Genomic DNA, 111566 nt, shown 5'->3' with positions numbered 1-111566 from the left:
CAGACGACCGGCGGGGAACATGACGACGCAGCGTTCGGCCTCGAACGCCTCCTTGGCGGCGGTCAGGGTGGCGCGGGTCTTTTCGCGGGTGCGTTTGTCGGTGACCCATTCGACCGGGATGATGGTCTCGTCCAGCCGGGGCGAGACGCGGATGGCGTCGGCGTTGGCGAAGAAGATTATGTCGCTGCGCCGCTGCTTGATCGCGTCGAACACGGCGACCCCGTCGGCGATGCCGGTCGGATGGTTGCACACGACGATGCAGCGGCCGGTCGCGGGGAGGCGATCAAGGTTGGTCGTCGTGACCTTCAGCTTCAGCAGGTCGGAGACGTAGTCGAAGGTCTCAGTCCCCGACAGCGGCTGGATGGCGTCGGCCATCCGCACCGCCGCCCCATAGCCCAGCACGCCATAGAGCGCCGGTCTCAGCACAGGCCACAGCGGCGAGGCGGTCAGGCGCGGCGCACGTTCGGCGATCAGCACATCGACGATGTGCGGTCGGCGTCGGGCGGGAAGAGGGGCTGAATCCATGAAGGATCGCTTGTCGCTGGTTCGGTCGAGGGGAGCAAGATGCGCGGCGCAGGCAGCGACGCCTTGGTCGCTTGGCGTTGCGGCGAACGCCCCCTATCAAGATCGCAAATAGCTATGGGATTAAGACATGACGCGTTCACGCTGGATGGCGGCTGCCGCCTTTGGAACCCTGATGCTGGCCGCCGCGCCGGCGTTCGCTCAGCAGGCGGCGCCTGCGACGGCCGAGGCGGCGGCGCCCCAATCCCAAAGTCAGCCGCGCGGCCTGTCGCTGAAGGATCTGGCGATGATGGAGCGGGTCAGCGAGCCGCGCGTCTCGCCGGACGGCCGCCAGATCGTCTACGCCGTGCGCACCACCGACTGGGATGGCAACAAGGGCGTCAACGGCCTGTGGCTGGCGGACCTCAACGGCGGCGAGCCGCGTCGGCTGGCGATTTCGGAAGGCGGCGCCTCGGGCGCGCGCTGGGCGCCGGACGGCGGGGCGATCTATTTCCTGTCGTCGCGGGGCGGGTCGAACCAGGTCTGGCGCACGGATGCGGCCGGCATGGCGGCGGCCCAGGTGACGACCCTGCCGTTCGACGTCTCGGGTTTCCGCATCGCGCCGGACGGCAAGTCGCTGGTGCTGGCGGTCTCGGTCTTCGTCGATTGCGACACCCTGGCCTGCACCAAGACGCGGCTGGATGAGCGAGGCAAATCGACGATCCAGTCCTATGACCGGCTGCCGTTGCGCGACTTCGATCACTGGGTCGATACCCGCCGCACCCATCTGTTCGTCCAGCCGCTGAACGGCTCGGGCCTGGGTGGAGGCGAGCCGCGCGATCTGCTGGCGGGTCTGGATGCCGATGTCTCGGCGGGCGATTCCAGCTTCGACATTTCGCCGGACGGCCGGAACCTGGTCTACGGAACCCAGACGCAAGGGGCGGGCGAGCCCTTCACCAGCAACAGCGACGTGTTTCGAGTGGCGCTCGATGGTGGGACGCCGGTCAACCTGACCGAGGCGAACAAGGGATCGGACGGCAATCCTGTCTTCTCGCCCAACGGTCGCCAACTGGCCTGGCTTTCGGCGCCGCGCGAGAATGTCGGCGGGGATCAGGCGGCGGTCTGGGTGGCTGACGCTGATGGTTCGAGCGCCCGGAAGCTGACCGACTGGGATCGCGGCGCGGGCGGCCTGCAATGGCGCACCGACGGACGATCGCTGCTGGTCTCGGCGGCGGACGAGGGCCAGAACCGGCTGTTCTCGGTCGATGCGCGCAACGGTCGGGTCACGCCGCTGACCGGGACGGGCGCGGCCGGGTCCTATGAAGAGGTCGCTGGCGTCCTGGCATACGCCCACGAAAGCTTCGTCGCTCCGGCGCAGATCTTCGTTCATGCCAACGGCGAACCGCGCCAGATCAGCCGCCAGAACGCCGAGGTGCTTGCGCAGTTGGACCTGCCCAAGGGCGAGGCCTTCACCTTCGCCGGCTGGAACGACGAGCCGGTGCAGGGCTGGGTGTTCAAGCCGGCCGGGGCGGTCGAGGGGCGGCGCTATCCGGCCGTCTATCTGATCCATGGCGGGCCGAAATCGCCCTGGACCGAAAGCTTCTCCTACCGCTGGAATCCCCAGACCTATACGGCCGCCGGCTATGCGGTGGTGATGATCAACTTCCACGGCTCGCCCGGTTATGGCCAGGCCTTCACCGACGCCATCAACGACCATTGGGGCGACCGGCCGCTGGAGGATCTGGAGAAGGGCTGGGCGGCGGCGTTGGGGAGCAATCCGTGGATCGACGGAGACCGGGCCTGCGCCCTGGGCGCCTCCTACGGCGGCTATATGGTCAATATGATCGCCGGAAAGTGGAACGGGCCGTGGCGCTGCCTGGTCAACCACGCCGGGGTATTCGACGTGCCCCAACTGATGAACGCCATGGATATCGGCAACTTCATCTGGGAGTTCGGCGGACCGAGCTGGGAGCGCAAGGACGTGTACGACGCCTTCAACCCGGAAACCTATGCGGGCGACTGGAACAAGCCGATGCTGGTGCTGCATGGATCCAAGGATTTCCGCGTGCCGATGGAGCAGGGTCTGGCGACTTTCTCCGCCCTTCAGCGCCAGGGCGTGCCCAGCCGCTTCGTCCATGTGCCGGATGAGAACCACTGGGTGCTGAAACCCCGCACCTGGGTCGACTGGCAGCAGGAAATCCTGGACTGGGTCGGCCGCTATACAGCGGCCGAATAGGTCGCCAGATCGGTCACCAAATTCTGGCCACTCCGAAACTGTCGAACAGGCGCTCGTTGGAGACGAGCGTCAGTTCGTTGAGCAGACCCTGGGCGATCAGCAGCCGGTCGAACGGATCGCGGTGGGCATTGTCCATGCGGCCGGCTTGCGACGCCTCGCGGGCGGTGATGGGAAGAACGGCGAAACCTTCGATCTCGACTTCGGCTTCGAAGCGTTCTGCCAACGGTGCGGCTTGGGGAAGACGGCCCATGCCGTGTTTGAGCGCGATCTCATAGGCCGAGACCGCGCTGACGAAGACGGTATTGCCGCCGTCCCGTATCGCCGCGTCAGCGGTGCAGCTTAGGCCGGCCTCGCCGGACATCCACCAGATCAGGGCGTGGGTGTCGAGCAGCAGCCTCATTCGCCCTGTCCCTCCCAAAGGCGCAGTTCATCCTCTGGCAAGGGATCGAAGAACCGCGCGTCCATCGCCACAACGCCCTTCAGCCGGCCCGGCTTGCGATCAGGCTTGGCGGCCGGTTCGAACGGCACGATCCGCACGGCCGGCTTGTCGCCGCGGGCGATGACGACCTCTTCGCCGCGTTCGGCGGCGGCGATCAGTTTGGACAGGTGGGTCTTGGCGTGATGGACGGTGACGACGGTCATGTCTCGCTCCCCGGGATCTTGGGTTGGTCTAACTATCTTAGCTAAGTCGGTCGTTCGCGGCAACTTCCGCCCGGCGAACGGCGGTGCTACGCCTCGCGCAGCAAGATTTCCGAGGAAGAGCTTGATGCGTCACCGTTCCCTTCTGTCCGCCGCCTGCGCGGCTGTCGCTCTGATGAGCGCCGTTCCGGCCTTGGCCCTGGTCCAGGTTCCGCCCGCCCCGGTTCCCGCCGCGCCTGCGACGCCTGACGCCTTCACCTATCAGGACATGATCACCGCCAACCGGCTGGGCGATCCGCAGGTGTCGCCGGACGGCCGCTATGTCGTCTATTCGGTCACGACCACGGACGTGGACGCCAACAGCCGCGCCGGCAGCCTCTGGATCCTGGACCTGACCACGCCGGACGCCGCGCCGCGCCGTCTGGCCATCTCGGACCAGGGCGCCAACACCGCGCGCTGGGGCGGGGACGGCAATCTGTATTTCCTGTCGGGCAAGTCGGGCGCGAGCCAGGTGTGGCGCGTGGCCTCGCCGACGTCGGCGCCGGTGCAGGTGACCAACCTGCCGACCGACGTGAACGCCTATCGGATCAGCCCGACGGGCGACAAGGTGGCGGTTTCGCTGGCCGTCTATCCGAACGCGGCCGACCTGAACGCCTCGGTCGAACAGGGCAAGGCCATCGCCGATCAGAAGACGACGGGCCAAGTCTATGACCGCATGTTCGTGCGTCACTGGGACACCTGGAACGACCACACCCAGAACCACCTGTTCGTCCAGTCCATCGGCCGCGACGGCAAGGCGACGGGAACGCCGGCCTGGGTGACGAAAGGCTTCGACGGCGACACGCCATCCAAGCCGTTCGGCGACGAGAGCGAGTTCGTCTTCACGCCGGCGGGCGACGCCGTAGTCTTTTCGGCGCGTCTGGCCGGCCAGACCGAGCCATGGAGCACCAACTTCGACCTGTGGAAGACCAACGGCCTGTCGGGCGACGGCACCTTCACCAACCTGACCGACGACAACGACGCTTGGGACACCGGCCCGGTCTTCTCGCCGGACGGGCGGACCCTGGCCTATCGCGCCATGGCGCGCCCGGGCTTCGAGGCGGATCGCTATCAGATCGTGCTGATGGATCTCGAAACCGGCCAGAAGCGCGAGATCGCCTCGAACTGGGACCGGTCGGCCGACACCCTGCAATGGTCGCGCGACGGCCAGACGCTGTACACGACGGCGGGCGACGTGGGCTCGACCAAGCTGTTCTCGGTGGATGCGCGCAACGGGGTGGTGACGCCGATCACGGGCGCGGGCCACGTCTCGGCCTTCCAGCAGACGCCCTCGGGTTTCGTCTTCGCCCAGGACAGCCTGCGCGAGCCGGGCGACCTGTATTTCAAGACCTACCTCGGTCGCGAAATGCCGCGCCGCCTGACGCAGTCAAACCCCGCCTTCGCCGCCAAATCGTTCGGCGAGTATGAGCAGTTCAGCTTCCCCGGCTGGAACAACGAGACGGTCCACGGCTATGTCATCAAGCCGGCCGGCTATGTCGAAGGCCGCAAATATCCGGTCGCCTTCCTGATCCACGGCGGACCGCAGGGCTCGTTCGGCGACGGCTGGTCCTATCGCTGGAACCCCGAGACCTACGCCGGGGCGGGCTATGCGGTTGTGATGATCGATTTCCACGGCTCGACCGGCTACGGCCAGGCCTTCACCGACGCGATCAGCCAGCACTGGGGCGACCGCCCGCTGGAAGACCTGCAGAAGGGCTGGGCGGCGGCGCAACAGAAATACAGCTTCCTGGACGGCGACAACGCCTGCGCGCTCGGCGCGTCGTACGGCGGCTATATGATCAACTGGATCGCCGGCAATTGGTCGAACGAGTTCAAGTGCCTGGTCAATCACGACGGCGTCTTCGACACCTTCGGCATGGGCTATTCGACCGAGGAGCTGTGGTTCACCGAGTGGGAATACGGCGGCACGCCGTGGGACAAGCCCGAAGGCTATCAGAAGTTCAACCCGGCCAACCACGTCGAGAACTGGAAGACGCCGATGCTGGTTGTCCAAGGCGATCGCGACTTCCGCATTCCCACCGCCCAGGGCCTGTCGACCTTCACGGCGCTGCAACGGCGCGGCATCGACAGCCGCCTGATCGTCTTCCCCAACGAGAACCACTGGGTGCTGAAGCCGGCCAACAGCCTGCAATGGCACAACGAAGTGTTCGGCTGGCTGAACAAATATCTGACGCCCGCACAGTAAGGCGGGGCAGTCCGGAATGACAGAAAGGGGCGCGGTCGAAAGGCCGCGCCCCTTATCTTATGCGCTCGATATGGGGCTCAGAGCGAGGCGCGCGTCTGGGTCGAGGCGACCAGTCGGTTGTACTGATGCTCGGTCATGCAGCGCGGCGTGGACCAGCGCTGGCCGTTCTCGCGGGCGGCGACGGCCTCCTGTGCAGTCACGAAGACGGGCGCGGCGCCGAACTCGCGCTGATAGGCGCGACGCGTCGCCGTGTCGGTCTTGCACGCCATCACCGCCCGAAGCGCGGCGGGGCTCACGGTTTCGCGGGCTTGCGTCTGCTGGGCCGGACTCTGCTGGGCCAGACTCTGCTGGGCAAGACTGGGCGTAGCGGCGGCCGCCAGGGCGGCGGCGATCAGTGCAGGCGTGAGAAAACGGGTCATCCGGGCATCCTCCATGGCCTGAATTAAGATCAGGACTCTGACGAAATATGCGCCGATATTTCTGTTTGTAAAGATTATGCGACAAGTTCACGTCAAATAGGCGACACGCAATGGCGGGTTGACGTTGCGGTGCCAAATGGGGGCTGATGCGTTCTGTGTGGCTGACGGAGACGAGCGATTGTCGAACCCACGGAATTGGCGGACTTTTCGGGCTGACGTGCATCAAAGGGCATTGGTCCCTGCGGGCGTGCGCCTGCGGTCCTGGCGCGACTGGGTTCGCGACAATGACCCCGTCTATGCGGCGGCGCGGCGGCCCGCATCGGCGGAGAAATGGGCGGCCGGGGTCGTCTTGGTCCTCGTCGCGGTCGTCGTGCTGTTCCTGGCCCTGTTCGACTGGAACATGTTGCGCGGTCCCATAGGGCGCTGGGCCTCGGTCAAATACGATCGCCAGATCGCCCTGACGGGGGATCTGGACGTCAACCTGTTCAGCTGGACGCCATCCGCCATTGTGCGGGGGCTCAAGGTCGGCGGGCCGGACTGGGCGCGGGATCGCGACACGGCCGACGTCGATGAAATCCGCGCCTCGGTCAGGCTGAGGAAGCTGCTGGCCGGCCAGATCGAGATGCCGCTGCTCAGCTTCACCCGGCCCAGGGTGGTGCTGATCACGGCCAAGGACGGACGCAAGAGCTGGGCGTTGAACCCGAACAAGCCCGACACCGGCGAGGGGCTGAAGCTGCCGGTCATCCAGCAACTGATCATCACCGACGGCCAGCTGTCCTTCGACGAACAGCGGCGCGGCCTGACGCTGCAAGCCGCCGTCAACGCGCGAGAGGCGGCCAGCGGCGCGGCGGGCTTCGTGCTGGACGGACGCGGCGATGTCAGGGGATCGCCCCTGACGCTGAAGATCGAGGGCGGACCCTTCATGAACATTCGGCGCGATCGACCCTATCGGTTCGAGGCGAACGTGACCGGGGCAGGTTCGTCGCTGAACGCCAAGGGGGCGATCACGCGGCCGTTCGACCTGGGCCGGTTCGATGCGACGATGACGATCGAGGGCGGCAATCTGTCCGATCTCTATCTGCTGACCGGCGTCACCCTGCCCAACACGCCGGCCTATCGGCTGTCGGGCGCTTTGAACCGCAACGAACGGACCTGGACCTTCAAGGATTTCGACGGCCGGGTCGGCGCGTCCGACCTGTCGGGCGAGGTGCGGATCGATTCCGCCGAGCGCCTGCGCGTGGATGCGCAGCTGACCTCGCGCAGGCTGGACATCGACGACCTTGCCGCCGTGCTGGGCGCGCGCGTCCGGACCAATGCGGCCGGGACGGATACCGAGGCGCCGGTCGTTGTCGGCGGCAAGCTGCTGCCGGACGCCAAGCTTCAGACCGAACGCCTGCAGACGATGGACGGGACGCTGACCTATCGGGCGGCGGCGGTGAAGGCGAACGAGTTCGACGTGCGCGCCGTGAACCTCGGCGCCGATCTGAAGGACGGCATTCTGAAGCTCGACCCCATCAGCTTCAACTTCAACCGGGGCGAGATGAACGGCACGGCGCGGATCGATGCGACCAAAACCACGCCCTACAGCACCGTCGATCTGCGGCTGGCCGGCTATCCGCTGGAATCGATCATCCCTGCGCGCAATGGATCGTCGCCGTTGAGCGGCCGCGCCCTGGGCCGGGCCAAGCTGGAGGGGCCGGGCGCCTCGATCCATGACTTTGCGGCGGCGTCCAAGGGCTCGCTCAGCCTGGTTGTGCCGAACGGTCGGATGCGGGCGGCCTTCGCCGAACTGTTGGGCATCAACGCCAGCGCCGGCCTGCTTAAATTGCTCAGCGGCGACCAGTCCGAAAGCCAGATCCGCTGCGCGGTCGCCGATTTCACCGTCAGCGGGGGCACGGCGACGGCCCGGACCTTCATCATCGACACCGATGTGGTGCTGGCCCAGGGCAAGGGCACGATCGACCTGGGCGCCGAGACATTGAACCTGAAGATCGACGGCGAATCCAAGAAGCCGCGCCTGCTGCGCCTGTGGGCTCCGATCACGGTGTCCGGCCCCCTGACCGCGCCCGAGGTGGGAGTGGATGTGCGCGAGATGGTCTCGCAGGGCGGGCTGGCGGGGCTGCTGGGCGCGGTGGTGGCGCCGGTGACGGCCCTGTTCGCCTTCGTCGATCCGGGCCTGGCCGAGAACGCGGACTGCGGGAGACTGATCGCCAACGCCAGGTAGGGGCGCGGTATTCGTCAAGGCGACGACGACCGATCGGCTGGAGCGAACGTATTGAAGCGCGATGGAGTACTCCGCATGACCCGCCGTGGACTTTTCGCGCCCGCCCTCGGGCTTCTCGCCGCCGCCTGCTCGCCGTTGGGCCTGCTCAACACCCTGGGGCCGAGAGATGGCGGCGTCCGCCGCGTCGCGCGCGACATCGCCTATGGCGACGATCCGCGCCAGCAGATGGATCTCTACGCCCCGACCGCGCCGGGACCCTATCCGATCCTGGTCTTCTTCTATGGCGGCGGCTGGGATTCAGGCTCGCGCAGCCAGTACGGCTGGGCGGCGCAAGCCCTGGCGGCGCAAGGCTTCGTCGTGGCCCTGCCGGACTATCGCGTCGTGCCGCAGGTCGTCTTCCCGGCCTTCATCGAGGACGCCGCCGCCGCTACGGCCAAGGCGGCCGACGTGGCGGCTCAATATGGCGGCGATCCCGCGCGGCTGGGCGTGCTGGGCCATTCTGCGGGCGCGCATCTGGCGATGATGATCGCGCTGGACCGGCGCTACATGGCCGCCGTCGGTCGGCCCGACCTGATCAAGGCGGCCGCGGGCCTGGCGGGGCCTTACGACTTCCTGCCGTTCGACGTGGCGGCGTCGCGCAACGCCTTCGGCCGCGCGCCGGACCCGACCCTGACCCAGCCCGTCACCTTCGTGCGCCCCGACGCCCCGCCGCTGTGGCTGGGCCACGGCACGGCCGACACCGTGGTCCACGACGAGGACACGATCATCCTGAACGATCGCATGCGCGCGGTCGGCGGCCGCTCGGAGGCCAAACTCTATCCCGGCCTGGATCACGCCGACCTGATCGCGACCTTCTCGCCCCTGTTCCGCAAGAAGGCGACGGTCCTGGCCGACGTGGCGGGGTCTTTCCACCGCCAGCTGGGCTGATCAGGTTTTCAAGAAGGTGGTGCGGGCGGCCGGGGTCGAACCGGCACTCCTTTCGGAACAGGATTTTGAAGCCGGTCTAAGCGGTCTTTTTGTCGTTGTTTTCGTTGGCGTTTTCGTCTTCGGACGCTTCTGGTGTGGCGTATGCGTGACGCAGCGCCGTGCGCAGGTCGTCCCGCGAAGTGTGGGCGTAGCGCATGGTGGACTGGATCGCCTCGTGGCCCAGCAGTTCCTTGACGCTGGCCAGATCGCCCTTGCTGAGGCGCAGCAGCATGGTCCCGGCATGGTGTCGCGCATCGTGAGCGGGGCGGGCGTTGATGCCGGCGCGATCAAGGGCGAGGTCGGAGGCCGATTGGAAGCCGCGCCAATGGATAGGGCGCAGGCTGCCGTCCTTCATTTCGCGGAACCACGGCGTCGTCAGCTGGTCCGGTGCCGGCCGCCCGACGTTGAAGGCGCGAGCGCGGCCGATGCGGGCGCGCATTTCCCTGGCGTCTTCGTCCAGCAGGGCGACGACGTGCGGCCCGTTCTTGCGGTCGCGAGTGTAGATATCCATCCCGGCCGGGCTGTCGTGGATCGCTTCGTCGAAGTCGAAGAAGGCCTCGCGCAGTCGGACGCCGTAACGCAGCATGAAGCGCAGCACCGGGCGGTGCCAGTGGGGCATGTGCGCCGCCCAGGCGTCGATCTGTTCGTCCGTGAACCAGATGACCACACCGCGCGGCTCGGACAGGCGCAGGTCCGACCAGGGGATGTCCTTGACCTTGGCTTCAAGGTTGCGGCTGGCGTAGCGGATGATCGGGCGCAGGGTGCTGTCGATCAGATCGCGGTTGATGGTGCTGTTGGTGGGCAGCTTGCCTGTGTCCTTGCGGTTCTTGCCGCGCAGGATGGGTTCGAAGCGCCGGGCGTTCATCGCCTCGGTGATGGTCCTGGCGCCGATCTCCGCCAAGGGCGTCGCGCCGGGGATATGGCGAAGCAGAATCTTAATGCGGCGGGCCGTGTTGAGGGCGTCCTTGCGGCCCGCCTTGCGGGCGGCGAACCAAAGGTCCGTCGCCTCCTCTAGCGTGAGGGGTTTATGTAGATCTCCCAAGAGCGCGGCGTCGTATTCGCGCCGTTCGAGTTTGACGGCGACCTCTTTCGACCGCGCGCCCGTGGACCCCCGGAACCGCTCGCCTTTGACGGTGAAGTCGTACCACCAGATGTCGCCGCGCTTATAGACGGGCACGTCATAGCCTCCAGATAGGCGTTGAGATCGTCGCGCCGGATGCGCCACGTGCTGCCGATCTTGCCGGCGCGCAAGGAACCACTCGCGATCAGACTCCGCAAGACATGCTCGCCAACCTGTAGTTCGGCGCAGGTCTGAGCGAAGGTCAGGACGGCCGTCATCGCGTCACCGCCGCCCCTGCCGATAGCCCATGTCAGCGAGCATCGCGGCGACCAGATTCCAGATGTGGAAGTCGTGGCGACGCCAGCCGCGCACCTCGCCGCGCTTGGACACCCGACCCTTGTCCAGGGCGGCGGTGTCGCGTCCGATGAAGGTCTCACCCTGGTAGTCGCCGAGGCGGGAGTTGGCGACGGTGGCGTGGCCGTCGTTGGCGATGTGCATGCGCGCCAGTTCGGTCTTGCGGCCGTCGATCGCGCTCCAGAGTTCGACGCGGACCACGATCATGGCCGGCCCTCCAGATCGGTGCGCGAGATCGGGAAGCTGTAGCCGAGGCTGTCCAGTTTACGGCCCAGCGCCTTGTGCATGGCGGCGCTGGCGGCGTTGTCGATGTGATGACCGGAGTCGATGTGTTCGACCTCGGCGTGGTTGGCTCGGATCTCGGAGACCAAAGCCTCGAACAGGGCGCGATAGGCGCCCTGACGGCGGAAGGTCGGCGCCGTGCCGCCCAGGCTGATGAAGGCGGCGCGGTTCCATTTGTTGAGGCGCCAGCAGATGACGCCCACGATCCGACCGTCCGCCGATGTGGCGACGGTGATCCGGTCATCCCAGTTGTGGGTCTGCGACCGCAGCAGCCCGCGCGAGGCGAGATCGGCAGCAAGCGCCATGGCCAACGGTTCTCCGTCGCTGCCGGCGAGCTGGGCCTCGTGAGTGATCGTCCAGCGAGCCTCGCTCATGAGGCGGCCTGTGGGGCAGTCGCTTTCAAGGCGGCGATGGCTTGGTCGATGATCCATTTGTCCTCGCCTAGCGCCTCGAACGAATAGCCGTGCAAGGGCGTGTCGCTGGCGTTCGTCTTCGAAATCCACCCTGCCATGTGCTGGATATGCGAGTTTGCGACCTCCAACGCGTTCGCTGCGGTGGCTTTCAGTTCGTTATGCCGGGCGAAGATCGTCGCCAGCTGGTCGGGGGTGAAACTGGTCACGCCGCGCACGCGAGCGGTGATCGTGTGCCGATCGATGTCCTTGCGCGCCTCGGCATCGGCGTCGCCCTCCCAGCCCGCTTCCTCGGACGCCGCGATCCAGGGGGCGGCGAAGGCGCGATGCAGGGCGGCGTCGTCCAGGGCGCGTCCGCGCGTGACCCAGCGGGCGAGTTCGCCAAGGCGGTCGCCGTCGATCCCGTCGGTGAAGCCCTCCAGGATGTCGCAAGCGATCCGCGCGCGGTAGGCGACGGCTGCGTCGCGAATAGCGACCTTATCCGCGAACCCTTGCCCTGCCCCCTCAGGCGCCTTGGCGCAGGGCGCAACCGATAGTCCGCCTTCGTTCGTAACATCGTCCGACGCCAGCAGGCCCTTCACCGCCTCGCGATGGATGGCGCAGAGGAAGTCGTAAACGGTCTCGTTGCCTTCGAAGGACGGCATGGCCAGAGCCGCCCCTTCCTGCAAAGCGCGCAGCGATCGGTGCGCACGATCGAGCCGCGCAGCACTGTCGTCCTCGGAATCCATGTCCGCGACGATGGCTTTCGTCATGGCGTCATAGTCGGTATCGTCCCAGAGAACGCCGAGGCCGCCGCATTCGCTACAGCCGCCGCCGGGCTGGCAGCGGAAGATGGAATTGAAGGGGTAGTCCTTCGCTGACACGTGGCCGTCCTCGCCTTCCTGGCACCCCGAACAAGGCTTCCAGAAACCGTCGCCCTCATCGATCACTTCGGCGATCTGAGTGGCGTGGTATTGCTCTCCATGAAACGGCAGCCAGCCCAGCACTTCGACGTCGGTTGATGCTTCCACCAGCAGGTCGTGGCTCCAACTCCAGCCGACGACCTGCCAACGATCCTCTTCGGTGTTGTCGGAGTTGTTGAAGCCGATGGTCCAACTTTCGCGGGCGTCTTCTAGAGGCGTCCAGCTTCCGTCTTTGGGATAGCGGACCCACAGGCGCAGCATCGTTCCGTTGCGCGCGGCCGTGGAAATGGGTCGGAACTCAGGCGTCGAGGTCGTGGTCACAGCAGGCGCTCCTTGCCGGTGAGGATGAGGATCAGGCGGTGGAAGAGGGTCAGGATCACGGGCGCGCCCCCGCCTCGATCAGTTCGGCGACCGTGATCTCGAACAGGTCGGCGAGGCGGCGCAGCGGGACGCCGGCGGTGCGGTAGGCGTTGATCCATGCGAGCAGTCGCGGGTGGCGATCGGGGATCGGGTCGAAGGTGCGAACGGCGTTCGTCATCACGCCCGCCCAGCCTTGCGATCTGCTTCGATCCGGGCTTCGCGTAGGGCGCTGGCCGGGCTGTCGCCCTTGCCGGTGACGCTGAGGCCGCCGTGGGTCGTGAGGTGGAAGTCGGGGCTGGTCAGGCTGGCGATATACTGGCCGCCCATCTTGCGCATGTTCCAGCCCCAGCCGGGGTGAAGCGCCTCGACCAGGGCGACTTCCTCCGCCAGCAGTTCGGACGGCGGCGGGCCGTCCATGACCAGGCGCCAGAGCGAGGCCTTGTCGGAGACGTGGCTGAACACCGCGCCCGTGGACATGCCCATGCGTTCGGCGATGTCGCGGATGCCGACGCCGAAATAGCCGACGTTCTCGAACAGGAAACGGCCCTCGGTCTTCAGCCTTGCGAGGCTGCGTTCCTTGGCCAGCTGGCGACGGTTCTTGGCCGGCGCGGCATCGGCGTCGATGACAGCGGCGGCGGTCATGCGGCGGCCCTCAAGGCGGCGAACAGGCGTCCGGCCCAGACCGCCTGGTGGCGGGCGTCGTCCAGGGCGTTGTGGTGGGTGCCGATGCGCAGCGGCTCTTCGGCCTGGGCGATATTCTTCAGGGTGCGGAAGCAGCGGCTGTTGTTGTAGGACCACGGCTGCATCTTCCGCGTGATGGCGTAGAGGTGGATCAGGATGGCCGGGTCAAAGTCCGCGCCGTTGCCCCACACCTTGACGCTGTGCAGATTGCCGTGGTCGCGCAGCCAGTCGGTGAAGGTGTCCAGCACCTCGCCCAGCCCCATCGGCGCCGTCTCGACGTCCGTCAGGATCTGGCGCGCCTCGGGGGATTGCCGGTCCCACCAGGCCGCCGTCTCGGGGTCTTCATGCAGCCCTAGGGCGCGGCACGATCCGATGTTGATGACGGCCTCGAACTGCTCGCCCAGGCGTCCGGTGATGGGGTCCCAGAAGACGGCGCCCAGAGAAAGGACAACGCAGCCGACGCGCGTGCCCTTGGTTTCCATGTCGATCATGACGTCGTTCATCGTCGGGGTCCTATCGGGTGGTGACGGGCTGGCCGTCCTCAGGCGTGGAGGGGCGGCGTCCGTCTTCCGGCGTGCGGGGCGGGATGACGGGCGGGGTCGGCTGGCCGGGAGAGGGCGAGTGGTCGAACGGTGGGTGCAGGGGCTTGCTGGCGTCGCGCGCATCCGGGTCCGCGCAACGATCGCAGATCACGATCGGACGCTCGATGCGATCAACGACAGGGCCGTCTGCGCCGCGAACGATCCGGCCATCCGGACCGCGCCGGACCTGCCTGATCCAACCTTCAGCGGCCGAGGCCTCGGTCACGTGCGGTATTTCTTCACGGGTGACCGCGTCGAGCACGACCAGTCGGGTCCAACGCTTAGGCGGCCCTCCGACCTTTGCGTGAGCGGGGCGTTCGGGGCGAAGGGGCATCAGTTCGACCCTCCGCCAAGACCCATCTTCGCCGCCAGTTCAGCGCGGTTGCGGGCGAAGTTGGGGGCCTGCATCGGATAGTCCGAGGGCAATCCCCAACGGGCGATGTAGTCCTCGGGGCTGAGGTCGTAGCGGGTGCGGAGGTGGCGCTTCAGCGACTTGAAGCGACGACCGTCCTCCAGGCAGACCAGATAGTCCGGCTGGATCGACTTGCGGATCGGCACGGCCGGATTGTCGGGCGCCGACACCTCCGAAAGGTCGATGTCCGTCGTCAGCGGAGGGGCCGCGTCGCCGCCGAACACGACGCGGCAGGCCCATGCGACCAGCATGCCGATGGCGCGGGACCGGTCGTCCGGCATGGTGCGATCGATGTCGATGAAGGCGAGGGCTTCGACCTTGCCGTTGACCAGAGCGGTCAGGCCGCCGTCGCCGTCCTCTTCGAACGGGCCGGTGACGCCCAGCCGCCGCATCAGGTCCATGGCCGCCGCTTCGTCCGGCTCTTCGTCGTCGTTGTGGTAGAAGGTCTGGACCTCGCCCAGCAGGGCGATATCCGCCGCGACGGCGTCAGCGTCTCGACCGAAGTCGTCGCGGCCGTCGTCTGCGTCTTGCTCGTCATGCTGGGCGGCCTGGGGCGCAGAGGCGGGGCGGGACTCGGTCTCCAGCCATCCGGTGAAATAGTCCTGCCCCTCGGGCGGGAGAAGCGAGCCCGTGACGGGCTGAAGCGCGACGCCCTGGCTGAGCATGTTGGGTGGGAGGTAATCGGCCAGGAAGGCGACACCCTTGTCGGTCAGGGTGGCCAGGGTCGGTTGGCCATGCTTCTGATGCACGACCCGGATCAGCCCGGCCTTGGTCAGTTCGGCGAAAGCGGGGTCGGTCCAGTAAGCCCCGATCGGCGCGCCGTATCGCGCCCAGGCGCCGGGAAGATCGGATGACGACAGCGGGCGCTCGGGGTCGTGTTCGCCGCCGGTCGGCTTGGGCGCAAGCTTGATCTTGATGGTCAGTTCCACCAGAGCGAGGCGCGCCATGGCGGTCAGTTCGGCGGGTTGATCAGGGGCGGGCGCGGTTGGGGCTGATCCGCCGCTATTGGCGGCGGGCGTCGGGTCGATGCCCGCCGCGCGACGGGCTTCGGCGGCCCGGCTGGCGTTGTGGTAATCGACGCCGTTGACGACGTAGGCACCTGCGGGAGTCGGGTCAGCGAGCCAATCTGCGATCGCCACAGGAACCTTGCCGTTCTTATTCCTCGTGATTCCTTCGGCTATGGCGTCGATGCCCGCCATCAAGGCTGTCCGCCGATCTGGATAGACCGACGTGGCGCGGCTGACCCCGGTCAGGTGGACGTGATTGCCGATGTCCGAAAGGCTGTATCCAGCTGCTGAAACCCACGCCTCGACCCCCACGAGTTTGGCGATTTGAATCTGGGCCTGGGGGTAGGTCTCGTAGGTGTATGGCGAGGGGCGCGATCGGGGGAGGCAGAGGACTTCGAAGGTCTCCGCCTCGGTGGCGGCTTCGATCTGGACGAAGCCGCCGACCTCGACCAAGTCTGGCGCGACATCGCCAACCGTCCTGTCGGGCGCGCGAGGATCGAAACGGCGGAGATACGGCTGGCCCGCGACAAAGGTGCAAAGCGGGGCTAGGCGCGCTGCCTCCGGGTCCGCCCAGGCATCAAACATCGGCAGTTGATCGGGATCGGCCTCGACCGGCTTGCGGTCGCGGACACTGTTGCGCAGGTCGTCCCATGATCCGGAGCGCAGGTAGTCGGAGATCGCGTCGGGCGTGGCCTCGCGGGCGATCTTCAGCTTGTCCTGGACGTCCTTGGCGCCGTTCTTCTTCGTTTCGCTGGCGCGGCCGGTGCGGCGGGCGATCTCGGCGCCGCTCCAGCCGGTCTTCTCCTTAAGCTTCAGCAGCTGCTGGGCGTCTTCCCACGGCGACAGGTCCTCGCGCGCGCCGTTCTCGACGATGGTGATCAGGATGGCGGTGGCTTCGTCCGCCTCGCGCTCCACGAAGGGCAGGCCGTCGGCGAGGGCGGCGGGCATGGCGGCGTCGCCGAGGGCGCGGCGCATCAGGTCGTCGCCGTGCAGGCCTGCAAGGATGCTGGACCCGAACCAGCGCCGCTCGCCGGCGAGCAGCATGCGAACGCCGTTCGCGTCGGGCGGGGTCAGGGTGGCGGGGACGATGACGTCGCCGAAGCCCAGGATTTCCTCGGCCATCGCCAAGCCCGAGATTTCGGTGATGCCGCGGTTGCTGGGGTTACGCCGGATCTTGTCGAGAGGCCAGCGCGGGGCGGGGCTGGCGTCGCCGCTGTCGGAGGCAAGGCCTTCGGCGACGTCGATGCCGTGCAGGACCTGACGTCCGAGATCGGTGAGGGTGGGGCGCTCGGCCTCGGGACGCAGGATCAGGCCTTCGCTTTCGAGGGCCTTCATCGTCTTGCGCAGGTTGGACGGGTCGCGTCCGAACTCGGTCGCCAGGGCGGTGTGGGACTCGATCGGGTCGTCGCCGGCGATGCGGCGCAGCACGTCGGCATGGGTGAATGCGGTCGCGGTCACTGCGCGTTCTCCAGTTCGAACTGGGCCGCGTCGGGCGCGGGCATCCAGAGTTTGAGGCGGTTGGGGTAGGGGGCGGGCGACGCGCGACCGGCGAGGACGGTCAGGTCGGCGACGGTGGCGTCGGCGAGGGCGGCCATGCGGCGGGCATGTTCGCGGGCGCGGGGCGCGGCGTTGTTGCGGATGACCAGACGGCGCTGGCGCTCGGCCTCGGCCTTGGCCCAGCCGATCTGGCGGATCAGGCGCGGGGTCATGACTTGCGGCGCTTCAGATTGGCCGCGCCGACGGCGATGACGGCGTCGATGAAGGCGTCCAGGTCCATGCCGTAGACCAGTCCGACGCGGCGTCCGCCGATCATCAGGTGGAAGGCCTCGGGGTCGGGATCGCCGGGGAAGACGGCGTCGAACTCGGCGTCCAGCGCGCCGGGGAAGACGCCAAGGGTGCGAGCGGCCTTGCGCACGACATCCGCAGGGGCCGGGCCGTGGGGCGCGTCGAGGATTTCGAGGCGGCTGGAGGCGCAGACGCCGGGGTTGAAGTCGATCAGGACGGACGGGCTGTTCAGCTGCTCCGACAACGACAGGAAGCGTTCGGCGGCAGGCTGAAGCGTGCGGACGGCGGCGGCGGCCATTACAGGCCGGCCTGTGTCAGGGCAGTCAGGAAGGCGACGACGACCGTGCCCCAGACCAGAACCCAGAGGCTGTCGCGCACCAGGCGCAGCACCGGCAGGATCAGCGGCGTCACGATCGGGCGCGACTTCCCCCATTCGACACCCGCCCACGGGGCGGGGTAGTGGAAGGGCTCTGAAGTTTGACGTTCCATCATCATGCTCCGTCGCCGCATCGGTGCGGCGTCAGGGCATAGTCAGACATCATGTCATGACGTTATGTCAATACAGATTGTCAGGCGTAGAACGTCGTCATGCGCGCTAATCTTGCGCAAAGGCTGTGAGGGCGGGCTCAAGATGATCGATGAAAAAGACTTGGAGATCGCCCGCCTAAGAGGGCAGCTGGAAGCGCGCCAAGCGCATCAGGCGTCAAAGGGCGGCGCCGCCGTTGGGACGCTGAAGGTGCTGGCGACGCTGGCGGCGGTAGTCGTTGGCGGCTTGGTGCTGCTGGTTGCGATAGGCAACGCCCTGCCCGACCAGACGCCGACGCCGGAAGAGCGGGCAGCAGCTATCGAGCGCCGCTGCGGCAGTTCGCAGGCCTGCGTGTGGCGTGAGTTAGAGCGGGACGCTCGCCGCTATAACTAATTTCTTCCGACGACCGTGTGGATGGCTTCGATCTGATCGATGCCGACATGAATGTCCTGGTCCGGGTTCAGCTGGTGCAGTGTGATCGTCTTGTGATCACGCCCCACATAGCGCTTAAGCAGGCCTTCGCCTTCCTTGGTCACGACGACGCAATCCTGATCGCGTGAAGGCCAACGGTTCGGCGCCAGGTAGACCATCTCGCCCGGCTCGTATCGAGGCGACATGCTGATGTCGTTGACTTCCAGCGCGAACGCTTCTCGCACGTGCTGTTGGGCGGGGTGCATGGGCACATAACCTCTCAGGTTCTGCTCCGCGAGGGTCAGGCGTCCTTCTGACGCTGCACCTACGTAGCCGTAGAGAGGAATCATATTGGGTCCAGCCACGACGATTCCGGACGTAGGCGCTTGCGACTGGACGCCAGCCTCGCCCAACCACTGATCGATCTTGATCCGTTCGTGATACTGGATGCGGCGCTTGCCGTTGAAGATCCGGTTGACCTGCGAACTGTCGAGGCCCAGCAGCCGGCCGAGATCGGCGCGGGTCTTGCCCTGTTCGGACATTCGGTCGGCGATATGCGTTAGGTCAGCATCCATACGGTGGATATCTGACAGAACGTCATGACGTCGTCGTTGACGTTGATCTCGAATCACGGGCTTTGTCTGTCCTGACAAAATGTCAGGACGATATGTCATGCCCGAACCCGGTTGTCACGCCCTAGCTTCCACCGCCTCGACAGAGAGCGCCAAGGACGCACGCGACCTGATCCTGCGCATCCTGCTGGTGCGCCGCATTTCCCGCTGGTGCGAAGTCAGCGAATCCGCCGTCCATCAGTGGCTTCATCGCGGCACTGAGCAAGCGCCGGTTCCCGTGGCGCGGGTTCCGGTGATCGCAGGCAACGCCGCCGCCGAAGGCCTGGACTTCGACGTCGGGCTGTTGTGGCCGGCGATGGCGGGAACGCCCGCCGCCGCGTTCAAGACCATCGTCGCGAACGCCGTTCGCGAGCCTGCGCAATGACGCCGAGGCATCGCTATCGCGGCGTCGGGGCGCGCAAGGTCAAGGCGCCGATCGTGCCGTCGGAAACCCACGTCAAGCAATGGCGTAAGCTGGTCGCCAAGGCGCGCGCGGTAGCGGATGCGCCGCTGTCGGACGCGGTCGGCTTTGTCCAGGCGGCGGAGAAGGCGGGAAGCTGCGTCGCGCCGGTCGGGCATCGCGGCGAGAGCAGCCCCTTCATGAAGCTGGTTCGGCTGGGCAAGCGGTTCCTGCTGCTGACCGGCGTGCAGCGGCAGGAAGAGGCCGAGCAGATCGGCGAGTGGGCCGAGGCGATCTCGCAGGCCCTCGACACTCTGGGGCAGCCCGCCGCTCACCCCTACGCCGGGGACTGACATGGCTCCGCGCGTCATCGGCCCTCAGCATCCCGTTCCGTCCGGTCCGCCTGCGGTCAAGGGTCCACACCCCGGCGACGCCGCCGGTGAAGCCTTCGTGCGCGACTATGTGATGGCCGGGCGTCGCCGCCGCGTCAGCTGGCAGAACCTGGCGCGTCAGCTGGGCCGCGCGGAAAGCGACCTGCGGAGCGACTATCAGGGCCTGTTCGGCTGATGCGCGCGCGGGACGCAAAGGTTCGGGGTTGTCTGTTTAAGTCGCGGTTCAGCGACGAAGCGACGGCGCGCGCGGTGGCGATGCATATGCTGTCGTCGGGCATCATCACAACCAAGCGGGCGTGGGTCTATCAATGCGGTCCCGAATGCCGGGGCTGGCACATCACCTCGTCGTCCAGCGGCAACTATCGCGCCGCCTCGGTGCGGGCGGACAATCCGTGGGTCGCGCCGGAGTTTCCGGCATGACGATGCGCCTGACCGGACCGTCAGCAGGGGGGGGCACGGCGCAACTGCGCGCCTGGCTGGAATATGTGGCGCAGACGGCCATCGACTGGCTGGACCTGCTGGACCGCCCGACCGAGGACCTGGAAGACGACGAGACGGAGACGCCGTCGTGACCGGCATGATCTTCGATGCGCCGGGTTCGCCGCGCAATGCGCGGGCCGTGATGGCGCACCGCGATCCCGACGCAGACGACGTCGATTTCTTCCCCACGGCGCCCTGGGGCGCGCGGGCGGGCGGCGAGATCATCCGCCTGTTCGATCCCACGGCCCGGACGTGCTGGGAGCCGGCGTGCGGACCGGGGATGATGGTCCATGGCCTGCGGGACTATTTCGACATCGTCCACGCCTCGGACGCCTATCTGTATGACGGCAACGTCATCCACGACTTCGTCGGCGACGCCCCCAGCCCCTATGCCGCCGACTGGATCGTCACCAATCCCCCGTTCGCCCCGTGCGAGGCCTTCATCCGCCGTGCCTATGCCGAGGCGCGGCGGGGCGTGGCCATGCTGCTGCGGACGGGCGTGCTGGAAGGGCAGGGGCGTCACCGGCTGTTGTATGCCGACTGCCCCCTGACGGCCATCGCGCCGTTCAGCGAACGCCTGCCGATCCTGAGGGGTCGGTATGATCCGGAGACGTCGTCGGCCGCCTTCTACAGCTGGTTCATCTGGGTGAAGCCGGCGCTGCGCCCGCAACGGTTCATGGCGCGGGTCGGCGGCGTCTATCGCCCCGCCGTGGTCGATATCGCGCCGGGCGCACGGGCGCGTCTGTTCCGCCAGAGCGACCTCCAGTTCGCGGTCTCAGGCGGCGTGTCGTGAGCCGTCATAGTCCGATCATGGAGGCGAGGATGGTCAGCGTCAGCGGCCGCATCGTTGACGATGTTATCGCACAGCTCCGGGCCGCGTCGAACTTCACTGATCCTGAGCGAGTGGCTGTCTCCAAACACATCGTCATACTCGACGACCGAGAAAACCTGGACGGCAGCCTCGCCGATCTGGAAGGCGTGAAGGAGAGGTTCAGCGAGCGCCGCTGTAAAGGTGACTCGAAAACTGCTCGTCCCTCCAGGCATGATGTCGACAACCCGTGTCCACTCGAAATTGTCGGGAATACGGACTTCAGGCTCATCGATGTCGCCGACAGGGACGTTGAGAACTCCCATCCGTCGGACATTCAGGGCGGGTGTCGATCCGAAGTTCTTGTAACGGTAGAGGACGCGCACAGGACGCCCTTCGATCACGGGGTCCACGAAAGTCTCCAAGATGCCGAGATAGGCGCGAAGCTCTCGCTTCGCGGTGTTCTGCTGATCTCGAAGGGCGTCCTGAGTGACCCTGACGGACCTCGCGGTGAGGGCGATTGTCAAGAACAGTCCGACTGTGCCGAACACGGTCAGGACGACTTGCAGTTTCGTGAGGTCGGCCATGCGGTCGGCCGCCACGCGCATGCCGATCTGCGCCTGGAGGTCTGCAACCTCTCGCGCCTTCTGCTCCGCTGTAGGGGCGGCCTTGGCCTGTCCACAAAGCGCCAAGCCGAGAACAGCGGCCGCGATCAGTCGTTTCATAAGTCCCTCCGTCGGGCCGTAAAGCACAACCCGACGCTGAATGCGAACGGCGTTCGCATCGGGGCAGCGGCATGACCGAGTCGATGTTCGACATTGCCAAGCGCGAGGTCAGTCTGGACGCCGTGGCGGGCCGGTATGTGAAGCTGCGCGGGCCGGACAATAATCGGCGCGGGGCCTGTCCCTGGTGCTTCCCCAAGCGGGCGCTGGCGGGCGGCGGATCGACGTTCCAGGCCAAGCTGGGCAAGCGGACGTGGCGGACCTTCTGCTGCGGCAAGTTCGGCGACGTGGTCGATCTGTATTGCGATATGGAGCGGGTCACACCCGTCGAGGCGGTGCGCGATCTGGTCGGGTCCAGCGCCCTGCCTGCGCCCAAGCCGCGACAGCAGCCGGCGTCGCCGGAGGTGGTCGAGGGGCCGTCGCTGGCGGATCGGATCGCCATCGACCTGTGGAAGACGGCCCAGCCGTTCGCCGGATCGCTGGGTGAGAAATATCTGCTGGGGCGCGGCATCGCGCCGGAAGTGGTCAAGGCCGCGTCGGGGAATCTGCGGTTTCACCCGCGCGCCCAGCGGTGCTGGGACGACGTGAAGCGGCGGTGGATCTTCGCGCCCGCCATGCTGCTGCTGGTCGTGGTGTGGGACATGGACAAGATGCGCGCCGTGGCGACGGGCGGCATCCACGCCACCTATCTGACGCCCCAGGGCAAGAAGGCCGTAGGCGAGGACGCCAAGCGGATGTGGGGGCCGCAACAGCGTGACGGCCGTCCGGGCGGGGCATGGCTGATCGGGCCGGGCTGCGACGGCGTGGATGGTCCGGAAACGGCGACGGCGGAGGGGGCGGAGAACGCCCTGTCGCTGGCCTCGCTGGAGTTTCGGCGCAGCGGCCGGATCATCCGCACCTGCGCCGCCCTGTCGCTGGGCCGGCTGCAAGGCGGGGTGTTGCGCGACAACGAAGGGCGGATCGACCCGTATGATCCGCAGCCCGATCCGAAGGTCCCGGCCTTCGTCTGGCCCGGCCTGGGCGCCGTGCTGATCGGCATCGATCGCGACATGAAGCCGGTCCAGGTCAAGGCGGTGACGCCGCGCGGCCGGACCTCCCATTACTGGCTGGAAGCGGAGGCGAGGGCGCGACTGTGCGCGCGCCTGGCCTGCGCCGCCTGGACCGCCGTCGGCGCGACGCCCCGGCCCGTCTGGCCCAGCAAGAACTCCGATCTGAACGATGACCTGCGACGCGTGATGGCGCTGTCGGGTCAACCCCTCAAGTCCAAGCGTGCCGCATGACCGAAGCCGAACCGATCGACTATCTGGGCCAAGCTCCCGACGACAGCGAAAAGATGCTGGGGGCGTTTCCTAACCCGGACGTGACGATGTCGCCCGTCGTGCCTCTGGGGTTCGACGGCGGGCGGGTGATCTTCGCCATGCCGGAAGGCGAGATCCGCAAAGAGATCGCCGCCAAGATCGGCGGCATGCTGAGAACCGACATCTTCGCCTGTCAGGCGGGGCAGTCGTTCCTGTCCTACTGGCGCGACAAGGACGACAAGTTCCAGCGCGAGCTGGCGGCCGTGTGGTTTAACCGGGCCTGCCGCGACGCCGGCAAGTGGGATGCGAACCGGCCGATGCGGTCGCTGGGCGTCTGGCCCGGCGGCGACGGCGGCGTGGTGCTGCATCGGGGCGAAGAGATCATCCTTTATCGGTATGACGGCACGACCGTCAGCCGCACGATCGCAGAGGCGCTGAAGGTCAAGCGCGGGCCGCTGTATCAGCTGCGCCCCCCGGCCCCCGAGGCGGGAGAGCCTTTGTCCAGGCGGCATGGCCGATGGATCAGGCGTCAGCTGGACTGGTGGCGGTTCGAGGCGATCGGCGACGACGGTCTGACCGGGGCGGATGTGGTCGCCGGATGGCTGATGGCGTCGCTGCTGGGGGCGGCGGCGCCGTTCCGGGGGCACGTGCTGATGCATGCGCTTCAGGGGTCCGGCAAGACGACCTTTCTGGAGTTCTGCCACGGGCTGTTGTCGGCGCTGGCGGGGGACATCGTGTCCAGCTTCTCAGAGGCCGGGTTCCGGGCGGATGTCTCGGGCATGGCGCGGCCGCAGCTGGTGGACGAAGCCGAGGCGGGCGGGTCGGACGGGCCGGGCGCAGTCGAGCAGGTGCTGAACCTGCTGAGGCTGATGACCACGGGGGCGGGCGCACGACGGGTCCAGAGCGACAGCGCCGGCGGGACGATGACCCAGACGGCCGTCGGCTGCGTGATGATGGTGGCGATCACGCCCGCGAAGATGGATGCGGCCCTGGCCTCGCGCGTGGCGGAGTTGCGGTTGATGCCGCTGACCGGGACGGACCTCGCGCCCAACGCGCCCCAGCCCCGGCTGGCCAGCCGGCGACAGCTGGGACGGATCATCCGCCATTCGCAGCGCCTGGCCCCGCATCTGCTGGGGCGGGCGCTGACGCATGCGGGGCGGTATCGCGACGATGTCGCCTCGATCGTGACGGCGCTGGTCGAGCAGGGCGAGGAACCGCGCAACGCCGATCTGATCGCCATGCTGGCGGCCGGGCGGCGGCTGCTGCTGGAGGATGAGCCGCTGACGGCGGCGACGGCCGTGCTGGAGGCGGCGCGGTGGCGTCCGCTGCTGGAGCATCGTCAGGCCCGCGAGGTGGTGACCAATGTGGGGGCCGAGGCGCTGGCGCACCTGATGGGCTGGGACAGTCGTCAGCATCGGGGGGACCGCCACGTCACCCTGGGCGAGGTGATCAAGACCCACGTCATCGACCGCACCTGGCAGGACGAGGTGCTGAAGGCGCACGGGCTGAGGATTTTCGAAGGGGACGCCAAGGACGGGCGATCCGGGCCGTGGCTGCTGGTCTGCAACAATCACCCGGTGCTGGACCGCATCTATGGGAAGACTCGCTGGGGCGACTATCGCACCGCGCTGGAATACCTCGACGCCATGGGGCCGGAATACCGGACCTGGGCCGCCAAGCCGCTGTCGTTCGGCGTGGGGATCAAGCAGCGCTCGCTGGCCATCCCCCTTACCCCCTGGATGGAGAAGGCCTCTCGGCGTTCCGAGGGCGTTCCGTCAAGCGTTCCGGGTGAAGTCTATGAATAGGCTGCGGAAAGAGACGGTCGGAACGGTCGGAACGGTCGGAACGCCTAAATGGACTCCCCGGCGAGCGCACAGGCAGGCAGGCACACGACGCCACAGGTGCGTTCCATGCGTTCCATGCGTTCCCTCTCTCTCTAATCTTAAGACAATCAATAAGTTAAATAGGAACATGCGCCGGAACGCCGTGGAACGGTCGCTCTGGCAGGGGGGCGGCGCATGTCTGTGATGTCCAATCGCCAGCGCAGGCTGGCCCGCAAGGCCGCACGCCAAGCCGAAGCCGCCCGTCCGCAGGTCGAGGCCGTGGTCGAACAGGCCGTGGTCATCAGCGACATCGTCGATGGCGACGTGATCGGCGCGGCGTATCTGCGGGAGGAAGCCGCCGCCAAGGCCGCCGTCCAGGACGCCGAACGCGAGGCCGTTTCGCAGGGGGAGAAGCTGACGGCGGCGGACCGTCGCGACATCCGCGCCGAATACGGCGTCTCACGGCTGACGGGGAAGGATGCGCCCGCCGCCTATCGGATGCGCAGCCGCGACGGGCTGACCTCGGCAAAGGACACCGGCGTCATCACCGTCGCCCTGCACAAGGCCGGGCTGGCCTACCGCCTGTGCTTCGAGGCGCAGGCGGGCGGGCTGAAGTCCGCACTGGCCAACGCCGGGATGATCGGCGGCGGACGGTCGGCGGCCGAAGGGCTGGCGATGCGCAGCCCGGCCGCTCTCCAGCAGGCCTACCTGATGGGTCGGCTGCGCGGGATGGAGGGTGGGTTGTCTGAGCGCGAACTGTTCGTGGTCCGTGCAGTGGCAGGCGAGGGGCGCACCGCCCGGTCGTTGGGCGGCGGGGGTAGCACCCGGCAGGCCAACCTGACGGCTCTGGTCAGCGGTCTGACCAAGGTGGTCTGGGCGCTGGGCTGGTGATCGTCCAAGGGGGCTTGCGAATCAGGGGCCACTAAGTTCACAAAACACCTACCGCTTGAACTGCGCCAATGACCCGCCCGACACCTACGTCGAGGCGGGTTTTTCGTGGCCGCATCCCCGAAAAGCTGAACCCGATCAGTCGCTTCACCGGCCTGACCGGCCGCGCCCCCACCCCGACGGGTCCTTTCCAGGGGGCCGGTCCCTATACGGTGGGGCTGAGCGCTTTCTGTGCGTGGTTCACACCGTTTCAGGATTTTGAACTCCGTGAACACGCCCCGCCTGATGACTCAGACGGAGTTTGCCAAGCACCGTGGTGTGGGGCGCTCTGCCGTCTCCAACTACAAAACCAAGGGCCTGCTCGTGTTCGGCGAAGGCGAGGACGGCTCGGTCCTGGTGGACGTGGCGCGGACTGAGGCCCGGCTGAACGCCAAGGTCGATCCGACGCGCGGTCGTCCGACGACATCGCAGGTCGGCGGTGGGCAGGACGCTCTGCCGCTGGAGCAGGCTGCGCCCGCGTCGGCTGTGTCGCACCAGATGCGGGATGTCGCCAACGTCCGCACCGATCTGGTTCGGCAACAGGTCATCGAAAAACAGATGGCCAACGCCCGGAGGGCTGGGGAGTTGGTGGCGGTCGCGGAATATGAAAAACGCGCCACCGAACTGGGCCGGGTGGTGCGAGAGCGCATGCAGTCGATGCTCCGCACGATGTCGGAGCGGTTCGCCGCCGAAAAGGACCCTCGTCAGATCGTTTCGGTCGGCGCGCTGGAGATCGACCGCATCTTCACCGAACTGGCGGACCAGGCGGAGGCGGGGACGCTGTCGGTGGATGACCAACTGGAAGCCGAACTGGCGGCGGAGGTGGCGGCGCAGGACGAAGCGGACGATGAGGGCGGCGAGGTCGAACTGGCTGAGGCCGGCTGATGGCGTTCGATTACACGGCCTTCGGCGATACGGGCGAGGTTATGAAGGCGAACGCCGTTCGTCTCGACCGCGCCACTGCGCAAGGTCTGCGTCCGCCGGCGCGGCTGACCGTGTCGGAATGGGCGGAGAGGTATCGCCGGTTCAGCGAGGACGCGCCGATCCCCGGCGCCTGGCGGCACGAAAACGCGCCTTACCTCGTCGAAATCATGGACGCGCTGTCCACCCACGATCCCTGCGAGGAAGTGGACATCATCAAATGCTCGCAGTCGGGCGGCACGGCGGCCATCGAGAACTGGCTCGGCTATGTCGCGGATCTCGCGCCCGGCCCGCTGCTGTTCGTCCAGTCCACGCTGAAGGCGGCGCTGGAGTGGGCGACGGAGAAGTTCTGGCCAATGGTCGAGGCGTCGCCTCGGCTGGGGCATCGCCGCGACGGCGTGATCAAGCCACAGGGCGGCGCGGACGGGGGCGGATCGACCAAATACCGGTTCAACTTCATGCGGTCGTCCAGCTACATCGCGCTGGCTGGCGGGAACTCCGGTCCGTCCCTTCGTCAGCGAACGGTTCGGTATGCGGTCGAGGACGATCTCGATCAGTTCCCGGACGATGTCGATCGGCAAGGGTCGCCTGAGGCGATGGTGGACAGCCGTCTCAAGGTCTACCGCAATCGGGGTATGTCCAAGCGGGCGAAGATTTCGACGCCCACGATCAAGGGGTCGAGCAAGATCGCTGCGGCCCACGCGCTGTCGGATCGGCGCGAGTTCTTCTTCGTCTGCCCTCACTGCGCATCGCGGTTCCGCATCGGCTGGGAGCCGGAGGCGGACGGCCAGCGGGACATTCACTGGCCGGACGGCAAGCCGGAGGAAGCCTATCTGGTCCCGCGTTGCTGCGGGTCGCCTGTCGAGCATTGGCAGAAAAAAGCGGGAATGGTCCGCATCGACGGCTGGCTCTCCGTCGAGATCGACGGCGAGGCCACGCCGACACACATGGACGAGGCGAGCTTCCAGGCCTTGCGGGCGCGGATGCCGCTAAGCCGCCGTCGCGGCTTCAACATCCACGGGATGCTGACCTACTTCCAGACCTGGGCCGACATGGCGGTCGAGTGGGAGGACGCCCAGGGCGATCAGAACAAGCTCAAGGGCTGGACGATGCTGACGCTGGGCGCGCCGTTCGAGTTGCGCGGCACGGCTCCGGATCATGAGCTGCTGAAGGAACTGAAGGAACAGGACTGGGGCTTTGAACGCGCGCCTGTCGGCGTCGTTGTGGTGACCCAGGCCTCCGACGTGCAGGGCGACGGCATCTACACCGAACGGGTCGGATGGGGGCCTAACGCCGAAAGCTGGCAGTTGGGCGCGCGGTTCATACCGGGAGCTACGGATGTCGAGGGCGAAGGCGCCTGGCGTGATCTGGACGCCTATTCTCGCCGTCTGGTCGAGTATCCTGGCGGCAAGGCCTACCCGATCGATCAGGAAATGGTCGATGCGGGTTACAACACTAAGGCGGTCGAGGCCTATTGCGCCATGCGGCCCAACCGGACCGCTGTGTTCGGCCGGGCGGGGTGGCGACTGCCGGTCCTGGGGCGCGGCGAGAACCTGCGATACGAACAGCAGGGCAGCCGCACCGGCTATGCGTCCAAACGGTCCGAGGACAAGGCCTATCTCGTCGGCGTCGATGGGGTGAAGCTGACCTGGTATGGCTATCTGCGCGCCACGCTGAAGGCGGCGCAGGCCTTGGCCAAGGGTGAGCAGCCCGATCAGACGCGCGGCCTGGTCCACTTCTCGAAAGACACGCCCGACGACTGGTTCGAAATGGTCACGGCCGAGGCCATCGTCGTCGAGATTGTGAACAGCTGGCCCAAGAAGAAATGGGCGCCGCTGCCGGGGCGGCAGAACCACTATCTCGACTGCCGCGTCTACAACTTCGCCGCAGCCGAAAAGCTTATGCTGGATACGCTGACGGAACAGGACTGGGCCGCGTTGCGGGCCGAACGCTATGCGCCGCGCGATCCCAACCAGGGCGACTTGCTTTCGATGATGACGGGCGTCGCGGCGCCGTCTGCCTCGCCGCCTTCACCTCAACCTGAACCGGCGGCCCAGCCGTCGTTCGTCGATGCCGGGGAGGATTATCTCTGATGCCAGCGCCTGATTACGCCGTCGAGATCGCCGCCCTGGAGGCTGCAGCTGCGTCGGGCGAACTGCGTGTCGAGTCGGACGGTGACAGCGTCACCTACCGAAACACGTCGGATTTGCTGAAGATGCTGGACTACTTCAGGACCAAGGCGTCCGTCGTGTCCGTGACGCCGCCGTCGCTGGCCACCTTCGCCGTTTTCTGCGGAGACTGACCGATGAACTTTGGCAAGATGATCGACAGCGCCGTCGCCCTGGTTGACCCCGAGGCCGGCGCAAAGCGCATGGCGGCCCGGATCTCGGTCGAGGCGATCCGGGGATACGACGTCGCCAAGTCGGGGCGCGGCACGAAAGGCTGGAACCGCCCGCGAACTAGCGCTGACGTGGAAAATCAGCGTGCAGTTTCGATTACAGCCGCCTCTGCTCGGGACCTCGTCCGCAACAACAAATACGCCTCAACGGGCGTCCGGCAGATGGTGGCGTCGGCCTGGGGCGACGGTATTGCGCCGATGATGCTGCACCCCGACAAGGCCGTTCAGCGGGTCGCGCAGGACGACTGGGACCGCTGGGCGGAGAGCCCGATCAGCGGTCAGCAGGATTTCTACGGCCATGGCAAGTTGTCGGTGCGCGGCGCCTATGTGGACGGAAACAGCCTGACGGTCTGGCGTCCTGACGATAACGGACCGGATGGCCGGTTGCTGGGGCGGACCGGGGAGCATCTGGACACCGCCAAGACCGAGACAGCCGCGAACGGCGTTCGCATCATCCAGGGTGTCGAACTGGACGAAGATGATCGGCGTCTGGCCTACCACCTGTTCCGCGATCATCCGTCGAGCCTGCTCTATTCCACAGCCCTGACATCGGAGCGGATCGACGCCCAGCACGTCGACCACATGTTCGAACCGCTCGAACACGGTCAGACGATCGGAATTTCACGGCTGGCCTCGGTTGCGCTGACCTTGCGGGACATCGCTGATGTCGAGGACGCCAAACGGCTTCAGGAAAAGGTCGCGGCCTGTGTCGCCCTGATCCTGAAGCGCAAGGAAGGTCAGGCTCGGTCGCCGCTTTCCGCCAAGTCGGCGAATGAGGTCGATCATCGCGGCCCCGACCTTCAGACCGTGCGGCCGGGCATGATCCTGGACCTTGGCGAAGGGGGCGAGGCCACGGGGTTCACGCCCGCGCCGTCGTCGAACGGGGTCGAGTTCATTCGCCAGCAACTGGGCGCCGTCTCTGCCGCGATGGTGCCCTATCACGTCATGACGGGGGACGTGTCCCAAGCCAACTACTCAGGGCTGCGCGCCTCATTCCTGGGACAATGGGCGCTGCTGGACGATGACCAGCAGAACATGATCATCCCTCAACTGTGCCTGCCGGCGGTTCGCCGTCGTCGTCGCCTGCTGGCGCTCCGGACGGGTGATCGTCGGTTCCTGGATGTGCGCCAGACCTGGGCGCTGCCGGTGCGGCGTCAGGCCGATCCGATCAAGGATCTGATGGCCGAGGTGATCGAAATCCGTTCCGGGCTGAAGCTGCTGGCCCGATCCCTGGCGGAGCGCGGCATCAACAGTGATGAGCACATGCTCCAGATCAACGCCATGAACGTCATGATCGACGAACTGGGCCTGGCGCTGGAAACCGATCCGCGCCGCCTGACCGACTCCGGCGTCCTGCAACAGGCGACCGGCTATCTGCTGCCGAAAGGGCAGCAAGCCCAAGGCCTCGCGGCCTAGCACTCAAGGAAACCTCATGAAGATGACCGCTGTAACGGCGGCGGCGCTTCTCGCCGTCCAGCCGATGATGACGCGTGATGCCGATGCCGGCGTCGAGACGCGTAACGCCCCGCCTGCGACGCGGCAGGTGCGCGACGCCGCCTTCCGGCCTGCGACCTATGACGCTTCAGCGCGGACCGTCGAACTGGTCCTGTCGGTCGGTGCGCCGGTTTCGCGCTGCGGCTTCGTCGAAGAGCTGGAAATCACGGCGGCGGCCATCGATCTGGGTCGGGTGGGGCGGGGCGTTGTTCCGCTGCTCAACACCCACTCGCGCTGGTCGATAGGCGACATCCTAGGGACCGTCGTCAGCGCGCGCGTTGAAAGCGTCGATGGCGTTCCGGCTTTGGTCGCGACGGCGAGGTTTGCCGACACGCCGGCCGGTCGAGAGGCCGAGGGCATGGTCCAGCGCGGCGAGTTGCGCGGCGTGTCCATCGGTTACGACGTCAAAGTCTGGACGGTCGTCCAGATCGAAGAAGAGACGGGCATCCACACCTGGCGCGCGACCGCCTGGGAGTTGCTGGAAGCCAGCCTCGTTCCCGTTCCCGCAGATCCGAGCGCCGGGGTGCGTTCTGCGGCCAATCCCAACCCCGCAACCCCAAGCCCTGGCGCTACCGCCAACTCCGAAGAGGATGAAGACATGAGACGTTCCCTGATTGGCGGTATGGCCGCCCTGGCGTTCGGTGCGGCTGCTGCCGTTCTGGACCCCAACGCTGCTGAGCGCGGGTTGCCGCCTGCGCCTGCTCCGACCGATCCTGCGCAAGCAGCTGCTTCCGCAACTGGTGAGCGTGCTGCGCCGATCACCCCGGCCGCGTCGGCCGCGTCGGCTGCGTCCGGCGTTCGCGCCTTCTCCGGCGTTGAGGCGGTCGAGTTCGTCGACTTGGCCCGGTCGCTGGGCGTTGATGCTCGCGCCTCCGAACTGGTGACGCAGAACGGACGTGGCGAGATCGGGCCTGAGGCCGCGCGTGATGCTCTGCTGCGCGCTGCTGCCGAACGTCAGCGGACGGAAACCGCCTCGGTGGCGTCCGGCGCTGCCGCCCGAGCTGGCGACAACGAACAGGTCCGCACGCAAGGTCTGGTCGTTGAAGCGCTGGTGGCTCGGGCGACGCACACTCAGCCCAGCGAGGGCGCGCGTCAGTTCATGCACACCCCCATGCTGGAACTTGCCGCCGAACGCGCCGGCCTTCCCCGCACCGAGCGCGATCCGCACACCATCCTGCGTGCGGCTCACACCACGTCGGATTTCCCGATCATCCTGGAGTCGGTCGGTCAGCGCATCGTCCAGCGTCGCTATGAGGTTCGACCGGCGACCTATCAGGCGATCTCGCGCCGTCGCGACCTGCGCGATTTCCGCCCGACCAAGCTGCTGACCGTCGGCGATTTCCCGACCCTGCTTCCCTACCAGGAAGACGGGGAGATCAAGTCGGGCACGATCAACGAGGGCAAGGAGTCCGTGGTTCTCGGCTCCTATGGCCGTATCGTCCGCATCACGCGTCAGATGATCGTCAACGACGATCTGGGTGTGTTCGATGAAGTCTTCGGCACGATCGGCCGGACGGTTCGCAACTTCGAGAACGCGACGGCCTGGGCGGTCAAGAACCTGAACGCCGGACTCGGTCCGAAGATGTCGGACGGCAAGACCTTCTTCCACGCTGATCACGGAAACCTCGCCGCCTCGGGCGCTGCTCCCACGATCGCGTCGCTGGGCGCTGCTCGCGCCAAGATGATGGTTCAGAAGGATATCGACGGCAACATCATGAACCTGATGCCCTCGACCTTCTTGGTCGGCGCGGATCTGCTGACGGTGGCGGAGCAGCTGACGTCGTCGATCCAGCCTGTCGTGCAGGGCGAGGTCAATCCGCTGGCTGGTCGCCTGACGCCCGTCGGTGAAGGGTCGATGGTCGGCAATGCGTGGGAACTCTACGCGGACCCGAACGAAGCCGCCGCCTGGAACTATGGCTATCTCGCCTCGTCGCCTGGTCCGCGCGTCATGACCGAAGAGCAGTTCAACACCGACGGCATGAGCATGCGCGTCACGCTGGACTACTACTTCGGCGGCGCTGACCCCCACGCCGCTTTCCGCAACCCCGGCGCCTAAGCGCCCTCCGATCAGCGGGGCCGGTTCGTCCGGTCCCGCTGTTTTCGTCGTTTCAGCAAAGGACGTATCGACATGCGTAATCATTTCCAACCGGGCAACGCCCTGGACTTCGTCGCCCCCGCTGGCGGGGTGGCGTCAGGCAAGACCGTCAAGAAAGGCGGCCTGATCCACGTGCCGTCCACCACGGCCGCCGAGGGCGTCGCCTATTCGGGCGATATCCAGGGCGTCTTCATCGCGGACGCTGCGACCAGCCAGGCCTGGGTCCAGGGCGACACCCTGTATTGGGACGACACCGGCAAGGTCTGGACCAAGACGGCGACCAACAACAGCAAGGGCGGCATCGCCGCCTATGACAAGCTGGCCGCTGAAGCTCTGGGCAAGGTCCTGCTGGTTCCGACCATCTGACCATGATGTCGTTCGCCGGGCGCGTGGCGCGCATGCAGGATGCGGTGTTCCAAACGCTCGGCGAGGACGCGGACTGGGCCGGGTTTCCCGATCCCGTCCGCGTTCGCTACCGCGAGTTCGATGCGGTCGAGGGGTTTGGCGGCAGTCAGGTCCTAGTCGCCGATCGGGTGATTATGGTTCGTCGTTCCGAGATCCAGTCTCCCGTTGATGGCGATCTGGTCGTCTTGGTCGCCAGCGGCCGTCGCTTTCGGGTGACGGGTGATCCGAAGATCGACCGCAAGGGCCGCTGGGTCTGTGTGGTGGCGGAAGAGTGATGCGCCACAGCGTAGGCGGTCGCGAGAGCCTGGACGGACTGGCGCGCGGCACGGAAGACGAGATCGCAGGCTTCGTCACCGGCGCGATCCGTGAGGGCGCCAATGAGCTGAAACAGGACTGGCGCGATCAGGTCATGGACGCCGGGCTTGGCGAGCGGCTGTCGCGCACGATCCGCAATGAAGTTTATCCTCGGGCGCAGAATAGTCTGGACGCTGCAGGCCTGATCTGGACGACGGCGCCCGAGATCATCGACAGCTACGCGCGGGGCGCGACAATTCGGCCGGTGAATGGCGCGCGTTACCTCTGGATTCCCACGGACGACGTGCCGAAGAAACGGCAGGGCAACCGGCTGTCTCCCCAAGAGGTCGAGGCGCGGTTCAATCGTCAGCTGGTTGTCATCAATCCCGGCCATCACCGCCTCAAATCGACGCCGTCGCGTGTCGGTCGAGGCGTCGGTTTTGCCGGCTTCACCGGCCTAGTCGTGCGGCGGGCCTCAAGTCGCTGGCGCAACGCCTCGGCCAATCAACGCACCAAGGGGCATCGGTCGTATCGCGAAAGCTCGCAGGCCTTCGTCGTCATGTTCACTCTCGTTCCGCTGGTCCGGGTGTCCAAGCGGCTGGATCTCGATGCGCTGGCGACGGCGGCAGACGCCAGATACCCCGCTCTGTTGAGCAAGCACTGGAGATAGGATGTCCAGTCACCGCGAACAGGTCGTCGTCGCGTTGGTCGCGGCGCTCAAGGCCGCTCTTCCCAACGCTGAAGTCGAGCGCGACGCGCCCTGGCCAACGCGGTCAAGTCCGGGCGGTCTGATCATCGTCCGGGACGGCGATCCGGGGCAACCGGAACAGACCTTTTCGCCCTCCGCCTTCACCTATCAGCACCCCATCCCCGTCGAGTTTTTCAGCCCGGACGGCGCGGGGGATCGTCATGCCTTGCTGGACGCCATGCTGATCACGGCCGGCGCAGCCATCGTGGCGGATCGCAGCCTGGGCGGGCTTTGCAACTGGCTGGAGGCCACGGCCCCCGCGCCTGAGGACATCGTCTCGTCCGGCTCCCAGCCCTTGCGAGCGGCCGTCGTCAACATTGTCGCCGAATACACCACCTCGAACCCGCTCGCCTGAGGCTTTGGCCCAGCGGCATCTTTCATGGAGAACTGATATGGCTGGTGGTCGCGCTCGCGGCGCCAATGGGCGCCTTCTGCTGGGCATGGAGGCGTCCTATGGGGCGCTGCTGTCCGTGCTGACCTGGTTCCAGACACCATTCGTCAGCGCCAATCTGGGCGACGAACAGGGGCTGGTTGAAAGCGATGTGCTGGGCTTCGGCCGCATGCCGCAGGAACCGGGTCGGGATGCGGTCAACAATGCCGGCGACGTCGTCGTGCCGCTGTGCGCCCGCAACATCGGGCTTTGGTATACGCTCCTATTCGGCGCTCCGAGCACGGTCGCGGGCGTCGCTGCCTCGGGTGATCTGACCTTCTCGGCCCAGCCGGCGAACAACGCGACCATCACTGTCGGCGGTCAGCTGTTCACCTTCACCACGGGCACGGTCGGGGCCAATCAGATCAAGATCGGCCCTACCCTCAAGGCAACGATTGCGAACGCCGTTCGCGCCCTGAACGCCAGCGCCGTTCCCGGTGTCGCAGCGGCCTCCTACTGGGGCGATGACGCTGTGCAGAAGATCTATGTGCTGCACGACGCCGTCGGCGTTGGCGGCAACAGCTTCGCCCTAGCCGCCAGCGCGGCGGCAGTGACGGTCTCGGGCGCGACCCTGGCCGGCGGCTCGGCGACGGGCGGCTATCGTCATACCTGGAAGGTGGACGCGACATCGCTGACCACGCCGTCCGCGACCGCGGAAGTCGGCATGCCCGAGGTGCCCAGCTACACCCAGAACTATGGGCTGAAGGCCAACACTTATGGCGTTCCGCTTCAGCGCAGCGGAAATCTGAACGCCACGATCGGAGCGATCGCCCAAGGCGAAACGCCGGTCGCCGCCAGCACGATCAAGGCCGATCCGTCTGTCCTAGTCATGCGCAAGTTCTCGGCCTTCTCGGGCACTGCGCGGCGCAATGGCATGCCCTTTGGTCCCTCGCTGGTCAGCGGTCAGTTCAACTATTCGAACGGCGCCGACCCGGTGCCGACGGTCGGTCGCGGCGACGGTCGGATCGGCGGCGTGGATGAGGGCATGGCGGGCGTCACCGGTTCGGTCGGCATTCGTTACGATTCCACCGAAATGCAGACCCAGGCAGAGAACGGCGAGGCCTGCGAACTGGCGTTCAGCTGGGCCATCCCCGGAACGACGTTCGCTCTGCGCCACGTCGCGCACGCCGTCTATCTGCCGAAGGCGAAGCGCCCGATCACGGGGCCGGGCGCCATCCAGGCGGACTACAACTGGCAGGGGGCGCAGGACCCTGTGACGGGTCGGCTGGTCACCTTCGTCCTGGACAACGACGTCGAAGAATACGTCGTGCCGGACGCAGCCTGATGGTGCAGCTGGTTCAGACGCCCCCGCCGGAGTGGGTCGATGTCGCCGATGGTTTGAGGTGCCGGTTTCGGCACGGGCCGTCGGAGGCGATGGTGTTCGCCCGGCGGTTCGCGCGCACTGCGATGGAGGCGGATGATCGCAACGATCCGCAGTTCGCGTTCGTCGTCGGCTGCGTGGTCTGGGGGTTGCTGGAATGGGAGGGCGTGGGGTCGCCCGCGCCGGTCCCGTCTGACGACATTCTGAACGGGCCGGTGGAGGCTCTGGCGGCGTGGCGTGAGGCCAATCCGGCGCCCGAGGGCAATGCTCCGGTGACGGCCGAGTATGTGACGGCTCTGCTGCGGCAGAACCCGGCGATCTATGACGAAATCGACAGGACCTATGTCGAGACGATCATGCGGGCCGCCGCCGAAAAAAAAGGATCAGGGCGCTCGCAGACTGGCACTTCGACGGCGGTCCCGCCTTCTGCGAGGCCTGCGGCGACTGCGCAGAGTGCCCCTACCGCGAAAACGACCCGCGCACCGAGGCGGGCCAAAGGGTCTGGGCGATTGCCGAAAGCTGCGCAGGCCAGCTGAGGGTCGGGATGAACGGGGTGGTCGGGCTGGATTATCCCGCCTGGATCGCCTTCGCCCAGCTGACGTCGATGGACGCCGCCACGGCCGATCTGTTGTCCGCCTGCCTGCCTGAGATCGAAGGCGCCGTGCTGAAGGCCCTGCGCAAGGAGAGCGACGAATGACGACGCGCCAGATCGCCTATCGCCTGAAGGCTGAGGGTAAGACCGAACTGCGCCGCGACCAGCAGGAGGTGGCGCAGGGCTTCAAGGAAACCTACGCGGCGGCTGAACAGGGCGCGGCGCAGGCGACGTCGGCGGCCGAGCGTCTGGAGAAGCGCTATCGTGCCATGGCGCAGGCGGCGCAGGATTCGGCTCAGGCGCAGGCGTCACAGGCCCGGTTCAACACCATGCTGGGAGTGCGCGAGCCGACGCGCGGATCGGCGGCGGCCTCCGCCAGCGTGTTCATGGAGGGCGACACGGATGTCCGGCGCGTCGAAGCCTTGCGCGCGGCGATCGACCCGCTGACGGCCGCCAACAACAAGCTGAACCATGAGCTGAGGGAATATCAGACGCTCGCGGCGGCCGGGAAGATCACGACCGGAGAACTGGCCCAGCTTCAAGGTCAGGCGCGGGTCCGGTTCGACGAAACGACCGCCGCGATCGCCCGAAACGAAAAGGGTCTGACCCGCCTGGCGTTGGCCTCGCGGTTGAACCTGACGCGTCAGGCCTCCGACGTGTTCGTCACGGCCGCCATGGGCATGAACCCGGCGATGATCGCGATCCAGCAGGGGCCGCAAATCCTCGACGCGCTAGCGACCAGTGGGATCAAGGCCTCGGGTGGTCTGATCGCCCTAGGCGGGGCGTTGACCGCAGCGGCTGCGGGCGTCGTCCTGCTGGGCGTCGCGTGGCAGCGGGCGGACAGTGCGGCGGCGGACCTGACCGATGCGACATCGGGCGTTGGACGCACGGCGGGGCTGACTGCTGACCAGCTACGTGACCTGACGGTGGCGTCGGCTGAGAATGGCGAGATCAGCCGTAAGGCTGCTCGCGACATGGCCGTGGAGTATTTGGCGACAGGCCAGATCGGCAAACAGGTGCTGGGCGATCTCATCAGCCTGACGCGCGACTATGCGTCGTTCACCCGCAACGACGCCCAAGGCGCGACGAAGGATCTGGCCAAGGCCATGCTCGATCCGGCGAAGGCCGGCGAGGCGATGACCGCCCAGTTCGGCCTGCTGAACCTGGAGCAGCTGGACAATATCGAGAATATGCAAAAGCAGGGCGACCTGCTGGGCGCGCAAAAGCTGCTGCTGGACGAACTGACGCGATCGGTGTCGGGCCATGCCGATCGGGCGGGAGAGATCACCGACGCCTGGAATGCGATTGGCCGGTCGATTTCCGACGCCATCGACAAGCTGGGCGAGTTCTTGCACCAGACGGAAGACGAGCGGATCAGCGATCTTCGGCGACGCGTCGCATCGCCTCGGCCGGACAGCGCCGACTCGCGTCGGGAGGCGTCGGAACTGTGGGTGCTGGAAACGCGCCAGGGCATTCAGAACATTCTGGACACCGGCAAGGCTGAAGAGGCCGCGCGAAACCAGCAGGCCTTCCGAGACCGTCAGGCCCAGGAGCGTCGAGATCGGGAGGCTCGGACTGGCGCTCGATCAGCGGCGGCCTTGGCCCGGCGCGAGGCCGCCGAGGCGGAGCGCGAACGGAAAGAAGCGCTTCAGCGCAGCCGTCGGGACGAGGATCGCGCTGCGACGATCGACTTGGAGGTCGCGCGGGCGCGGCAGGACTATCCCGAGGTTCAAAGGCTGGAGGATGCGAACGCCGTTCGCACGCGGGAGCGTCAACTAATCGACGATGGCACGGACGCCGAGAAGGCTCGGACCACGGCGATGGAAGAACAGCAGCGGCTGATCGACGCCCGTGCGGACCGACAGACCCGAGAGATTCGGGACATCGGGCAGCAGCGCGATATCGAGATCATGCGCCTGGCTGGAGAAGACCGGTTCGTGAAGTCCAGAGAGCGATCGCTGGATATCGCCGCGCGCATTCTTGCCTATGAGCAGAAGGGCCTAGACACGGCGACTGCCCGGAATCTGGTCGAGTCGGAGATCGCGGATTTCGAACAGGCGAGCGCCGACGCGTTGGCGCGCAGCACCGCCGTTCGGGAGCGCGAGTGGAAGATGACGCTCGCTTCCGCCTCCGGCAACCGAGGCGCGTTGCGCGGCCTGGATCGGGCCGACTGGATCGATCGGCGGGCGCGTGAAATCGAGGGTGACCGTCTAAATCCGCTGAACTATGGCGAGGGGCGCGACCAGGCCGTCGCCGAATATGGCCAGCTGTTGCGGGCCGAGACCTTGGGCGGGATGCGCGAGGGGGTTCGCGGCCTGATCGGGGATATTCGCTCGGGCGGCATCCGCGACGCCCTGTCGTCGCAGTTCGACCGGGCGGCCGACCGCCTGCTGGACAAGCTGGTCGATGGCCTGTTCGACATGGACTGGTCGGCGATGCTGAAGGGCGGGTCTGACGGCGGGGCGGGGGGCTGGCTGAGCAAGGGGTTCAACTTCCTGTTCGGGCGCAACGCCGAAGGCACGGACTTCTGGACCGGCGGCCCGACCTGGGTGGGCGAGCGCGGGCCGGAACTGCTGGACCTGCCGCGCGGGTCGCGGATCACTGAAAATGCGCGGTCGATGGACCTGATGCGACGCGCGGCCGGCGGCGCGGGACATGCGCAGCGGGTGGTGGTCGAGGTCGTGGCGCGCAAGGGCGACTTATTCGAGCCGGAAGTGGTGCGGATCTCGGGCCGTGTCGTGCAGCAAGGTATGGCTACGGCCTACGCCCAGTCTGTCGAAACCGGCGCGAAAGCTGCGCCGACGGCCGTGGCCGACGCCCGCGCCTACAAGAACTGAGGGCGGCATGACGGCGAGGCTTTTTCCGCTGGCGCTTCTGGCGCCCGGCACGTTCCAGCTGTGGCCTGCGGGCACCCTGATCGGCGGCGGATCGGCGCTGGCCGGTCCGGGGCAGACCGTGGACTGGTCCGCCGGGGGGTGGTGGATGGGCAAGCTGGGCGACATCCGCGTGTCGAAGCCGGATCAACACCGGACCCTTCGCGCCCTGCTGATGCATGCGGCGAGCGGCGGCGAGATCGTCATGCCGATCATCGACGATCCGCAGCGGCCGATGGATGACCCCTCGCTGGGGCCAGCCCTGTCGCGGTTCAACGATGGCGCACGCTTTTCAGACGGAGCCGCCTTTCAATCCGGTCGCATCCATTTCGAACTGGCTGAGGATGCGATGGAGGGCGACACCGTCCTGAAGATCCGTCGCAAGACCGGCCGCCCGCTGCTGGGCGGTGAATACTGGTCGTTCAACCATCCCGAGGCGAGCTACCGCGCGTACTGTATCGAGGACCTAGATGCGGAAACGACCAGCCAGGTCCGCGAGGTCTTCTTCGGCGTTCCGCTGCGCACCGATCTGAAGGCCGGGGCGGAAGCGGATTTCGAGACGCCGCGCGTGACCATGCGGCTGGCCAGTTCGCCGCAAGAAGTCTGGCCCGTGATCCGTCCGCCCTTCCGATCGGACGTGTCCATCGGCTTCGTCGAGAGCTTCGACTATCTATGATTGAGACCGTCAACAAAGCCGTCGGGCGACGGCGGGTGGCCGCCGCTGTCTTTCTTCGGATCGCAACGAGCCCGAAGGTCGCGCGGGCCTGGTCGGGTTCTGGCGGGTTCACTGTGCCGCCTGATGCGGTCGATCCGACGGGTGGGCGGTATCTAGGCTGTGGCTGGATGCAGAACTTGCCGGCGCTGGAAGTGCTGCTGAATGGCGCGGCCGAAAGCACGACCTTCACCCTGTCCGGCGTGGATGATCGCACGGTGGAGCTGGTCGATCGCGAGGGCGGCGTGCGGGGCGTTCGCGCCAACCTGGGGGTCATGTTTTACGGCCCCCGCATGCGGCGCACGCCGGTCGAATGGTTCCGCCGCTGGCGGGTCGATATGGTCGGGACGCGAGAAATCGCGGTCAGTAGCGAGTCGATGGACGCCGAGGCGCTGTCCATGTCGGTATCCCTCACGCTGGGGTCCGCCCGGACCAGCCGCCGGGTGGGTCAGCCCGCCCTGTGGACCCATGCCGAACAGAACCGACTTCATCCCGGCGACAACAGCATGTCCCTGGTCGGTCGCCTGAGTGCGGACGCCACGCGACCGCACCCGCCTATCGCGTGACCCAGGGAAAGGGCGTCGCCCTCGCCGCCTGGCTGGATCGAGCGGTCGATACGCCGCGCGCCTGGGGGCAGCATGACTGCACGCTGTGGCCTGCCGACTGGGTCGCCGCCTGCGGCCACGATGATCCGGCGTCCGGCTGGCGCGGGCGTTATCGCACCGCTCTTGGTGCGGCGCGGCTGGCAGGGCGCGCCGGCGGTTTGCAGGCCCTTTGGCAGGGCGGGGCCGATGCGGCCGGTCTGATGACCGTGGAGCGATCACGGGCCGGAGACGTCGGATTGCTCCCCATGGCGACGCGCGGGGTCGGGCCTCGTCTGTCGGGCCTGGTGGGCGCGATCTGCATCGGGGGCGGCGAATGGGCCGTCGTCACACAGGATGGATTGTGGCTGGGGCGCGCGTCGCCAGTCCAGGCGTGGAGGACGGCATGGCGGACCCGATAAGCTGGATCGCCGCCAAGGCGGCGGAATGGGTCGCCATGACGGCTTTCCAGGCCGCGACCGCGACCGGCGTCTCGATCACGACGGCGGCGACGATCGCCAATGTAGCCTACGCCGCCACCTACGCCCTCGTCTATGTGGGAGCCGCCGTCGGCCTGTCGTCCCTGGTGTCGCCCAAGGTTCCGAATGCGGAGCAGGGCAAGGTGCCGGTCAATCAGACGACGCCGCGCCGTCGTCTTGGCACGGGCAGGGCGCGTCTGTCAGGCCCGCGCGCCCTGTGGGAGTCCCTGCCGGGCTGGAACGTGGAGATCATCAATGTGCTGGACCAGCCCGTCGATGCGTTCGAACAGTTCTGGCTCAACGACGATGCCGTGACGGTCGATGCCGAGGGATGGGTGCAGCGGCTGAACGGCGCCTATGGCGATCACGAGATCCGCATTCTGACCAAGACGGGTCAGGCCGGCGACGACGGCGCCTTCGAAGAGCTGGTGGCGATGTTCGCGGCGGCCGGCCTGTCGGACCTGTATGACGAAAGCCACGTCGGCGAGGGCGTGGCGCGGATGGCCCTGTTGTGCAAGGCGATCGACGATCGTTACGTCATGGGCGTCTATCCGAATGGGCCGCCCGCCCTGTCTGCGACGGTGCGGTTGTGCAGGGTCTATGACTGGCGCGATCCCGATCAGGATTTGATGGACCCCGCGACGTGGAAGTGGAGCGCCAACGCCCACGTCAATCACGTCCACTGGGAATGGTGCCTGCGCCACCTGCCGCGCATCGGTCGGGACGGCGTGGGCTGGATCCAGGGCAAGGGCGAGGGCAGCGCGTCGCCGCCACCGCCCATCTGCCTGGAGGACTGGTATGGCGATCACGCGCCCCGGCTGGCGGAGCGCACCGCCGTCGCGGATCTCTGCAACGAACGCGTGCCGCTGGCGGCCGGCGGCGACGAGGCGCGCTACGAACAGCACGGCTGGTGGGAGATCGGGACCGAGGACGCCGACGTCCGCGCGCAATATCTGATCTGCTACGATGGCTGGATGGCCGAGGGGGGCGACGGCGCTCTGATCATCAAGGGCGGCAGATACGAGCCGCCGCCGTCTGGCGTGGTCCTGTCGGATCGCAACCTGGTCGAGGCCAGTTGGAACCGGGGCGCGCCCGACAAGGACGTCTACAACATCATCAAGGCGACCTTCACCAGCCGTGCGCACGGCTATTCCCCCCAGCCCGCCGATGACTGGCGCGACGAGGGCCTGATCGCGGAGGTCGGAGACGAAAAGCCCCTTCCGGTAGATCTGGGCTGGGTCCAGAGCCATGGGCAGGCGCGGCGACTGATGAAGCGGATGGCGCCGCGTGTGTTCGCGGATCGCCACGGCGATCTGGCGGCCGACCTGGATGGCCTGAACCACATCCGCCGGCGCTATGGGCGGCTGGAGCGCAAGCGAGGTCCGACCAGCATGCGGTCGGTCGATTTCGAACTGTTGGGTGCGTCGATCGACCTGCGCGGCGGCCGGGTGCCGCTCAACATCGTCAAGGCCGATCCGAACGTGGATGCCTGGAATCCTGTGACGGAGGAGGGTGTCGGACCCTCAACCACGGACCGCGCGCCCCCCGTCAGAGTGCCGTTGCCGGTCGTGATATCGGCCGAGCCTGTCAGGTTGGCATTGGGTGGCGCGAACGGCGTTCGCATCCGCATCCTCATTGAGGACTTGGGGCGTCCGGGCCTGACCTATGCAGTTCGTTGGCGGGGTTCCGGGGGGGCATCGTGGGTCGAAGAAAGTCCCCAGGATGGTCAAGGAGTTTCCGGGGGCTTGGCGATCGAAAGCGGCCTCGTTGACGCGGGGCCTCTGGAGTATGGCGTGTCGGCTTGGTCCGCCGGCTTCAGCTCGGGCTGGACGGACGCGCAGCCGATAGACACCACGCGCCAGGAAGATCCGGCGGACTTCGCGTTGCAAGCCTACCTGGACGCGACGACGGTTCAGCCTTCACCGGCTCGATCGTCTCTCTATCGGAACCTGATCTCGGAACTGATCGACGCCGGCGTCTGGAGCAAGCTGGATGCGCTGTATCTTCTGGCCGCGCACGACGGACAAGCGGCGCTGGTGAACATGAAGACGCCGTCGCAGGTGCTGACGGCGGTCGGCGGCCCGGCCTTCTTGGGGAGCCGGGGCTACCAGGGCAACGGCTCGTCGTCCTATCTGCAATCGGGCTTCGACGCCTCGGCTGGCGGTCACCAATACGTGCAGGACAGCGCCCACATGGGCGTCTGGAACCTGACGGAGGTGCAGGAGGCCGCCCCGTGTATCGGCATGGATAATGCGCGCATCCTGCCCCGCAACACGTCCGACAACACCGTGCTGCGGGCGAACAACGCCAGCAGCCTGACCCGCGCCGGGCGGACGACGTCCACCGGTCACACGATGTGGAGCCGGGTCAGCGCCACGGCGGTCCGTGACTTCCGCAACGGCGTGCTCGGCGCTCAGTCGACCAGCGCCAGCGCCGCCCTGCCTACGGGCCAGTCCTTCAGGGTTCTGGGCGCCGCCAGCGCCGCCACCGCCAGCTTCAGCGGCCGGCGGCTGGCCGCTGCACACTGGGGCGGCGGCCTAACCGATGTCGAAGCCTCGGCGCTGCACGCTGCACTGAACGACTACCTGGCCGCCGTCGGCGCGGCCTGACCCCACCACCACAATCGAGACGGAGTGATCCATGGGCCAGATCAAGGACCAGGGCGCGGCATGGCTGCGCGACAGCATAGCGCCGGGTTCGAGCGCGCTCTATGATCCCGATAAGGCTGAAGGCCGCGCGCTATTCGCCGCGATCGACGCCGCCGTGCAGACGGCGACGACGGGACTGCGGCGGATCGATCCGGTCCGCGTGGTGCTTACGGCGAACGTCGCCTTGACGGCCCTGTCGAACGGATCGACGCATGACGGCGTGACGCTGGCGACCGGCGATCGCGTCGCCCTGGTCGGGCAAACGAACGCCAGTCAGAACGGCGTCTATGTCGCCCCGGCCTCGGGATCGGCGGCGCGCGCGACCGACATGAACGAGGGGTCGGAGTTTCCAGGGGCGACTTTCCTTGTCCGCGAAGGCGCGGCCCGGTCGGGCACGTCCTGGACCTGCACCAACGCCATGGCCCCGGCCGTGGGATCGGACGCCATCGCCTTCATCCAGACGGCGCAAGATCCGAACTACACATCCGTCCAAGCCGAGGTCGAGACGCTCGGTGAGGCCATCGACAACCTCCTGCAGCCTTCTGGCGGCGCGTCTCAGTCGGTTGAGGTCTATGTCCAGGACGCCGCCGGATTCAGGCTACCCCTGGGTCCGGGCGGCGTTCGCTTTAATGAGGCCGTCCGGCGGATCGAGTCTCCCGACCTGACATTGGAAGTTGTCGGTGGGCTGGCTGGTCGGATTTACGTGCAGGACGCCGCCGGCTTTAGGCACTATTTTTTCTCCGGCGCCAGCTATATGGCGGCGTCGGACACCGTGCCCCAGGCGCTGTGGTCGCCCGCACACTATGCTTTCGCCGAGGGCCGCGGTTCGGCTGAAGCGGCGCGGCTGAATGGACAGAACGTGTCCGGCCTCGCCACGATCAAACTCGGCGCCAACCTGGTGTTCCAGTCTGGACAGTCCTTCTCAGCGGGATCGGACAATGCCCGCACTTTCCTGACGGCCGAGGTGATCGCTCGCGAGGGCCTTGTGTTTGACGCTCGGTCAATCGGTCCTGAAAGCCGGTGTGTGAATGCTGGTCCGGTCTATGTCGCCTTCGGTGGGGACAGCAGGGCGTTGACCCCGTTGGCTGAACACTTCGTCGGCCCAACCAATACGGACCTGATCTATACGCCATCTCAGGTCGCGGCCGGGGCCTATCCCGACAACGCGCGCGGCGGGACGCCGGAAACGGCGCGCGAGGTGGTGTTCGCCTATCTACGCCGCGACTGGCGAGATGAAGACAACGTCGTCGATCCGACCTTCTACACGGTGGCGATGAACCACGCGAAGACGGACGGTTCGATTGCGGAGGTCGGCGCCGGCGATGGCCTGGCCAGGGCGCAAAGCGCGATCACCATCTTCGCCAGCGCCACTGGCCCCGACGACAAGAACTGCGCCTACATCGATTTCAACCACGGCGAGGCCGACGAAAGCGCGGGGACCGCTGGCTATGCCGCAGCCGTCCAAGCCTTCGACGCCAACCTGTACGGTTTCATGCAAAGTGCATGGGGTCAAAGTGCGCGGCCGGCCTTCCTGATGCATCAGGTCGGCGGCCCCGGTTACGGTTCGGCTGCAATGATCGCGGCCAGTCAGCAACTGACGATGGCTACCGACATCACCGGCGCGAACGCCAACAAGTTCCTGGTGTCCGCGAAGTATGAGGTCTCCTCATTCCGCTACGCCGCAGCGCCCCACCCCAACGCCGGGGATGCACACCCGACACTGGCGGGCAATGTCCTCATGGGCATTCGCGCCGCGGTCGCCGCCCACTACATTTTGGAGCGCCGCGAGAGTTACTGGCTGCCGTTCCCTTACGAATGCTATTTCGAAGGCAATCGCTTTCTGCTGGTCGTGCCCAACAAGTTCCCGCCGTTGCGCGAATGCCCCATGGTCATGGGGGTCGAGACCGTCTTCCTGGCAGGGCTGGGCGTGTCGTTTGAGAGCGAAGCCGGCGCAGACAACCCGATCATCGCGGCGCGCGTAGTGCCGGGCTATCGCTTCCTAATCGAGGGTGAGACGGTCGCGCCCATCGCGACCTATCCGCTCTGCAAGACCGGCAAGCGGAGCCTGCCCAGCTATCCTGGGCTGACAAACATCCGCGACAGCTTCGATGTCGCTGTGCCGTTCGATCTGCCCTTCAGCCGCAACCAGACCGTCTATGCTGGCGGATATGTGGACGATCCTAAGGCCAATGGCCTGGGCCGCTATCTGGAAGACATTCCGGGCTGGGTCGGCAAGCCGGATCTCGGCAACCCCATGGCCCGTGGGCCTGTCACCGCTCAACCTATGCCGGAGGCCTGAACATGGCTCTGAATATGTATATCGAGGCCCTCGATCCCCGTTTCTCGCTGACTGGCGACTTCCAGCCAGCCGTGCCTGCGAACGTGACCGGAGTATATGTTTTTGGTCGCCCTCCTGGCGCATCAGACAGCGAAGCGCGGGAGATCGGTCGTCGAAATAGAGCGCCGGGGGCTATGAACGGAGCCAACGTCAACGTCCTCGCAGGCACGCTTCCAACTGTGTTTGACGACTATTGGCGCTTTGCCCCGGATGGTCCGTTGCTGACAAACATCCCCGAGACCGAGCGCATGACCATCCTCATCCTGGGGCGGTCCAGCGATGGGGGCTTCGGCGCAAATCCGAACCTGGGTTATCTCGCCGGCACCTATGGCAACACGCAGGTGCGGGGCTTCGGCATTGAGATGAACGCCACGACGAGCATCCGGGCCGTGGGTTATGACAGTGTTGGCGTGAAGACCAACCAAGCGAGCGTCGTCACCAGCCATGCGCCCTGGCGCATCTTCCGCGCCCAGATCGATGAGACGACCATCAGCTTGAACAACCTGACGGCCGACGGCGGCGCCCCGACGCCCACGCCGACGGCGTTGGTTGGAGGTCGCAATATCGGAAGCCAAAACCTTTCGATCGGCGGCCGGATCGCGCCTGGATCGGCGACCTATACGAAAGCCGTCGACATCGCGGCGATCATCACGACATCCGGCACCTGGGGCGCTGGGGAGCAGGCGGCGATGCTAGCGCAGATGCGTCGGATCAACGATCGTACGGATTTGGTTGAGGGTGTCGCCTAATGGCCTATGGGGTCTGAAAGCAGCCCTGGCTTCACGTGCATCGCGCCGCACCTGATGGTCATGAAGTGACCGATGCTGAGCAGTATGCATCCTGTCTGGGGCTCATAGGTCGCTGAGGTGATCTGGGCGCCCAGCAGGTTCGCCAGCGTATATTTCATCTCGTCTGCAGGGAGTGACCTGAAGTCGTCGATTTCGCACCCAAACTCATCGTTTGCCACGGGCATGCGGTTGTAACCGTCGAAGTCATCGTCAAACATTTCGGATGTCCTGACCGGAGTCGGCGTCCTGAAGAGACTTCAGTCTCTTCTCCCACTCTGGTTTGGTCTGGATGGCGATCGCATCTTGAATTGATCGGATGGCGGCGGTTTTGAAACCGCCCAGGCGGTAGGCGTTTGAGAGGTAAGCATGGCCACGAGCCTGCTTCGGCCATGCCTCGACGAACGCTTCGCCGACGGTGATGGCGCGTTCGGGAGCGTCCGCCATGCAGAGCGCGTTGATGAGGTGGAGATGGGCTTCCATGTAGTGCGGCGTCATAGCCACCGCCAAGCCCAGATGGGCAAGCGCACGATCTAGGTCGCCTTGCGCCATCGCTGCGCGGCCGAGATAGTAATGGGCAGGTTCGCTGTGAGGTGCGACCTGGTGCGTCAGGCGGGCCAAGCGCTCGACCTCGGGCCAGTCCTTCCGCATGAAGGCGTCATGGGTCAGATAAATCCGCTTCGCGCCCGGCCCGAAGGCGTTTTGGAAGCGAATTTTCGGCAGAGGCTTGTCGTTTACGAAGGCGTTCAGAAGGCCGGCCAGATCGCTGACACGCTGGATATGTCTAGGCCCAAAATGATCAACGCCTCGAAGCGCCGTCACCCTCACTTGCGGCAGGCTGGAAATGTGTGCGGCGCCGATCATATCCAATGGATCGGCCTCTCCGACCAGGCATTGAATGCGAGCTTTCGACTTGGCGATCACGGGGCGCAAGTCGGGCACGCGAACCTGCACCGAGTCAGGCATCATTTTTTCGCTTCGACTGTGCGTGAGCTTTAGCCGTGTATCAGCGCCGAAAGCGAGGACGTCCGCATTGAGCATGGAGCCGAAGAGGATAGCTCCGTATGCCCCCATGCTTGATCCGGTCATGTGGATCCGGTCGCAACCCAACCGCTCTGCCCAGACTTCAATATCACCGGCGGTGTGGTCGATCCGGGCCCCGAGGCTTCGCACCCCGTCTTGGTACCAGCCGTTCTTCGCGTCGTTGACCAGCAAGACGTTGCAGCGAAGTTGTTGCGAAACATTCCAGAAGTCGAAGCGGGCACCCTGCTTTCCGGTGCCGGAGAAAATGACGATCAGCTTTTTCGAGCCGGGGCGCGGGATGACCAGGTGGCTTTCGCCCCGGTATCCGCCGATGTGGTCCATTCTGTCCAAGGCTGTCAGGCTCCCTTTCGAGCGCGACAGCTAGCGGCGCCCTCGCGCAAACGCAACTCGCGGCCGTTACCTGCCCCCCGCCCAAGGCCGCGCGCTAGAGTTCGTTGGGACCGCCCTCATCAGGCTCACCATCTACGTCCCTGTCGGTCGACCGGGTGGGTTTCGTGATGGCGTCATTCAATGCCCACATAGCGCCAACGAGCACGACGGCGCCGACGAATAGCCAGATCAGCTCCATCGGCCACTCTCGCCGTCCTCGTCGCGCGGCCGTCCGTGCAGCGCATTTGTGATCCCAGCGGGTGACGCCGCCAGGATCACGCCTGCGATCAAAACCACCAAGAGCGCTGCGTTCATGTCCATGAGGTGGAAGCGCCCCACGGACCCGCGCGGTTCCCGCAAGCCGCCCGCCGGCTGTTTCCACACGGCCTGAGTATTTGGAGGGGCGGATGCCTGAAGAGATTGCCGCCCCGATCACGTCGTGGACGGGTTTGATATCGCTGCTGGGGGCGCTGGGTCTCGGCGGCGCGCTGACCGCCTTGGCCAGTCGTCCGTCACGCCGCGCGGTCGCTGCCACGGCCGCCAAGGATGAGGCGACCGGCGAAGCGGCGGTGATCGGTGCGCTGGCGAACGCCTTCACAGGCACGACCGCCTCGCTTCGTGAAGAGATCGAGCGGATGCAGGACACCCTCAACGAGTTCCGTCAGCGGGTGGCAGAAGCCGAAGGCGAGGTTCGGGCTGTGCTGGCGCGGGAGGCTGTGAAGGATCGCCTGATTGCGGACCAGAAGGCCCAGCTCGACATCGCTCACAACGACGTCGTCCGTCTGCGCGCCGAGCGCGACGCTGCCCTTGAGACGTCCATTCAGAAAGAGGGCGAGATCCGGCAGCTCAAAGCCGTGATCGAAGCCCATGCCCGCGTCGGAGGATGAGATGAAGCTGCCCATCGTGATCCGCATCCCGCCTATGCCGCAGACGACAACCATCCTGGCGCTGGGATTCCTCGTCGGATGTCTCGCCTACACGCCCATGATCGCCCTGGTCGGGAAGCACATCGACGCCAGCTACCGCGACAGCGTCGAGACCATCGTCGGCCTGTTCAAGGACGGCATGCTGCTGATCCTCGGCTTCTACTTCGCCAAAGTCGTGAACGCTGGCCAGCAAGACATGGCCAACCGCGCGATCGACGCGGCGGCGGCGTCCCAGCCGCCAGAGATCAAGCCCTAAGCCACCCCTCACAATCTGGAGACTGCCCCATGGACGTGAAAACGCTCCAAGGCCTCATCGTGTCCGCCGGCCGGCCCATTGCCGTCGACGGGCAGTTCGGGCCGAAATCCCGCGCGGCGCTCCGAGAGGTGCTGTCGGGACCAACGGATCCGGTGACGCCCGCGGACATCGAGCGCCAGGCTGAGGCCTATGGCCTATCGTCCCAGTTGGTCGGCACCGTCTATGACGTCGAGAGCAAGGGCCGGGGGATGTCCGTCGCCACGGGCCTTCCGGTCATCCTCTACGAGCCGCATATCTTCTCGCGGCTGACCCAGCGGCGGTTCGACGGATCGCACCCCGACATCAGCTATCCGAAGTGGAAGACGCGGCCCTATCCGTCGACACAGACCGGCCGCTACGACCAGATGATGTCCGCCTGCGCCCTGGCGCCGGCCGAAGCCATGAAAAGCGCCTCGTGGGGGCTCGGGCAGGTCATGGGCTTCAACCACGCCGCCTGCGGCTTCGACACGGTCTGGGACTTCGTTCTGGCCATGGCGAAGGGCGAAGGAGCCCAGCTGGGGGCAATGCTCGCCTTCATCAAGGCGAACGGCCTGATCCCGGCGCTTCTCCGCAAGGACTGGCGGGTGTTTGCAAAGGGCTACAATGGCGCCGGTCAGGTCGATCTCTACGCCCGGCTGCTCTCTGAAGCTTATGCGAAGCGGAGCGCCCGATGATCGCTCTCGCCTTCATCCGCCGTATCCCCGGCATGCTCAGCCCCAAGGGCTGGATCGCCGTCGCCCTGCTCGCCGCCTTCCTGCTGTTCGGCGCCTATTGCGCTCACAGGGCCGCACAGGGCGAGCGGGACCATCAGGCCTCAGTCACAGCCAAGACCGAAGCGATGGCCTCTAGCGCGCGGGAAACTGCCGCTGGCGAGCGCGCAACCGACACCATCATCATCAACGCCCGCGAAAAGGAACTCTCCGATGCGGTCAACTCGCTCCCTGATGCTCGCCCTAGCGCTCGCCGCGTCCGTCTCGCTTGTGAGCGGCTGCGCCAGCAAGGGAACACCAGCCTTCCCGCCGAGTGCGGACCTGGCGGTTGAGCCCAAGCCGGTCCTGGCGCCCGAGGCCATCTTTTCGGAAGCCGCGCTGGACGCCCACGACATCGCCATCGAGACGCGTGGGGATCGGCTCGCAGCCCAGGTCTCGCGCCTCTGCCGGTTCTTCGACGCCATGGGGATGAAGGGGCTGAACTGTCCGCCGCCGGCCGTGCCGCCCCGACCGGGTTAGACGCCGTCGGCATTACCGACGCCATCGGTCTGACCGAGGGTCATTCAGCGTCGAGCCTTCAGGCTCCGCTATCGAGGCCCGTCATCCGAAAGGGTGGCGGGCCTTTTGCTATGGATGGTGAGGTTGTAGGTTAACTTCGGTGTATTCAACGGTTGGGACCGCCATGACTGATGCCCGCAACCCAGCGTTCGTACAAATCGAGGCGAGGAACGGCGGTTCAGTCGAACACGTCACGTTGGACAATGTTCGTATCGATTCGTTCGCAACGCTGATTCACGCAGTCGCCGATGGTGGCGATGTTCGACACATCACAGTCACGAATATAGACGCGTCCCAGCTGAAGGCTGAGTTGACGATGTTGAAAGCGGAGTTGCGTCAGCTACAGGTCGCTCTCCAGGTGCGTGGGGCTGGCGACGGCAAAATTAGGGCGATCGAGATGGCGATCAGGTCAGCAGATCAGCCCAATCTCACTGCGCTGAACTATCTTCAGGGTTTGGGAAAGGGAGTTCTCGCCGTAGCGAAAGACATCGGTGTGGACTTGGCCGCGAAGGTCATCGCGCATTCAATGCGAATTCCTGGGTAGCGCCACCCACGCTGTTCAACCCGACATTAGCCACATCGGAACCTGACACGACCCTCCGCGATTGTGGAGTCTGACCGTATGCGAAGAGCCGTCAGTTCGACCGCGGAGCCGCCGTCCTCTCGTAGGGCGGCGGCTTTGTCGTGTCTCTGACACTAGGAACTGCCATGGGCCTGCATGGTTATGGAGCCGGAGCCGGCCAGAGGGGTGACGGCCCGGCAACTGCGTCACCCTGTGCGACGGGCGGTCTCCTCTCCTAGGTAGGGCCGCCTGTCGCTTCTGGGACTCGAAACGGCCTGATCCCCGCCCTCGCCAAATCCTCATCTGCGCACAAGCCGGTGATGACGCGGCGATGCTCCCAAATGTCCGATCCGACCTCATTCAGCCATGCGTTCAGCCGCCGCGCCCAGATGATCTGGCCCGGCTCCGCAGTCGAGACGTGGAAGCCTTCGCCGCCTGGGTCTCGCTTCGAATAGACCATGACGTGCCGGGACTGGCAGGTGCCGCAGTGAAGCGTCGCGGCCCATTCGCTGACCTGGGCGGGCAGCCACTTCGTGAACCGGGTGACGATCTCGCGGCCTGAGATATAGGCTTCCCGGCCGCATCCCTTGCACTGAACGACCAGTTGATTGCCGCGATGGGGCAGGTCGATCATCCGGCCTGAGACGCCAGAGAGGTAGGGCGAGCTGGTCATCGCCGCGAAAGGCGGGCCGCGAACCTGTGCGTTTCGTCGGCCGTCATCTTGACGAACTGGCCCATGCCCAGTGCGAGAGCGGCGCTGACCAGGCGGTCGTTCTCTTCCTTGGACACATAGGCGACGTTTGATCCCGGCCCCGGCGTCGCCGGCAGGCTGGGGTGCGGCGGCGGATTGCGCACCACGCGGGCCGCCAGTTCAGCGTCCAGCCGCATCAGTTCTTCGGTCGATAGGGGTTCCGACATTCCATCCTCCGTCGCGCCACCGACAGGAGCGCGGCATAGCGTGATGGGAACGTGAGGTGAACAGGCTGTGCCGCCAGTGTGACGCGGCGTTCGCGTTTCGTGTCGGAAGTCGTCGGGAGGCCGCGGATCGCGAACCTCCCGAACCCAGGCCGAAAGCCTGAAAAAGCTTGGTGCGGGCGGCCGGGGTCGAACCGGCACTCCTTTCGGAACTGGATTTTGAATCCAGCGCGTCTACCAATTCCACCACGCCCGCAGAGGCCGCCTCATGCCACAGAGGAACGAGGGCGGTCTAGTCCTCCACCGTCCTATACGTCATTCTCGTCGTAAAGCTGTTTCCAGGTTTGATCGGAGCGCCATCAATCTGTCTGACTCTGCCCGTTCGAACAGCGTCCAATGCATACCTTCCAAATCCCGAACGTGCGGGCTGTTCGTCCAGTATGGAGCAGTTTTGCGGCCGTCCTTGATTATCCACCGAACATCGGATCAGGACATCGACGCTGCTGGCGGATGGCAAGGAGGAAGGAGCCGTTATCCTCGGCACTCGCTCCCAGATGATGGCTGACACGCTGGGTTCGTAAGTCGCGTCGTCGGCATTTTCCAATGGAATGCTACATGCTGTCATTACGGCATCGAGCGGGGCGTGGTCAGACGGCAGGCCCAATTGGTAGCGTCTCGCCGGCGTCGAGCCGTCGGCAGGGACACGGATGATCAAAGTATTCGTAGCGCGAAGACGGCGCGCGTAAATCGGGGCCGCAGTCGACGTGGCGATCGTGCGATCAGAGTTCGGCGATACCGCCCAGTCCGAAGATCGAAGCGTGTCGTCCGGGACATTGACGTCGAGCTTTCGGTAAGAAGTCTCGCCTGGTGCTGGAGGAAGCCCCCCGATCAAGAAAGCGAATCTACGATTTTGGCACGCTATGGTGAGGGTTATGCCAACATCGTACTCGATGTAGGCAGCTTCCAGATCGCCTCTTTTCCCTGATGACCAAGTCAGGTCCGACGCGGCGGCTTGTTGAGCAACGGCGTATAAAAGCGCTGCAATCACGCCGCGACCTCAACATGCCCGTCCGTGCCGCCGGCCTGGATGCGGCGGGCGCGGATGTACATTTCGACGCGCTGCATGACGATCAGGCCCATGGCGAAGACCAGGAAGGCGTCGGTCACGGCCATGGCGTTCAGATGCCATTCGGCGGCGTGGCTCTCGATCAGGTCGCGCAGCAGCGACCGGCCGGCGAACAGCACGACCAGCAGGATCAGGCCCAGAGGCGAGGCCTGGGCCATCAGAGAGCCGTCCGGCTCCTTTTCGATGGTGACGGTCTTGCCGCGATACCAGCCGGCGACGCCGCCCAGCACCGCGCCGAGCGCCAGCACCGCCCAGGCGTCGGGACCGAACGGGGCGTGGGCCATTTGGGGGTTCTGCGTCATGCCCCACAGGCCCAGGCCGATCAGCGGCAGGACGATGGCCGGCATGATCCACAGCAGATGGGGCTTCAGCACCCGCTTCCTGCGGTTCTTCAGCAGCACGACCACCAGCATGATCGGGATCATGAGCAGCGGGATCAGTTTTTCAGGCGGCACGTCGTCTCTCCCCAAAGACCGGATGCGGCCTCCCCCGAGGCCGACGCGGTCAGCCTAATGCCGTCATGCGTCGCTGGAAAGCGGGCCTACCGTCTGTTCGATGGCGCCGAAGATGGAGTGGTGGCGGTCGTCCAGCATCTCGATCCGCACCGTGTCGCCGTGCTTGAGGAAGGGGGTCTCGGCGACGCCGCGCAGGATGGTCTCGACCGTGCGGACCTCGGCGATGCAGCTGTAGCCCAGGCCGCCTTCGCTGACCGGCTTGCCGGGCCCGCCGTCGGCGTCCTTGTTCGACACGGTGCCCGAGCCGATGATGGTCCCGGCGCCCAGCGAGCGGGTCTTGGCCAGGTGGGCGATCAGGGTTCCGAAGTCGAAGGTCATGTCCACGCCGGCGTCGGCCTTGCCGAAGTCCTGGCCGTTCAGCTGGACGTCCAGGGCGCCGTGCAGCTTGCCGTCCTGCCAGCGGTCGCCCAGGGCCTGCGGCGTGACCAGGACGGGAGACAGGGCGCTGGCGGGCTTGGACTGGACGAAGCCGAACCCCTTGGCCAGTTCGGCGGGGATCAGGTTGCGCAAGGATACGTCGTTGACCAGGCCGACCAGGCGGATGGCCTCAAGCGCCTGGTCCCGAGCCGCGCCTTGCGGCACGTCGCCGACGACCACGACGATCTCGGCCTCCAGGTCGCAGCCCCAGGCCTCGTCGGCCAGGGGGATGGGATCGCGCGGCGCCAGGAAGCTGTCGGAGCCGCCCTGGTACATCAGCGGATCGGTCCAGAAGGTGGCGGGCATTTCGGCCCCCCGCGCGCGGCGCACAAGCTCGACGTGGTTCACATAGGCCGAGCCGTCGACCCATTGATAGGCGCGGGGCAGGGGGGATGCGGCGTCCCGCTCGTGGAAGCGGCCGCGCGGCACGGCCTCGTGCTCCAGGCTTTCGGCCAGGGCCAGCAGCCGGGGACCGCACCGCTCCCAGTCGTCCAGCGCGGCCTGAAGCGTTGGGGCGATCAGGAAGGCGTCCGTGAACCAGTTCAGGTCCTGCGAGACGACGACGAGGCGGCCATCGCGGCCGTGCTTGAGCGAGGCGAGTTTCATGGACAAAGGCCTAAACCGAATTCACGGGGTTGGAAACCGAGCGATCACGCGTTCGGCGTCAGCAGGGCGCGGGCCTCGGCTCCAGTGCGGGCGGCCGCGTCGCGCACCTCGACCTCGACGATGACGCCGCCCTCGGGTTCGACGGCCCAGAGGTAGCGGCGCTCGACCTCGACCGTGCGGCCGGACGGGGCGAAGCCTTCGTAGCTGTCGCCCCAGGGGGTGATCTTCTTCAGCTCGACGAAGGGCATGGCGCAGGCGGCGTCCAGCTCCTCCTGGGCCATCAGGGTCAGTTCATCGTCGGATGCAGGCATGGGCTCGGTCTGGAAAAAGAGGGTCTGAAACGTCTGAATCGTCTGAAATGGGCTTTCGTCATCCTCCGACAAGCCGCGCCAGCGGCGCAGATCGGGGGACCCAGCGGCGCGCGAGAGCGCGAACCTGTCGCGGCTTCGGTCGTCCGACAGAGTGCCTCGGATGGATTTCGCCTTCGGCGCCGCTGGGTCCCCCGGTTCCGCTGCGCGGCCCGGAGGATGACGAAAGAAAAGAGGGGCTCAGGGTTCATCGGCGTAGATGGCGACGCGGGCGGGATCGGTCGAGGAGACGGCGCCGCGATACATGCCCGAGGTCGACATGGCGAAGGCGGGGGCGCCGCCCTTGGTCATGACGATGACGCCGCCCAGACCGCCGAGGGATTTGGCCTCGTCGATCTCGGCCTGGGCCGCCGTATCGGCCGCCGTGTCGGCGCCGATCCGGGCGCAGATGTCGCGCGCCACGGTGGCGCGGATGAAATATTCGCCGTCGCCGGTCGCCGACACCGCGCAGCCGTCGGCGTTGGAGGCGTAGGTTCCGGCCCCGATGATCGGCACGTCGCCGACCCGGCCCCAGCGCTTGGCGGTCATGCCGCCGGTGGAGGTGGCGGCGGCGAGGCGTCCCTGGCTGTCCAGGGCCACGGCGCCGACCGTGCCGAACTTCTTCTCGTTCAGGGGCGGAGCGATTTCGGCGCCTTGGTCGCCCGAGGCCGTTGGGGACGCGGGCGCGCCGGCGGGGCGGTCCGGGATGGGCAGGCCGGCCTCGGTCAGGGCCTTGGTCAGACCCTGCCAGCGCCGCTCGGTGAAGAACCAGGACGGATCGACCTGTTCCAGCCCGACCGAGGCGGCGAAGGCGTCGGCGCCGGGGCCGATCAGCATGACGTGTGGCGAGCGCTCCATCACCGCGCGGGCGGCGGCGATGGGATGACGGGTCGCAGTCAGGCCGGCGACGGACCCGGCGGTCAGGTCCGCGCCGTTCATGACGGCGGCGTCCAGTTCGTTCCGGCCCGCCGCCGTGAAGACCGCGCCGCGACCGGCGTTGAACAGGGGATCGTCCTCCATGACCTCGACGGCGGCCTGAACCGCGTCCAGCGCCGAACCGCCCTGCGCCAGCACCGCCGACCCGGCGTCCAGCGCGCGCTGCAACGACGCGCGATAGGCGGCGTCCTGTTCCGGCGTCAGGCTGGACCGCTCGATCACGCCCGCGCCGCCGTGGATGGCCAGGGACCAGCGGGGCGCGGCGTCCTGGGCGTAGGCCGAGGAAAAACACAGTGCAAAGAGTGCAATCAGTCCGAAATAGGCGGCGCGCATCGTGAAACCCCTCCGGGCGCCGAAAAACAGGGTGCAATCTGTGCACTTTCCTCAGAGACGCCGGTCAGGAGCAGTTTAACGCAGCGCGTGAGCCTGTCAGGTCGATTGGCTGAAGAAAATCGGAAGCGATGAAAAATCAGAGTGTTGACCTTCGGCGATATGACGGCTCGCAGGGCACAGGGCGCCCGTCGCCCGAACGTATTGGCGTGAGGCTATGCCCGATCCAGCGCTGGATTGCTGTGATCTCTGCTCGCTTCGGCACAGGCGGGTTTTCGTGATGTGCTGTTTGGGAGTCTGAACGCGCAGGGCCGGATTCAAACTGACTGCTTACGTCGCAAATGTACTCGTTGCAGTCTTGCGAGAACTAACACCTCTACTGCCAACCATGTCAGTAGGGCCAAGAGTCGCTGAAGCGAACAATGCTGGCGTAAACACCACCAGCAAATCCGAGTGAAAGGACGAGCGTATTGAGCCCCGCGCTCCACAACGCGACAGAGCGAGTTTTCCATCCCACGCCAATAAATAGAAGGCCGGGCATCAGGACCGTGAGGCCTAGGACGACGAAAGCGGCCGTCATGGCCCCTGACCCCACTCCCATGACGCTGAATAAAATCGCCAGCGGTGAGGCGCAAATAACTACTACCCAAGCCAGGAAGAGACCGATCATTGGGTCGGAAGCCAGCCACATCCAGAGAACGAAAGGAACGGCCACAATCAAGGACGGCCACGGTATGATCCAGGGTATCGCGGAACCACTGTTGCGTGATTGGTTTGCACTAGCCATCGCGCAAGAGTGCTCTCAATTTCTTGCGAAATTGTTCTAAAATAGGTGTGCCCTGATTGGGCGAGAGGCCGGCAGCCACCCGTTGCGGACATTTGTATTTAGTTCGATCATAGCTCATGCGCACTTCACGATGGCTAGCCTCGTTTATCATTACAACGCTTGTCGCTTGGCCCTCGCATAACGCTCGGGAGAACGTCTACATTGAGCCTCGATCTCAGGTTTTGAGAGCCGCGACCGTATCCGAGACTTTTGACTGGGTGACCCGCCCTCGGGCGGATACTTACAGTGCGATCCATTACGGCGCTGGCGGTCGATGGAGAAGACCAAACGTATACGCACCCGCGGCCGGCACCTTCACAATACACAACAATTACCTCTGCCGAGTGCAAGACGGATTTAACGAAGCGAAATGTTCACGCTTTGAGGTAGGACCGAACGGGATTTTAGAAGAGGCTGTGCCATCTGTGCGGTAAATAGCTATGCGGACGTGGACGCGGCTTCCCGGGCCAAATCTTCAGGTGAGTTGCCCCCATGAGCGCTGATTGGTTGGTCACGCCGAAAGTCGGGATCGGGCGGTTGGAGTTCGGTCTTTCGCCGGATGACGTGGCGGCATTGGCAGACGTCTACGGTTCGCCTGGCCCCCTCATGAAACCTGTCGGCGCGGCCGACCTCGACGCCATGCTCCGCGACCTGCCTGCCATGGCCGACTGTGTGTCTGAGGAGGACATCGCCGCTCTGCGTCAGGCGATGGGGGAACAAGAAGACGTCGATCGGCAGAATCTGGAGATGAACGAGACGCCGATCCTTCTTGAATACCGCAGGGGACGTTTGGACGGCGTCACCGTCGAGGCGCGACACATCGAGACGCAGTTCGCGAACGCGCGCATCTTCTCCATGGCGGCGACCGACGTGCTGCGGATTTGCCAGCGCGCTAATGGCGGGCCAGGCCGTTATCGTTCCAACGAGGCGGCCTTCGACAACATCGCGGTGTCCCTCTACGCGTTCAGCCATGTCTCTGAAGAGGGCGAAGTTCAGGCTGCGACGCGGAATGATCCGGACTTCCACGCACGTTCCCTAACCCTCCGCCGCGAGCCCTACAGGCCAGCGGACGCGTTGGATCAGTTCGTCAGGGCGTCCTTCGAATAGGGAGCTTCCCATGCCGCTGCCGACGTCCGTTGCGTCCGCTTTCCGGCCTAGAGGCCAACGTCCGCTTTCGGCGCCGAATCCCAGGGCCACGCACGACCCATTGCGGACATTCATCCGACCTGTAACCTGCGCTGATGACGCGCACTATTATGCTGACCGTGGCGGTCCTCTCGTCGGCGATTTTGGGTTGCGGAAAGGTGAGCGATGAGACGAGCGAGCCAGCCTACAAAGCATCCTTCAAGGTCGAGGCCGAGCAGTGCGTAGCCTATTGCCGGTTTGTGCTGGTTCGGTTGAAGATCGAAAACACCGGCAACGAAGTTCTGTGCGTTCCGAGCGTCTACTCTGACGGTGGCGGATCGGCTGCGCTCAACCTTACAGATCGTGTCAGTGGTGAGCCGGTCAACCCCACCCGCAGTTATGATCCGGATCGGTTCCACAGCCTCCGGTACCGTGACGATATGCTGGATTTTTTCGACCTTCCTCAAACGATCGTTCAGCCGGGCAGCCATCACGATTTTCGGCTGACTTTAGATGGCGATTTCGAGCTAAAAAAACGACCGACCGATGCGATGCTCCGGCTCGTCGTCTTTCGTTGCCGCGCAACCGCGGCCAAGCCCGGCGCAGTGTTTGAGGACTTACGTTCGGAAGTGGCTTTTGAATAGCGAGACGACGTCCGCTTTCCTCCCCTAGCGGACTTCGATCCAGCCCGCTCTCGGCGACGCCCGATCTCAAACCCTCACCCCCGGTGGTGCAGCCGTTTCCACACCTGGTAGCCGACGATGGGGGCGAAGCCGCAGAGGAGGGCGGCGATCAGGACCATCCAGAAGCCGCCGCCCAGCCAGTATTCACCGGCCAGGGCCCCGGCGCCGGCCGCGAGGACCGGGCCGAGCCAGGGCAGCCAGGTGGGCGGCCGCATCTGCATTCAGGCGTCGACCTTGATGACGCCGCGACGGATCTGATCCAGCTCGATTGAATCGAACAGGGCCTGGAAATTGCCGTTGCCGAAGCCTTCGTTGCCCTTGCGTTGGATGATCTCGAAGAAGATCGGGCCGAACGCATCCTGGGTGAAGATCTGCAGCAGCAGGCCGTCCTCGTCCGAGCCGTCGATCAGGATGCGGTTCTTGCGCATCCGCGCCACGTCGTGCCCGTGGTTGGGCAGGCGTTTGTCGATCAGTTCGAAATAGGTCTCGATGGTGTCCTGGAAATCGACGCCGCGCTCGCGCATGGCCTCGACCGTCTCGAAGATGTTCTCGGTGGTCAGGGCGATGTGCTGGATGCCTTCGCCGTTGTAGCGGCGCAGGAACTCCTCGATCTGGGAATTGTCGTCCTGGCTTTCGTTCAACGGGATGCGGATGGCGCGGTCGGGCGCGATCATGGCCTGGGAGAACAGGCCGGTCGCCTTGCCCTTGATGTCGAAATACTTCTGCTCTTCGAAGTTGAAGACCGAGCCGTAGAAGCCGGACCAGGTGCGCATCTCGCCGCGGCGCACGTTGTGGGTCAGGTGGTCCAGAATCTCCAGGCCCATCGAATTCTTGCGCTCGGATTCCTCCCAGCCCTCGATCTCGTCCCAGGTGTCATACAGCGAACCGGCGTCGCCATACTGGTCGATGACGTAGAGCAGGCTGCCGCCGATGCCTTCGAGGATATAGGGATAGTCGCTGCCCAGGGCGCCGCCCGAGACGCCTTGCGCCGGCTTGGCGCCGCGTTCGACCGCGCCCTCATAGGCGGCCTTGGCGTCGGTGGTGCGGAAGGCCATGCCGTTGGCGGACGGGCCGTGATCCTTGGCGAAGGTCGCGGCCTGGCTTTCCGGACGATCCTGGGGCTTGCGGTGAACCAGGAAGCTGATGTCGCCCTGCTTCAGGCGGACCACGTCGGTTCGGGGGTTCACGTGCGTCTGGGTGAAGCCCATCAACTCCAGGCGCGAGATCATCGCCCTGGGCTCTGGGCCGGTGAATTCGACGAACTCGAAACCGTCGACGCCGAGGGGGTTTTCAAGGTCGAGCTTTTCGACCGTGGACTGGGTCATGTCGTTCATGGGGTGTCTCCCGCACAGATTTTTGAGGCGGGCTTAACCGAAAGGGGCCGCCGATTGGCGCGGAACCTAGTCACAGAAGACGACGGAGCCAAGACGAAGCCACGGGGACGTGATGACGACGACCCCGCAGCGCCCCGATGCAGCCTCGTGCGATCAACGCAGAACGGGTTCGGGATCGACCACCCGGACGTCGTGCATCTGGTCCAGATAGGCCTCGTAATAGCCCTTGTGCGCCGCCCCCACGATGGTCAGCATCCGCGTGCCGGGATAGCGGCCCAGCACATCGCGCATGTTCGCCACCATCCGCAGGTTCCGCGTTTCCCAGAAGCCGACATAGCGGCGACCGAACCCTTGGGGCGAGGGTTCCTTCAAGGCGGCGCCGAAATCGGACTGATAGGCCAGGGCCGGCTGGTCCGGGGCATTATAGGTTCGGTACATCTGCAGGACGCCATCGGGCTGGGCCATGGCGGAGCGCAGCCGCTCGTCCGTCGCGCGGCGGGCGTGGGTGGCGGGATTGTCCCAGGCGCCCATGATGGCGGCGCCGTAGGCTTCGACTTCTGCGGGATCGGCGCCGTCCGGCGTGTCGGCGGAATGGTCGTCGACGCTCCACAGACGCTCCAGTCCCAGTTGGGCCGCAAGCGGCGCTGCGATCAGATAGGTTTCGTTCTGCTCGTCCTTGATCCGGTTCAGCCTCCTGACCAGGGCGTCGTTCAAACCGTCTTGCGCGGTCCTGTCCTGTGGCTCAAGGCGAAGCCATTGCACCAGGGCGGAACCGTTCTCGCCCGCCGCCAGGAAGACCGCCGCCAGACGGCGTCGCTGGGCCGGCGTGGGTTGCGCGGGCCAGGCCGTCAGGAGACGTTCGGCCTCCGCATTGGCGGCCGGCACGTCCAGGCCGACGGCTGCATTGGCGGCCGTGGTGTCCCCGCAATAGGTCTTGACGGTCTCGGCATAGCGCGACGGATAGCGACGCAGGCTGTCGCACTGCAGGCCCGAAAGGTCTTCGGTCGCGATGGCGGTGGGACGCCAGGCCGCAAGCCGTTCTAGCAGGGGCGTCAGCATGACAGGCTGGAAGGCCTCGTCGAGGTTGGAAAGGTGGGGCGTGCCCAGCACCAGCACCTCGTTCACCGCCCCGGCCGGCGGGCCTTTCAGTTGGTCGGGGTGGAAGTCTGGACGGTAGTCCTGCGCGGCGACGGCCGAGGCTCCTGTCGCCGACAGCAAGGCGATCAAGGCGAGACAGGGGGAGAGAGATAAGCGCAGAGGCGGCATGTTTGGAGCCCAGGAAAGATGGTGTCGCGCAAATCGCGTCGAGCGACCATCCCCCAGAACGGCGAAGCTTTCCCGTTAAACTTTCGACAGGCACACGATCGGTCCAGGCCTGCCGACGCCAAAGCCGAGGTGGACCTATGGGGCGTGAGCGATTCCGCCCCTCGCCAGGAATCATGATCTGGTCGATCAAGTGCAGGGTTGAAGGCGATGGGGGATCGAGATGACCAAGGTGGAGACCGAAGACGGCATGGGGCACGGGCCCATCCAGCTATGGCCGCTGTGGCGGCGGCTGAAGGCGCTGTTTCCGGTCTGGAGCTTGATCCCGTCCAGCTTTTATACGCCCGGCGCCTGGGGCTATGCGGGGGTGGATTTCGTCAGCGGGTTCCGCCGCAACCCCTCGACGCTGAAGACCTTCGATCTGTTGGACGGGGTGGATGAAGCTGGCTTCGAGGCCTTGTACGCCCTGGCGAACCTAAACGCGCGTCGGCAGGATCAGATTTTACGGTTCGTCATCATCTGCTATCTGACCGCTCCCCTGTCGATCCTGGCCCTGATGGCCGAGCTGGCGGGAGACAGCCTGTTGAGCTTCACGCGCACCCATATGTGGGAGGTGATCAGTCTTCTCGTCGCCGTGGGCTTGGGGCCGATCACCTATATGATGAGCCAGTGGCGGTCGCGTCAGATCATCGGCGTGCTGGACCTGGTCCGTATCGAGCGAGTGCAGGCGTCGGCGCGCTCCATCGCTTAAGCGTCAGCCCGGCAGCCACCGCGTCGCCCATTCCGCGCCCATCAGCAGACCGGTTCCCAGGGCGCCTAGGATCGTCAGCCAGACGGTGGTGACGGCGCAGCCGGCGAGGACGAACAGGCCGTCGCGCTGGATCAGGCCGACCGACAGCAGGGCCAGGGCGACCGAGGGGATGGTGTTGGTCAGGGGCATGACGATGGTCAGGGTGGCCAGGATCATGAAGACGGCCGCCAGCTTCTCGCCCGGACCGTCGGCGAAGCGGCGCAGGCGTGGGCGCGACAGCCGGTCGATCCAGCCCAGTTTCGACTCGGCGAAATCGGCCATGGCCTTCAGCCAGGCGCCCTTGCACCTCAGGTTCAGGAACCAGCGCGGCAGCCACGGCTCCTCGCGCCCGACCAGCATCTGACCGGCCAGCAGGATGACGATCAGCCCGACGACTTGCGGGACGCCATAGAGGCCGGGGACCAGGCAGGGGATGGAGAGCAGCAGGATCAGCAGCCCATAGGCACGCTCGTCCAGCCGGTCGCGGATCTCGTGCAGGGTCAAGCCTGCGTCGCCGCCGTCGTCCGACAGCCGCCGCAAGAGGCGGGTGACGTTGTGGCTGACGTCGTCCTGTTTTCCGGGGGAGGGTGTGGGCGTCATGCGATCCGATTAGGGGGTTGAAGCACAGACTGCGAGCGGTGCGATGTCGCACAATCCCCGCAGGACGGCGGATGTTCCCGTCGACCTTGCCGCTACAGGCCTGTTTTGCGGCCTTGTCGTTCAGGCTGCGCGCCGCGAGACCGTGACGGCGCCGCCCGGCGTTGCTAGGGACGGCCTTCGCCTCGGGGATTCTCATGCTTCGCCAGCTTTACGACCGCGTCTTCGATCTGGCGCGCAGCCGCCATGCGACGAAGGCTCTGGCCGTCGTGTCGTTTGCAGAGAGTTCGTTCTTTCCCATTCCGCCCGACGTGATGCTGGCGCCCATGATCCTGGCGCGGCCGGATCGGGCCTATTTCTATGCCGCCGTCTGCACCGTCGCCTCGGTGCTGGGCGGGATATTGGGCTACGCCATCGGCTATTTCCTGACCGACCTGGGTCTGGCGATGATGCGGCTGCTGGGCCATTCGGACGGGCTGGCGCAGTTTCGCGCCTGGTTCGATCAGTGGGGTCTGTGGGTCATCTTGATCAAGGGGCTGACGCCGATCCCGTACAAGCTGGTGACCATCGCCTCGGGCCTGGCGGCGTTCAGCTTTCCGGTCTTCATTGCGGCGTCGGTAGCGACGCGGGGCGGGCGGTTCTTCCTGGAAGCGTGGATCCTGAAACGATGGGGTCCGGCCATGCTGGCGCAGGTGGAAAAGCGGCTGGCGCTATGGAGCGTGATCGGCCTCGTGGCTCTGGTCGGACTGATCGTCGCCGTGAAGCTTCTGTAAGTCGACGTAAGGCCTGGGGAGGGGTAAGACTTTTCGCAATGATCGACGCCTATCGCCTTCTGACCCGTTGGTGGACCGCCTTCGCCTTGGCCGCGTCGCTGGCCATGCTGGGCGCGGCCCATGCGTTCGAGCGGTTCGGCGGGCTGGAGCCGTGCAATCTGTGCCTCAAGCAGCGCGAGGCCTATTGGGGCGCGGTCGCGGTGGCGGCGGTCGCCACGGCCTGGACCCTGATCAGCGGCAGTCGGCGGGGAACCCCGCGCATCGCCGCCTTCCTGCTGGCCGCCGTCTTCGCCACCGGGGCCGTGACGGCCATCTTCCACATGGGCGGCGAATACAGATGGTGGGCCTTGCCCGCGACCTGTTCGTCGGTCGGCGGGTCGGTCGATCTGAACAGTCTGACGGCCCTGGCCATGGGCACAGGGCCGGTGGTCAAGGTGATCGGTTGCGGCGACGTGGCCTGGAGCTGGCTGGGCCTGTCGATGGCCGGATGGAACGCCCTCGTCGCCTCCGCGCTTGCGGTGTTCAGCCTGCTGGCCGCCAAACGCCCCAAGGACGCCCGCGCGCCCCGTATCGAGAAGGCCTGATCTTATGAGCGCCTCCATTCCTCTGCCCAGACACCCTCTGCCAAGACCTGGACGCGGCGCCGACAAGGCGCGGATGGACGAGATCCTGCGGGTCGATCACGCCGGGGAATATGCCGCCGTCCTGATTTATCGCGCCCAGAAGGCGGTGTTCGAAGGACGCAAGGGCAGGGGCGAGATCGCCCGTGACCTGGGCGAGATGCAGGACCAGGAAGCGGTGCATCTGGCGCGTTTCGACCGGTTGCTGAACGAGCGGCAGGTGCGGCCCACAGTGATGACGCCCCTGTGGCGGATCGCGGCCTCGGCCCTGGGCGCCGGCACGGCCCTGATGGGCGAGAAGGCGGCGCACGCCTGCACCGAGGCGGTCGAGAGCGTGATCGAGAAACACTATGCCGACCAGATCGCGGAGATCGGCGAGCGCGACCCGGCCCTGGCCGCCGAGCTGAAACAGTTCCGCGACGAGGAACTGGCGCACCACGACCACGCCATCGAACACGGCAGCCGCGAGGCGCCGGCCTATCGGCTGTTAAGTGGCGTGATCAAGGTCGGGTGCAAGGCGGCGATCAAGATCAGCGAACGGGTGTGAAGCGTCTCCTCCCTGCGAAGCGGGGAGGGGGACCGCGTAGCGGTGGAGGGGCTCTCAAAGTCCCACGGGCGTTTGTGATGCGGTGAAGAGCCCCTCCGTCACGGCGCTGAAGAAGCGCCGCGCCACCTCCCCATCGCTCCGCGATGGGGAGGAGACCAAGTCAGAAAATCTCGAACAGCCCGGCCGCGCCCATGCCGCCGCCGATGCACATGGTGACGACACCGTATTTGGCGCCGCGGCGCTTGCCCTCGATCAGGACGTGACCAGTCATGCGGGCGCCGGACATGCCGTAGGGGTGGCCGATGGAGATGGCGCCGCCCGAGACGTTCAGTCGGTCCATCGGAATGCCGAGGGTTTCAGCGCAATACAGGACCTGGACGGCGAACGCCTCGTTCAGCTCCCAGATGCCGATGTCGTCCACCGTCAGGCCGTGGCGTTTCAGCAGTTTCGGCACCGCATAGACCGGGCCGATGCCCATTTCGTCCGGCTCGCAGCCGGCGACAGCCATGCCGCGATAGACGCCAAGCGGTTGAAGATTGCGCTTCACCGCCTCGCCGGCCTCCATGATCACGCAGGCCGAGGCGCCGTCCGACAGCTGTGAGGCGTTGCCGGCGGTGATGAACTCGCCCTGCTGGATTTCCTCGCCGCTGCCGAAGACGGGCTTCAGCGACTTCAGGCCCTCCAGAGCGGTTTCGGGCCGGTTGCCCTCATCCTTCGACAGTGTGACCTCTTTAGAGGAGGTCTCGCCAGTCGCCTTGTCGGTGACCAGCATGGAGGTGGTCATGGGCACGATCTCGGCGTCGAAACGGCCCGCCGCCTGCGCCGCCGCCGTGCGCTGCTGGGACTGGAGCGCATATTCGTCCTGGCGGTCGCGGTCGATGCCATAGCGTCGGGCCACGACCTCGGCCGTCTCCAGCATCGACATATACATGTGCGGCGCCAGCTTCAGCAGAGCCTCGTCCTTGCCGCGGTACAGGTTCATGTGCTGGTTCTGGACCAGGGAGATGCTTTCCAGCCCGCCGCCGACCGCCATCTTCTGCTGGTCGAACACCACCTGTTTGGCCGCCGTGGCGATGCCCATCAGGCCCGAGGCGCACTGGCGGTCCAGGCTCATGCCTGGAACGGTGGAGGGCAGGCCAGCGGCCAGGGCGATCTGGCGCGCCACATTGGTGCCGGTCGAGCCCTGCTGCAGGGCCGCGCCCATGACGACGTCCTCGATCTCGGCCGGATCGACGCCGGCGCGCTGAACCGCGTGTTTCACCGCATGGGCGCCCAGCTGCTGGGCCTGGGTGTCGTTGAAGGCCCCGCGATAGGCCCGGCCGATCGGGGTGCGGGCGGTGGAGACGATGACGGCTTCGCGCATGAGCTTCCCTCCTGGGGCTATCGCCCTTCGGGCTGCTTGAGCCCATTTTTGTTTGGCCTATCGCGCTTCGCGCTGCTTGAGGCCGGTTTCCTCTGGAGTGAAGTTAGGCGCCTGCCGCCACGTCAACGCAAGACACGATCCTACACCTCGTCATCCTCGGGCTTGACCCGAGGATCGGATGGTCCACCGTAGGTGCGAACGGGTGAGGCATAGTCTGATCGTCGCCCGATCCTCGGGGCAAGCCCGCGAGGATGACGAGGTCAGGAGTGCGCCTTCTGGGCCTTGGTCAGTTCGATCATGCCCTGGGCGGCGCCCATCTCCGGCACGATCTCGCCGGTGCGGTCCGAGATGGCGTCGAAACGCGCCGCGACCTGTTCCGGGGCATCCTCTCCGGTGATGAACACGCCTTGGGTCAGGGTGACGTAAGCCCGTTCGAACCCGCCGGCCCCGGCGGCCAGAATGGCGCGGCTGGGAGCATCGACGCTGACCAGATACAGCAGGCCGGGCGTGACGAGGGCAGGGGACAGGGCCTCCAGCGGAAGCGCCGCGCCCAGGTCCTCGGTCATGCGGGTGTGGGCGGTGGGCGCCAGGCAGTTGACGCGGATGTCGTTCTTGGCGCCCTCGATCGACAGGGTCTGCATCAGGCCGACCAGAGCCATCTTTGCGGCGCCATAGTTCGACTGTCCGAAGTTGCCGTACAGGCCCGAGGACGAGGTGGTCATCACGATCCGGCCGTAGTTCTGCCCCCGCATGATCTCCCACACCGCCTTGGTGCAGTTGACCGCCCCCATCAGGTGGACATCGACGACGAAGCGGAAATCCTCGATCTCCATCTTGGCGAAGGTCTTGTCGCGCAGGACGCCGGCATTGTTCACCAGGATGTCGACCCGGCCCCATTTCGCCATGGCCTGATCGACCATGGCCTGAACCGCCGCATAGTCCGTGACGGAGGCGGCGTTGGTGATGGCCTCGCCGCCGGCCGCCTCGATCTCGGCGACCACGGCCTCGGCTGCGCTGGCCGATCCGCCCGAGCCGTCGCGGGCCCCGCCCAGGTCGTTGATCACCACCTTGGCCCCGCGCGCCGCCAGCGCCAAGGCGTGCTCACGCCCCAGCCCGCCGCCGGCCCCCGTCACGATCGCCACCTGTCCGTCGAACCGCATCGCCATAATCGTTCCCTTCCGCCGGCGCCCAATGTGTTGAAACGGCGCCACAGTCGTCACAATCCTAATCCGAGAGCGGAACCGGACGCCAGCCATGCCGTTCGGCTCGGGAACGCTGTGCCAACGCGCAGCTTCGCGCAATTCACACAGTGAGGAAGCTATGAAGCTCAAACTTCTCGCCTCTGTCGCCGCAGCCGGGCTGTTCGCAGCCGGAGCCGCATCGGCAGAACCCAATGGTTGGTACGGGGCGATCGACGCCGGTTACCATATGATCGACGACATCAACGCCGAGTCGTCCACGACCGGCGCGTCGTGGAACTATGAAGTGAACGACGGCTGGGCGGCGTTCGCCCGTCTCGGCTATCGCTTCAACCCCAACTGGCGTGCGGAACTCGAAGGCGGCTACCGCTCGGGCGATGTCGGCACGGTTCGCGCCGTTTCGGGCACGCAGGGCGTCTGCAACTTCACCCCGGCGACGGACGGTTGCTTCTCTCCTGAAGGCGACATCGAATCGATGACCCTGATGGCGAACGTCATCTATGACTTCGGTTACGAAGCCTGGGGCATCCGTCCCTTCGTCGGCCTTGGCGCTGGTGTGAACCACGTCAAGACGGACATCACGGGCAACCTGCGCGCCAACCGCGGCGCCACCTTCACGGCTGACGACGACTCGACCAAGTTCGCCGCTCAGGCGATCGCAGGTCTGGCCTGGGCCATCGGCGACCGCGCCAATATCGACCTGACCTACCGCTACCTGACGGGCGATTCTTCGTTCGCCTCGACGACGGTCGGCACGGGCGTCGGCGCGACCTCCTTCGGCGAATGGGACGGCGACTATGATCAGTCGCACACCGTGACCCTGGGTCTGCGCTACAGCTTCGGTGCGGAAGACGCTCCGCCGCCGCCGCCTCCCCCGCCCCCGCCGCCCCCGCCGCCTCCTCCGCCCCCGCCGCCCCCGGCGCCGGTCGCTCAGACCCCGGTCGCTCGCCAGTTCGTCGTCTACTTCGACTGGGATCGCTCGGACCTGACCGCGGAAGCCCGCTCGGTCGTGACGCAAGCCGCCAACTACGCCAAGTCGGGTCGTCCGACGCGCGTCGTGATCGTCGGCTACACCGACACCTCGGGTTCGGCCGCCTATAACCTGGGTCTGTCCAACCGCCGTTCGCGCACCGTCGCGGACTCGCTGGTTGCTGCAGGCGTCAACGGCGGCGTCATCGCCATCGACGGCAAGGGCGAAACCAACCTGGCCAAGCCGACCGCCGACGGTGTGCGTGAACCGCTCAACCGCCGCGCGACCATCGACATCAACTTCTAAGACCTCAGGAAGCCGGTCTGGACCGCCAGGCCGGCGACTTGCGGATCATGGAAGCTGTCGATTTCAAGACATCGAGCCGTCGCCGCCTTCAGGGCGGTGGCGGTTTTGATGTGAAAAAAGCACCTCACGGAGTCGGTGTGCCAAAACCCGCTAGGGGTTTGCGATTTCGATTGATCGCATCGAGTTGGCGCGACACAAGGGCCAAGATGATCCCCCTTCTTAAACGTCGTGATTGTATCGGCCTCGCCAGTGTATGCGCCGCCGCTTCACCACACGGGTGGGCTTGATGGTGGATCTGCGCTCGTCTTCCAGGCTTCTTTCGGCGCGACGTCGCCGACGTTATCGGCTGCGAGCGGACGGGGTTCGTCCCGATGCCCAACTGCGTCTTCGAGCGCCTCAGGCCGCGCAATCGGCCGTCATCTCCTCTTTTCCGCCTGCTAAGCGGCTTGACCTTCAACCTTTGGCGGGGCGTCGGTTTCTGATCGTCTCTGCGCCTTTCGGAGCGTTCGGGTCGGCGATGGCCTCGGTGCTGGAGGCGCGTGGCGCCGTCGTGAAACGGATGATCTTCAATGCCGGAGACGCCCTGAACTGGCGTCGTCCGGGCGGCATTACGTTCAAGGATACGGCGAAGGCCTGGATCGACGGTCTGGAAGATCTTGCTTCCGGTTTCAGCGATATCGTCGTGTTCGGAGAGGCCGGCGTCTATAATCGCGCGGTTCTGGCGGCGGCCGAAAGCCTGGATGCCCGCATATGGGTGCTGGAAAACGGTTATTTCCGCCCTGACTGGGTGACGGTCGAGCGCAACGGCGTCAACGGTTCCAGCGCCTTGCCGCGCTTCCGTGACGGTTATCCCGAACCGGCGCCGCACCTGCCGGAGCCTGCGGCGGTCGGCAAGATCCTGCCGCACCACGTCGCCAACATCAGCGCCTATCATGCGGTCCAGGTGATCGGAAAAGCGCTCTTCCCGCACTATGCGGCGCCCTATGTCTTCTCGCCGCTGAAGCAGTGCGTCGGCCATATGCGCCGATACATCAGCCTGGCCTTCCGCAAGGCTGAAAACTGCGACGCCGAGGTCATCAAGGCGCGTGGCGACTTCTTCATCGCCTGCCTGCAGCGCGAGGGCGATGCGCAGTTGCTGCGCTATTCGCGCTACGCCGACAACCGCGCCTTCCTGACGGCGGTGATAAGCAGCTTCGCCGCCAAGGCGCCGCCTGCAACGAGGCTGTTGGTCAAGAACCACCCTCTCGATCCGGGGCTGGTCAATCTTCGGGCTGTCACGATGCGTCTTGCCGAGGAGCGCGGCCTGGCTGGGCGCGTCGATTTCATCGACGGCGGCAATCTGGCGGCCCTGTGTCGCGCATCGCGGGGCATGGTGGTCAACAATTCCAGCGCCGCCCTGTCGGCGCTGGGTTTCCACACGCCGGTCAAGGCTCTGGGCGACGCCTTCTTCGATTTCGAGGGTCTGACCGACCAGCAACCTCTAGACGGTTTCTGGTCAAAGCCCGAGGCACCCGACGCCGATCTGTTCACGCGCTTCCGCGCGCATGTGATCGCTCAGAGCCAGGTCAACGGCAACTTCCACGAACCCCATGCGATACTTCCTACGGCGCGCGGCATCGTGGACGTCTTCGAGCGCGCCTCGGACTGAGCGCACAATGCTGATCCGCAGGGGTGTGGCGCCAAGACCACTCCCAGGGCGCTGTCATATTGCTGTTACATAACTGTCGTCCCAAGGTTCAACATCGGTCCTAGAGGGGGCTGGATTGCGACAGGCGATGGCCGCTTGCCGCTGGCCCTTCGCGCCGTCCATCTGGGGATAGATGTTATGAACAACCGTAAAAGCCTGATCTGGGCGACCACCGCCCTTGTCGGCTCGCTCGCCTTCGTCGGCGCCGCTTCCGCCCAATCGACCGGTACGGAAGCGACCGAAGTCGATCAGGTCATCGTCACGGGTGCGCGTGGTCCGCGCAACCTGGATGGATTGGCTGTGGCTGAAACCGTCGCGAAGACCCGCAACACCGTCAACCAGGAGTTCATCGCAACTCAGGCCGCTGGCCAGACTATCCTGCAGACGCTGAACCTGACGCCCGGCCTCAGCTTCACCAACGCCGACCCATACGGTTCGTCGGGTGGTAACATTCGCCTGCGCGGCTTCGATGGCGCCCGCGTCTCGCTGACGTTCGACGGCATCCCGCTGAACGACACCGGCAACTACTCCGCCTACACCAACCAGCAGATGGATCCGGAACTGATCGAGCGCGCCTCGGTCAACACCGGCTCGACCGATGTCGACAGTCCCACGGCGTCGGCCACCGGCGGCACCATCAACTATGTGACGATCCGTCCGACCGCCGATATGGGCGGCTGGCTGCAGGGATCGCTGGGCGATTTCAACTATCGTCGCGCCATGGGCTTGTTCAACACCGGTGAGTTCGGCCCCTGGGGCACGACGGCATGGGTCGCGGCTTCGTACACCAAGTACGACAAGTTCAAGGGTATCGGCGAACTGGAGAAGACCCAGTTCAATGCGCGTATCTATCAGCGCCTGAACGACAATGGCGACTTCGTCGCGCTGTCAGGTCACTACAACGAGAACCGCAACAACAACTATAACGGCCCGAACCTGGCCACCGCCACGGGCTTCTGCGACGTTGCTCAGACTCAGGTCTGCGTGAGCGACGTCGAAACCAGCCCGTTCGGCTGGGGTGTCGACTTTGATCGCACCTACACCGCCCCGACCATTCGTGGCGGCGAAGTCGATAACGACCCGAACGGCTCCAACTATTGGGGTCTGCGGATTAACCCGTCGAACACCGGCAACGTTCGCGGCAACTCGCGCTTCACCCTGCGCGACGGCCTGGTGCTGACGATCGACCCCTCGTTCCAGTACACTCTCGCCAACGGCGGCACCCAACAGACGGTGCTGTCCGAAACGGATCTGTTGCTGCGTGGCACCCAGGCCACCGGCGGCGTCGACCTGAACGGCGACGGTGACATTTTGGACCGCGTGCGCGTCATGTCGCCGTCCAACACGAACACGCATCGTTATGGCGTGAACAGTTCGCTGATCTGGGATCTGAACGACAACCACCGTCTGCGCGCCGCCTATGCGTTGGATTGGGGTCGTCACCGTCAGACCGGCAACTATGGCTTCGTCGACTTCTCGGACCCGACCAACCCTAGCTTCGTCGATGAGTTCGGTGGCCGCAACGACGACAACAACCGCGTCACCAATCTGGACGGCTACAACCTTCAGTCTCGTGACCGTAAGTCGATCGCTTCGCTGAACCAATTCTCGCTGGAATACCGCGGTCGCTTCCTGCAGGAAGCTCTGACGATCAACCTCGGTGTTCGTGCGCCATTCTTCGAGCGCGAGCTGAACCAGAACTGCTACACTCAGAACGCGTCGTCGAACGTGATCTGCACCACCGAAGTGCCGAACGCGACCCTGGCCAACGGCAACGTGACCTTCGCGGGCCGTGGCACGACGGAATACATCCAGCCGTTCCAACGCACGGTGAAATACGACGACATCCTGCCCAACGTCGGCGCCAACTATCGCTTTGGCGACGCGCACTCGGTCTTCGCCAGCTACAGCGAATCGCTGTCGGCTCCGCGCACGGACAGCCTGTACAGCACCACCCGTCTGGCGGATGGCTCGCTGGGCAACCCCACGGTTCAGCCTGAAACCTCCAAGAACATCGATCTGGGCTACCGCTTCACGACCTCGACCGTCGTGGCTCAGGCCTCGGTGTTCCAGAATAAGTTTGATAACCGCATCGTCAGCACTTTTGACGAAGACCTCGGCCAGTTCGTCGACCGTAACGTCGGCTCGGTCGAAAGCACCGGCTTCGAAGCTTCGGTGGGCTGGCAGCCGACCGAGCGCCTGAACCTCTACGGCACGGTTTCGCTGCTCAACAGCGAACTGCAAGACGACTACGTCTACAACGCCGCCGGCGCTCAACTTCAGACCAAGGGCAAGAAGCAGGTCGAAACGCCGGAAGAAATGTTCTCCCTGCGTGCGTCGTACAAGTTCAACGACGTCTTCTCGGCCGGCATCCAAGGCAAGTACACGGGTGAGCGCTGGGTCACCGACGTCAACGACCTGAAGGTTGACGCCTTCACCGTCGTCGATCTGGACGCCCGCTTCGACTTCACGGCCCTGGGGCTGAACGGCACCTACCTGCAGGTGAACGTGATCAACCTGTTCGACGAGCAATACTACAGCACGCTGGGTACTCGCGCCTCGGCGACCCCTGGGCAACTGGGTTACAGCCGTCCGTTCGCGGGCATCGGCGCCCCGCGCACCGTCATGGCTTCGATCCGCTACGCCTTCTAAGGCTAAGCCAGACTGAAACGACGAAGGGCGGTCCGTTCGCGGGCCGCCCTTTTTCTTTGGTGTATTGGCCCGGCGTTGAAGTCGGGGGCGGGAGGGGCCATATGGCGCGGCTCGCGTTTCGTCCCGGATGTCTCGCCGGAACTCTAGACAGGATCAGTTCGCCGATGACCGCTCCCATCCCTGCCGCCATCCCCGCAGAGTGGGCTCCGCACCGCGCCATGTGGGTGGGTTGGCCTAGCCATGCGGAATACTGGTTCGAGGCGCTGGAGCAGGCGCAGGACGAGGTCGAGGGGCTGGTGCGAGCGCTGGCCGGGCCGGGGCGTGAACAGGTCAAGCTGATGGTCGGCAAGGCCGAGGTGCTGGCGGACGCCCAGGCGCGCTTCGCCGGGGTCGAGAATGTCGAGGTCGTGGCTGGAGAGTTCGGCGACATCTGGCTGCGCGACACCGGGCCGATCTTCGGCGCGGGATCGAAGACGGCGACGGCGTTCAGGTTCAACGGCTGGGGCGGGAAATACGACATGCCGGGCGACGATCTGGTCGCCGGTCAGATCGGCGAGCATTCGGGGGTGGCCCTGACGTGGAACGACTTCGTCATGGAGGGCGGGTCGCTGGATCACGACGGGGAGGGGACGGTCCTGACCACGCGCCAGTGCCTGCTGAACCCCAATCGCAACCCGGCCTGGAACCAGGATGAGGCGGTCGCGACCGCCGCACTGGAAAAGGCCATCGGGGCCAAGGCCGTGCTTTGGCTGGGCGACGGCCTGCTGAACGACCACACCGACGGGCATGTCGACAATCTGGCGCGGTTCGTCGCGCCGGGCGTCGTGGCCTGCCCGGTGGCCTGGGGTCGCAACGATCCGAACGCCGACGTCTATGACGCCACGGCGCGCGATCTGTCGGGCATGACCGACGCCAAGGGCCGCAAGATCCGTGTACTGAGGATCCCGTCGCCGGGCCTGGTGCTGGACGAGGACGAGCGCCCCATCCCGGCCAGCCACATGAACTTCCTGATCGCCAACGGCGCCGTGGTCGTGCCCACCTATGGCGACGATGCCGCAGCCGACATGGCCTGCAAGGCGTTGAAGGAAGCCTTCCCCGATCACGAGATCATTCCCCTGCCGTCCAAGGCCATCTTGACCGGCGGCGGCTCGTTCCACTGTATCTCCCAGCAGGAGCCCGCATGACCCGCAACATCACCGTCGCCGGCATCCAGACCTCGTATGGCGAGGACATGCAGGCGAACATCAATAAGACCATCGACTTCGTGCGCGAGGCGGCGGGCAAGGGCGCGCAGGTGATCCTGCCGTCGGAGCTGTTCCAGGGGCCGTATTTCTGCGTCTCGCAGGAGGAGCACTGGTTCACCCAGGCCTATGAATGGCGCGAACATCCGTGCGTCACGGCCATGGCGCCCGTGGCCAAGGAACTGGGCGTGGCCATTCCCGTCTCGATCTTCGAGAAGGACGGGCCGCAGTATTACAACTCGATGGTCATGCTGGACGCGGACGGCGAAGCCCTGGGCGTCTATCGCAAGAGCCATATCCCCGACGGTCCCGGCTATCAGGAGAAGTATTATTTCCGGCCGGGCGACACGGGCTTCAAGGTCTGGGACACCCGGTTCGGCAAGGTGGGGGTGGGCATTTGCTGGGACCAGTGGTTCCCGGAAGCGGCGCGGGCCATGATGCTGATGGGCGCCGACGTCCTGATGTATCCGACCGCCATCGGCACCGAGCCACATGACGCGGACTTGCATACGGCCGAGCCGTGGCGGCGCGCCATGCAGGGGCATGCGGTGTCCAATGCAGTGCCGGTCGTCGGCGCCAACCGGATCGGTCATGAGACGGTGACCGAGGTGGGCCAGACCTTCTACGGCCATTCCTTCATCGCCGATCAGCGCGGCGACCTGGTCGAGAGCCTGGGCGCCGAGGAGGAGGGGGTGCTGGTGCACCGCTTCGACCTGGATGAACTGGACAAGTATCGCGCGGCCTGGGGGTTCTTCCGCGATCGCCGGACGGACCTGTATGGGGCGCTGACGGGTAAGGGTTGACCCGATCCTCCCCCGTAAACGGGGGAGGATCTAGCTCCGCATCGCCTCCACGGCCGCGACCAGCCGGTCGAGGTCGGTCGGCGTTGAAAGGCGGTGGTCCCCGCCTTCGATCAGGTCGAGCCGCACGTCGCCGCCAGTCAGCCGCTCGACCAGCTCGATCTGATGCCGCCACGGCACCACGTCGTCGGCGCGGCCCTGGAGCACATGGACCGGCGCGACGATGTTGATGACGCCGTCCAGCAGCAGCCAGTCGCGCGCCTCCTCGAACATACGCCGCGTCAGGACGTATTCGCCCAGGCCTTCCTCGACGATAAGGGTCTCGCCCTCGCGCAGGATGGCCTGGCGTTCGTGGTCGGCCAAGCCCGGCCACATCAGCCGTTCGGTGAAGTCCTGGGCCGGGTTGATCAGGACCAGCCCCTTGATCCGCTCGGGCCGGGCCAGGCTCGCCAGCAGCGACACCCAGCCGCCCATCGACGAGCCCACGGGGATGACCGGGCCGGACAGGCTGTCGATAAGGGCGATGGCATCCTCGCGCCAGCGGCCGATGGTGGCCTGACGCCAGTCGCCCGACGACTGGCCGTGGGCGAAATGGTCGTAGCGGACGTAGGACCAGCCGCGGTCGCGTGCGGCCGCCTCCAGCGCCAGGGCCTTGGTCCCCTCCATGTCCGAGCGGAAGCCGCCGATCCAGATGATGGTCGGGCCGTCGCCCTCGATGTGGCGGAAGGCGAGGGTTTCCCCGTCGGGGCGGGACAGGTGCTGGATGTCGGTCATGGCCGCCGTTCTGCCCGGACTTTCCGCCGCCGTCACCCTTGACCGCGACGCGCGATGGCGGAAAACAGGCCCATGTCCGCGCCCCAAGTTCTGTTCGTCACCTCCAACCGCATCGGCGACTGCGTCATCTCGTCGGGGGTGATCCGTGAGATCGCGCGCCAGGTTCCGGGGGCGCAGATCACCGTCGCCTGCGGCCGGCCGCCCGCGCCCTTTTTCCGCAATGCGCCGGGCGTGGTGCGCACCATCGTGCTCGACAAGAAGAAGATGGCCGGTCACTGGCTCGACCTGTGGAAACAGGTCGTCGGCACGCGCTGGGACCTGGTCATCGACATCCGGGGTTCGGCGCTGAGCTATCTGGTCCCGGCGAAACGGCGTGTGGTCTATAATCGGTCTTGGGAGACCGGCCTGCGCAAGGTCGAGATGGTGTCGCGCCTGATGGGGTCGCAGACGCCGCTGGATCCCGAAATCTTCCTGGACGATCAGGCGCGGTCTGAGGCCGCCGCCGTCATCGATCCGCAGCTGGCGGGCGGGACCGGTCCCCGCCGGATCATCGCGCTCGCCCCCATCGCGCATCAGCCGGGCAAGAGCTGGCCCGCCGACCGCTGGGGCGCGCTGGTCGAGAAGCTGAAGGCCGAGCCGCGTTTCGCGGGCTGGCGCTTCATGCCCGTGGGCGGGCCGGGTGACAGGCCGCCGGCGACCCCGGCGCTGGAGGCCGCAGGCGCGCGCGGCATCGATTTCGTCGGCAAGGGCGATATCCTGGCCTCGGCCGCCGCCATCGACCGGGCCGATCTGTTCGTCGGCAACGACTCAGGCTTGATGCATGTGTCGGCGGCCCTGGGTCGACCCACGCTGGGCCTGTTCGGTCCGACCGAGTGGTGGCTGTACGGTCCGTGGGGTCCGAAGACGCGCACGGCGGCGTCCAACGAGACGCGGGGCCAGTTCGCACCTATCGAGGATCTCAGCGTGGATCACGTCTTCGAGGCGGTGCTGGCGCTGCACGACGCCTATATCGGCGCCCCGCCCGCGAAGCCTTGAAAAACCGGCCTTCCGGGCGCATATTGCGGCCTTGAGGGGAACGTGGCGCAAGCTGCGCCATTCCGCTTATCAAGACACACGCCTTCTCTGACCACATAAGGAAACGACGCCCATTCGCCGTCCCATGCAAGCGCCACCCGTGAAAGACGGGCCGCGTATGAACCAGGATATCCGCGCCCCTCGCGTTCTGCTCATCGACCAGAACGGCGAGAAACAGGGCGTCATGCCCACCTCTTCCGCGCTCGAAGCCGCCGAAGAAGCCGGGATGGACCTGGTCGAGATCGTCTCCACCTCCGAGCCGCCGGTGGTCAAGATCCTCGATTACGGCAAGCACCGTTTCCAGGAGCAGAAGAAGAAGGCCGAGCAGCGCAAGCGCCAGAAGGTCGTCGAGCTCAAGGAAATCAAGCTGCGCCCCAACATCGACACCCACGACTACGAGGTGAAGACCAAGGCCATGCACCGCTTCTTCGACGAGGGCGACAAGGTCAAGGTTACGCTTCGTTTCCGCGGTCGCGAAATGGCGCACCCCGAACTGGGCATGAAGCTGCTGAACAAGGTCCAGGCCGATTTCGACGAAATCGCCAAGGTCGAGTTCTCGCCCAAGATGGAAGGCCGCCAGATGATCATGATCCTGGCCCCGCGCTGATCGCGATCCATCGCTGAATACAGGACGCCCCGGTCGCAGGACCGGGGCGTTTTTCGTTGACGCATCCGCTGCTTGCGTCCACGCGCGTCTTCTGGTTGAGCTTTGCCGTGGATGGGGGAGTTCATGCTGAAGTCTGTTTTGTCGGGATTGATCCTCACCGTGTTGAGCGTCGTCGCCCTGGGCGGCGCTTTCGTTTCCGGCGCCCAAGCCCAAGTCCAGGCGCAAAACGCTCCGCCTCCGCTGGAGGCCTATAGCGCCTCTCCAGCCGTGGAACTGATGGAGCTGTCGCCAAGCGGCGATTTGATCGCCCTGATCGCAGTCGTGGGCGAAACGCGCGCCATCGTCGTTACAAACATGGCGACGGGGGAACTCGTCTTCACCGCCACGGTCGGCGAGATCAAGGTGCGAGACCTGCGCTGGATCGGCGAGGGCAGGGTTCTGGTGATCACGTCCCAGAGCCGGAGCATTCCGACGCTGGGGGTGCCCCTTTCGGAACTCTACTTCGGTCAGATCGTCGATCTCGAAAAGAAGAAGCTGGTTCAGGTGCTGAGCAACACGCCGGATGTCCTGGCGGTGCTCTACGGCTGGCCCTCGATCCGCAGGACTCCAGAGGGAGAGGTGCTGTTCGCGCGGGGCGTCAATCTCGCCAACGGTCAGATCAATCTGCATCAGATCGACCTGAAGACCGGTCGAGGTCGTCCCGTGAAGATCATGACCCGGGAGACGACCGACTATGTGGTGGACGGCCAGGGCGAGGTCATCGCCATGGCCCGCTATGTCGAACGAAGCGGGCGTTGGACGCTGATGCTGCCGCGCGGTCGTGGTTTTTATGGAGCCTGGAGCGTCGATGCGCCGGTCGATACGCCCGCCTTCTACGGCATGGGCCGTACGCCACGCACGATAGTGATCGGCGCGGATCGTCCCGATCTGGCGCAGCAGGATCTCGACGGAGAGACGCCCGCCGTCATGTTCGAGGTGAATGTGGACACGGGCGAGTGGACCCGCCTGCCTTTCGAACATCACCCCGACAGCCTGATCCACCACTCGGCGACCCGGCTTCTTTTGGGCGCGTCGCGCGAGGAAGAGGACGGAACCCGGTATGAGTTCCTGGAGCCGGAGGCCGCTCGGCGGTGGAGGGCCATCGCGCGCGCGTTCGTGGACAAGGCGCCGCGTCTGGTTTCCTGGAACGAGGACCAGACCATGGCGCTGGTCTTTACCGACAAGAATGAATCCGGCCTGTACCAGCTGGTGAACTTCGACCGTGGCGTCGCCGAAATTCTGGCCCAGTCCTACCCCGAAATCGCAGCGGAACAGGTCGGGGCCGTGCGCCAGATCCAGTACGCGGCGGCGGACGGGCTGGAGATTTCCGGCTATCTGACGCTGCCGCCCGGTGTGGATGATCCGTCAAAGCTGCCGCTGGTGGTGTTGGCTCATGGCGGGCCGGCCTCACGCGATGTGATGGGCTTCGATTGGTGGGGCCAAGCCCTGGCCTCGCGCGGCTATGCGGTGCTTCAGGCCAATTTCCGGGGTTCGACGGGCTACAGCCGCGCCTTCCTTGAAGCGGGATACGGCGAGTGGGGCCGCAAGATGCAGACGGACCTGTCCGACGGCGTGCGCTGGCTGACCGAGCAGGGCATCGTCGATCCCGACCGGGTCTGCGTCGTCGGGGCCAGCTACGGCGGTTACGCCGCCATGGCGGGACTGACGTTGGACAAGGGCGTCTATCGCTGCGGCGTGGCGGTGTCCGGCGTCTCCGACCTGCGCCGCATGGTGAACTGGGAGGCGCGGCAGGAGGGCGGGCGCAACAATCAGACAGTCCGTTACTGGAACCGCTTCATGGGGGCGGCTCGCTTCAACGATCGGGCGCTGGACGCGCTTTCGCCCGCACATCTTGCCACAACGGTCGAGGCGCCGTTGTTGCTAATCCACGGCCGCGACGACACCGTGGTCCCCATCGAACAAAGCCGCGTCATGGCCGAGGCGATGCGGCGGGCCGGAAAGCCGGTCGAGCTGATCGAGCTGGCGGGCGAGGATCACTGGCTGTCGCGCGCCGACACCCGCCGGCAGATGCTGCGCGAAACCGTGCGGTTTCTGGAGGCGAACAATCCGCCTCGCTAGCGACGATGCGTCGCGCTAAGCGTTTGGCCATGACCGCGACACCGACGACCCCGCCCAAGCTCAAGACCCCGGCGCTGGCCGTGTTGTTCGGCACGGTGTTCATCAATCTGGTCGGGTTCGGGCTGGTGGTGCCGCTGCTGCCCTTCTTCGCCCAGAGCCTGCAGGCCGAGGCGTGGCAGATCACGCTGATGTTCTCGGCTTATTCGCTGGGTCAGTTCTTCGCCGAGCCGTTCTGGGGGCGGCTGTCGGATCGGATCGGGCGCAAACCCGTGTTGCTGATGACCCTGATCGCCAATGCGCTGGGCTATCTGATGCTGGCCTTCGTGCCCAACATCTGGCTGGCGATCGCGGTGCGGCTGTTCACCGGCTTGGGCGCGGGCAATATCTCCACGGTCCAGGGCTATGTCGCCGACGTCACCCCGCCGGAACAGAGGGCGGGGCGGATGGGGCTGATCGGCGCCGCGTTCGGCTTGGGCTTCATCGTCGGGCCGGGGCTGGGCGGGCTGCTGACGCAGCCGCAGTTGGGGCGTCTCGGCTATCAGTTGCCGATCTTCCTGGCGGCGGCGCTTGCGGCTGTGGCGGCGGTCGGGGTGATCGTCTTCCTGCGCGAGAGCCGGGCCAAGGCCGATCCCGCCGCACCGCGTCCGGCCTTCCTGGCGGGGCTGAAAGACGCACGCGACAATGATGTGGTGTCGCGGGTGCTGGTGGTGACCCTGATCTATATGGCCGGGTTTTCGGCGATGGAGAGCGTGTTCGGCCTGTGGGCCGAGAGCCGTTACGCTTGGGGTGCGCGCGAGGTGGGGCTCAGCTTCATGATCGTGGGCATCGTCTCGACCCTGAACCAGGGGTTCTTCGCCGGAAAGCTGGCGCGGCGGTTCGGCGAATCGCGCGTGCTGGCGGTCGGCATGCTGCTGTTCGGAAGCTCGCTGGTGCTGCAGGTGCTGGCGCCCGTCGCCTGGTTCCCGGCGACCCGGCTGGAGCTGGGCGCCCTGTCCATTCCCATCGTCCAGGGCTGGGTCATTCCAATGGTCATGGCGCTGGGCGCGTGCGGCATGTCGATGGCCATGCCCAATATCTCGGCCATGATCAGCCGCGCCTCGCCGCCCGACCGGCAGGGGGCCATGCTGGGGCTGAACATGGCCTCCAGTTCGGTGGCGCGCATCTTCGGGCCGATGATCGCGGGCGCGCTGTTTTCGGGCCTGGGGCACGACTGGCCCTTTCTGGTCGGGGCGCTGCTGACCATCCCGGCGGCGGTCATGGCGATCAACGCCGGACGGGCGATCCAACGGGGCAAGGCCGCCGACGAAATGGCCCCCAAGTCCTTGTCCTGACTCACGTCTTGCGTCGGCAGGCGTCTTCGCCTACAAGCCGCGCCTTCGCGTACCGAACCGCCGGGCGAACAGGCATGCCTGGGCGGTTCTTAAACTCTGGAAGACCACCTCCCCACGGCTCAAGCAGCCCGAAGGGCGGTAGCCCTCCAAAAAGGAGACTGAAATGCCGAAACTGAAGACGAAGTCAGGCGCCAAGAAGCGCTTCAAATTCACGGCCACTGGCAAGGTGAAGTCGGGCGTTGCAGGCAAGCGTCACCGCTTGATCAGCCACAACTCGAAATACATCCGCCAGAACCGCGGCACCAAGGTCATGGCCGACGCCGACGCCAAGAAGATCAAATCCTACATGCCGTACGCCTGATCGGCGCGCGCTGTACGACTGATCTCCATCCCAAAGAATTTGAAGGAATAGCGACATGGCTCGCGTAAAACGTGGCGTAACCTCGCACGCCAAGCACAAGAAGGTTCTGGAGCAGGCCAAGGGCTTCTCCGGCCGCCGCAAGAACACCATCCGTACGGCCAAGGCCGCCGTCGATCGCGCCGGGCAATACGCCTATCGCGACCGTCGCACCAAGAAGCGCAACTTCCGCGCCCTGTGGATCCAGCGCATCAACGCCGCCGCCCGTCTGGAAGGCTTCACCTACAGCCAGTTCATCAACGGCCTGAACAAGGCCGGCATCGAACTGGACCGCAAGGTCCTGGCCTCGATCGCCGCCGACCCGACCGGCTTCAAGGCCGTCGCCGAAAAGGTCCGCGCCGCTCTGGCTTAAGCCACAGTCGCACCGACCAAGATCAACGCCCGTTCCGGTTTTCCGGGGCGGGCGTTCTTCGTTTGGGCCGGTGGGTTCAGGCGGCGGCTGCCTCAATCAAGCGGTCAGCCTCGGCCTCGGCTTCGACGCCGGCCAAAACGAGGCGGATGGCGTTCAACAGGGCGTCGGGCTGGATCGGCTTTTGCGCCACCCCGTTCATGCCGGCGGCGATATAGTCCAGCTCGTCGCGCTCATCGGCGTTGGCGGTCAGGGCCAGGATGGGCAGTCGGGCGACCGGGCCGGGCAGGGCGCGAATCGCGCGGGTGGCGGCGACCCCGTCCATGACCGGCATCTTGATGTCCATCAGCACCAGGTCGAAGCGCCGGTTCTGAACGGCCTCCAGCGCCTCGCGGCCGTTCTCGGCCATCTCCGCAGTGCAGTCGAACATCTCCAACAGCTTGCCGGCGACGAAACGGTTGGTGGGGTTGTCGTCGACGACCAGCACGTGAAGCGTCTCGTGCGGGGTCGGGTCGGCCATGCTCGGGGCGCCGCCCGCCTCGTCCGCCGCGCAGGCGCTCAGGGGCAGGACGACGTGGAACCGCGCCCCGCCCAGCGGCGACACGCTGAGGCCGATGGTTCCGTCCATACGCTCGGCGATCTGGCGGCAGATTGCCAAGCCCAGGCCGGCGCCGGCGCCCTCGCGCCCGGCCTTGCCGATGTTGAAGGGGTCGAAGATGGTCGCCGCCGCCGCTTCGGGCACGCCGGGGCCGCTGTCGTCCACCGTCAGTTCGACCCTGAGCCCGTCGCGGGTCATCCGACTGGCTAGCGTGGCGACCACGCCGCCCGACTGGGTGAACTTCAGGGCGTTGCCGACCAGATTGTTCAGCAGTTGCTTGATCCGCATGCCGTCCGCCCGGACCCAGGGGCTGGATTCGAAGTCGGTGCGGACGGTCAGGGTCAACGCCTTTTCTTCCGCGCGCGCCCGCCACAGGGCGTCGATATCGAAGGCGACGGCCGACAGGTTCAGTGGCTCTTCTTCCAGGGTCAGCATCCCGGCCGAGGCGCGCGACATGTCCAGGGCGTCGGTCAGCAGCCGCAGCAGGCTCTGGCCGGAATCGATGACGGTGCGGACGTAGGGGCGCAGTTCTTCCTGCTCCAGCTTCCTGTCCATCAGGGCGGCGACGCCCAGCACCCCGTTCAGCGGCGTGCGGATTTCGTGGCTCATCACCGCAAGGAATTCGGACTTGGCGCGGCTGGAGGCGACGGCCTCGGCCTCGGCGATGGCCAGGTCGCGGGCCAGGGCGCTCATCTCTTCAGCGCGCTGGCGGTGAAGCGCCGCCCCGGCCTGAACGACCTGCAGCGCCGTGCCGACGCCGACGTAGCGGCCGTCCGCCACCACGACGAAGCCGCTCAGCAGGGCGCCCAGTTCCGCCGCCCCATAGGCCTGGAAGAAGGCCTCTGCGCTGGTCGCCGCATCGGCCACGGGGGCGTTGCGGTCCATCAGGCTTTCGGCGGGTTTCCTGGCATAGAGGGCGCGCCCGAACTCAGCCGCCATCCGCAGGGTGAAGGCGTTGCGTTCGATGATGCCGACCGGGCGGCCGTCTTCGTCCACCACGGCCAGGGCCAGGGTGTTGGGCTCGGTCTGGAATCGCTCGAACACATCCGCGCCAGGCGTGGACGGCGCCACCGGCGCGATCAAATCAACGAAGTCACCGATACGCGGCATCAAGGTCCCCACCCGTTCGGAGGCCTGCTTAGCGGCTGATATTTAACGCCAGCTTTGCCGTTCATGAACCTTTCGCGGCGGGTTTCAGACAGTTGATCCGTCAACGGATGGAAATCGCACAATTCCGAATGAACGTTCCCCCACACGCGCTTCGCCGCTAGCCTCGCGCCATGATGCGCACCCTGATTTTCAGCCTGGCTCTCGCTCTCGCTCTGGCCCTGGCCCACCCCGCCGTCGCGCAAGAGCGACGCGTCGCCGTCACCTTCGACGATCTTCCGTTCCAGGCGGACGAGGCGACCCTGTGCGATCCGACGCGGATGATGGCCATCACCCAGGACTTCGTCGCCATGCTGAAGCCGCTGGACACCCACGGCGCGGCCTTCGTCAATGCAGGCCGGATGTGCGACGCCGAACGCGACGCGACCCTGCCGCCCATCCTGAACGTCTGGCTGGACGGCGGTCTGGACCTGGGCAACCACACCTTCAGCCACATCAACATCCACCGCACGACGGCCGAGGCCTATCTGGCCGACGTGGACGCCGGGTCGCCGATCGTGCGCGACGTGCTGGAGGCGAGGGGACAGCGCCTGCGCTGGTTCCGCCATCCCTATCTGTTCACCGGAGAGACGCCGGAGAAGCACGACGCCATCGCCGCCGGTCTGTCCCAGCGCGGCTATACGGTCGCGCCGGTCACGATCGACAACAACGACTGGATGTTCGCCGACGTCTATCGCAAGGCCGAGCAACTGGGCGATGCGGCCCTGATGCAGCGCATCGGCCTGGCCTATGTGGCGCACATGGCCACGGTGCTGGAGTTCTTCGAACCCTACAGCGCCGAGGTCGCCGGCGGGCGCGAGCCGGTGCAGGTCCTGTTGCTGCACGCCAACAGCCTGAACCAGGCGTATTATCCGCAGATTCACGCCCTGTATCTGGCGCGCGGCTATCGCTTCGTGTCTCTGGAAGAGGCGCTGGCCGATCCGATCTACGGCCACGCCGATACCTATGTCCGCGCCAACGGAATCTCGTGGCTGCACCGCTGGATGGCGACCGACGGCCGGCCCATCCGCTGGGAGCCGGAGCCGCCTGCCTGGATCGTCGCGGCCAACAAGGCGCCGGCATCGGAACTTCAGGCCATCGCATCGAACCCTTGAAGGGTGACGAACGCGCCCGAGGACGCTAAGGCACGGGGCAAATGACCGATCTCGCCACACTCGAACTCGACCTGATCAACGCCATCGGCGGCGCCGAAAGCGTCGCCGCCCTGGAAGAGGTGCGCGTCGCCGCCCTGGGCAAGTCCGGCTCCGTCTCCGGCCTGCTGAAGGGCATGGGCGCGATGAGCCCCGATGAACGTCGCGAACAGGGGCCGATGATCAACGGCCTGCGCGACCGCGTCGCCGCTGCCATCGCCGCCAGGAAGGCCGAGCTGGAGGCCGCCGAACTGGACGCCCGGCTTCAGGCCGAACGCGTCGACCTGACCCTGCCGGCCCGGCCGCGTCGCAAGGGCGGGGTTCACCCCACCATGCAGGTGATGGACGAGATGATCGCCCTGTTCGCCGAGATGGGCTTTGCGGTCGCCGAAGGCCCGGACATCGAGGACGACTTCCACAACTTCACCGCCCTGAACTTCCCGCCCAAACACCCCGCGCGGGAGATGCACGACACCTTCTTCCTCAAGCCCGACCCCGAGACGGGCGAGCGCAAGGTGCTGCGGACCCACACCAGCCCGGTGCAGGTCCGCACCATGATGTCGCAAAAGCCGCCGATCCGCATCATCGCGCCGGGTCGCACCTTCCGTAAGGATTCGGACGCCACCCACACGCCGATGTTCCACCAGATCGAAGGCCTGGTGATCGACCGCGACATCCATATGGGCCATCTGAAGACGACGCTTCAGACCTTCATCGCCCGCTTCTTCGAGCTGGACGAGGTTCAGGCGCGGTTCCGGCCGCACCACTTCCCCTTCACCGAACCCTCGGCCGAGATGGACATCCGCTGTGACCGCTCAGGCGGCAAGCTGGTGTTCAACACCGGCGACGACTGGCTGGAAATCCTGGGTTGCGGGATGGTGCATCCCAATGTGCTGAAGAACTGTGGCATCGACCCGGACGAGTATCAGGGCTTCGCCTTCGGCATGGGCGTGGATCGTTTGGCCATGCTGAAATACGGCGTGCCCGACCTGCGTCCCATGTTCGACGCCGACACCCGCTGGCTGGCGCATTACGGTTTCTCGGCCTTCGCGGCCCCCAATCCGGCCTCGGGCCTGAGCTGATCCATGACTGACGCGCAAGACACCATCACCTTCAAGCGGATCGGCGAGGGGCCGGCCTACGACAGGGCGAACATCTGGTTGCCGCAGCTGATCGCGGAGGCGATGTCTGCGGGCCGAAACCTGATCGAGAACAAGACCTTCACCGATTGCCGTATCGAGGGTCCCGCCGTGCTGCTCGCCGCCGGCGGCTGCACCTTCGATGAGTGCGACATGGGCTTTTCCGGCGGGGACATCCGCAATCTTTTGCTGGCGCCCGTCGGCCCGGAAAAGGTCATCGGCGCGGTCGCGTTCCAGAACTGCGCCTTCCTGCGCTGCAAATTCCATGCTGTCGGGTTCACCGGCGCGCCCGCCTTCCTGCAGAATTTCGAAGCGGTTCTCAGCCAGGGAAGGCGATCGGCATGAACTCCATCCTGCCAATCACTCGTCCGCTCGCAGACGCGCCGGACCTGAGCGCCAAGACGTTCGAGAACGTGGATATCATCCTGTACGAACTCTATGCGGCCGCCTCCGCAAAGGGCGTGCCGCTGGTCGAGGGACGTACCTTCACCGGCTGCCGGTTCCAGGGGCCGGCGGTGATCCTGGTGTCGAACGGCGTTACCTTCACCGACACCAATTTCGGCGACAGTCGCGGCGGGATTCAGAACCTGCTGCTCAGCCCCGTCGGCGACAAGGCCATCGGCACGATCCCGATGCGCGACTGCCATTTCATCGGCTGCGAATTCTACGGGGTCGGTTTTACCGGCACGCCCGAATTCATCGCCCAGGTCGGCGCCCTGACCGACAAGCCCAAGGCCTGAGACCCTCATGAAGTTCGCCCTGTCCTGGCTGAAGGACCACCTCGAAACCGAGGCGGACGTGCATCGGATCGCCGAGGCCATGACCATGGCCGGGCTGGAGGTCGAAGAGGTTCTCGACCCCGCCGCCAAGCTGGCGCCCTTCACGGTCGCCAAGATCCTGTCGGCTGAGCGCCACCCCAACGCCGACCGGCTGCAGGTCTGTCAGGTCGAGACGGTCGATGGGCTGAAGGAGATCGTCTGCGGCGCGCCCAATGCGCGCGCGGGCCTGACCACCATCTACGCCCCCATCGGCGCCTATGTGCCCGGGCTGGGCGTGACCCTGGTGGAAAAGCCGGTGCGCGGCGTGGTGTCGAACGGCATGCTGTGCTCGGCGTCCGAGCTTGAGTTGTCCGACGAGAGCGACGGGATCCAGGAACTGCCGCCCGAGATTCCGGTCGGGACGCCGGTGGCCGGGCTGTTCGGCGCGGAACCGGTCATCGATTTCGAAGTGACGCCGAACCGTCCCGACTGGCTGGGCGTCGCCGGCATCGCGCGGGATCTGGCCGCCGCCAGCGTCGGCAAGCTGAAGCATTTCGACATCGCCGTGGTGCGCGGAGCCTTCCCGTCGCCGATCACCGTGCGGCTGGATGCGCCCGAGATGTGTCCGGTCTTCGCCGGTCGCGTCATTCGCGGCGTGAAGAACGGCCCGTCGCCGGCCTGGCTGCAGAAACGTCTGACCGCCATCGGCCTGCGCTCGATCAACCGGCTGGTCGATGTGACCAATCTGATCGCCTACGACCGCGCCCGGCCGCTGCACGTCTATGACGTGGCCAAGCTGGTCGGGACCGAGATCGTGGTGCGCGCGGGCCAAGTGTCGGCCGAGACCGCCCATATCGAGGGCGGAGAGCCCGAGCATTTGATCGCCCTGGACGGCAAGACCTATGCGGCCGCCGCGACCGACTGCGTCATCGCCGACGCCGGGGGCGAGCGTCCCATCGGCCTGGGCGGCGTCATGGGCGGCGAAAGCACCGGCTGCGACGAAACCACCACCGACGTCTTCATCGAAAGCGCCTGGTTCGATCCGCTGGTCATCGCCCAGACCGGCCGTGCGCTTGGCATCCATTCCGACGCCCAGTACCGGTTCGCGCGCGGCGTCGATCCGGTCTCGGTCACGCCGGGTCTGGAGCTGGCCACCCGCCTGATCCTGGACCTGTGCGGCGGCGAGCCGTCCGAGATCGTCTTCGTCGGCGAACCCCCGGCCAGCCCGGCGCCCTTCGCCTTCGACCCCGCCTATGTGAAGCGGCTCAGCGGCATGGACCTGGACGACGACCGGATCGGGACCATCCTGGGCCAGCTCGGCTTCCTGGTCACCGCCGGCCCCGCCGATCAGGCCGAGCCCTGGACCGTGACCCCGCCGTCATGGCGGCGCGACGTCGAAGGCCGGGCTGATCTGGTGGAAGAGGTGGCGCGGATCGAGGGCTTCGACAGCCTGCCCGACACGCCCCTGCCTGAAGTCGCCCGCCCCGCAGGCGGGGTGCTGAGCCCCCGCCAGGCCCGCGTCCGCACGGCGCGCCGTGCGCTCGCCGCCTTGGGCTATGCCGAGGCCGTCACCTGGTCCTTCACCAAACAATCGACGGCCGTCCTGTTCGGCGGCGGGGACGACCGGCTGGTGCTGGAGAACCCCATTGCGGCCGATCTGGACTGCATGCGCCCCTCGGCCCTGCCCAACCTGATCCAGGCGGCGGCGCGCAACGCCGCGCGCGGGTTCGCCGACGCCGCCCTGTTCGAGATCGGCCCCATCTATCTGGCCGACGGCCCCAAGGATCAGCGCACCGTCATCGCCGGCCTGGTCGCGCCCCACGCCGCCCGTCACTGGGCCGGAAGCGGCGAAGACGCCCTGTTCGCGATGAAGGGCGACCTGACCACCCTGCTGGAAGAGATCGGCGCGCCGGTCGCCTCCCTGCAACTGGCCCAGGGCCAGAACCGCGACTGGTGGCACCCCGGCCGTTCGGCCCGGCTGCAGCTGGGCACCAAGAATGTGATGGTCGAGTTCGGCGAACTGCACCCGCGCGTGCTGAAGGCCCTGGACGCCGACGGTCCGATGCTGGGCTTCGAGATCGTGCTGGACAATGTGCCCGAGCCGCGCGGCAAGGGCGGCAAGGCGCGCGGTTCCGCCGACCTGTCGGCCTTCATGCCCCTGACCCGCGACTTCGCCTTCGTGGTTGAAGACGCCAAGCCGGTGGGCGACCTTGTCCGCGCCGCGACCGGCGCCGACAAGGCCCTGATCGCCGAGGTTCGGGTCTTCGACGTCTATCGCGGCAAGGGCGTGGACGAGGGTTTCAAATCCGTCGCCCTGGAAGTCGTCATCCAACCGCGCGACGCCACCCTGACCGAAGCCGAGATCGAGGCCCTGACCGCCAAGGTCGTGGCGGCGGTGGAGAAGCAGGGCGGCAAGCTGCGGGCATAAGGATCGCAGCGTCGCCTTTCGGGCGGCGCAGGGGAAGCAGGCGATGACGACGGAACATCAGGCGGCTGATCCTGATCGCGGCCATCTGCTGCGCGTGCTGGGCGTGACGTTCGGCGTCGCCGTCGTGGTCGGCGGCGTCATCGGGCAGGGGATTCTGCGCACGCCGGGCGTGGTCGCCGAAGGGGTGCAGAACCCCACGATCATCATCGCCCTGTGGTGCGTCGCCGGCCTGGTCGCCTGGATCGACGCCATGTCGACGGTCGAACTGGCCGCCTCGATCCGCAAGACGGGCGGTCCCTATATCTTCGCCCGGCGCGCCTTCGGGTCTGTGACGGGGCTGGCTGTCGGCGTCTGCGACTGGCTCGGCAACATGGGCGGCATCGCCTTCATCGCCGTGGTCTTCGGCGAGTATCTGCACAGATTGGGCGTCGCCACGACCGTGCCTATCGGCATTCTCGCCCTGCTGATCGTCGTCGCGGTGGGCAGCGTGCAATGGCTGGGCACCAAGGTCGGCGGCCGGTCGCAGGAGATCGGCAGCGCGATCAAGGCCGCCCTGTTCACCGTGCTGATCATCGGCCTGTTCCTGGCGCCCCGGGGCGCGCCCGTCGCCACCGAGATCGCGCCGGCGACGGCGGCGGCCCTGTCGTTCGGCGGCATCGTCATGGCCTTGCGGGCCATTTCCGGCACCTACTACGGCTGGAACAGCGCCTCCTATTTCTGTGAGGAGGTAGTCGATCCGGGCCGGACCATCGCGCGCGCGACCTTCTCGGGCATCGCCGTAGTGACGGTGATCTATGTCCTGGCCAACCTGGCCTATCTCAACGTCCTGACGCCTGCCGAAATGGCCGGGTCGAACCTGGCGGCGGCGGATGCGGCCGGTCGGGTGTTCGGCGATGTGGCGGGGCCCATCGTCACGGCCATTTCGCTGGTGTCGCTGGTGACGATCATCAATGCGATGGTGATGGTGTTCCCGCGCGTCCTGTTCGCCATGGCGCGGGAATATCAGGTGTCCGCCCTGACCCGCGTGGCGACCAATGGCACGCCCCGTCTGGCGCTGATCGCGACGGTGCTGGCCGGCGGCCTTCTGGCAACGATCGGCGTCTATGAGACGCTGCTGACGTTCTCGACGTCGCTGCTGGCGCTGATGAGCGTGCTGGTGAACGCCGCCGTCATCGTCATGCGGGTCCGCGAGCCGAATCTGGAGCGGCCGTGGAAGATGCCGCTCTATCCGCTGCCGGCCATCGTCGCCCTCGTGATCAACACGACCCTGTTCGTGATCTTCGTGGTCGAGGATCCGCTGACGGCCGCCAAGGCGTTCGGAACGCTCGCGGTGCTGATCGGGGTCGCCTGGCTGGTCGTCCGCCGCAAGCGCGTTGCAGCCTGATCGCAGCCCGTCCGTAAGCCCCCGTTAACCTTGAAGCCGCAAGGCTGCCGCAAAGGTCGGGGACGGTGAAGCCAAGACCGGCGCGCCAGCCGGCCGTCCACTCGCCGCCTCTCGGAGCGTCCCCCCATGCATCGTCGCCAAATGATTCTTTCCGGCCTGGCCACAGCCGCAGGCGCCTCGGCTGTCGGCGCCTGCGCCACGGCGCCGGCGCGCGATCCCAACTATCCGATCCGCTCGGATCAGACCGCCCAGGCCTACAGCTTCGACGAACTGGTCTCGGCGGGCTCGCGCGAACTGGGCATCGCGGCCGAGGTCGTGGGCGGCGCCATCGAGCGCGTCTTCGCCGACCAGGGCGACCGTCCGACCGCCTATATCGCTGGCGAAGAAGGCTCCGGCGCCGTGGTCGTGGGCGCGCGTTATGGGCGCGGCGCCCTGCACATGAAGGACCTGTCGGCCTCGCAGGAGGTGTTCTGGCAGGGCGCGTCCGTGGGTTGGGACTGGGGCGGCAACGCCAGCCGGGTCTTCACCCTGGTCTATGGCCTTTATCATCCCGACATGATCTATCGCCGCTATCCGGGCGTCGAGGGTTCGGCCTATCTGGTCGCCGGCATGGGCGTGAACTATCAGCGCGCCGACGGCATCGTCCTGGCCCCCATCCGCACCGGCGTCGGCCTGCGCCTGGGCGCCAACGTCGGCACCATGAGCTACAGCCGCCAGCGGAATCTGCTACCGTTTTAAGCGCGCTATGCTCACGACGCGGTCGCTCGCGGCTTGAGCGCGCAACCACATTAACCCGTCATCTTCGGGTCAAGCCCGAGGATGACGGGGTGTGATCAACTCACCAACCGCAACGGCGGCGGCACCTCCAGCATCGCCGCCAGCCCTTCGCGCCAGGTCGGATAGGCGGGTCGCCAGCTCAACTCGGCCTTGGCCAGCGCGTTCGAGACGCGTTTGGAATCCAGGTAGAAGCGCCGCATCGCCTCGCTGACGCTGTCGTCGGTCCAGTCGACCTGGGGCGGACGAGGCAGGCCCATCCGGTCGGCGGCCCATTCCATCACCACATCGGCCGGCGAGGGTTCGTCGTCGGTCAGATTATAGGCCGCCCCCGGACGCGGCCGTGCCATCGAGGCGAACAGGCCCGAGACGATGTCGTCCACATGGATGCGGTTGAAAACCTGGCCCGGCTTGCGCACCAGTTTCGCCGTGCCGTCCCGCAGCCGCTCGACCACACTGCGCCCCGGCCCATAGAAGCCGGGCAGGCGGAAGATCTGCACCGTCAGCCCCATCCCCTGCGCCCCGTCCAGCCAGTCGCGCTCGGCTCGCACGCGGCGCGCGCCCTCCAGATTGGCGGCGTTCAGCGGCCCGTCCTCGAACACCCATCCCCCGGCCCGGTCGCCATAGACGGAGGTGGAGGAGACATAGCCGATCCAGTCGGGCCAGGCGTCGCCGGCCAGCGGTCCCAGGGCGCGCAGACCGGGACAGCCATGGGCGTCCGGCGCGGCGGTGATCAGCACGGCCGTCGCCGCCTCAAGCGCAGTCTTCAGCGCGGCCGTGTCTGTCGGGTCGATGGCCGTGATGCCCTCGGCCGCCAGGGCGCGACGTCGTTCGGGATCGCGCGAGGTGGCGGTCGCCCGTCCGCCGCGTCGGATGGCCTCCAGCGCCGTCGCCCGTCCCAGATAGCCGCCGCCGAAGACCAGCAGGTTGAGCGAAGAGGGGGCGTCGGGCATCACGTTACTCAGGCCGTCAGAACTTTGGAAAGCGGCGCACCGGCTGGCGGACGCGCCTCATTTTCCAGCGCCTCGGCCCGGCGTTGGTTCCAGGCCGAGACGCACGGCACCCGCGTCAGATCGGCCCGGTCGGCGTAGCGTCGGGCGATCTCCGTCACCTCGTCCATCAGGCCCTGGGCCAGGGTGATGGGCTTCAGCCCCAGGTCGCGAAACTGGTCGTTGGCGACGACCAGGTCGTTCTCGTCCGCCTCCTGGCGGGGATTGGCGACGTTGTGGATTTCGGCGCCGGTCTTGTCGGCGATCATGGCCGCCAGGTCGCGCACACGCCGGCTCTCGGTCATCTGGTTCAGGATCTTGACCCGCTCGCCGCGCTTGGGCGGGTTCTTCAGCGCCAGCTCGACGCAGCGCACCGTGTCCTGGATGTGGATGAAGGCCCGGGTCTGGCCGCCTGATCCGTGGACCGTCAACGGATAGCCGACCGCCGCCTGCATCAGGAACCGGTTCAGCACCGTGCCGTAATCGCCGTCATAGTCGAAGCGGTTGATCAGCCGCTCGTCCTGCTTGGTTTCGGTCGTCTGGGTGCCCCAGACGATGCCCTGGTGCAGGTCGGTGATGCGCAGGTTGTCGTTACGGGCATAGAACTGGAACAGCAGGGCGTCCTGCGTCTTGGTCATGTGATAGATGCTGCCCGGGTTGGGCGGAAACAGGATTTCCTGCTCGGCGGGGCCGTGGTCGGTGTCCACCGTCACCTTCAGATAGCCCTCGGGGATGCGCAGGCCCGCGGTGCCGTAGCCATAGACCCCCATGGTCCCCAGGTGGGCCAGATGCACGTCCAGCCCACTTTCGACGATGGCGGCCAGCAGGTGGTTGGTGGCGTTGATGTTGTTGTCGACGGTGTAGAGCTTGTGCCGCGCCGACTTCATCGAATAGGGGGCCGCCCGCTGTTCGGCGAAATGCACGACGCTGTCGGGGGCGTAGTCGCGGATCAGGGCGACCAGACGGTCGAATTCCTTGCCCACCGTCATATTGACGAAACCGATGTCGCGGCCGGACACCTCTTTCCAGGCCTTGATCCGCTCGCCCATGGTGCGGATCGGCGTCAGCGACTGAACCTCCAGCTCGTTGTCGATGTTGCGGCGGCTCAGATTGTCGACGACGGTCACGTCCCATCCTGCGGCCGACAGATGCAGGGCCGTGGGCCAGCCGCAGAAACCGTCGCCGCCCAGAACCAGAACACGCATGGGATCGCCTCGTCGTCGTCTCAAAGGTCATGCCTAGCCCAGCACAAGGCCGTGGCAAAGCGGGGCTGTTAGGCCCTGGGTGCGACGCTTTGACGAAAACCCTTGGAAAGGCGGCGCACACGGGTTAAGCCTCGTTCGTCTCCCACTCAAACGCAGCTTTACGGGCCTCTATCCGGCTGTTCGCGCTTGAGCCGATCATGACGGTCGGTCCCGAAAGGACCGGCGCACCATGCGGGCGGCAAGGCCTTCCGACAGTTCGACAATCGGGGATCGGCCCCGATCGAAACGGAACCACGAAACGGACGGAACCGGCCGCTGGCCTGGGCTCCATCCCTGCACACGGTAGCGCGAATGAGAGATTTCAAGGGCATGAAGCGTCAGCGCGGACGCAATCGGAACAAGGCGGGCGCGTCAAACGCCAACAGCGCCAATCCGAATCGTTCGTGGGACTCGCAAGGCCCCGAAAACATCAAGGTCCGGGGCAACGCCCAGACCGTGTATGAGCGCTATCAGCAGCTCGCCCGCGACGCCTCGTCCGGCGGCGACAGGGTGCTGGCCGAAAACTATCAGCAGCACGCCGAACACTATTACCGCGTCCTGCGCGCGCTTCAGCCGCAGCGGTCCTTCTCGGACATCGCCGCGCGCGAACAGTCGAACCAGGGCTTCGACATCGATTTCGAGGATGAATCCGGCGCCCAGGCCGCCGCCTTCGTCGCCGCTCAGCAGGCCGCCGACCGCCAGGCGCAGGAAGCATCCGACCGCACCGAGCAGAACCAGAACCGCGATCAGAACCGCGACCGGGACTACAACCGCGATCGCGACCAGACGCAGAACCGTGATCGGGACCGCGACCAGAATCGCGACCGTGACCGCGACCAAAATCGTGACCGCGATCAAAGCCGCGACCAAAACCGCGACTTGGCCCAGAACCGCGACGCCCAACCGCCTCGCGAACCGCGTGAACCGCGCGAGCCGCGCGAGGGCGAAGAGGTCCGCACCGAGGGCGAGGGCGGTCGCCGCGAGAGCCGCCGCGAACGCTGGGAGCGTCGCCGCGAGGAACGCAACCGCCGCTTCGACAATCAGGAGGGCGCGGAAGACGGCGCCCCCGTCCACGCCGACGCCCCCGACGTCGAGACCGTCAGCGAGACGCCCGTTGTCGAGACCCCCGCCGTCGAGAGCAACGTCGAAACCCCTGCCGCCGAGGACCGTCCCGCCCGCCGCCCGCGCCGCACCGCCGCCGCCATCGCTGCGGACGAGGGCGACGCTCCGACCGCCCTGCCGGGCTTCCTGACCCGCGCCCCCGCCTCGGCTGCCCCCGCGTCGGCCCCGGAAGTCGAAGGCGAGGCGGCCCCGCGTCGTCGCGCCCCGCGCCGCAAGCCGGAAGCCGCCGCAGCTTCCGAAGACTGAAACAACTCAGGCGAGCGTGTTTACCTGAACGCAACTCCTGCGCGCCATTCTGGCGCGTAGGAGGGCGTCATGGATATCGTCTTGCTTGTCTTGTCCTTGGCCCTGGCCGGGACCTGCGCCGGAATATGGCTCTGGCTTCAGGCGCATGCGGTTGCGCTGCGTCTGCGCCGTGAGAACGACCGGCTCGAAACCCGCATCGTCCAACAGACCCAGATTCTGCGTCGCGCCCTGACGACCGCCGAGGCGCAGATCGAGCGCCTGACCGCCGAGGACCGCACCAAGGGCGAGGTGATGCAGGCCCTGGGGCGCGAACTGCGCACCCCCCTGACCACCGTCATGGGCTTTTCCCAACTGCTGCGCGTCAACGCCGAGGCCGACCCCCTGACCGCACGCCAGTCCCAGGCCGTTCGCCAGATCGAGGCGGCCAGCGCAGTGCTGCTGGCCTTGGTCGAGGAGGCGGACGCCTTCGTGGCCTGTGGCGACGCCGGCGCCTCGCCCTGCATCCACCGCGTCGACATGCGCCTGGCCCTGCGTCAGGTCTGCGACGGGATCGAACCGCAGGCGCGCGAGGCGGGCGTTGCGCTGGCCTGTCCGCCGCCCGCGTCGGGCCTGTGCGTCATGGCCGACCCCGGCCAGGTCCGCCGTATTCTACGCCGCCTGGTCGAGAACGCCCTGCGCCATTCGCCCGGCGGGGGGACCGTCCGCATGGCGATGAGGCGCGACGACGCCCAGGTCATCGTTTCCATCCATGACGCCGGCGCGGCCCTGACGGGCCAAGGGTCCGACCGCCTGTTCCACCCCCTGGACGGCCGGGACGCGCGCGGCGGCACCGCCCTGGGCGTCGCCTCGGTCCAGCGACTGGCAGAGCGGATGGGCGGCGCCCTCGCCCAGCAGCGCGAGCCCTGGGGCGGGACGATCTTCTCGCTCAGCCTGCCCGCCGCCAGCGTTCCGGGCGCCGCGACGCCGAAACAGGCGGTGGTGCTCTATGTCGAGGACAACCCCGCCAACATCGCCCTGATGCGACAGGCCGCGACCGGACTGGGTCTGACGCTGCACGCCGCGACGACGGGGGCGGAGGGGCTGGATCTGGCCCGCGCGCTTCAGCCCGACGTGATCCTGCTCGACATCGGCCTGCCGGATATGGGCGGCTATCAGGTCAAGGCGCGGCTGGACGCCGATCCGATGACGCGCCACGTGCCGGTCCTGGCCTTGACCGCCGCTGTCTCGCCACAGGACCGCACGCGCGGCGCCGCCGCCGGCTTCGACGCCTGGCTGGCCAAGCCACTGGACCTGACCGCCCTGGCGGCCGCGCTGAACGACGTGCTGGGCATCGCGTCCGCCGGCCTTGACGCCGACCGGCGCCAGAGGGCCTAAGAGGGCCACTTCGCCCGCAAGGTCGCCCCCAAGGGAAGCGTTGATGCGTCAGTTCGCCCGGTTCGTTTCGTCCCGTCCGCTCATCCGCCGTCTGGCGCCCCTGGTCGCCCTCTGCGCCGTCGCCGCCTGCGCTGCGACCCCGCCGCCCCCGCCTCCGCCGCCGTCCAGCGCGGGCACGGGCGCCGCTTTGATGGACTGGCGCGGCGTCATCACCTCGGCCGATCGCGACCGTTATCGCCGCGTCGACGCCGCCTGGACCCTGGCCCTGCAGCAGGCGAAGCGTCAGCCCGGGTCGGGCGACCTGAACGGCCTGGGCGACCTGATCTCGCCCAAGGCCGCCCGTCCCGGCGTTACGCCGCCGCCCGGCGACTATCGCTGCCGCACCGTCAAACTGGGCTCCCAGGGCGGCGAGGACGGCCTGGGCTATGTCGTCTATGGCTGGTTCGCCTGCCGCATCGAACAGACGCCGCGCGGGCTGAAGTTCTCCAAACTGACCGGCTCCCAGCGCCCGTCGGGCCTGATCTTCCCCGAAGACGACCGGCACATGGTCCTGCTCGGTTCCATGGCCCTGGCCCAGGAGCCCGCCGCCAACGCCTACGGCCGCAACGCCGACCGCGACCTGGTCGCCGTGCTGGAACGCATCGGCGAGGCGCGCTGGCGCCTGGTCCTGCCCTGGCCGCAGTACGAGTCCAATCTCGACCTGATCGAACTGGTCCCGGCGCCGCGAAGCTGACGGTGCGCTGAACCCGGCGGCGGCTGGGCCGTTGGTGTCTCCGCAACCGATGGAGACGCCCGCATGCGCCGCACCCCTTTGGCCGTTCTGGCCCTGATGACCACGACGGCCCTGGCGGCCTGTGGCGACAACAGCCCCGCCAGCCCGGCCGAGACCTCGCCCGCCGTCACCGAGCCGGCCGCCGGCGTGCCGGCTCAAGCGGCGCCCGAGGGTGTGGCCACGCCGGAGCAGCAGGATGCCCCGGCTGGCGGGCTTCAGGGCGGGACCGACAACTGGCGTCAGGTCGCCAATACGGCCGACGCCAGCCTGCTGGGCCGCCTGGATCAGGCCTGGCGTCTGGGTCGCGCCGAGGCCGAGGACGGTGGTTTCGCCCGCCAGGTCGAGGCGCTGGGGCCGCTCGCCGATCCGAACGCGGCGCAGACGGGCCGCATCCAGCCGGGACCGGGCACCTATCGCTGCCGCACCATCAAGATGGGCCGTCGGGTCGAGGGCCAGGGACTGGCCTATGTCGAATATCCCTGGTTCGCCTGTTCGGTCGAACTGACGCCGGGCGGCGATCTGGTCCTGACCAAGACGACGGGGTCGCAGCGCACGCGCGGCCTGATCTATCCCGACACCGACCGCCGCGCCGTCTATGTCGGGGCCCAGGCCTGGGGGGCTGACGAAAAGACCTTCCCTGCCTACGGCGACAAGGCCGAGCGCGATCAGGTCGGCGTCATCGAACGGGTTGGCCAGAACCGCTGGCGTCTGGTCCTGCCCTGGCCCAAGCAGGAGGCCAAGCTGGAGCTGCTGGAAATCACCCGCTAGCGCGTCGTGCAGTCCAGCGGCTTTACATATTCCACGGCGCTGGGATCCAGCCGACGCGCCTCGGCGATCTGCGTCTCTGCCTCGGCGCAGCGGCCGGTCGCGGCCAGGGCCCGGGCATAGGAATGGCGGATCGGCGCGGCCTGGGGCAGGGTCGCCAGCGCCGCCTCGCAATAGGCCACGCCCTCGGCCGCGCGCCCGGCCTGGTACAGGATGAAGCAGTGGTTGTTCTGCACCCCCGCCTCGTTCGGCGACAGGGCCAGGGCGGCGCTGCTGTCGGCGACGGCGGCGGGATAGTCGCCCAGCTTGGCCAGCAGGCCCGCCCGATTGGTCAGGGCGATCCCGTCGGTCGCCGGCAGGGTCATGACCTGGGCCTTGGCCGCCGCAAAAGTCGCCGCATCGCCGTCCTTCAGGATTGGCAGGATGCGGATCAGCACCTCGAACCTCAACTGGTCGTCCACCGGCATGTCGTTGGCCGGATCGCCCGCCGCGCTGACCTCGCCTTTCAGCATCCGCCACGCTAGGCCGGCGTCTTCTCGCGCCGCCTCAGTGCGTCCGGCGTGGAAGTAGGTGTCGCCCCGGAAGGCATGGAAGACGATGTCCGAGGTCACCGCCATGCCCGGCGGAATGGCCTCGTCATAGGAGTCCAGGGCCCTGGCGTACTGACCCGCCAGATAGGCCTGGGACGCCAGGTTGATCAGCGCCAACGCCCGCACCGGCGATCCCTTGGGCGCCGCATCGGCGCAGGCCTGAACGTCCATCGATCCGGCGGTGTCGTGGCGGCAGACGGCGGGCACGTCCTGTACCGCAGTCTCGGTTTGCGGCGCCAGGGACAGGCCCAGGATCAGGGCGGCGGTGGCGATCATCTCAATCGACGCGCGTCAGCTTGAGGTCCTGATAGTCGTAGCTGAAGTCGATGTCGGGGCTGACCCCCTTCACCGTCGCCGTCGCCGGCTTGGCCGTCAGGATGGCGAAGGTGACGAAGGCGTCCTCCTCGCGCTTGTCCGGGAAACGGGTGCGGAAGGTGTCGCCGTCATAGGGCTCCAGCCAGCCTTGCAGGGCGGGCGTGTGGGTGAAGGTCAGCCACAGTCCGCTCTTGCGATTACGCCCGCGTCCTTCAGTCTTCGGCGCGATGACGATGTCGCCGTACCAGGGATCGCGCCAGGTTCCGGCGTAGGACTCCAGCGGCATGGACGGGGCGGCGCCGGCCGCCTGTTTGGCGTCGATCTCGGCGGCGGCGGCGATGGATTTCGCATTGCCCTCGGCTTCCAGCCGCTTGGAGTCCGCGATCCAGTCCACATCGACCTTGCCCATGCAGATGTCCGAAATCCCCGAACGAAGCGCGCGCAGCAGGAAGCTTTCCTCCGCGTTGGAGAAGATGCTGAAGCCGGTCTTGCGGCCGGGGATCAGCACGGTCGCCGAGATGCCGCCGGGCGAGCCGCCGCCGTGGCTGGCGATCCGTTCGCCGCGATAGTCCTGGACCTGAAGGCCCATGGCGTAGGTCGAGGCGATGGACCGGTTCGGCAGTTCGGCCGTCGGCCCGGGCGACGACCCGACGATGATGTTGGGCCGAACCATTTCTCGCGCCGCATCCTCGGAATAGAGCCGCGATCCGTCCGCCAGCTTGCCGTCGTTCAGGCGCACGGCGATCCATTTGGCCCAGTCGGTCGGGGTGGTGCAAATGCCGCCGGCCGCAGCGGCGGAGTCCCAGTTCCAGACCTCGACGATGGACTTGGCGATCGGGGTCATCGCCCCCTGATAACGCAGCGGCGGCCCGACCCGGCCGTGGGGCAGGGCGGACTTGGCCGGATCGGCCAGACGCGCCAGCGGCACGGTCTCGGTCATGCCGACCTTGTCCAGGATGCGGGTCTGGATGAAGGCCTCCCATGTCAGGCCCGACACCGCCTCCAGCACCGCGCCGGCCACCACGAACATCAGGTTGCAGTAGTGATAGCGCGCCCTGAACCCATCCTCGATGGGCACGAAGGCGGCCTGGGCCAGCACCTCGGCGCGGGTGCGGTCCGAATTGGGCCAGAACAGCAGGTCGCCGGCGCCCAGGCCGAACCCGGCCCGGTGGCTCAGCGTATCGCGCACCGTGATGTGTTCGCCGATATAGGGGTCCAACAGGGTGAAGCCGGGCAGGTAGGTTTTGACGGGTTCGTCCCACTTCACCTTGCCCTCGTCGACCAGGATGGCCAGGGCGGCGGCGGTGACGTTCTTGGTGTTGGAGGCGATGGCGAACAGGGTGTGTTCGTCGGCCCGCGCCGGCTGGCCCTGAACCTTGACGCCGTATCCGCGCGCCAGGACGGTCGCCCCGTCCTTGACCACGGCGACGCCCAGCGCGGGCTGATCCGGCCAGGCCGCCATGCATTTCGCCACATAGGCGTCCACCGCCTGGGCCAGCGACGCATCGTCGTTCGCTGGCCTAGTCTGAGCTGTCGTTTGGGCGAAGACCGGCTGGGCCGCCAGCGCCGCCGCGCCTCCGGAAGCGAACAGGGAACGGCGCGACAGACGAAGGGACATGGCGAACTCCAGCGAAGACGCCCGACGCTAGCGCCCCCGGTTGCTGCGGCCAACCTCTAAGGCGTCCACCAATTTTGAAACCGTCATCCTCGCCCTTGTGGCGAGGATCCAGATTCCCGGTCGTCGAGCAGTTGCCTCGCCATGTGAAAACCGGGAGTCTGGATCCTAGGGACAAGCCCTAGGATGACGGATGTGTGTGTCGCCGCCTAGGATTTGGCAGCACGTTCTGCTTACCCCAGTCGCCACCGCTGAAGTTGCTCCAGCACATCGGCGACGATCTGGTCCTGGGTGAAGCCGGTGATGTCGTGCGGGCGAGCGCCGTCGCCGGTCTGGGCCATCAGCCGCCACTCCAGCAGGCGGCGGCCCTGGGAGGTTTCGCGGGCGGTCATGGTCGGCCGCGGGCGTGACCGCGCGCCGATCCGATAGACGAAGGTCCGTTCGCCATGTTGCAGGGTCAGCCAGGCGGCGGCCTCGTCCGTGCCGATCTCGGCGTCCGGCTCTTCGGCCTCCAGGGCGGCGCGCACCGTCTCCAGCGCGGGCAGGCCGTGGCGGTCGATCTCCTTGACGATGTCGGCGCGGCTGGCGGGGGCCAGGATGCGCTTCAGCCGCTCGGACAGGGGCGGGCCCTCGGTCTCGACGTTGCGTCCGCCTAAGTCGGCGTTCATCTGGCGCACCAGGCCGATGGACAGCAGGATCATGATCAGGACGAAGGGCAGAGCGGCGGCCAGAGTGGCGGCCTGAAGCGCGCCCAGCCCGCCCGCCAGCAGCAGCGTCGCGGCGATCAGGCCCAGCAGCAGGCACCAGTAGACCCTCTGCCAGCGCGGCGTATCATCGGCTCCTCCCGAGGCGATGGTGTCGATCACCAGGGCGCCGGAATCGGCCGAGGTCACGAAGAAGACCGCCACCAGCAGGATCGCCAGGCTTGATGTGAAGGCCGCGCCCGGCAGCTGCTCCAGGAAATAGAATAGGGCGGTCGACAGGTCGGTCGAGACGGCGTTGGAAATCGCCCCCGCCGCCTGACCCATGTCCAGGCTGATGGCCGTATTGCCGAAGACGGTCATCCACAGGAAGGTGAAGCCGGCCGGCACCAGTAGGACGTTCAGCAGGAACTCGCGCACCGTCCGCCCTCGCGAAATCCGGGCGATGAACATCCCCACGAACGGCGACCAGGCGATCCACCAGGCCCAGTAGAACAGGGTCCAGTCCGCCATCCAGGCGCGCGGCTCATAGGCGTAGAGGGTGAAGGTCCGTTCGAAGAAATGGTCCAGATACAGGCCGAAGTTCTGGACCAGCGCCTTGAACAGGAAGTTGGTCGGCCCGACCACTAGCACGAACAGCATCAGCAGCACCGCCAGGATCAGGTTCAACTCCGACAGGCGCCGCACACCCTTGCCGACGCCGCTCATCACCGAGGCGGTCGCCGCCGCCATGACCACGGCGATCAGCCCCACCTGAACCCACGGCGTGTTGGGAATGCCCAGCAGATAGGTCAGACCGCTGTTCATCTGCGACACGCCGAAGCCCAGAGAGGTGGCGATGCCGAAGGCCGTGCCCCAGATGGCGAAGATGTCGACGGCGTCGCCGATGGGGCCGTTGATCCGCTTTCCCAGCAGCGGCGACAGCCCCGACCGCAGGGTCAGCGGCAGGCCCTTTCGGTGCGCGAAATAGGCCAGGCTGAGCCCGACCAGCGCATAGATGGCCCAGGCGTGCGCGCCATAGTGGAAGAAGGTGATCCCCATCGCCTCGCGCGCGGCGGTGAAGGTGCCGCCCTCGCCTGAGGGCGGGTTGATATAGTGCTGGATCGGCTCGGCGACCCCGAAATACATCAGGCCGATCCCCATGCCGGCGGCGAACAGCATGGCCAGCCAGGACAGGTAGGGGAAGTCGGGCTCGGCGTCGTCCGGCCCCAGTTTCAGCGCGCCCGTCGGCCCGATGGCCAGCACCAGCACCAGGCCCACGAACCCCGCGACGGAGGCGATATAGAGCCAGCCGAAGGTGTCGATGACCCAGGCCTGGACGCTCTGGAACACACGGTCGGACTGTCCGGGAGCGAGGGTGGCGACAAGCAGCAGCATCGCGATGATGGCGCTCGCGCCCCAGAAGACGCGCGGGTTCATCTTTGTAGTCAGCATCGGGTCAAAGCGTATGGCGAAGCTGGCGGTTCCCTTCACGGCCGACGGCCCGCCTCTCGCATGAAGAAGATGTAACTTTGCTTTTCAAAGTAGCGTCGTTAGGCAGCGCTTATCGAAAGGCGTCGCGGACGCCTGGGCGCACTTTCAGGATTTCCGGGGCATGACCTCCTCCAAACTCCTTCTCATGCTGGGCGTGGCTGCGGCCGTGCTGCCCGGCGCCGCCCTGGCGCAACAGGCCCCGGTCCAGCCGACGACCCCGGCGACGACCCAGACGCCGCCCCCTCAAACGCCGGCGCCCCGCGCCCAGGCGGCCGAACCGGCCGAGCAGCAGCCGGCCAGCGTCGGCGACGTGGTCGTCAACGCGCGCGCCAACGATGTGCGCACCTCCATCGATTCCACCAGCTACAGCCTCGCCAACGACCTGCAGGCGACGACCGGAAGCCTCGCTGACGCCCTGCGCAATGTGCCGTCGGTGGACGTGGATCCAGGGGGCAACGTCTCCCTGCGCGGCGACGCCAATGTGACCATCCTGGTGGACGGCCGCCCATCCGGCATCCTGACCGGCCCCGGTCGCGGCCAGGCGCTGATCCAGCTGCCGGCCAGCCAGTATGCGCGCATCGAGGTCATGACCAATCCGTCCGCCGCCTACAGCCCCGAAGGCTCGGGCGGCGTCATCAACCTGATCACCAAGCCCACGGCGCCCAAGCCGGGCACGCAATCGACCGGCTCGCTGCGCGTCAACCTCGGCGACAACGGCCGCTGGAACGCCGGCCTGAGCGGCTCGTACCAGAAAGACCGCCTGACCCTGTCGGGCGACGCCAGCTATCGCTCCGATCCGACCGAACTGATCTTCACCCGGACGCGCGAGCAACTGGACCCGGTCTCCGGCGCGGTGGTTTCGACCACCACCGTCGACCAGCCTGTCGAGTCCGAGCAGAACGGTGCCTTCGCGCGCTTCACCGCCGAGTACAAGCTGGACGACAAGACCCAGCTGACCGGCGAACTGCGCGGCGTCGCCTTCGACGGCTCAGGGACGGGCGACGGCCTGTTCGAGACGCGCAATGCGGCCGGCGCCGTGACCAACGCCTATCGTCGCGCCGGCGATTCCGACTTCACCTTCAACAACTGGGGCGCCACGGCCCGTGTGCTGCGCCGCTTCGACGGCGACGGGCATGAGTGGTCCAACGAACTGCGCTACGATTCCAACGCCAACGACACCACCGGCCAGACCCTGACCACCTTCCTGACGCTCGCGTCGGCCGCCCTCTATGAGCGGACAAAGACCGAGGTCGATCAGGTCACCTGGGGCTTCACCAGCGCCTATACCCGCCCGATGTCCGACGGCGGAAAACTGCGTCTGGGCTATGAGCTGAACGCCCAGCGGCCCGAGCAGGACGCCGAGTTCCTGCGCGGTCCGTCGGAGGCGGCCCTGTCGCCCGTCCCGGCCCTGAACAATCGGTTCGAGGCGACCCAGACGGTGCACGCCCCTCTACACCACCTATGAGCGGCCGCTGGGCGACAAGCTGTCGGCACAGCTGGGCCTGCGGCTGGAGCAGGCGGACATCGAGATCAAGGATCTGACCGGCGGCGCCTCGGCGTCCCAGGACTATTTCCGCGCCTATCCGACCGCCCACGTCCAGTATCAGCTGACGCCCGAACAGACCCTGCGCGCCAGCTATTCGCGCCGCATCCAGCGGCCCCAGCCCAGCCAGCTGAACCCCTTCGTGGTCTATCAGGATCCGCTGAACGTTCGTTCGGGCAATCCGGATCTGGAGCCGCAGGAAACCGACAGCTTCGAGGCCATGTGGCAGATGCGAAAGGGCCAGAGCTTCTATCAGGCCACCGCCTATCTGCGGAACACCGACAAGGCGTTCACCGACGTGGCGTCCGACATCGGCGGCGGCGTCTTCCTGACCCGTCCGGAAAACCTGGGCTCGCGCCGCGACATGGGCGTGGAGGCGACGGCGAACGGTCGTCTGCATCCGACCCTGCGATACAGCGCCAGCGTCAATGTCTTCCGCCAGGAGATCGACGCCGGTTCGGTCGCGGGCGGCGGCGACCGCGAGGCGACCCTGGCCAGCGGGCGCCTGAGCCTGAACTGGCAGCCGACGGCCAAGGATTTCGTCCAGCTGTCCAGCTTCTGGCAGGGCGACAGCCTGTTGGCCCAAGGTCGGCGCGAGTCCGGCGGCATGGTCAATCTGGGCTATCGCAGGAAGTTGAACGACCAGCTGTCGTTCAACTTCACCGCGCGCGACCTGTTCAACACCTTCAGCAACACCACGATCTACGAGACCCCGCAGTTCCGCGAGCGCTCGGAGCAGGACATCAAGCTGCGGGCCTTCTACATCGGCCTGACCTGGAACTTCGGTGGCCCGCGTCGTCAGCCGGAACAGTTCGACTTCTCGGCCGGCCCGACGGGGGGTTAAGGTCGGATGGCGGGACGCGGGCTCAGGTCCGCGTCTCCCAGGCCAGCCAAACGGCGACGACCACGAGGCCGGCGGCCATGACGGCCCGTATCCCCGGACCTTTGACACGCGGCAGCACGGCGCCGGCCGCGCGCGCCGCGCCCATCACGATCAGGCTGTGGACCATGACGGCCACCGCCAGATGCAGCCCGCCCAGCGTCAGGGCCTGGGTCAGCGGCGCGCCGTGGTCCGGCCGCATGAAGGTCGGCAACAGGGCCACATAGAAGACGGCCGCCTTGGGGTTGAGCAGATTGCCCATCATGCCCCGCAGGAACAGCCCGCGAAGCGAGCGCACGTCCGGCGTCGGCTCTGCGTCTGCAGCCGGCTCGCGCCAGGCCTCCCACGCCAGCCACAGCAGGAACAGCACGCCCGCCCAGCGCAGGCCCTGATACAGCGGCGGCCAGATGGCGAAGATCTCCGTCAGCCCATAGGCGGCCGCCAGCATCCACACCGCCAGACCCACTGTCACCCCCGCCACGGCGGCGAAACCGGCCAGCCGCCCGCGCGCCAGGGCGACCAGCGCCAGCCAGCCCATGTTCGGCCCCGGCGTCAGCTCGATCAGGGCCACGGCGATCAGAAAGGGGCCGATGACGGCCGGATCGACGGGCCAGGCGGAATGGGCGATCACGGTGCGCTCCTGTTCAGCGAAGCCTAGGCCGCAGAGGGCGCAACGGACAGCCCCGATGTGGGCCGCGCCGACCCCTTGTGTGACCCGATCGTCACACCCACCTCGATCTCAACGGCGCGCTGCTCCGCAGAGGGCGAGCCGAAACCTATCCGCCTCACGAGGGGACTGAAGACCATGAATCTCGAACTCTATTCCGACCGCGCCAAACAGGCCGTCCAATCGGCCCAGTCGCTGGCGCTCGCCCGCCGTCACCAGCAGTTCGCGCCCGAGCATCTGCTTAAGGTGCTGCTGGAGGAACGCGACGGCCTGGCCCGCAATCTGATCACGGCCGCCGGCGGCGACGCCAAACGCGCCGAGGCCGACATCGAGACCGCGCTGAAGAAGCGCGCCCAGGTCTCGGGCGGTTCGGGTCAGCTCTATCTGGACGGCGACACCGCCCGGGTCTTCGCCGCCGCCGAGGAGGCCTCCAAATCTGCCGGCGACGCCTTCGTCACCACCGAACGCCTGCTGGCCGCACTGGCCAAGGAGGGCGGGGTGGCCGCCGAGGTGCTGAAGGCCTCGGGCGCCAGCGCCGACAAGCTGGACGCCGCCATCGCCGAGGTGCGCAAGGGCAAGACCGCCGACAGCGCCGGCGCCGAGGACGGCTACGACGCGCTGAAACGCTACGCACGCGACCTGACCCTGGCCGCCCGCGACGGCAAGATCGACCCGGTCATCGGCCGCGACGAAGAGATCCGCCGCACCATCCAGGTCCTGGCCCGCCGGACCAAGAACAACCCCGTCCTGATCGGCGAGCCCGGCGTGGGCAAGACCGCCATCGTCGAGGGCCTGGCCCTGCGCATCGTCAACGGCGACGTGCCCGAGAGCCTGCGCGACAAGACCGTCATGGCGCTGGACATGGGCAGCCTGATCGCCGGCGCCAAATACCGCGGCGAGTTCGAGGAGCGGCTGAAGGCCGTCCTGTCCGAGGTCACGGCGGCCGAGGGCGGCATCATCCTGTTCATCGACGAGATGCACACCCTGGTCGGCGCCGGCAAAGGCGACGGCGCCATGGACGCCTCCAACCTGCTGAAACCCGCCCTGGCGCGCGGCGAACTGCACTGCGTCGGCGCCACCACGCTCGATGAATACAGGAAACACGTCGAGAAGGACGCCGCCCTGGCCCGTCGCTTCCAGCCGGTCTTCGTCGCTGAACCGACGGTCGAGGACACGGTCTCCATCCTGCGCGGCCTGAAGGAGAAGTACGAGGTCCACCACGGGGTCCGCATCTCGGACAGCGCCATCGTCGCCGCCGCCACCTTGTCGAACCGCTACATCACCGACCGCTTCCTGCCGGACAAGGCCATCGACCTGATCGACGAGGCCGCCAGCCGCGTGCGCATGGCCGTGGACTCCAAGCCCGAGGCCCTGGACGAGATCGATCGCCGCCTGGTCCAGCTGAAGATCGAACGCGAGGCCCTGAAGAAGGAGACCGACCAGGCCTCAAAGGCCCGGCTTGAAAAGCTGGAGGACGAGATCGCCGATCTGGAGGGCCAGTCCAACGACCTGACCACCCAGTGGAAGGCCGAAAAGGACAAGGTGGGGCAGGGGGCGCAACTGCGTGAAACCCTGGACCGCCTGCGCCTCGAACTGGCCAACGCCCAACGCGCCGGCGACCTCGGTCGCGCGTCCGAAATCGCCTACGGCCAGATTCCCCAGATCGAAAAGCAACTTGAAGAAGCCGAGGCTGAGGAAACCTCCGGCACTTCAGGTCGTGGGGGCCCCCTGACCCCCGAGGTCGTCGACGCCGAACAGATCGCCGCCGTCGTCAGCCGCTGGACCGGCGTCCCCGTTGACAAGATGCTGGAAGGCGAGCGCGAAAAACTGCTCCAGATGGAGACCGCCCTGGGCGGCCGCGTGGTGGGTCAGGACGAGGCCCTGGCCGCCGTCTCCGACGCCGTGCGCCGCGCCCGCGCCGGCCTGAATGACCCCAACCGTCCCCTGGGCAGTTTCCTGTTCCTGGGCCCGACCGGCGTGGGCAAGACCGAACTGACCAAGGCCCTGGCCGAGTTCCTGTTCACCGACGAGGCCGCCATCACCCGGCTCGACATGTCCGAATATATGGAGAAGCACAGCGTCAGCCGCCTGATCGGCGCCCCTCCCGGCTATGTCGGCTATGACGAGGGCGGCGCCCTGACCGAGGCCGTGCGCCGCCGCCCCTATCAGGTCGTCCTGTTCGACGAGGTCGAAAAGGCCCACCCCGACGTCTTCAACGTGCTTCTGCAAGTGCTCGACGACGGCCGTCTGACAGACGGGCAAGGGAGAACCATCGACTTCCGCAACACCCTGATCATCATGACCTCCAACCTGGGCAGCCAGTATCTAGCCGAACAGGGCGAGGGCGACGACGTCGAGGCCGTCCGCCCCTACGTCATGGACGCCGTCCGCGCCCACTTCCGGCCCGAGTTCCTGAACCGGATCGACGAGATCATCCTGTTCCACCGCCTGGGCCGCGACCAGATGGGCGGCATCGTGCGGATCCAGCTGTCACGGTTCGAAAAACTGCTGGCCGACCGCCGCCTGTCGCTGGACCTGGACGACAGCGCCCTGGCCTGGCTCGCCGACCGCGGCTACGACCCGGCCTATGGGGCCCGGCCGTTGAAGCGGGTGATCCAGAAGGATCTGGTGGACCCGATTGCGCGCAAGCTCCTGGCCGGCGAGATCGAGGACGGCGGGGTGATTGCGGTCACCGCCGGGGACGGCGGGTTGGAGATCGGGAAGGCGCAGGTGCACTGAGGGCCAATTTGGCATTGAGATGATGGCCAATACTAGAGCTATTGACGTTGGAAAAAGAACGTTGTCTTTTAATCCAGCTGGCTGGAGGAACACTGACTGGAAAAGCTCCAAGTATGGTTGTTCGCCACGGAAAACTCGGCATCAGTGTCAGGATGGTCTTTCATCCTCACGTTCGTTGGTTTCGGGCTTACGTTCTGGCAAATTCAGAAAACTCGTTCCGCCGCTCGCGCAGCGGAAATAGCTGCTAAGCAGGCTAAAAGCGAAGCTCTGCGTTTTGATGCGGCATTTGAAGTAACCAGATTAGTTTCTTCGCTGAAATAGAGCCTTAGACATATTGGAAGCGGTGGCTGGAGCCACGCTGTCGATAGCTTGCGTGAGGCGCAAGTATCCATAGTACGGCTGCACGATCTACACGATCGGCTTGATGCATCGGATCGTGCGACGCTAAATAGTATGGGCAATACTCTAACGTTATTGCAGACTAAGATAATCCGAAGTCAATCAAAGGGTTCTCAATCTGTGAGCGCGCCCCCAAAGCGATTGAAACTCTTTCTGCGTTCCATCTGTCAGCGACGCGACTTAGCACTCGTTTTGAGAAAGTGGTTAAATGTTTGAAGATGCCACGCAAAAACACAGAGTTCTGATCGAGGAACTTGCACAAAATACGATCTATGAGACGATAATGGGAGAGGGTTACAAGCCCAGCATTCTGGCGCGATCACGGATGGCGTCGTCGATGCGGCTGGGGTCGGTCAGGGCTCGGCGTTGGTGAAGCGGACGAGGGTCCAGCCCAGCGCCTCGATCTCCTGCTGGCGGTAGTGGTCGTTCAGCGCGACCTCATCGCGCTCATGCACCCCGCCGTCGAGCTCGATGACCAGCCGCAGTGGGACACAGGCGAAATCCACCACGAAACAGCCGACCGGGTGCTGGCGTCGCACCTTCCAGCCATCGACCGCGCCGCCGCGCAGTCGCGCCCAGATGCGGTCCTCGGTTAAGCCGCCGCTCTGGCGAAGCCCGCGCGAGCGTGGCGTCAGGCGGCTGGTCGTCATGCGCGGGTCCCCGTGAGACCCCCATCCCACATCCGTCGCCGGCTTTCGGCAAGTGAAAGCCGCCAGCCCGCGCATCTGCCGCCCAGGGGGCGAGCGTTTTCAACACCCTGCCGCCGACCAGCGTCCTCTTCCTGCCCGCCCTCCAAAACCGTGCGATCCTGTTTCCGCTCGTCCGCATCGGACGCGCCGTACAGCCGGGGAGGGCGGATTTGAGACGAATTGCACTATTCAGAGGGTGTTTTTCACGCCGCAGGGTCTGAAATCGGCGTCACGGGTTGATGACCACCTTGATGCAGCCGTCCTTCTTTTCCTGGAAGGTCTTGTAGGCGTCCGGTCCGTCTTCCAGCCCGATCTTGTGGGTGATCAGGAAGCTGGGGTCGATGTCGCCGTCGAGGACCTTCTTCATCAGGGGTTCCAGGTAGCGCTGCACGTGGGTCTGGCCGCTCTTCAGCGTCAGGGCCTTACCGATGAAGGCGCCCAGCATCGTGGGGACCATGCCGACGAAGACGCCGGGCAGGCTGATGATCCCGCCGGGCTTGCAGGCCACGATGGCTTCGTTCAGCGCATAGGGGCGTTCCAGCTTGCCGGCGACGGTCTCCTGGACCTTCTCCATCAGGCTGCCCGAGCCGTGGCTCTCCAGGCCGACGGCCTCGATCACCGCATCGGGGCCTTCGCCGTTGGTCAGGGCCTTGATCCGCTCCTGCAGGTCGCCCTCGGAGAAGTCGAGGGTCTCGGCGCCCGCCGCCTGGGCCAGGGCCAGCCGTTCGGGCACCTGATCGATGGCGATGACGCGGCCCGCGCCCATCATGAAGGCGCTGCGGATGGCGAACTGGCCCACCGGCCCGCAGCCGAACACAAGAATGGTCTGGCCGGGCTGGATGTCGCAGTTCTCGGCCGCCATCCAGCCGGTCGGGAAGATGTCGGACAGGAACAGCACCTGATCGTCGGTCAGCCCCTCGGGCACCTTGATCGGTCCGACGTCGGCGTAGGGGATACGCAGATATTCGGCCTGGCCTCCGGCGAAGCCGCCGTACATCTCGCTGTAGCCATACAGGCCGGCGGTCGGATAGCCGGTCTGTTTGGCCTGTTCGGCGCCGTTCGGATTGGAGCGCTGGCACAGGCTGTACAGGCTGGCGCGGCACATCTTGCAGTCGCCGCAGCTGATGGTGAAGGGCACCACGACGCGGTCGCCGACCTTGAGCTTGTCGTTGTCCTTGCCGACGGCGACGACCTCGCCCATCGTCTCGTGGCCCATGACGTCCCCGTGCTTCATGCCGGGCACATAGCCGCCGTACAGGTGCAGGTCCGAGCCGCAGATGGCGCAGCTGGTCACGCGGATGACGGCGTCGCGGCCGTCTTCGATGGTGGGGTCAGGCACCTCTTCGCAGCGGATGTCGCCCTTGCCGTGCCAGCACAACGCCTTCATGTCGGATCTCCCAATCTGAGTGGGATCAATCCGACTGCGCGGGCGCGGTTCCTAAGGCCCCGCTTTAAAATCAAAGCGTTACCGTGCGGAAATCAGTCCTTGGGGATCGGATTGGTCCTCGGGTCCGGGCCGTTGGTGATGACGCGGTCGCGTTCGCCCAGGTCCTTGATGATCTTGACGTCTGTGAAGCCGGCGGCCTCGAACAGTTCCTTGACCTGGGGGCCCTGGTCCCAGCCGATCTCGACGGCGAAGACGCCGCCCGGTTTCAGGATGCGTTTCACCTCGGGCGCCAGGTCGCGATAGGCCTGCAGGCCGTCGGGGCCGCCGTCCAGGGCCAGGTGCGGGTCGTGGTCGCGGACCTCGGGGTCCAGGGTCGCGATATGGTCGGTGGGGATGTAGGGCGGGTTGGACAGGACAAGGTCGAAGCTGGCGTCGCCGAAGCCCGCCGCCCATTCGGTGCGCAGGAAGACGGCGCGGTCATTCAGGTCCAGGTTGGCCGCATTCTCCTTGGCCACGGCCAGGGCTTCTGACGAGATGTCGGTGCCGACGCCCTTGGCGGCCGGCCGCTCGGCCAGCAGCGCCAGCAGGATCGCGCCCGAGCCGGTGCCCAGGTCGATGGCCTCGAAGGCCTCGTTCCGGGAAAAGGCCAGCATGGACACGTCCATCAGGGTCTCGGTGTCGGGGCGGGGGCTGAGGACGTCGGGGGTGACGTTCAGCATGATCTTCCAGAACCCCTTCTTGCCGATGATGCGCGACACCGGCTCGCGCTTCAGGCGGCGCTCGACCATCGCCTCATAGGCGCTCAGCTGGTCGTCGGTGATGACGCGATAGGGGTCGGTCAGGATGTCCATGCGGCTGGCGCCGGCGGCGGCCTCCAGCAGCAGGCGGGCGTCGATGGCGGGGCTGTCGATGCGGCCGGTCTTCAGCCTGGCCTGGGCGGCCTTCCACGCGGTCAGCAGGGTGTTGGATGCGGTCATGGTCGCTGATTGGCCCGCGCGG

The 111566-nt window shown here is 66.5% G+C and carries 112 protein-coding genes, 1 tRNA gene and 1 pseudogene (1 of these 114 only partly in view); 70 read left to right on the top strand and 44 right to left on the bottom strand.

Annotated features, from left to right (window positions below; translation table 11 throughout):
- On the bottom strand, positions 1–525 hold the 5' portion of the coding sequence (locus EGY25_RS04530) for a GNAT family N-acetyltransferase (RefSeq protein WP_135193849.1). Its footprint begins 330 nt before the window's first position; only the first 525 of its 855 coding nucleotides appear in the window; it begins with the start codon at positions 523–525; its stop codon lies beyond the left edge, outside the window.
- Positions 526–652: 127 nt separating this feature from the next.
- On the opposite strand from EGY25_RS04530, the gene EGY25_RS04525 reads away from it, so the two are divergent.
- Entirely contained in the window at positions 653–2737 is a 2085-nt protein-coding gene (locus tag EGY25_RS04525; protein WP_245159341.1) for a S9 family peptidase, read from the top strand.
- Between the two features lie 13 nt (positions 2738–2750).
- Here EGY25_RS04525 and EGY25_RS04520 read toward each other — a convergent pair whose 3' ends face one another.
- Positions 2751–3137: a type II toxin-antitoxin system VapC family toxin gene (locus EGY25_RS04520; RefSeq protein ID WP_135193848.1), complete on the bottom strand. Its 387-nt coding sequence runs from the start codon at positions 3135–3137 to the stop codon at positions 2751–2753.
- Positions 3134–3379 (bottom strand): type II toxin-antitoxin system Phd/YefM family antitoxin, encoded by a 246-nt coding sequence (locus EGY25_RS04515; RefSeq protein ID WP_135193847.1) that lies wholly within the window; start codon positions 3377–3379, stop codon positions 3134–3136. Before EGY25_RS04515 ends, EGY25_RS04520 begins: the two co-directional genes overlap by 4 nt.
- Positions 3380–3503: 124 nt before the next feature.
- Between EGY25_RS04515 and EGY25_RS04510 the strand changes: the two genes are divergently transcribed.
- Positions 3504–5621, top strand: coding sequence for an alpha/beta hydrolase family protein (locus tag EGY25_RS04510; protein ID WP_135193846.1), 2118 nt, complete (start codon positions 3504–3506; stop codon positions 5619–5621).
- Between the two features lie 77 nt (positions 5622–5698).
- Here the strand turns inward: EGY25_RS04510 and EGY25_RS04505 are convergent, their stop codons facing one another.
- Positions 5699–6040: a hypothetical protein gene (locus EGY25_RS04505; RefSeq protein WP_135193845.1), complete on the bottom strand. Its 342-nt coding sequence runs from the start codon at positions 6038–6040 to the stop codon at positions 5699–5701.
- 247 nt (positions 6041–6287) lie between these two features.
- Between EGY25_RS04505 and EGY25_RS04500 the strand changes: the two genes are divergently transcribed.
- Positions 6288–8264 carry an AsmA family protein gene (locus EGY25_RS04500; RefSeq protein ID WP_245159340.1) on the top strand — a complete coding sequence of 659 codons (1977 nt, stop codon included), beginning with the start codon at positions 6288–6290 and terminating at the stop codon, positions 8262–8264.
- 75 nt (positions 8265–8339) lie between these two features.
- Positions 8340–9191 carry an alpha/beta hydrolase gene (locus EGY25_RS04495; protein WP_135193843.1) on the top strand — a complete coding sequence of 284 codons (852 nt, stop codon included), beginning with the start codon at positions 8340–8342 and terminating at the stop codon, positions 9189–9191.
- 76 nt (positions 9192–9267) lie between these two features.
- Here EGY25_RS04495 and EGY25_RS04490 read toward each other — a convergent pair whose 3' ends face one another.
- The 13 genes and pseudogenes from EGY25_RS04490 to EGY25_RS04440 form a co-directional block, all read right to left on the bottom strand.
- Entirely contained in the window at positions 9268–10407 is a 1140-nt protein-coding gene (locus EGY25_RS04490; protein WP_245159339.1) for a tyrosine-type recombinase/integrase, read from the bottom strand.
- 17 nt (positions 10408–10424) lie between these two features.
- Positions 10425–10568 (bottom strand): annotated as a pseudogene (locus EGY25_RS16935) (helix-turn-helix domain-containing protein); the annotation flags it as partial.
- Between the two features lie 4 nt (positions 10569–10572).
- Positions 10573–10851, bottom strand: coding sequence for a hypothetical protein (locus EGY25_RS04480; RefSeq protein WP_135193840.1), 279 nt, complete (start codon positions 10849–10851; stop codon positions 10573–10575).
- Positions 10848–11300: a GNAT family N-acetyltransferase gene (locus EGY25_RS04475; protein WP_167762483.1), complete on the bottom strand. Its 453-nt coding sequence runs from the start codon at positions 11298–11300 to the stop codon at positions 10848–10850. The genes EGY25_RS04480 and EGY25_RS04475 overlap by 4 nt, the downstream gene beginning before the upstream one ends.
- Positions 11297–12559: a hypothetical protein gene (locus tag EGY25_RS04470; protein WP_135193838.1), complete on the bottom strand. Its 1263-nt coding sequence runs from the start codon at positions 12557–12559 to the stop codon at positions 11297–11299. The genes EGY25_RS04475 and EGY25_RS04470 overlap by 4 nt, the downstream gene beginning before the upstream one ends.
- 55 nt (positions 12560–12614) lie before the next feature.
- Positions 12615–12776: a hypothetical protein gene (locus tag EGY25_RS16480; RefSeq protein ID WP_167762482.1), complete on the bottom strand. Its 162-nt coding sequence runs from the start codon at positions 12774–12776 to the stop codon at positions 12615–12617.
- The gene (locus EGY25_RS04465) at positions 12776–13240 is read right to left on the bottom strand and encodes a TetR/AcrR family transcriptional regulator (RefSeq protein WP_135193837.1); all 465 of its coding nucleotides are present in this window, start codon (positions 13238–13240) and stop codon (positions 12776–12778) included. The genes EGY25_RS16480 and EGY25_RS04465 overlap by 1 nt, the downstream gene beginning before the upstream one ends.
- On the bottom strand, positions 13237–13782 hold the full coding sequence (locus EGY25_RS04460) for a 3'-5' exonuclease (RefSeq protein WP_167762481.1): 546 nt from the start codon (positions 13780–13782) through the stop codon (positions 13237–13239). Before EGY25_RS04460 ends, EGY25_RS04465 begins: the two co-directional genes overlap by 4 nt.
- 10 nt (positions 13783–13792) lie before the next feature.
- Positions 13793–14086: a hypothetical protein gene (locus EGY25_RS16475; RefSeq protein ID WP_167762480.1), complete on the bottom strand. Its 294-nt coding sequence runs from the start codon at positions 14084–14086 to the stop codon at positions 13793–13795.
- Between the two features lie 107 nt (positions 14087–14193).
- The gene (locus EGY25_RS16930) at positions 14194–14553 is read right to left on the bottom strand and encodes a MucR family transcriptional regulator (protein WP_135194113.1); all 360 of its coding nucleotides are present in this window, start codon (positions 14551–14553) and stop codon (positions 14194–14196) included.
- A gap of 2180 nt (positions 14554–16733) precedes the next feature.
- Positions 16734–16988 carry a hypothetical protein gene (locus tag EGY25_RS04450; protein ID WP_135193835.1) on the bottom strand — a complete coding sequence of 85 codons (255 nt, stop codon included), beginning with the start codon at positions 16986–16988 and terminating at the stop codon, positions 16734–16736.
- The gene (locus EGY25_RS04445; protein WP_135193834.1) at positions 16985–17362 is read right to left on the bottom strand and encodes a hypothetical protein; all 378 of its coding nucleotides are present in this window, start codon (positions 17360–17362) and stop codon (positions 16985–16987) included. Before EGY25_RS04445 ends, EGY25_RS04450 begins: the two co-directional genes overlap by 4 nt.
- Positions 17362–17553 (bottom strand): hypothetical protein, encoded by a 192-nt coding sequence (locus EGY25_RS04440; protein WP_135193833.1) that lies wholly within the window; start codon positions 17551–17553, stop codon positions 17362–17364. The genes EGY25_RS04445 and EGY25_RS04440 overlap by 1 nt, the downstream gene beginning before the upstream one ends.
- A gap of 142 nt (positions 17554–17695) precedes the next feature.
- On the opposite strand from EGY25_RS04440, the gene EGY25_RS04435 reads away from it, so the two are divergent.
- Positions 17696–17983: a hypothetical protein gene (locus tag EGY25_RS04435; protein ID WP_135193832.1), complete on the top strand. Its 288-nt coding sequence runs from the start codon at positions 17696–17698 to the stop codon at positions 17981–17983.
- Here EGY25_RS04435 and EGY25_RS04430 read toward each other — a convergent pair.
- Complete coding sequence (locus EGY25_RS04430) at positions 17980–18576, bottom strand: LexA family transcriptional regulator (RefSeq protein WP_209307971.1); 597 nt, start codon at positions 18574–18576, stop codon at positions 17980–17982. The two genes, EGY25_RS04435 and EGY25_RS04430, sit on opposite strands and share 4 nt — an antisense overlap.
- 97 nt (positions 18577–18673) lie before the next feature.
- Between EGY25_RS04430 and EGY25_RS04425 the strand changes: the two genes are divergently transcribed.
- The 29 genes from EGY25_RS04425 (at position 18674) to EGY25_RS04295 (ending at position 46540) form a co-directional block, all read left to right on the top strand.
- On the top strand, positions 18674–18997 hold the full coding sequence (locus EGY25_RS04425) for a hypothetical protein (protein WP_135193830.1): 324 nt from the start codon (positions 18674–18676) through the stop codon (positions 18995–18997).
- The gene (locus EGY25_RS04420) at positions 18994–19365 is read left to right on the top strand and encodes a hypothetical protein (RefSeq protein ID WP_135193829.1); all 372 of its coding nucleotides are present in this window, start codon (positions 18994–18996) and stop codon (positions 19363–19365) included. The genes EGY25_RS04425 and EGY25_RS04420 overlap by 4 nt, the downstream gene beginning before the upstream one ends.
- A 1-nt stretch (position 19366) precedes the next feature.
- Positions 19367–19579, top strand: a complete 213-nt coding sequence (locus EGY25_RS04415) for a hypothetical protein (RefSeq protein ID WP_135193828.1) — start codon at positions 19367–19369, stop codon at positions 19577–19579.
- A 74-nt stretch (positions 19580–19653) separates the two neighbouring features.
- Positions 19654–19824, top strand: a complete 171-nt coding sequence (locus EGY25_RS16470; protein WP_167762478.1) for a hypothetical protein — start codon at positions 19654–19656, stop codon at positions 19822–19824.
- A complete protein-coding gene (locus EGY25_RS16465) occupies positions 19821–19976 on the top strand; it encodes a hypothetical protein (protein WP_167762477.1) in 156 nt (51 codons plus the stop codon). The genes EGY25_RS16470 and EGY25_RS16465 overlap by 4 nt, the downstream gene beginning before the upstream one ends.
- Positions 19977–19981: 5 nt before the next feature.
- Positions 19982–20677 carry a hypothetical protein gene (locus EGY25_RS04410; RefSeq protein WP_245159365.1) on the top strand — a complete coding sequence of 232 codons (696 nt, stop codon included), beginning with the start codon at positions 19982–19984 and terminating at the stop codon, positions 20675–20677.
- A 29-nt stretch (positions 20678–20706) separates the two neighbouring features.
- A complete protein-coding gene (locus EGY25_RS04405) occupies positions 20707–21492 on the top strand; it encodes a hypothetical protein (RefSeq protein ID WP_135193826.1) in 786 nt (261 codons plus the stop codon).
- Entirely contained in the window at positions 21489–22694 is a 1206-nt protein-coding gene (locus EGY25_RS04400) for a DUF7146 domain-containing protein (protein WP_135193825.1), read from the top strand. The genes EGY25_RS04405 and EGY25_RS04400 overlap by 4 nt, the downstream gene beginning before the upstream one ends.
- Positions 22691–24517, top strand: coding sequence for a hypothetical protein (locus EGY25_RS04395; protein WP_135193824.1), 1827 nt, complete (start codon positions 22691–22693; stop codon positions 24515–24517). Before EGY25_RS04400 ends, EGY25_RS04395 begins: the two co-directional genes overlap by 4 nt.
- Before the next feature lie 213 nt (positions 24518–24730).
- Positions 24731–25426, top strand: a complete 696-nt coding sequence (locus EGY25_RS04390; protein ID WP_135193823.1) for a hypothetical protein — start codon at positions 24731–24733, stop codon at positions 25424–25426.
- A gap of 264 nt (positions 25427–25690) precedes the next feature.
- Positions 25691–26347, top strand: coding sequence for a hypothetical protein (locus tag EGY25_RS04385; protein WP_209307970.1), 657 nt, complete (start codon positions 25691–25693; stop codon positions 26345–26347).
- Positions 26347–28476: a terminase gpA endonuclease subunit gene (locus EGY25_RS04380; protein WP_135193822.1), complete on the top strand. Its 2130-nt coding sequence runs from the start codon at positions 26347–26349 to the stop codon at positions 28474–28476. Before EGY25_RS04385 ends, EGY25_RS04380 begins: the two co-directional genes overlap by 1 nt.
- Positions 28476–28685 (top strand): phage head-tail joining protein, encoded by a 210-nt coding sequence (locus EGY25_RS04375; protein ID WP_135193821.1) that lies wholly within the window; start codon positions 28476–28478, stop codon positions 28683–28685. The genes EGY25_RS04380 and EGY25_RS04375 overlap by 1 nt, the downstream gene beginning before the upstream one ends.
- Before the next feature lie 3 nt (positions 28686–28688).
- Complete coding sequence (locus EGY25_RS04370; RefSeq protein ID WP_135193820.1) at positions 28689–30197, top strand: phage portal protein; 1509 nt, start codon at positions 28689–28691, stop codon at positions 30195–30197.
- Positions 30198–30213: 16 nt separating this feature from the next.
- Complete coding sequence (locus tag EGY25_RS04365; protein ID WP_135193819.1) at positions 30214–32331, top strand: prohead protease/major capsid protein fusion protein; 2118 nt, start codon at positions 30214–30216, stop codon at positions 32329–32331.
- A gap of 72 nt (positions 32332–32403) precedes the next feature.
- Positions 32404–32736 carry a DUF2190 family protein gene (locus tag EGY25_RS04360; RefSeq protein ID WP_135193818.1) on the top strand — a complete coding sequence of 111 codons (333 nt, stop codon included), beginning with the start codon at positions 32404–32406 and terminating at the stop codon, positions 32734–32736.
- A gap of 2 nt (positions 32737–32738) precedes the next feature.
- Positions 32739–33050 carry a head-tail joining protein gene (locus EGY25_RS04355; RefSeq protein WP_135193817.1) on the top strand — a complete coding sequence of 104 codons (312 nt, stop codon included), beginning with the start codon at positions 32739–32741 and terminating at the stop codon, positions 33048–33050.
- Positions 33050–33739 carry a DUF6441 family protein gene (locus EGY25_RS04350; protein WP_135193816.1) on the top strand — a complete coding sequence of 230 codons (690 nt, stop codon included), beginning with the start codon at positions 33050–33052 and terminating at the stop codon, positions 33737–33739. Before EGY25_RS04355 ends, EGY25_RS04350 begins: the two co-directional genes overlap by 1 nt.
- 1 nt (position 33740) lies before the next feature.
- Entirely contained in the window at positions 33741–34172 is a 432-nt protein-coding gene (locus tag EGY25_RS04345; RefSeq protein WP_135193815.1) for a hypothetical protein, read from the top strand.
- A gap of 37 nt (positions 34173–34209) precedes the next feature.
- Positions 34210–35532, top strand: a complete 1323-nt coding sequence (locus EGY25_RS04340) for a phage tail tube protein (protein WP_135193814.1) — start codon at positions 34210–34212, stop codon at positions 35530–35532.
- Between the two features lie 89 nt (positions 35533–35621).
- Positions 35622–36104 (top strand): hypothetical protein, encoded by a 483-nt coding sequence (locus EGY25_RS04335; RefSeq protein WP_135193813.1) that lies wholly within the window; start codon positions 35622–35624, stop codon positions 36102–36104.
- 8 nt (positions 36105–36112) lie between these two features.
- Positions 36113–36265, top strand: coding sequence for a hypothetical protein (locus tag EGY25_RS04330; protein ID WP_135193812.1), 153 nt, complete (start codon positions 36113–36115; stop codon positions 36263–36265).
- Positions 36262–38997: a phage tail length tape measure family protein gene (locus EGY25_RS04325; RefSeq protein WP_135193811.1), complete on the top strand. Its 2736-nt coding sequence runs from the start codon at positions 36262–36264 to the stop codon at positions 38995–38997. The genes EGY25_RS04330 and EGY25_RS04325 overlap by 4 nt, the downstream gene beginning before the upstream one ends.
- A gap of 7 nt (positions 38998–39004) precedes the next feature.
- Positions 39005–39709, top strand: a complete 705-nt coding sequence (locus EGY25_RS04320; protein ID WP_135193810.1) for a hypothetical protein — start codon at positions 39005–39007, stop codon at positions 39707–39709.
- Positions 39706–40311 (top strand): hypothetical protein, encoded by a 606-nt coding sequence (locus tag EGY25_RS04315; RefSeq protein ID WP_209307969.1) that lies wholly within the window; start codon positions 39706–39708, stop codon positions 40309–40311. Before EGY25_RS04320 ends, EGY25_RS04315 begins: the two co-directional genes overlap by 4 nt.
- Positions 40308–40748 carry a DUF6950 family protein gene (locus EGY25_RS04310; protein ID WP_135193808.1) on the top strand — a complete coding sequence of 147 codons (441 nt, stop codon included), beginning with the start codon at positions 40308–40310 and terminating at the stop codon, positions 40746–40748. The genes EGY25_RS04315 and EGY25_RS04310 overlap by 4 nt, the downstream gene beginning before the upstream one ends.
- Positions 40733–43414 carry a hypothetical protein gene (locus EGY25_RS04305; protein ID WP_135193807.1) on the top strand — a complete coding sequence of 894 codons (2682 nt, stop codon included), beginning with the start codon at positions 40733–40735 and terminating at the stop codon, positions 43412–43414. Before EGY25_RS04310 ends, EGY25_RS04305 begins: the two co-directional genes overlap by 16 nt.
- Positions 43415–43445: 31 nt before the next feature.
- On the top strand, positions 43446–45752 hold the full coding sequence (locus EGY25_RS04300; protein ID WP_135193806.1) for a hypothetical protein: 2307 nt from the start codon (positions 43446–43448) through the stop codon (positions 45750–45752).
- A gap of 2 nt (positions 45753–45754) precedes the next feature.
- Entirely contained in the window at positions 45755–46540 is a 786-nt protein-coding gene (locus EGY25_RS04295) for a hypothetical protein (protein ID WP_135193805.1), read from the top strand.
- Here EGY25_RS04295 and EGY25_RS04290 read toward each other — a convergent pair.
- Complete coding sequence (locus EGY25_RS04290; protein WP_135193804.1) at positions 46537–46797, bottom strand: hypothetical protein; 261 nt, start codon at positions 46795–46797, stop codon at positions 46537–46539. The genes EGY25_RS04295 and EGY25_RS04290 overlap by 4 nt on opposite strands.
- On the bottom strand, positions 46790–47941 hold the full coding sequence (locus EGY25_RS04285; protein WP_135193803.1) for a tetratricopeptide repeat protein: 1152 nt from the start codon (positions 47939–47941) through the stop codon (positions 46790–46792). Before EGY25_RS04285 ends, EGY25_RS04290 begins: the two co-directional genes overlap by 8 nt.
- Positions 47942–48396: 455 nt before the next feature.
- Between EGY25_RS04285 and EGY25_RS04280 the strand changes: the two genes are divergently transcribed.
- The 5 genes from EGY25_RS04280 to EGY25_RS04260 all read left to right on the top strand — a co-directional run bounded on the left by EGY25_RS04280 (position 48397) and on the right by EGY25_RS04260 (position 51022).
- Positions 48397–48876, top strand: a complete 480-nt coding sequence (locus EGY25_RS04280; RefSeq protein ID WP_135193802.1) for a hypothetical protein — start codon at positions 48397–48399, stop codon at positions 48874–48876.
- A 1-nt stretch (position 48877) separates the two neighbouring features.
- A complete protein-coding gene (locus EGY25_RS16460; RefSeq protein WP_167762476.1) occupies positions 48878–49171 on the top strand; it encodes a hypothetical protein in 294 nt (97 codons plus the stop codon).
- Positions 49172–49200: 29 nt separating this feature from the next.
- Positions 49201–49884 carry an N-acetylmuramidase domain-containing protein gene (locus EGY25_RS04275; RefSeq protein ID WP_167762475.1) on the top strand — a complete coding sequence of 228 codons (684 nt, stop codon included), beginning with the start codon at positions 49201–49203 and terminating at the stop codon, positions 49882–49884.
- Complete coding sequence (locus EGY25_RS04270; RefSeq protein ID WP_135193800.1) at positions 49881–50252, top strand: hypothetical protein; 372 nt, start codon at positions 49881–49883, stop codon at positions 50250–50252. The genes EGY25_RS04275 and EGY25_RS04270 overlap by 4 nt, the downstream gene beginning before the upstream one ends.
- A gap of 350 nt (positions 50253–50602) precedes the next feature.
- Complete coding sequence (locus EGY25_RS04260) at positions 50603–51022, top strand: hypothetical protein (RefSeq protein ID WP_135193798.1); 420 nt, start codon at positions 50603–50605, stop codon at positions 51020–51022.
- Between the two features lie 253 nt (positions 51023–51275).
- Here EGY25_RS04260 and EGY25_RS04255 read toward each other — a convergent pair whose 3' ends face one another.
- The 7 genes from EGY25_RS04255 to EGY25_RS04225 form a co-directional block, all read right to left on the bottom strand.
- A complete protein-coding gene (locus EGY25_RS04255; RefSeq protein ID WP_135193797.1) occupies positions 51276–51713 on the bottom strand; it encodes a hypothetical protein in 438 nt (145 codons plus the stop codon).
- On the bottom strand, positions 51710–51958 hold the full coding sequence (locus EGY25_RS04250) for a hypothetical protein (protein WP_135193796.1): 249 nt from the start codon (positions 51956–51958) through the stop codon (positions 51710–51712). The genes EGY25_RS04255 and EGY25_RS04250 overlap by 4 nt, the downstream gene beginning before the upstream one ends.
- A 168-nt stretch (positions 51959–52126) precedes the next feature.
- Positions 52127–52211, bottom strand: a tRNA-Leu gene (locus EGY25_RS04245).
- 788 nt (positions 52212–52999) lie between these two features.
- Positions 53000–53536, bottom strand: coding sequence for a CcdC protein domain-containing protein (locus EGY25_RS04240; protein WP_135193795.1), 537 nt, complete (start codon positions 53534–53536; stop codon positions 53000–53002).
- 63 nt (positions 53537–53599) lie between these two features.
- A complete protein-coding gene (locus EGY25_RS04235; protein ID WP_135193794.1) occupies positions 53600–54619 on the bottom strand; it encodes a fumarylacetoacetate hydrolase family protein in 1020 nt (339 codons plus the stop codon).
- 44 nt (positions 54620–54663) lie between these two features.
- Positions 54664–54930 (bottom strand): hypothetical protein, encoded by a 267-nt coding sequence (locus EGY25_RS04230; protein ID WP_135193793.1) that lies wholly within the window; start codon positions 54928–54930, stop codon positions 54664–54666.
- A 237-nt stretch (positions 54931–55167) separates the two neighbouring features.
- The gene (locus EGY25_RS04225) at positions 55168–56235 is read right to left on the bottom strand and encodes an isoaspartyl peptidase/L-asparaginase family protein (RefSeq protein ID WP_135193792.1); all 1068 of its coding nucleotides are present in this window, start codon (positions 56233–56235) and stop codon (positions 55168–55170) included.
- A gap of 1315 nt (positions 56236–57550) precedes the next feature.
- Between EGY25_RS04225 and EGY25_RS04220 the strand changes: the two genes are divergently transcribed.
- A complete protein-coding gene (locus EGY25_RS04220) occupies positions 57551–58165 on the top strand; it encodes a hypothetical protein (protein ID WP_135193791.1) in 615 nt (204 codons plus the stop codon).
- 134 nt (positions 58166–58299) lie between these two features.
- Complete coding sequence (locus EGY25_RS04215) at positions 58300–58827, top strand: hypothetical protein (RefSeq protein ID WP_135193790.1); 528 nt, start codon at positions 58300–58302, stop codon at positions 58825–58827.
- A gap of 74 nt (positions 58828–58901) precedes the next feature.
- Here EGY25_RS04215 and EGY25_RS04210 read toward each other — a convergent pair whose 3' ends face one another.
- The 3 genes from EGY25_RS04210 to EGY25_RS04200 all read right to left on the bottom strand — a co-directional run bounded on the left by EGY25_RS04210 (position 58902) and on the right by EGY25_RS04200 (position 61466).
- Positions 58902–59087: a hypothetical protein gene (locus EGY25_RS04210; protein ID WP_135193789.1), complete on the bottom strand. Its 186-nt coding sequence runs from the start codon at positions 59085–59087 to the stop codon at positions 58902–58904.
- Positions 59088–60200 carry a 4-hydroxyphenylpyruvate dioxygenase gene (gene hppD / locus EGY25_RS04205; RefSeq protein ID WP_135193788.1) on the bottom strand — a complete coding sequence of 371 codons (1113 nt, stop codon included), beginning with the start codon at positions 60198–60200 and terminating at the stop codon, positions 59088–59090.
- 153 nt (positions 60201–60353) lie between these two features.
- Positions 60354–61466 carry a DUF5694 domain-containing protein gene (locus tag EGY25_RS04200; protein ID WP_245159338.1) on the bottom strand — a complete coding sequence of 371 codons (1113 nt, stop codon included), beginning with the start codon at positions 61464–61466 and terminating at the stop codon, positions 60354–60356.
- 220 nt (positions 61467–61686) lie between these two features.
- On the opposite strand from EGY25_RS04200, the gene EGY25_RS04195 reads away from it, so the two are divergent.
- Positions 61687–62214 (top strand): hypothetical protein, encoded by a 528-nt coding sequence (locus tag EGY25_RS04195; RefSeq protein WP_135193787.1) that lies wholly within the window; start codon positions 61687–61689, stop codon positions 62212–62214.
- A 3-nt stretch (positions 62215–62217) separates the two neighbouring features.
- Here EGY25_RS04195 and EGY25_RS04190 read toward each other — a convergent pair whose 3' ends face one another.
- Positions 62218–62853, bottom strand: coding sequence for an exopolysaccharide biosynthesis protein (locus tag EGY25_RS04190; RefSeq protein WP_135193786.1), 636 nt, complete (start codon positions 62851–62853; stop codon positions 62218–62220).
- 194 nt (positions 62854–63047) lie between these two features.
- Here EGY25_RS04190 and EGY25_RS04185 point away from each other — a divergent pair, with 194 nt between their 5' ends.
- From EGY25_RS04185 to EGY25_RS04175, 3 genes are read left to right on the top strand one after another with little or no spacing between them, the layout of a single operon-like run.
- Positions 63048–63623: a YqaA family protein gene (locus EGY25_RS04185; RefSeq protein ID WP_135193785.1), complete on the top strand. Its 576-nt coding sequence runs from the start codon at positions 63048–63050 to the stop codon at positions 63621–63623.
- A gap of 38 nt (positions 63624–63661) precedes the next feature.
- Positions 63662–64207: a disulfide bond formation protein B gene (locus tag EGY25_RS04180; RefSeq protein ID WP_135193784.1), complete on the top strand. Its 546-nt coding sequence runs from the start codon at positions 63662–63664 to the stop codon at positions 64205–64207.
- Positions 64208–64211: 4 nt separating this feature from the next.
- Complete coding sequence (locus EGY25_RS04175; protein WP_135193783.1) at positions 64212–64790, top strand: demethoxyubiquinone hydroxylase family protein; 579 nt, start codon at positions 64212–64214, stop codon at positions 64788–64790.
- A 160-nt stretch (positions 64791–64950) separates the two neighbouring features.
- Here the strand turns inward: EGY25_RS04175 and EGY25_RS04170 are convergent, their stop codons facing one another.
- Positions 64951–66153: an acetyl-CoA C-acyltransferase gene (locus EGY25_RS04170; protein ID WP_135193782.1), complete on the bottom strand. Its 1203-nt coding sequence runs from the start codon at positions 66151–66153 to the stop codon at positions 64951–64953.
- A 260-nt stretch (positions 66154–66413) separates the two neighbouring features.
- Complete coding sequence (locus EGY25_RS04165) at positions 66414–67319, bottom strand: SDR family NAD(P)-dependent oxidoreductase (protein WP_135193781.1); 906 nt, start codon at positions 67317–67319, stop codon at positions 66414–66416.
- Between the two features lie 154 nt (positions 67320–67473).
- Between EGY25_RS04165 and EGY25_RS04160 the strand changes: the two genes are divergently transcribed.
- The 5 genes from EGY25_RS04160 (at position 67474) to aguB (ending at position 75011) form a co-directional block, all read left to right on the top strand.
- A complete protein-coding gene (locus tag EGY25_RS04160; RefSeq protein WP_135193780.1) occupies positions 67474–68628 on the top strand; it encodes an OmpA family protein in 1155 nt (384 codons plus the stop codon).
- Positions 68629–69145: 517 nt separating this feature from the next.
- Entirely contained in the window at positions 69146–70276 is a 1131-nt protein-coding gene (locus EGY25_RS04155) for a capsular biosynthesis protein (RefSeq protein ID WP_245159337.1), read from the top strand.
- 177 nt (positions 70277–70453) lie between these two features.
- Complete coding sequence (locus tag EGY25_RS04150; RefSeq protein ID WP_135193779.1) at positions 70454–72967, top strand: TonB-dependent receptor; 2514 nt, start codon at positions 70454–70456, stop codon at positions 72965–72967.
- 164 nt (positions 72968–73131) lie between these two features.
- Positions 73132–74151: an agmatine deiminase family protein gene (locus EGY25_RS04145; protein ID WP_135193778.1), complete on the top strand. Its 1020-nt coding sequence runs from the start codon at positions 73132–73134 to the stop codon at positions 74149–74151.
- Positions 74148–75011: an N-carbamoylputrescine amidase gene (aguB, locus tag EGY25_RS04140; RefSeq protein WP_135193777.1), complete on the top strand. Its 864-nt coding sequence runs from the start codon at positions 74148–74150 to the stop codon at positions 75009–75011. The genes EGY25_RS04145 and aguB overlap by 4 nt, the downstream gene beginning before the upstream one ends.
- A gap of 30 nt (positions 75012–75041) precedes the next feature.
- On the opposite strand, the gene EGY25_RS04135 is transcribed toward aguB, so the two are convergent.
- Positions 75042–75782 (bottom strand): alpha/beta fold hydrolase, encoded by a 741-nt coding sequence (locus EGY25_RS04135; protein WP_135193776.1) that lies wholly within the window; start codon positions 75780–75782, stop codon positions 75042–75044.
- Between the two features lie 72 nt (positions 75783–75854).
- Here EGY25_RS04135 and EGY25_RS04130 point away from each other — a divergent pair, with 72 nt between their 5' ends.
- The 6 genes from EGY25_RS04130 to rplT all read left to right on the top strand — a co-directional run bounded on the left by EGY25_RS04130 (position 75855) and on the right by rplT (position 81682).
- A complete protein-coding gene (locus EGY25_RS04130) occupies positions 75855–76817 on the top strand; it encodes a glycosyltransferase family 9 protein (RefSeq protein WP_135193775.1) in 963 nt (320 codons plus the stop codon).
- 124 nt (positions 76818–76941) lie between these two features.
- Entirely contained in the window at positions 76942–77463 is a 522-nt protein-coding gene (gene infC / locus EGY25_RS04125) for a translation initiation factor IF-3 (protein WP_135193774.1), read from the top strand.
- A 123-nt stretch (positions 77464–77586) separates the two neighbouring features.
- A complete protein-coding gene (locus EGY25_RS04120) occupies positions 77587–79581 on the top strand; it encodes an alpha/beta hydrolase family protein (protein WP_167762474.1) in 1995 nt (664 codons plus the stop codon).
- A gap of 5 nt (positions 79582–79586) precedes the next feature.
- Entirely contained in the window at positions 79587–80912 is a 1326-nt protein-coding gene (locus EGY25_RS04115; protein WP_135193773.1) for an MFS transporter, read from the top strand.
- A 163-nt stretch (positions 80913–81075) separates the two neighbouring features.
- Positions 81076–81273 carry a 50S ribosomal protein L35 gene (rpmI, locus tag EGY25_RS04110; protein WP_135193772.1) on the top strand — a complete coding sequence of 66 codons (198 nt, stop codon included), beginning with the start codon at positions 81076–81078 and terminating at the stop codon, positions 81271–81273.
- 55 nt (positions 81274–81328) lie between these two features.
- On the top strand, positions 81329–81682 hold the full coding sequence (gene rplT / locus EGY25_RS04105) for a 50S ribosomal protein L20 (protein ID WP_135193771.1): 354 nt from the start codon (positions 81329–81331) through the stop codon (positions 81680–81682).
- Between the two features lie 76 nt (positions 81683–81758).
- Here the strand turns inward: rplT and EGY25_RS04100 are convergent, their stop codons facing one another.
- Positions 81759–83387, bottom strand: coding sequence for a response regulator (locus EGY25_RS04100; protein ID WP_135193770.1), 1629 nt, complete (start codon positions 83385–83387; stop codon positions 81759–81761).
- Positions 83388–83557: 170 nt separating this feature from the next.
- Between EGY25_RS04100 and EGY25_RS04095 the strand changes: the two genes are divergently transcribed.
- The 7 genes from EGY25_RS04095 to EGY25_RS04065 all read left to right on the top strand — a co-directional run bounded on the left by EGY25_RS04095 (position 83558) and on the right by EGY25_RS04065 (position 91021).
- Positions 83558–84538 (top strand): polysaccharide deacetylase family protein, encoded by a 981-nt coding sequence (locus EGY25_RS04095; RefSeq protein WP_135193769.1) that lies wholly within the window; start codon positions 83558–83560, stop codon positions 84536–84538.
- Between the two features lie 41 nt (positions 84539–84579).
- Positions 84580–85656, top strand: coding sequence for a phenylalanine--tRNA ligase subunit alpha (pheS, locus tag EGY25_RS04090; protein ID WP_135193768.1), 1077 nt, complete (start codon positions 84580–84582; stop codon positions 85654–85656).
- 3 nt (positions 85657–85659) lie between these two features.
- The gene (locus EGY25_RS04085; protein ID WP_135193767.1) at positions 85660–86058 is read left to right on the top strand and encodes a hypothetical protein; all 399 of its coding nucleotides are present in this window, start codon (positions 85660–85662) and stop codon (positions 86056–86058) included.
- A complete protein-coding gene (locus EGY25_RS04080) occupies positions 86055–86453 on the top strand; it encodes a hypothetical protein (RefSeq protein WP_135193766.1) in 399 nt (132 codons plus the stop codon). The genes EGY25_RS04085 and EGY25_RS04080 overlap by 4 nt, the downstream gene beginning before the upstream one ends.
- 7 nt (positions 86454–86460) lie before the next feature.
- Positions 86461–88899, top strand: coding sequence for a phenylalanine--tRNA ligase subunit beta (gene pheT, locus EGY25_RS04075; protein ID WP_135193765.1), 2439 nt, complete (start codon positions 86461–86463; stop codon positions 88897–88899).
- Positions 88900–88942: 43 nt separating this feature from the next.
- Positions 88943–90283 (top strand): APC family permease, encoded by a 1341-nt coding sequence (locus EGY25_RS04070; RefSeq protein WP_135193764.1) that lies wholly within the window; start codon positions 88943–88945, stop codon positions 90281–90283.
- Between the two features lie 126 nt (positions 90284–90409).
- Complete coding sequence (locus tag EGY25_RS04065) at positions 90410–91021, top strand: DUF1134 domain-containing protein (RefSeq protein WP_135193763.1); 612 nt, start codon at positions 90410–90412, stop codon at positions 91019–91021.
- Between the two features lie 95 nt (positions 91022–91116).
- On the opposite strand, the gene EGY25_RS04060 is transcribed toward EGY25_RS04065, so the two are convergent.
- Both EGY25_RS04060 and EGY25_RS04055 read right to left on the bottom strand, forming a co-directional pair.
- Positions 91117–92010, bottom strand: coding sequence for an SDR family oxidoreductase (locus EGY25_RS04060; RefSeq protein WP_135193762.1), 894 nt, complete (start codon positions 92008–92010; stop codon positions 91117–91119).
- A gap of 8 nt (positions 92011–92018) precedes the next feature.
- On the bottom strand, positions 92019–93251 hold the full coding sequence (locus EGY25_RS04055) for an NAD-dependent epimerase/dehydratase family protein (protein WP_135193761.1): 1233 nt from the start codon (positions 93249–93251) through the stop codon (positions 92019–92021).
- Positions 93252–93602: 351 nt separating this feature from the next.
- Between EGY25_RS04055 and EGY25_RS04050 the strand changes: the two genes are divergently transcribed.
- The 4 genes from EGY25_RS04050 to EGY25_RS04035 all read left to right on the top strand — a co-directional run bounded on the left by EGY25_RS04050 (position 93603) and on the right by EGY25_RS04035 (position 97572).
- The gene (locus EGY25_RS04050) at positions 93603–94658 is read left to right on the top strand and encodes a DUF4167 domain-containing protein (RefSeq protein ID WP_135193760.1); all 1056 of its coding nucleotides are present in this window, start codon (positions 93603–93605) and stop codon (positions 94656–94658) included.
- A gap of 69 nt (positions 94659–94727) precedes the next feature.
- On the top strand, positions 94728–96032 hold the full coding sequence (locus tag EGY25_RS04045) for a hybrid sensor histidine kinase/response regulator (RefSeq protein WP_135193759.1): 1305 nt from the start codon (positions 94728–94730) through the stop codon (positions 96030–96032).
- Between the two features lie 43 nt (positions 96033–96075).
- Positions 96076–96765 (top strand): DUF4893 domain-containing protein, encoded by a 690-nt coding sequence (locus EGY25_RS04040; protein ID WP_135193758.1) that lies wholly within the window; start codon positions 96076–96078, stop codon positions 96763–96765.
- Positions 96766–96828: 63 nt separating this feature from the next.
- A complete protein-coding gene (locus tag EGY25_RS04035; protein ID WP_135193757.1) occupies positions 96829–97572 on the top strand; it encodes a DUF4893 domain-containing protein in 744 nt (247 codons plus the stop codon).
- On the opposite strand, the gene EGY25_RS04030 is transcribed toward EGY25_RS04035, so the two are convergent.
- From EGY25_RS04030 to EGY25_RS04020, 3 genes are all read right to left on the bottom strand, one after another.
- Positions 97569–98435, bottom strand: coding sequence for a tetratricopeptide repeat protein (locus EGY25_RS04030; protein WP_135193756.1), 867 nt, complete (start codon positions 98433–98435; stop codon positions 97569–97571). The two genes, EGY25_RS04035 and EGY25_RS04030, sit on opposite strands and share 4 nt — an antisense overlap.
- Position 98436: 1 nt before the next feature.
- Positions 98437–100092: a serine hydrolase gene (locus EGY25_RS04025; protein WP_135193755.1), complete on the bottom strand. Its 1656-nt coding sequence runs from the start codon at positions 100090–100092 to the stop codon at positions 98437–98439.
- Between the two features lie 230 nt (positions 100093–100322).
- Complete coding sequence (locus tag EGY25_RS04020; RefSeq protein WP_245159335.1) at positions 100323–102209, bottom strand: BCCT family transporter; 1887 nt, start codon at positions 102207–102209, stop codon at positions 100323–100325.
- Positions 102210–102384: 175 nt separating this feature from the next.
- On the opposite strand from EGY25_RS04020, the gene EGY25_RS16850 reads away from it, so the two are divergent.
- Entirely contained in the window at positions 102385–103728 is a 1344-nt protein-coding gene (locus tag EGY25_RS16850; RefSeq protein ID WP_280643903.1) for a TonB-dependent receptor plug domain-containing protein, read from the top strand.
- Positions 103679–104650 carry an outer membrane beta-barrel family protein gene (locus tag EGY25_RS16845; RefSeq protein ID WP_348521838.1) on the top strand — a complete coding sequence of 324 codons (972 nt, stop codon included), beginning with the start codon at positions 103679–103681 and terminating at the stop codon, positions 104648–104650. The genes EGY25_RS16850 and EGY25_RS16845 overlap by 50 nt, the downstream gene beginning before the upstream one ends.
- Positions 104651–104672: 22 nt before the next feature.
- Here the strand turns inward: EGY25_RS16845 and EGY25_RS04010 are convergent, their stop codons facing one another.
- On the bottom strand, positions 104673–105317 hold the full coding sequence (locus EGY25_RS04010; protein ID WP_245159334.1) for a LysE family translocator: 645 nt from the start codon (positions 105315–105317) through the stop codon (positions 104673–104675).
- Between the two features lie 174 nt (positions 105318–105491).
- On the opposite strand from EGY25_RS04010, the gene clpB reads away from it, so the two are divergent.
- Positions 105492–108092 carry an ATP-dependent chaperone ClpB gene (gene clpB / locus EGY25_RS04005; protein WP_135193754.1) on the top strand — a complete coding sequence of 867 codons (2601 nt, stop codon included), beginning with the start codon at positions 105492–105494 and terminating at the stop codon, positions 108090–108092.
- Positions 108093–108844: 752 nt separating this feature from the next.
- Here clpB and EGY25_RS04000 read toward each other — a convergent pair.
- The 3 genes from EGY25_RS04000 to prmC all read right to left on the bottom strand — a co-directional run bounded on the left by EGY25_RS04000 (position 108845) and on the right by prmC (position 111544).
- Entirely contained in the window at positions 108845–109141 is a 297-nt protein-coding gene (locus EGY25_RS04000) for an endonuclease domain-containing protein (RefSeq protein ID WP_167762473.1), read from the bottom strand.
- A gap of 268 nt (positions 109142–109409) precedes the next feature.
- Complete coding sequence (locus tag EGY25_RS03995) at positions 109410–110567, bottom strand: zinc-dependent alcohol dehydrogenase (protein ID WP_135193752.1); 1158 nt, start codon at positions 110565–110567, stop codon at positions 109410–109412.
- 92 nt (positions 110568–110659) lie between these two features.
- A complete protein-coding gene (gene prmC, locus EGY25_RS03990) occupies positions 110660–111544 on the bottom strand; it encodes a peptide chain release factor N(5)-glutamine methyltransferase (RefSeq protein ID WP_135193751.1) in 885 nt (294 codons plus the stop codon).
- Positions 111545–111566 lie beyond the last annotated feature (22 nt).

This window comes from Brevundimonas intermedia (assembly GCF_004614235.1).
Classification (GTDB): domain Bacteria; phylum Pseudomonadota; class Alphaproteobacteria; order Caulobacterales; family Caulobacteraceae; genus Brevundimonas; species Brevundimonas intermedia_A.
The sequence above is the reverse complement of the archived record's forward strand: the minus strand, read 5'-3'. Positions and strand labels throughout refer to the sequence as shown.

Coding starts and splice junctions, on each gene's coding strand:
- EGY25_RS04130 (WP_135193775.1), top strand. CDS start 75,855: ATGTCCGCGCCCCAAGTTCTGTTCGTCACCTCCAACCGCATCGGCGAC.
- EGY25_RS04200 (WP_245159338.1), bottom strand. CDS start 61,466: ATGCCGCCTCTGCGCTTATCTCTCTCCCCCTGTCTCGCCTTGATCGCC.
- pheS (WP_135193768.1), top strand. CDS start 84,580: ATGACCGATCTCGCCACACTCGAACTCGACCTGATCAACGCCATCGGC.
- EGY25_RS16465 (WP_167762477.1), top strand. CDS start 19,821: ATGACGATGCGCCTGACCGGACCGTCAGCAGGGGGGGGCACGGCGCAA.
- EGY25_RS04345 (WP_135193815.1), top strand. CDS start 33,741: ATGTCCAGTCACCGCGAACAGGTCGTCGTCGCGTTGGTCGCGGCGCTC.
- EGY25_RS04185 (WP_135193785.1), top strand. CDS start 63,048: ATGCTTCGCCAGCTTTACGACCGCGTCTTCGATCTGGCGCGCAGCCGC.
- EGY25_RS03995 (WP_135193752.1), bottom strand. CDS start 110,567: ATGAAGGCGTTGTGCTGGCACGGCAAGGGCGACATCCGCTGCGAAGAG.
- EGY25_RS04020 (WP_245159335.1), bottom strand. CDS start 102,209: ATGAACCCGCGCGTCTTCTGGGGCGCGAGCGCCATCATCGCGATGCTG.
- EGY25_RS04120 (WP_167762474.1), top strand. CDS start 77,587: ATGCTGAAGTCTGTTTTGTCGGGATTGATCCTCACCGTGTTGAGCGTC.
- EGY25_RS04220 (WP_135193791.1), top strand. CDS start 57,551: ATGAGCGCTGATTGGTTGGTCACGCCGAAAGTCGGGATCGGGCGGTTG.
- EGY25_RS04230 (WP_135193793.1), bottom strand. CDS start 54,930: ATGCCTGCATCCGACGATGAACTGACCCTGATGGCCCAGGAGGAGCTG.
- EGY25_RS04260 (WP_135193798.1), top strand. CDS start 50,603: ATGACTGATGCCCGCAACCCAGCGTTCGTACAAATCGAGGCGAGGAAC.
- infC (WP_135193774.1), top strand. CDS start 76,942: ATGCAAGCGCCACCCGTGAAAGACGGGCCGCGTATGAACCAGGATATC.
- EGY25_RS04450 (WP_135193835.1), bottom strand. CDS start 16,988: ATGACCCCGCGCCTGATCCGCCAGATCGGCTGGGCCAAGGCCGAGGCC.
- EGY25_RS04465 (WP_135193837.1), bottom strand. CDS start 13,240: ATGACCGCCGCCGCTGTCATCGACGCCGATGCCGCGCCGGCCAAGAAC.
- EGY25_RS04050 (WP_135193760.1), top strand. CDS start 93,603: ATGAGAGATTTCAAGGGCATGAAGCGTCAGCGCGGACGCAATCGGAAC.
- EGY25_RS04025 (WP_135193755.1), bottom strand. CDS start 100,092: ATGTCCCTTCGTCTGTCGCGCCGTTCCCTGTTCGCTTCCGGAGGCGCG.
- EGY25_RS04115 (WP_135193773.1), top strand. CDS start 79,587: ATGCGTCGCGCTAAGCGTTTGGCCATGACCGCGACACCGACGACCCCG.
- EGY25_RS04055 (WP_135193761.1), bottom strand. CDS start 93,251: ATGCGTGTTCTGGTTCTGGGCGGCGACGGTTTCTGCGGCTGGCCCACG.
- hppD (WP_135193788.1), bottom strand. CDS start 60,200: ATGAACGACATGACCCAGTCCACGGTCGAAAAGCTCGACCTTGAAAAC.
- aguB (WP_135193777.1), top strand. CDS start 74,148: ATGACCCGCAACATCACCGTCGCCGGCATCCAGACCTCGTATGGCGAG.
- EGY25_RS04195 (WP_135193787.1), top strand. CDS start 61,687: ATGACCAAGGTGGAGACCGAAGACGGCATGGGGCACGGGCCCATCCAG.
- EGY25_RS04225 (WP_135193792.1), bottom strand. CDS start 56,235: ATGCGCGCCGCCTATTTCGGACTGATTGCACTCTTTGCACTGTGTTTT.
- EGY25_RS04360 (WP_135193818.1), top strand. CDS start 32,404: ATGCGTAATCATTTCCAACCGGGCAACGCCCTGGACTTCGTCGCCCCC.
- EGY25_RS04155 (WP_245159337.1), top strand. CDS start 69,146: ATGGCCTCGGTGCTGGAGGCGCGTGGCGCCGTCGTGAAACGGATGATC.
- EGY25_RS04440 (WP_135193833.1), bottom strand. CDS start 17,553: ATGGAACGTCAAACTTCAGAGCCCTTCCACTACCCCGCCCCGTGGGCG.
- EGY25_RS04495 (WP_135193843.1), top strand. CDS start 8,340: ATGACCCGCCGTGGACTTTTCGCGCCCGCCCTCGGGCTTCTCGCCGCC.
- EGY25_RS04375 (WP_135193821.1), top strand. CDS start 28,476: ATGCCAGCGCCTGATTACGCCGTCGAGATCGCCGCCCTGGAGGCTGCA.
- EGY25_RS04160 (WP_135193780.1), top strand. CDS start 67,474: ATGAAGCTCAAACTTCTCGCCTCTGTCGCCGCAGCCGGGCTGTTCGCA.
- EGY25_RS04380 (WP_135193822.1), top strand. CDS start 26,347: ATGGCGTTCGATTACACGGCCTTCGGCGATACGGGCGAGGTTATGAAG.
- EGY25_RS04060 (WP_135193762.1), bottom strand. CDS start 92,010: ATGCCCGACGCCCCCTCTTCGCTCAACCTGCTGGTCTTCGGCGGCGGC.
- EGY25_RS04070 (WP_135193764.1), top strand. CDS start 88,943: ATGACGACGGAACATCAGGCGGCTGATCCTGATCGCGGCCATCTGCTG.
- EGY25_RS04250 (WP_135193796.1), bottom strand. CDS start 51,958: ATGTCGGAACCCCTATCGACCGAAGAACTGATGCGGCTGGACGCTGAA.
- EGY25_RS04315 (WP_209307969.1), top strand. CDS start 39,706: ATGATTGAGACCGTCAACAAAGCCGTCGGGCGACGGCGGGTGGCCGCC.
- EGY25_RS04525 (WP_245159341.1), top strand. CDS start 653: ATGACGCGTTCACGCTGGATGGCGGCTGCCGCCTTTGGAACCCTGATG.
- EGY25_RS16850 (WP_280643903.1), top strand. CDS start 102,385: ATGACCTCCTCCAAACTCCTTCTCATGCTGGGCGTGGCTGCGGCCGTG.
- EGY25_RS04420 (WP_135193829.1), top strand. CDS start 18,994: ATGACGCCGAGGCATCGCTATCGCGGCGTCGGGGCGCGCAAGGTCAAG.
- EGY25_RS04180 (WP_135193784.1), top strand. CDS start 63,662: ATGATCGACGCCTATCGCCTTCTGACCCGTTGGTGGACCGCCTTCGCC.
- EGY25_RS04340 (WP_135193814.1), top strand. CDS start 34,210: ATGGCTGGTGGTCGCGCTCGCGGCGCCAATGGGCGCCTTCTGCTGGGC.
- EGY25_RS04210 (WP_135193789.1), bottom strand. CDS start 59,087: ATGCAGATGCGGCCGCCCACCTGGCTGCCCTGGCTCGGCCCGGTCCTC.
- EGY25_RS04080 (WP_135193766.1), top strand. CDS start 86,055: ATGAACTCCATCCTGCCAATCACTCGTCCGCTCGCAGACGCGCCGGAC.
- EGY25_RS04510 (WP_135193846.1), top strand. CDS start 3,504: ATGCGTCACCGTTCCCTTCTGTCCGCCGCCTGCGCGGCTGTCGCTCTG.
- EGY25_RS04135 (WP_135193776.1), bottom strand. CDS start 75,782: ATGACCGACATCCAGCACCTGTCCCGCCCCGACGGGGAAACCCTCGCC.
- EGY25_RS04045 (WP_135193759.1), top strand. CDS start 94,728: ATGGATATCGTCTTGCTTGTCTTGTCCTTGGCCCTGGCCGGGACCTGC.
- EGY25_RS04445 (WP_135193834.1), bottom strand. CDS start 17,362: ATGGCCGCCGCCGCCGTCCGCACGCTTCAGCCTGCCGCCGAACGCTTC.
- EGY25_RS04145 (WP_135193778.1), top strand. CDS start 73,132: ATGACCGCTCCCATCCCTGCCGCCATCCCCGCAGAGTGGGCTCCGCAC.
- EGY25_RS04415 (WP_135193828.1), top strand. CDS start 19,367: ATGGCTCCGCGCGTCATCGGCCCTCAGCATCCCGTTCCGTCCGGTCCG.
- EGY25_RS04395 (WP_135193824.1), top strand. CDS start 22,691: ATGACCGAAGCCGAACCGATCGACTATCTGGGCCAAGCTCCCGACGAC.
- EGY25_RS04170 (WP_135193782.1), bottom strand. CDS start 66,153: ATGCGCGAAGCCGTCATCGTCTCCACCGCCCGCACCCCGATCGGCCGG.
- EGY25_RS04175 (WP_135193783.1), top strand. CDS start 64,212: ATGAGCGCCTCCATTCCTCTGCCCAGACACCCTCTGCCAAGACCTGGA.
- EGY25_RS04520 (WP_135193848.1), bottom strand. CDS start 3,137: ATGAGGCTGCTGCTCGACACCCACGCCCTGATCTGGTGGATGTCCGGC.
- EGY25_RS04030 (WP_135193756.1), bottom strand. CDS start 98,435: ATGATCGCCACCGCCGCCCTGATCCTGGGCCTGTCCCTGGCGCCGCAA.
- EGY25_RS04365 (WP_135193819.1), top strand. CDS start 30,214: ATGAAGATGACCGCTGTAACGGCGGCGGCGCTTCTCGCCGTCCAGCCG.
- EGY25_RS04320 (WP_135193810.1), top strand. CDS start 39,005: ATGACGGCGAGGCTTTTTCCGCTGGCGCTTCTGGCGCCCGGCACGTTC.
- EGY25_RS04515 (WP_135193847.1), bottom strand. CDS start 3,379: ATGACCGTCGTCACCGTCCATCACGCCAAGACCCACCTGTCCAAACTG.
- EGY25_RS16930 (WP_135194113.1), bottom strand. CDS start 14,553: ATGCCGGACGACCGGTCCCGCGCCATCGGCATGCTGGTCGCATGGGCC.
- EGY25_RS16460 (WP_167762476.1), top strand. CDS start 48,878: ATGAAGCTGCCCATCGTGATCCGCATCCCGCCTATGCCGCAGACGACA.
- clpB (WP_135193754.1), top strand. CDS start 105,492: ATGAATCTCGAACTCTATTCCGACCGCGCCAAACAGGCCGTCCAATCG.
- EGY25_RS04065 (WP_135193763.1), top strand. CDS start 90,410: ATGCATCGTCGCCAAATGATTCTTTCCGGCCTGGCCACAGCCGCAGGC.
- EGY25_RS04480 (WP_135193840.1), bottom strand. CDS start 10,851: ATGATCGTGGTCCGCGTCGAACTCTGGAGCGCGATCGACGGCCGCAAG.
- EGY25_RS04215 (WP_135193790.1), top strand. CDS start 58,300: ATGACGCGCACTATTATGCTGACCGTGGCGGTCCTCTCGTCGGCGATT.
- EGY25_RS04295 (WP_135193805.1), top strand. CDS start 45,755: ATGGCTCTGAATATGTATATCGAGGCCCTCGATCCCCGTTTCTCGCTG.
- EGY25_RS04150 (WP_135193779.1), top strand. CDS start 70,454: ATGAACAACCGTAAAAGCCTGATCTGGGCGACCACCGCCCTTGTCGGC.
- EGY25_RS04290 (WP_135193804.1), bottom strand. CDS start 46,797: ATGTTTGACGATGACTTCGACGGTTACAACCGCATGCCCGTGGCAAAC.
- EGY25_RS04430 (WP_209307971.1), bottom strand. CDS start 18,576: ATGGATGCTGACCTAACGCATATCGCCGACCGAATGTCCGAACAGGGC.
- pheT (WP_135193765.1), top strand. CDS start 86,461: ATGAAGTTCGCCCTGTCCTGGCTGAAGGACCACCTCGAAACCGAGGCG.
- EGY25_RS04280 (WP_135193802.1), top strand. CDS start 48,397: ATGCCTGAAGAGATTGCCGCCCCGATCACGTCGTGGACGGGTTTGATA.
- EGY25_RS04505 (WP_135193845.1), bottom strand. CDS start 6,040: ATGACCCGTTTTCTCACGCCTGCACTGATCGCCGCCGCCCTGGCGGCC.
- EGY25_RS04390 (WP_135193823.1), top strand. CDS start 24,731: ATGTCTGTGATGTCCAATCGCCAGCGCAGGCTGGCCCGCAAGGCCGCA.
- EGY25_RS04400 (WP_135193825.1), top strand. CDS start 21,489: ATGACCGAGTCGATGTTCGACATTGCCAAGCGCGAGGTCAGTCTGGAC.
- EGY25_RS04300 (WP_135193806.1), top strand. CDS start 43,446: ATGGGCCAGATCAAGGACCAGGGCGCGGCATGGCTGCGCGACAGCATA.
- EGY25_RS04305 (WP_135193807.1), top strand. CDS start 40,733: ATGGCGGACCCGATAAGCTGGATCGCCGCCAAGGCGGCGGAATGGGTC.
- EGY25_RS04355 (WP_135193817.1), top strand. CDS start 32,739: ATGATGTCGTTCGCCGGGCGCGTGGCGCGCATGCAGGATGCGGTGTTC.
- EGY25_RS04335 (WP_135193813.1), top strand. CDS start 35,622: ATGGTGTTCGCCCGGCGGTTCGCGCGCACTGCGATGGAGGCGGATGAT.
- EGY25_RS04270 (WP_135193800.1), top strand. CDS start 49,881: ATGATCGCTCTCGCCTTCATCCGCCGTATCCCCGGCATGCTCAGCCCC.
- EGY25_RS04235 (WP_135193794.1), bottom strand. CDS start 54,619: ATGAAACTCGCCTCGCTCAAGCACGGCCGCGATGGCCGCCTCGTCGTC.
- EGY25_RS04100 (WP_135193770.1), bottom strand. CDS start 83,387: ATGCCGCGTATCGGTGACTTCGTTGATTTGATCGCGCCGGTGGCGCCG.
- EGY25_RS04035 (WP_135193757.1), top strand. CDS start 96,829: ATGCGCCGCACCCCTTTGGCCGTTCTGGCCCTGATGACCACGACGGCC.
- EGY25_RS04285 (WP_135193803.1), bottom strand. CDS start 47,941: ATGGACCACATCGGCGGATACCGGGGCGAAAGCCACCTGGTCATCCCG.
- EGY25_RS04190 (WP_135193786.1), bottom strand. CDS start 62,853: ATGACGCCCACACCCTCCCCCGGAAAACAGGACGACGTCAGCCACAAC.
- EGY25_RS04410 (WP_245159365.1), top strand. CDS start 19,982: ATGATCTTCGATGCGCCGGGTTCGCCGCGCAATGCGCGGGCCGTGATG.
- EGY25_RS16480 (WP_167762482.1), bottom strand. CDS start 12,776: ATGACGAACGCCGTTCGCACCTTCGACCCGATCCCCGATCGCCACCCG.
- EGY25_RS04350 (WP_135193816.1), top strand. CDS start 33,050: ATGCGCCACAGCGTAGGCGGTCGCGAGAGCCTGGACGGACTGGCGCGC.
- EGY25_RS04325 (WP_135193811.1), top strand. CDS start 36,262: ATGACGACGCGCCAGATCGCCTATCGCCTGAAGGCTGAGGGTAAGACC.
- EGY25_RS04460 (WP_167762481.1), bottom strand. CDS start 13,782: ATGAACGACGTCATGATCGACATGGAAACCAAGGGCACGCGCGTCGGC.
- EGY25_RS04165 (WP_135193781.1), bottom strand. CDS start 67,319: ATGGCGATGCGGTTCGACGGACAGGTGGCGATCGTGACGGGGGCCGGC.
- EGY25_RS04405 (WP_135193826.1), top strand. CDS start 20,707: ATGGTCAGCGTCAGCGGCCGCATCGTTGACGATGTTATCGCACAGCTC.
- rplT (WP_135193771.1), top strand. CDS start 81,329: ATGGCTCGCGTAAAACGTGGCGTAACCTCGCACGCCAAGCACAAGAAG.
- prmC (WP_135193751.1), bottom strand. CDS start 111,544: ATGACCGCATCCAACACCCTGCTGACCGCGTGGAAGGCCGCCCAGGCC.
- EGY25_RS04330 (WP_135193812.1), top strand. CDS start 36,113: ATGAACGGGGTGGTCGGGCTGGATTATCCCGCCTGGATCGCCTTCGCC.
- EGY25_RS04085 (WP_135193767.1), top strand. CDS start 85,660: ATGACTGACGCGCAAGACACCATCACCTTCAAGCGGATCGGCGAGGGG.
- EGY25_RS04040 (WP_135193758.1), top strand. CDS start 96,076: ATGCGTCAGTTCGCCCGGTTCGTTTCGTCCCGTCCGCTCATCCGCCGT.
- EGY25_RS04475 (WP_167762483.1), bottom strand. CDS start 11,300: ATGAGCGAGGCTCGCTGGACGATCACTCACGAGGCCCAGCTCGCCGGC.
- EGY25_RS04425 (WP_135193830.1), top strand. CDS start 18,674: ATGCCCGAACCCGGTTGTCACGCCCTAGCTTCCACCGCCTCGACAGAG.
- rpmI (WP_135193772.1), top strand. CDS start 81,076: ATGCCGAAACTGAAGACGAAGTCAGGCGCCAAGAAGCGCTTCAAATTC.
- EGY25_RS04370 (WP_135193820.1), top strand. CDS start 28,689: ATGAACTTTGGCAAGATGATCGACAGCGCCGTCGCCCTGGTTGACCCC.
- EGY25_RS04275 (WP_167762475.1), top strand. CDS start 49,201: ATGGACGTGAAAACGCTCCAAGGCCTCATCGTGTCCGCCGGCCGGCCC.
- EGY25_RS04000 (WP_167762473.1), bottom strand. CDS start 109,141: ATGACGACCAGCCGCCTGACGCCACGCTCGCGCGGGCTTCGCCAGAGC.
- EGY25_RS04435 (WP_135193832.1), top strand. CDS start 17,696: ATGATCGATGAAAAAGACTTGGAGATCGCCCGCCTAAGAGGGCAGCTG.
- EGY25_RS04255 (WP_135193797.1), bottom strand. CDS start 51,713: ATGACCAGCTCGCCCTACCTCTCTGGCGTCTCAGGCCGGATGATCGAC.
- EGY25_RS04095 (WP_135193769.1), top strand. CDS start 83,558: ATGATGCGCACCCTGATTTTCAGCCTGGCTCTCGCTCTCGCTCTGGCC.